This window comes from Streptomyces sp. NPDC126499, from assembly GCF_040302485.1.
Taxonomy (GTDB): Bacteria; Actinomycetota; Actinomycetes; order Streptomycetales; family Streptomycetaceae; genus Streptomyces.
On the sequence record NZ_JBEOUO010000024.1, the window covers coordinates 1 to 110,310 of the forward strand.

105 protein-coding genes, 5 tRNA genes, 1 pseudogene and 1 riboswitch are annotated in these 110,310 nt (G+C 72.0%); of the genes and pseudogenes, 33 read left to right on the plus strand and 78 right to left on the minus strand.

Annotation, left to right across the window (positions count from 1 at the left end):
* The first annotated feature begins 623 nt into the window (after positions 1-623).
* From gabT to ABTZ91_RS27885, 3 genes are all read left to right on the plus strand, one after another.
* Positions 624-1,958: a 4-aminobutyrate--2-oxoglutarate transaminase gene (gene gabT, locus ABTZ91_RS27875; protein WP_352079977.1), complete on the plus strand. Its 1,335-nt coding sequence runs from the start codon at positions 624-626 to the stop codon at positions 1,956-1,958.
* A 337-nt stretch (positions 1,959-2,295) separates the two neighbouring features.
* The gene (locus ABTZ91_RS27880) at positions 2,296-2,844 is read left to right on the plus strand and encodes a phosphatase PAP2 family protein (RefSeq protein ID WP_352079978.1); all 549 of its coding nucleotides are present in this window, start codon (positions 2,296-2,298) and stop codon (positions 2,842-2,844) included.
* Entirely contained in the window at positions 2,841-3,503 is a 663-nt protein-coding gene (locus ABTZ91_RS27885) for a hypothetical protein (protein ID WP_352079979.1), read from the plus strand. Before ABTZ91_RS27880 ends, ABTZ91_RS27885 begins: the two co-directional genes overlap by 4 nt.
* Here the strand turns inward: ABTZ91_RS27885 and ABTZ91_RS27890 are convergent.
* The 8 genes from ABTZ91_RS27890 to ABTZ91_RS27925 form a co-directional block, all read right to left on the minus strand.
* The gene (locus ABTZ91_RS27890) at positions 3,488-5,293 is read right to left on the minus strand and encodes a glycoside hydrolase family 18 protein (protein ID WP_352079980.1); all 1,806 of its coding nucleotides are present in this window, start codon (positions 5,291-5,293) and stop codon (positions 3,488-3,490) included. The genes ABTZ91_RS27885 and ABTZ91_RS27890 overlap by 16 nt on opposite strands.
* Positions 5,294-5,401: 108 nt before the next feature.
* Positions 5,402-5,908: a hypothetical protein gene (locus ABTZ91_RS27895; RefSeq protein WP_352079981.1), complete on the minus strand. Its 507-nt coding sequence runs from the start codon at positions 5,906-5,908 to the stop codon at positions 5,402-5,404.
* Between the two features lie 126 nt (positions 5,909-6,034).
* A complete protein-coding gene (locus tag ABTZ91_RS27900; RefSeq protein ID WP_352079982.1) occupies positions 6,035-7,462 on the minus strand; it encodes an FAD-binding oxidoreductase in 1,428 nt (475 codons plus the stop codon).
* Between the two features lie 37 nt (positions 7,463-7,499).
* A complete protein-coding gene (locus tag ABTZ91_RS27905) occupies positions 7,500-8,294 on the minus strand; it encodes an ABC transporter permease (RefSeq protein ID WP_352079983.1) in 795 nt (264 codons plus the stop codon).
* Entirely contained in the window at positions 8,294-9,220 is a 927-nt protein-coding gene (locus ABTZ91_RS27910) for an ABC transporter permease (protein ID WP_352079984.1), read from the minus strand. The genes ABTZ91_RS27905 and ABTZ91_RS27910 overlap by 1 nt, the downstream gene beginning before the upstream one ends.
* Positions 9,217-10,365, minus strand: coding sequence for an ABC transporter ATP-binding protein (locus tag ABTZ91_RS27915; protein ID WP_352079985.1), 1,149 nt, complete (start codon positions 10,363-10,365; stop codon positions 9,217-9,219). The genes ABTZ91_RS27910 and ABTZ91_RS27915 overlap by 4 nt, the downstream gene beginning before the upstream one ends.
* Before the next feature lie 40 nt (positions 10,366-10,405).
* A complete protein-coding gene (locus ABTZ91_RS27920; RefSeq protein WP_352079986.1) occupies positions 10,406-11,653 on the minus strand; it encodes a spermidine/putrescine ABC transporter substrate-binding protein in 1,248 nt (415 codons plus the stop codon).
* Between the two features lie 49 nt (positions 11,654-11,702).
* On the minus strand, positions 11,703-13,217 hold the full coding sequence (locus ABTZ91_RS27925) for a gamma-aminobutyraldehyde dehydrogenase (protein WP_352079987.1): 1,515 nt from the start codon (positions 13,215-13,217) through the stop codon (positions 11,703-11,705).
* 175 nt (positions 13,218-13,392) lie between these two features.
* Here ABTZ91_RS27925 and ABTZ91_RS27930 point away from each other — a divergent pair, with 175 nt between their 5' ends.
* Positions 13,393-13,983 (plus strand): NADAR family protein, encoded by a 591-nt coding sequence (locus ABTZ91_RS27930; protein ID WP_352079988.1) that lies wholly within the window; start codon positions 13,393-13,395, stop codon positions 13,981-13,983.
* Between the two features lie 9 nt (positions 13,984-13,992).
* Here the strand turns inward: ABTZ91_RS27930 and ABTZ91_RS27935 are convergent, their stop codons facing one another.
* Entirely contained in the window at positions 13,993-14,637 is a 645-nt protein-coding gene (locus ABTZ91_RS27935; protein ID WP_352079989.1) for a DUF4190 domain-containing protein, read from the minus strand.
* A gap of 75 nt (positions 14,638-14,712) precedes the next feature.
* Between ABTZ91_RS27935 and ABTZ91_RS27940 the strand changes: the two genes are divergently transcribed.
* From ABTZ91_RS27940 to ABTZ91_RS27965, 6 genes are all read left to right on the plus strand, one after another.
* Positions 14,713-15,738, plus strand: coding sequence for an adenosine deaminase (locus ABTZ91_RS27940; protein WP_352079990.1), 1,026 nt, complete (start codon positions 14,713-14,715; stop codon positions 15,736-15,738).
* A gap of 19 nt (positions 15,739-15,757) precedes the next feature.
* On the plus strand, positions 15,758-16,483 hold the full coding sequence (locus ABTZ91_RS27945) for a glycerophosphodiester phosphodiesterase (protein WP_352079991.1): 726 nt from the start codon (positions 15,758-15,760) through the stop codon (positions 16,481-16,483).
* Positions 16,480-17,304 (plus strand): SAM-dependent methyltransferase, encoded by an 825-nt coding sequence (locus ABTZ91_RS27950; RefSeq protein WP_352079992.1) that lies wholly within the window; start codon positions 16,480-16,482, stop codon positions 17,302-17,304. The genes ABTZ91_RS27945 and ABTZ91_RS27950 overlap by 4 nt, the downstream gene beginning before the upstream one ends.
* A complete protein-coding gene (locus ABTZ91_RS27955) occupies positions 17,304-18,485 on the plus strand; it encodes a histidine kinase (protein ID WP_352079993.1) in 1,182 nt (393 codons plus the stop codon). Before ABTZ91_RS27950 ends, ABTZ91_RS27955 begins: the two co-directional genes overlap by 1 nt.
* Positions 18,482-19,186, plus strand: a complete 705-nt coding sequence (locus tag ABTZ91_RS27960) for a response regulator transcription factor (RefSeq protein WP_352079994.1) — start codon at positions 18,482-18,484, stop codon at positions 19,184-19,186. The genes ABTZ91_RS27955 and ABTZ91_RS27960 overlap by 4 nt, the downstream gene beginning before the upstream one ends.
* Positions 19,187-19,282: 96 nt before the next feature.
* Positions 19,283-20,452: a serine hydrolase domain-containing protein gene (locus ABTZ91_RS27965; protein WP_352079995.1), complete on the plus strand. Its 1,170-nt coding sequence runs from the start codon at positions 19,283-19,285 to the stop codon at positions 20,450-20,452.
* Here the strand turns inward: ABTZ91_RS27965 and ABTZ91_RS27970 are convergent.
* Positions 20,418-20,999 (minus strand): hypothetical protein, encoded by a 582-nt coding sequence (locus ABTZ91_RS27970; RefSeq protein WP_352079996.1) that lies wholly within the window; start codon positions 20,997-20,999, stop codon positions 20,418-20,420. The genes ABTZ91_RS27965 and ABTZ91_RS27970 overlap by 35 nt on opposite strands.
* A gap of 85 nt (positions 21,000-21,084) precedes the next feature.
* Here ABTZ91_RS27970 and ABTZ91_RS27975 point away from each other — a divergent pair, with 85 nt between their 5' ends.
* Positions 21,085-21,996 carry a DUF1963 domain-containing protein gene (locus tag ABTZ91_RS27975; protein ID WP_352079997.1) on the plus strand — a complete coding sequence of 304 codons (912 nt, stop codon included), beginning with the start codon at positions 21,085-21,087 and terminating at the stop codon, positions 21,994-21,996.
* 63 nt (positions 21,997-22,059) lie between these two features.
* Here the strand turns inward: ABTZ91_RS27975 and ABTZ91_RS27980 are convergent, their stop codons facing one another.
* Positions 22,060-23,496 (minus strand): gamma-aminobutyraldehyde dehydrogenase, encoded by a 1,437-nt coding sequence (locus ABTZ91_RS27980; protein WP_352079998.1) that lies wholly within the window; start codon positions 23,494-23,496, stop codon positions 22,060-22,062.
* A gap of 191 nt (positions 23,497-23,687) precedes the next feature.
* Between ABTZ91_RS27980 and ABTZ91_RS27985 the strand changes: the two genes are divergently transcribed.
* The 6 genes from ABTZ91_RS27985 to ABTZ91_RS28010 all read left to right on the plus strand — a co-directional run bounded on the left by ABTZ91_RS27985 (position 23,688) and on the right by ABTZ91_RS28010 (position 30,267).
* On the plus strand, positions 23,688-24,194 hold the full coding sequence (locus ABTZ91_RS27985) for an Lrp/AsnC family transcriptional regulator (protein WP_382746039.1): 507 nt from the start codon (positions 23,688-23,690) through the stop codon (positions 24,192-24,194).
* Complete coding sequence (locus ABTZ91_RS27990; protein ID WP_407078040.1) at positions 24,179-25,567, plus strand: aspartate aminotransferase family protein; 1,389 nt, start codon at positions 24,179-24,181, stop codon at positions 25,565-25,567. The genes ABTZ91_RS27985 and ABTZ91_RS27990 overlap by 16 nt, the downstream gene beginning before the upstream one ends.
* Positions 25,568-25,781: 214 nt before the next feature.
* Positions 25,782-26,510: an ATP-binding cassette domain-containing protein gene (locus ABTZ91_RS27995; RefSeq protein ID WP_352080000.1), complete on the plus strand. Its 729-nt coding sequence runs from the start codon at positions 25,782-25,784 to the stop codon at positions 26,508-26,510.
* Positions 26,492-27,574 (plus strand): hypothetical protein, encoded by a 1,083-nt coding sequence (locus ABTZ91_RS28000; protein WP_352080001.1) that lies wholly within the window; start codon positions 26,492-26,494, stop codon positions 27,572-27,574. The genes ABTZ91_RS27995 and ABTZ91_RS28000 overlap by 19 nt, the downstream gene beginning before the upstream one ends.
* A 120-nt stretch (positions 27,575-27,694) precedes the next feature.
* Positions 27,695-28,792, plus strand: a complete 1,098-nt coding sequence (locus ABTZ91_RS28005) for a Rossmann fold nucleotide-binding protein (RefSeq protein ID WP_352080002.1) — start codon at positions 27,695-27,697, stop codon at positions 28,790-28,792.
* A gap of 470 nt (positions 28,793-29,262) precedes the next feature.
* Entirely contained in the window at positions 29,263-30,267 is a 1,005-nt protein-coding gene (locus ABTZ91_RS28010; RefSeq protein ID WP_352080003.1) for a hypothetical protein, read from the plus strand.
* A gap of 21 nt (positions 30,268-30,288) precedes the next feature.
* On the opposite strand, the gene ABTZ91_RS28015 is transcribed toward ABTZ91_RS28010, so the two are convergent.
* From ABTZ91_RS28015 to rpsB, 9 genes are all read right to left on the minus strand, one after another.
* Positions 30,289-31,311 (minus strand): ABC transporter ATP-binding protein, encoded by a 1,023-nt coding sequence (locus ABTZ91_RS28015; protein WP_352080004.1) that lies wholly within the window; start codon positions 31,309-31,311, stop codon positions 30,289-30,291.
* Complete coding sequence (locus tag ABTZ91_RS28020; RefSeq protein WP_352080005.1) at positions 31,311-32,924, minus strand: iron ABC transporter permease; 1,614 nt, start codon at positions 32,922-32,924, stop codon at positions 31,311-31,313. Before ABTZ91_RS28020 ends, ABTZ91_RS28015 begins: the two co-directional genes overlap by 1 nt.
* 56 nt (positions 32,925-32,980) lie before the next feature.
* The gene (locus ABTZ91_RS28025; protein WP_352080006.1) at positions 32,981-34,108 is read right to left on the minus strand and encodes a thiamine ABC transporter substrate-binding protein; all 1,128 of its coding nucleotides are present in this window, start codon (positions 34,106-34,108) and stop codon (positions 32,981-32,983) included.
* An 82-nt stretch (positions 34,109-34,190) separates the two neighbouring features.
* A riboswitch (TPP riboswitch) is annotated at positions 34,191-34,316 on the minus strand.
* Between the two features lie 29 nt (positions 34,317-34,345).
* The gene (rlmN, locus tag ABTZ91_RS28030) at positions 34,346-35,458 is read right to left on the minus strand and encodes a 23S rRNA (adenine(2503)-C(2))-methyltransferase RlmN (RefSeq protein WP_352080007.1); all 1,113 of its coding nucleotides are present in this window, start codon (positions 35,456-35,458) and stop codon (positions 34,346-34,348) included.
* 166 nt (positions 35,459-35,624) lie between these two features.
* Positions 35,625-36,728 (minus strand): phosphatidate cytidylyltransferase, encoded by a 1,104-nt coding sequence (locus ABTZ91_RS28035; RefSeq protein WP_352080008.1) that lies wholly within the window; start codon positions 36,726-36,728, stop codon positions 35,625-35,627.
* On the minus strand, positions 36,728-37,285 hold the full coding sequence (gene frr / locus ABTZ91_RS28040; protein WP_352080009.1) for a ribosome recycling factor: 558 nt from the start codon (positions 37,283-37,285) through the stop codon (positions 36,728-36,730). Before frr ends, ABTZ91_RS28035 begins: the two co-directional genes overlap by 1 nt.
* 94 nt (positions 37,286-37,379) lie before the next feature.
* Positions 37,380-38,144, minus strand: a complete 765-nt coding sequence (gene pyrH, locus ABTZ91_RS28045; RefSeq protein WP_352080010.1) for a UMP kinase — start codon at positions 38,142-38,144, stop codon at positions 37,380-37,382.
* 159 nt (positions 38,145-38,303) lie between these two features.
* The gene (gene tsf, locus ABTZ91_RS28050) at positions 38,304-39,140 is read right to left on the minus strand and encodes a translation elongation factor Ts (protein WP_352080011.1); all 837 of its coding nucleotides are present in this window, start codon (positions 39,138-39,140) and stop codon (positions 38,304-38,306) included.
* Between the two features lie 111 nt (positions 39,141-39,251).
* Positions 39,252-40,133, minus strand: a complete 882-nt coding sequence (gene rpsB / locus ABTZ91_RS28055; protein ID WP_345485351.1) for a 30S ribosomal protein S2 — start codon at positions 40,131-40,133, stop codon at positions 39,252-39,254.
* A gap of 255 nt (positions 40,134-40,388) precedes the next feature.
* Between rpsB and ABTZ91_RS28060 the strand changes: the two genes are divergently transcribed.
* Complete coding sequence (locus ABTZ91_RS28060) at positions 40,389-40,865, plus strand: M23 family metallopeptidase (protein ID WP_352080012.1); 477 nt, start codon at positions 40,389-40,391, stop codon at positions 40,863-40,865.
* Between the two features lie 72 nt (positions 40,866-40,937).
* Here the strand turns inward: ABTZ91_RS28060 and ABTZ91_RS28065 are convergent, their stop codons facing one another.
* The 17 genes from ABTZ91_RS28065 to ABTZ91_RS28145 all read right to left on the minus strand — a co-directional run bounded on the left by ABTZ91_RS28065 (position 40,938) and on the right by ABTZ91_RS28145 (position 54,499).
* Complete coding sequence (locus tag ABTZ91_RS28065; protein ID WP_345492047.1) at positions 40,938-41,498, minus strand: helix-turn-helix domain-containing protein; 561 nt, start codon at positions 41,496-41,498, stop codon at positions 40,938-40,940.
* Between the two features lie 57 nt (positions 41,499-41,555).
* Positions 41,556-42,392, minus strand: coding sequence for an RNA polymerase sigma factor WhiG (whiG, locus tag ABTZ91_RS28070; RefSeq protein WP_352080013.1), 837 nt, complete (start codon positions 42,390-42,392; stop codon positions 41,556-41,558).
* A gap of 227 nt (positions 42,393-42,619) precedes the next feature.
* A complete protein-coding gene (gene dprA / locus ABTZ91_RS28075; RefSeq protein ID WP_352080014.1) occupies positions 42,620-43,867 on the minus strand; it encodes a DNA-processing protein DprA in 1,248 nt (415 codons plus the stop codon).
* Positions 43,864-45,477: a YifB family Mg chelatase-like AAA ATPase gene (locus tag ABTZ91_RS28080; RefSeq protein ID WP_352080015.1), complete on the minus strand. Its 1,614-nt coding sequence runs from the start codon at positions 45,475-45,477 to the stop codon at positions 43,864-43,866. Before ABTZ91_RS28080 ends, dprA begins: the two co-directional genes overlap by 4 nt.
* Positions 45,477-45,854: a YraN family protein gene (locus tag ABTZ91_RS28085; RefSeq protein WP_352080016.1), complete on the minus strand. Its 378-nt coding sequence runs from the start codon at positions 45,852-45,854 to the stop codon at positions 45,477-45,479. The genes ABTZ91_RS28080 and ABTZ91_RS28085 overlap by 1 nt, the downstream gene beginning before the upstream one ends.
* A gap of 177 nt (positions 45,855-46,031) precedes the next feature.
* Positions 46,032-46,340, minus strand: coding sequence for a DUF2469 domain-containing protein (locus tag ABTZ91_RS28090; RefSeq protein WP_005311352.1), 309 nt, complete (start codon positions 46,338-46,340; stop codon positions 46,032-46,034).
* A 55-nt stretch (positions 46,341-46,395) separates the two neighbouring features.
* The gene (locus ABTZ91_RS28095; protein ID WP_352080017.1) at positions 46,396-47,004 is read right to left on the minus strand and encodes an NUDIX hydrolase; all 609 of its coding nucleotides are present in this window, start codon (positions 47,002-47,004) and stop codon (positions 46,396-46,398) included.
* Positions 47,001-47,789 (minus strand): signal peptidase I, encoded by a 789-nt coding sequence (gene lepB, locus ABTZ91_RS28100; RefSeq protein ID WP_352080018.1) that lies wholly within the window; start codon positions 47,787-47,789, stop codon positions 47,001-47,003. Before lepB (ABTZ91_RS28100) ends, ABTZ91_RS28095 begins: the two co-directional genes overlap by 4 nt.
* Before the next feature lie 66 nt (positions 47,790-47,855).
* Positions 47,856-49,007, minus strand: coding sequence for a signal peptidase I (gene lepB / locus ABTZ91_RS28105; RefSeq protein ID WP_407078042.1), 1,152 nt, complete (start codon positions 49,005-49,007; stop codon positions 47,856-47,858).
* Entirely contained in the window at positions 48,925-50,031 is a 1,107-nt protein-coding gene (gene lepB, locus ABTZ91_RS28110; protein ID WP_352080020.1) for a signal peptidase I, read from the minus strand. The genes lepB (ABTZ91_RS28105) and lepB (ABTZ91_RS28110) overlap by 83 nt, the downstream gene beginning before the upstream one ends.
* A complete protein-coding gene (gene lepB / locus ABTZ91_RS28115; RefSeq protein WP_352080021.1) occupies positions 50,024-50,944 on the minus strand; it encodes a signal peptidase I in 921 nt (306 codons plus the stop codon). Before lepB (ABTZ91_RS28115) ends, lepB (ABTZ91_RS28110) begins: the two co-directional genes overlap by 8 nt.
* Positions 50,945-50,983: 39 nt before the next feature.
* A complete protein-coding gene (gene rplS / locus ABTZ91_RS28120; protein ID WP_128977504.1) occupies positions 50,984-51,334 on the minus strand; it encodes a 50S ribosomal protein L19 in 351 nt (116 codons plus the stop codon).
* Positions 51,335-51,466: 132 nt separating this feature from the next.
* The gene (gene trmD / locus ABTZ91_RS28125; protein WP_352080022.1) at positions 51,467-52,288 is read right to left on the minus strand and encodes a tRNA (guanosine(37)-N1)-methyltransferase TrmD; all 822 of its coding nucleotides are present in this window, start codon (positions 52,286-52,288) and stop codon (positions 51,467-51,469) included.
* Entirely contained in the window at positions 52,288-52,989 is a 702-nt protein-coding gene (gene rimM, locus ABTZ91_RS28130; RefSeq protein ID WP_352080023.1) for a ribosome maturation factor RimM, read from the minus strand. The genes trmD and rimM overlap by 1 nt, the downstream gene beginning before the upstream one ends.
* Before the next feature lie 76 nt (positions 52,990-53,065).
* Complete coding sequence (locus ABTZ91_RS28135; protein WP_005311361.1) at positions 53,066-53,305, minus strand: RNA-binding protein; 240 nt, start codon at positions 53,303-53,305, stop codon at positions 53,066-53,068.
* Positions 53,306-53,307: 2 nt separating this feature from the next.
* On the minus strand, positions 53,308-53,751 hold the full coding sequence (rpsP, locus tag ABTZ91_RS28140) for a 30S ribosomal protein S16 (RefSeq protein WP_352080024.1): 444 nt from the start codon (positions 53,749-53,751) through the stop codon (positions 53,308-53,310).
* Positions 53,752-53,905: 154 nt separating this feature from the next.
* Positions 53,906-54,499 (minus strand): hypothetical protein, encoded by a 594-nt coding sequence (locus ABTZ91_RS28145; protein ID WP_345485364.1) that lies wholly within the window; start codon positions 54,497-54,499, stop codon positions 53,906-53,908.
* Positions 54,500-54,843: 344 nt separating this feature from the next.
* Between ABTZ91_RS28145 and ABTZ91_RS28150 the strand changes: the two genes are divergently transcribed.
* Positions 54,844-55,569, plus strand: a complete 726-nt coding sequence (locus ABTZ91_RS28150) for a methyltransferase domain-containing protein (RefSeq protein ID WP_352080025.1) — start codon at positions 54,844-54,846, stop codon at positions 55,567-55,569.
* A gap of 46 nt (positions 55,570-55,615) precedes the next feature.
* Here the strand turns inward: ABTZ91_RS28150 and ftsH are convergent, their stop codons facing one another.
* From ftsH to ABTZ91_RS28180, 6 genes are all read right to left on the minus strand, one after another.
* Positions 55,616-57,730 (minus strand): ATP-dependent zinc metalloprotease FtsH, encoded by a 2,115-nt coding sequence (gene ftsH, locus ABTZ91_RS28155; protein ID WP_352080026.1) that lies wholly within the window; start codon positions 57,728-57,730, stop codon positions 55,616-55,618.
* 181 nt (positions 57,731-57,911) lie between these two features.
* Positions 57,912-59,465: a signal recognition particle protein gene (gene ffh, locus ABTZ91_RS28160; protein ID WP_352080027.1), complete on the minus strand. Its 1,554-nt coding sequence runs from the start codon at positions 59,463-59,465 to the stop codon at positions 57,912-57,914.
* 223 nt (positions 59,466-59,688) lie between these two features.
* Complete coding sequence (locus tag ABTZ91_RS28165) at positions 59,689-62,181, minus strand: [protein-PII] uridylyltransferase (RefSeq protein ID WP_352080028.1); 2,493 nt, start codon at positions 62,179-62,181, stop codon at positions 59,689-59,691.
* 27 nt (positions 62,182-62,208) lie between these two features.
* Positions 62,209-62,547 (minus strand): P-II family nitrogen regulator, encoded by a 339-nt coding sequence (locus ABTZ91_RS28170; RefSeq protein ID WP_004924863.1) that lies wholly within the window; start codon positions 62,545-62,547, stop codon positions 62,209-62,211.
* The gene (locus tag ABTZ91_RS28175; protein ID WP_352080029.1) at positions 62,544-63,899 is read right to left on the minus strand and encodes an ammonium transporter; all 1,356 of its coding nucleotides are present in this window, start codon (positions 63,897-63,899) and stop codon (positions 62,544-62,546) included. Before ABTZ91_RS28175 ends, ABTZ91_RS28170 begins: the two co-directional genes overlap by 4 nt.
* A 436-nt stretch (positions 63,900-64,335) precedes the next feature.
* Entirely contained in the window at positions 64,336-65,811 is a 1,476-nt protein-coding gene (locus ABTZ91_RS28180) for a hypothetical protein (protein ID WP_352080030.1), read from the minus strand.
* A gap of 412 nt (positions 65,812-66,223) precedes the next feature.
* Here ABTZ91_RS28180 and ABTZ91_RS28185 point away from each other — a divergent pair, with 412 nt between their 5' ends.
* Positions 66,224-66,877, plus strand: coding sequence for a bifunctional DNA primase/polymerase (locus ABTZ91_RS28185; protein WP_352080031.1), 654 nt, complete (start codon positions 66,224-66,226; stop codon positions 66,875-66,877).
* A gap of 170 nt (positions 66,878-67,047) precedes the next feature.
* Here the strand turns inward: ABTZ91_RS28185 and ftsY are convergent, their stop codons facing one another.
* Positions 67,048-68,265, minus strand: coding sequence for a signal recognition particle-docking protein FtsY (ftsY, locus tag ABTZ91_RS28190; protein ID WP_352080032.1), 1,218 nt, complete (start codon positions 68,263-68,265; stop codon positions 67,048-67,050).
* A gap of 86 nt (positions 68,266-68,351) precedes the next feature.
* Here ftsY and ABTZ91_RS28195 point away from each other — a divergent pair, with 86 nt between their 5' ends.
* The 3 genes from ABTZ91_RS28195 to ABTZ91_RS28205 are packed head-to-tail and all read left to right on the plus strand — an operon-like array spanning position 68,352 to position 71,407.
* On the plus strand, positions 68,352-69,830 hold the full coding sequence (locus ABTZ91_RS28195) for a cytosine permease (protein ID WP_352080033.1): 1,479 nt from the start codon (positions 68,352-68,354) through the stop codon (positions 69,828-69,830).
* 53 nt (positions 69,831-69,883) lie between these two features.
* Positions 69,884-70,876: an LLM class flavin-dependent oxidoreductase gene (locus ABTZ91_RS28200; RefSeq protein WP_352080034.1), complete on the plus strand. Its 993-nt coding sequence runs from the start codon at positions 69,884-69,886 to the stop codon at positions 70,874-70,876.
* A 60-nt stretch (positions 70,877-70,936) separates the two neighbouring features.
* A complete protein-coding gene (locus ABTZ91_RS28205; RefSeq protein WP_352080035.1) occupies positions 70,937-71,407 on the plus strand; it encodes a hypothetical protein in 471 nt (156 codons plus the stop codon).
* A gap of 99 nt (positions 71,408-71,506) precedes the next feature.
* On the opposite strand, the gene ABTZ91_RS28210 is transcribed toward ABTZ91_RS28205, so the two are convergent.
* The 4 genes from ABTZ91_RS28210 to ABTZ91_RS28225 form a co-directional block, all read right to left on the minus strand.
* The gene (locus ABTZ91_RS28210; RefSeq protein WP_352080036.1) at positions 71,507-72,940 is read right to left on the minus strand and encodes a sugar porter family MFS transporter; all 1,434 of its coding nucleotides are present in this window, start codon (positions 72,938-72,940) and stop codon (positions 71,507-71,509) included.
* 206 nt (positions 72,941-73,146) lie between these two features.
* Entirely contained in the window at positions 73,147-76,710 is a 3,564-nt protein-coding gene (gene smc, locus ABTZ91_RS28215; protein ID WP_352080037.1) for a chromosome segregation protein SMC, read from the minus strand.
* Positions 76,711-76,930: 220 nt separating this feature from the next.
* Positions 76,931-77,143: a hypothetical protein gene (locus ABTZ91_RS28220; protein WP_345485378.1), complete on the minus strand. Its 213-nt coding sequence runs from the start codon at positions 77,141-77,143 to the stop codon at positions 76,931-76,933.
* A gap of 393 nt (positions 77,144-77,536) precedes the next feature.
* Positions 77,537-77,818 (minus strand): acylphosphatase, encoded by a 282-nt coding sequence (locus tag ABTZ91_RS28225; protein WP_352080038.1) that lies wholly within the window; start codon positions 77,816-77,818, stop codon positions 77,537-77,539.
* Between the two features lie 73 nt (positions 77,819-77,891).
* On the opposite strand from ABTZ91_RS28225, the gene ABTZ91_RS28230 reads away from it, so the two are divergent.
* Positions 77,892-78,836, plus strand: coding sequence for a CAP domain-containing protein (locus ABTZ91_RS28230; RefSeq protein WP_407078041.1), 945 nt, complete (start codon positions 77,892-77,894; stop codon positions 78,834-78,836).
* Between the two features lie 71 nt (positions 78,837-78,907).
* On the opposite strand, the gene ABTZ91_RS28235 is transcribed toward ABTZ91_RS28230, so the two are convergent.
* On the minus strand, positions 78,908-79,492 hold the full coding sequence (locus tag ABTZ91_RS28235) for a flavodoxin family protein (protein ID WP_352080040.1): 585 nt from the start codon (positions 79,490-79,492) through the stop codon (positions 78,908-78,910).
* Positions 79,493-79,624: 132 nt separating this feature from the next.
* Here ABTZ91_RS28235 and ABTZ91_RS28240 point away from each other — a divergent pair, with 132 nt between their 5' ends.
* Positions 79,625-80,011, plus strand: coding sequence for a helix-turn-helix domain-containing protein (locus ABTZ91_RS28240; RefSeq protein WP_352080041.1), 387 nt, complete (start codon positions 79,625-79,627; stop codon positions 80,009-80,011).
* A gap of 33 nt (positions 80,012-80,044) precedes the next feature.
* Here the strand turns inward: ABTZ91_RS28240 and mutM are convergent, their stop codons facing one another.
* The 9 genes and pseudogenes from mutM to ABTZ91_RS28285 form a co-directional block, all read right to left on the minus strand.
* Positions 80,045-80,932 carry a bifunctional DNA-formamidopyrimidine glycosylase/DNA-(apurinic or apyrimidinic site) lyase gene (gene mutM, locus ABTZ91_RS28245; protein ID WP_352080042.1) on the minus strand — a complete coding sequence of 296 codons (888 nt, stop codon included), beginning with the start codon at positions 80,930-80,932 and terminating at the stop codon, positions 80,045-80,047.
* Between the two features lie 118 nt (positions 80,933-81,050).
* On the minus strand, positions 81,051-81,869 hold the full coding sequence (gene rnc / locus ABTZ91_RS28250) for a ribonuclease III (protein WP_352080043.1): 819 nt from the start codon (positions 81,867-81,869) through the stop codon (positions 81,051-81,053).
* Positions 81,870-81,888: 19 nt separating this feature from the next.
* Positions 81,889-82,062, minus strand: coding sequence for a 50S ribosomal protein L32 (gene rpmF / locus ABTZ91_RS28255; protein WP_030496967.1), 174 nt, complete (start codon positions 82,060-82,062; stop codon positions 81,889-81,891).
* A gap of 2 nt (positions 82,063-82,064) precedes the next feature.
* Positions 82,065-82,775, minus strand: a complete 711-nt coding sequence (locus ABTZ91_RS28260) for a DUF177 domain-containing protein (RefSeq protein WP_352080044.1) — start codon at positions 82,773-82,775, stop codon at positions 82,065-82,067.
* Between the two features lie 92 nt (positions 82,776-82,867).
* Positions 82,868-83,911, minus strand: coding sequence for an ATP synthase F0 subunit B (locus tag ABTZ91_RS28265; protein ID WP_352080045.1), 1,044 nt, complete (start codon positions 83,909-83,911; stop codon positions 82,868-82,870).
* A 110-nt stretch (positions 83,912-84,021) separates the two neighbouring features.
* Positions 84,022-84,501: a pantetheine-phosphate adenylyltransferase gene (gene coaD / locus ABTZ91_RS28270; RefSeq protein WP_352080065.1), complete on the minus strand. Its 480-nt coding sequence runs from the start codon at positions 84,499-84,501 to the stop codon at positions 84,022-84,024.
* 26 nt (positions 84,502-84,527) lie between these two features.
* Positions 84,528-85,121, minus strand: a pseudogene (rsmD, locus tag ABTZ91_RS28275) (16S rRNA (guanine(966)-N(2))-methyltransferase RsmD); the annotation flags it as partial.
* Between the two features lie 55 nt (positions 85,122-85,176).
* Positions 85,177-87,390, minus strand: coding sequence for an ATP-dependent DNA helicase RecG (gene recG, locus ABTZ91_RS28280; RefSeq protein ID WP_352080046.1), 2,214 nt, complete (start codon positions 87,388-87,390; stop codon positions 85,177-85,179).
* Positions 87,391-87,441: 51 nt separating this feature from the next.
* On the minus strand, positions 87,442-89,061 hold the full coding sequence (locus ABTZ91_RS28285) for a DAK2 domain-containing protein (RefSeq protein WP_352080047.1): 1,620 nt from the start codon (positions 89,059-89,061) through the stop codon (positions 87,442-87,444).
* 235 nt (positions 89,062-89,296) lie between these two features.
* On the opposite strand from ABTZ91_RS28285, the gene rpmB reads away from it, so the two are divergent.
* Entirely contained in the window at positions 89,297-89,482 is a 186-nt protein-coding gene (rpmB, locus tag ABTZ91_RS28290; protein WP_003957616.1) for a 50S ribosomal protein L28, read from the plus strand.
* Between the two features lie 144 nt (positions 89,483-89,626).
* Here the strand turns inward: rpmB and thiD are convergent, their stop codons facing one another.
* Both thiD and ABTZ91_RS28300 read right to left on the minus strand, forming a co-directional pair.
* Positions 89,627-90,445: a bifunctional hydroxymethylpyrimidine kinase/phosphomethylpyrimidine kinase gene (gene thiD / locus ABTZ91_RS28295; protein ID WP_352080048.1), complete on the minus strand. Its 819-nt coding sequence runs from the start codon at positions 90,443-90,445 to the stop codon at positions 89,627-89,629.
* Positions 90,442-91,404: a thiamine-phosphate kinase gene (locus tag ABTZ91_RS28300; RefSeq protein ID WP_352080049.1), complete on the minus strand. Its 963-nt coding sequence runs from the start codon at positions 91,402-91,404 to the stop codon at positions 90,442-90,444. The genes thiD and ABTZ91_RS28300 overlap by 4 nt, the downstream gene beginning before the upstream one ends.
* Positions 91,405-91,637: 233 nt before the next feature.
* On the opposite strand from ABTZ91_RS28300, the gene ABTZ91_RS28305 reads away from it, so the two are divergent.
* Positions 91,638-91,871 (plus strand): Lrp/AsnC family transcriptional regulator, encoded by a 234-nt coding sequence (locus tag ABTZ91_RS28305; protein ID WP_046905450.1) that lies wholly within the window; start codon positions 91,638-91,640, stop codon positions 91,869-91,871.
* A 23-nt stretch (positions 91,872-91,894) separates the two neighbouring features.
* A complete protein-coding gene (locus ABTZ91_RS28310; protein ID WP_352080066.1) occupies positions 91,895-92,389 on the plus strand; it encodes a DUF3515 domain-containing protein in 495 nt (164 codons plus the stop codon).
* A 40-nt stretch (positions 92,390-92,429) separates the two neighbouring features.
* Here the strand turns inward: ABTZ91_RS28310 and ABTZ91_RS28315 are convergent, their stop codons facing one another.
* The 3 genes from ABTZ91_RS28315 to ABTZ91_RS28325 all read right to left on the minus strand — a co-directional run bounded on the left by ABTZ91_RS28315 (position 92,430) and on the right by ABTZ91_RS28325 (position 95,446).
* Positions 92,430-93,569, minus strand: a complete 1,140-nt coding sequence (locus tag ABTZ91_RS28315) for a D-alanine--D-alanine ligase family protein (RefSeq protein WP_352080050.1) — start codon at positions 93,567-93,569, stop codon at positions 92,430-92,432.
* Positions 93,570-93,647: 78 nt separating this feature from the next.
* On the minus strand, positions 93,648-94,598 hold the full coding sequence (locus tag ABTZ91_RS28320) for an NAD(P)H-dependent glycerol-3-phosphate dehydrogenase (protein WP_407078043.1): 951 nt from the start codon (positions 94,596-94,598) through the stop codon (positions 93,648-93,650).
* A gap of 47 nt (positions 94,599-94,645) precedes the next feature.
* A complete protein-coding gene (locus ABTZ91_RS28325; protein WP_352080052.1) occupies positions 94,646-95,446 on the minus strand; it encodes a lysophospholipid acyltransferase family protein in 801 nt (266 codons plus the stop codon).
* Positions 95,447-95,570: 124 nt separating this feature from the next.
* On the opposite strand from ABTZ91_RS28325, the gene cofC reads away from it, so the two are divergent.
* Positions 95,571-96,242, plus strand: coding sequence for a 2-phospho-L-lactate guanylyltransferase (gene cofC / locus ABTZ91_RS28330; RefSeq protein WP_352080053.1), 672 nt, complete (start codon positions 95,571-95,573; stop codon positions 96,240-96,242).
* 10 nt (positions 96,243-96,252) lie between these two features.
* Positions 96,253-96,456: a hypothetical protein gene (locus ABTZ91_RS28335; protein ID WP_352080054.1), complete on the plus strand. Its 204-nt coding sequence runs from the start codon at positions 96,253-96,255 to the stop codon at positions 96,454-96,456.
* An 84-nt stretch (positions 96,457-96,540) separates the two neighbouring features.
* On the opposite strand, the gene ABTZ91_RS28340 is transcribed toward ABTZ91_RS28335, so the two are convergent.
* From ABTZ91_RS28340 to leuC, 4 genes are all read right to left on the minus strand, one after another.
* Positions 96,541-97,224: an HU family DNA-binding protein gene (locus tag ABTZ91_RS28340; RefSeq protein WP_352080055.1), complete on the minus strand. Its 684-nt coding sequence runs from the start codon at positions 97,222-97,224 to the stop codon at positions 96,541-96,543.
* Positions 97,225-97,367: 143 nt separating this feature from the next.
* Positions 97,368-97,595 carry a hypothetical protein gene (locus tag ABTZ91_RS28345; protein ID WP_260227783.1) on the minus strand — a complete coding sequence of 76 codons (228 nt, stop codon included), beginning with the start codon at positions 97,593-97,595 and terminating at the stop codon, positions 97,368-97,370.
* 104 nt (positions 97,596-97,699) lie between these two features.
* Positions 97,700-98,293 carry a 3-isopropylmalate dehydratase small subunit gene (leuD, locus tag ABTZ91_RS28350; RefSeq protein ID WP_352080056.1) on the minus strand — a complete coding sequence of 198 codons (594 nt, stop codon included), beginning with the start codon at positions 98,291-98,293 and terminating at the stop codon, positions 97,700-97,702.
* A gap of 6 nt (positions 98,294-98,299) precedes the next feature.
* The gene (leuC, locus tag ABTZ91_RS28355) at positions 98,300-99,724 is read right to left on the minus strand and encodes a 3-isopropylmalate dehydratase large subunit (protein WP_352080057.1); all 1,425 of its coding nucleotides are present in this window, start codon (positions 99,722-99,724) and stop codon (positions 98,300-98,302) included.
* A gap of 140 nt (positions 99,725-99,864) precedes the next feature.
* Here leuC and ndgR point away from each other — a divergent pair, with 140 nt between their 5' ends.
* Positions 99,865-100,581: an IclR family transcriptional regulator NdgR gene (gene ndgR, locus ABTZ91_RS28360; protein ID WP_128977462.1), complete on the plus strand. Its 717-nt coding sequence runs from the start codon at positions 99,865-99,867 to the stop codon at positions 100,579-100,581.
* Positions 100,582-100,711: 130 nt separating this feature from the next.
* On the opposite strand, the gene ABTZ91_RS28365 is transcribed toward ndgR, so the two are convergent.
* From ABTZ91_RS28365 to ABTZ91_RS28415, 11 genes are all read right to left on the minus strand, one after another.
* A tRNA-Glu gene (locus ABTZ91_RS28365) sits at positions 100,712-100,787 on the minus strand.
* Positions 100,788-100,804: 17 nt separating this feature from the next.
* Positions 100,805-100,876, minus strand: a tRNA-Gln gene (locus ABTZ91_RS28370).
* 18 nt (positions 100,877-100,894) lie between these two features.
* Positions 100,895-100,970 (minus strand) — tRNA-Glu (locus tag ABTZ91_RS28375).
* Positions 100,971-101,058: 88 nt separating this feature from the next.
* Positions 101,059-101,131: transfer RNA gene (locus ABTZ91_RS28380), tRNA-Glu, on the minus strand.
* A gap of 41 nt (positions 101,132-101,172) precedes the next feature.
* Positions 101,173-101,244, minus strand: a tRNA-Gln gene (locus tag ABTZ91_RS28385).
* Positions 101,245-101,340: 96 nt separating this feature from the next.
* Positions 101,341-102,063, minus strand: a complete 723-nt coding sequence (locus ABTZ91_RS28390) for an HAD family hydrolase (RefSeq protein ID WP_352080058.1) — start codon at positions 102,061-102,063, stop codon at positions 101,341-101,343.
* Positions 102,064-102,094: 31 nt separating this feature from the next.
* The gene (locus tag ABTZ91_RS28395) at positions 102,095-102,466 is read right to left on the minus strand and encodes a hypothetical protein (protein ID WP_352080059.1); all 372 of its coding nucleotides are present in this window, start codon (positions 102,464-102,466) and stop codon (positions 102,095-102,097) included.
* Complete coding sequence (locus tag ABTZ91_RS28400; RefSeq protein ID WP_352080060.1) at positions 102,463-102,726, minus strand: hypothetical protein; 264 nt, start codon at positions 102,724-102,726, stop codon at positions 102,463-102,465. The genes ABTZ91_RS28395 and ABTZ91_RS28400 overlap by 4 nt, the downstream gene beginning before the upstream one ends.
* A gap of 108 nt (positions 102,727-102,834) precedes the next feature.
* Entirely contained in the window at positions 102,835-104,310 is a 1,476-nt protein-coding gene (gene gltX / locus ABTZ91_RS28405; protein ID WP_352080061.1) for a glutamate--tRNA ligase, read from the minus strand.
* Positions 104,303-105,088, minus strand: coding sequence for a fumarylacetoacetate hydrolase family protein (locus tag ABTZ91_RS28410; RefSeq protein WP_352080062.1), 786 nt, complete (start codon positions 105,086-105,088; stop codon positions 104,303-104,305). The genes gltX and ABTZ91_RS28410 overlap by 8 nt, the downstream gene beginning before the upstream one ends.
* A gap of 79 nt (positions 105,089-105,167) precedes the next feature.
* Positions 105,168-105,356 (minus strand): hypothetical protein, encoded by a 189-nt coding sequence (locus ABTZ91_RS28415; protein ID WP_352080063.1) that lies wholly within the window; start codon positions 105,354-105,356, stop codon positions 105,168-105,170.
* Between the two features lie 582 nt (positions 105,357-105,938).
* Between ABTZ91_RS28415 and ABTZ91_RS28420 the strand changes: the two genes are divergently transcribed.
* Complete coding sequence (locus ABTZ91_RS28420; protein WP_352080064.1) at positions 105,939-109,688, plus strand: nitrate- and nitrite sensing domain-containing protein; 3,750 nt, start codon at positions 105,939-105,941, stop codon at positions 109,686-109,688.
* A gap of 9 nt (positions 109,689-109,697) precedes the next feature.
* Positions 109,698-110,111, plus strand: a complete 414-nt coding sequence (locus ABTZ91_RS28425; protein WP_030496942.1) for a roadblock/LC7 domain-containing protein — start codon at positions 109,698-109,700, stop codon at positions 110,109-110,111.
* Positions 110,112-110,310: the final 199 nt, after the last annotated feature.

Sequence of the window (110,310 nt, forward strand, 5' to 3'; positions counted from 1 at the left end):
CGGGGGGTGGGCGGCCCGCCCCGACCCCAGTGGACGTCGCGGCCCCCCGGCCGGCCGGGGGCCCGGGTGCCGAGCCGGCGCAGGGTACGTCCGGGGGCCCGCGCCCCGGCCGGCCGCGGGACCTGCTCACCCCTCGGCGCCCGGCCGGGGCGCGAGCCGCCGTACGTACCCTGCGCCGGCTCGTCACGCGGACCCGCGTCCGGCCGTGGGACCTCGACGTCCTCTGGTGTCGGGGCGGCACGCCGACCCGCGTCCGGCCGCGGGACCCGCTCCGTCCGGGGGGCACGCTCCGTTCCGGGGGCGGGGTCCGGACGGTCGTCGTGTGTGCCGGGTGCGCCCTGCGTGCCCTCGAACTCCATGACCCCTGTCCCCCTGGCCCTTCACTCTGCCGCGCCGCGCGCCGCCGCGTCGCCGTCCGACGCCCCAATCTAGGGCCTCGCGCGCGGATCATGCCCCGGATCGGGCCGACGGCGTGGAGACGGCCGGGACAACAGCGCGTATGGCCGATACGGACAAGGACACGCCGGGACCACTCCCATCCGTAGCATGCGCGGGGACACCGGCCGCGCCTAGCCTGCGGAGGAAACCCGCAAGTGCGTCCAGAACACCCCCAGGAGCCCCGCATGAACGCTGTCCCGCAGGAGCGGCGCGTCGTCACCGCCATTCCCGGCCCGAAGTCGCAGGAGCTTCAGGCCCGCCGTCTCGACGCGGTCGCCGGTGGCGTGGGCTCGGTGCTGCCCGTCTTCACCAAGCGGGCCGGCGGCGGCGTCATCGAGGACATCGACGGCAACCTGCTGATCGACTTCGGTTCCGGCATCGCCGTGACCTCGGTCGGCGCCTCCGCCGAGGCCGTGGTGCGCCGCGCCACCGCCCAGCTCGCGGACTTCACCCACACCTGTTTCATGGTCACCCCGTACGAGGGCTACGTCGAGGTCTGCGAGGCCCTCGCCGAGCTGACCCCGGGCGACCACGCCAAGAAGTCCGCGCTGTTCAACTCGGGCGCCGAGGCCGTCGAGAACGCGGTCAAGATCGCGCGTTCGTACACCAAGCGCCAGGCCGTCGTGGTCTTCGACCACGGCTACCACGGCCGCACCAACCTCACCATGGCGCTGACGGCGAAGAACATGCCGTACAAGCACGGCTTCGGCCCGTTCGCCCCCGAGGTCTACCGCGTGCCGGTCGCCTACGGCTACCGCTGGCCCACCGGCCCGGAGAACTGCGGCCCCGAGGCCGCCGCCCAGGCCATCGACCAGATCACCAAGCAGATCGGCGCCGAGAACGTCGCCGCGATCATCATCGAGCCGGTGCTCGGCGAGGGCGGCTTCATCGAGCCGGCCAAGGGCTTCCTCCCGGCGATCGTGAAGTTCGCCAACGACAACGGCATCGTCTTCGTCGCGGACGAGATCCAGTCCGGCTTCTGCCGCACCGGCCAGTGGTTCGCCTGTGAGGACGAGGGCATCGTCCCGGACCTGATCACGACGGCCAAGGGCATCGCGGGCGGTCTGCCGCTCGCCGCCGTCACCGGCCGCGCCGAGATCATGGACTCCGTCCACGGCGGCGGCCTCGGCGGCACCTACGGCGGCAACCCGGTCGCGTGCGCCGGTGCGCTGGGCGCCATCGAGACCATGAAGGAGCTCGACCTCAACGGCAAGGCCAAGCGCATCGAGGAGGTCATGAAGGGCCGCCTCGCCGCCATGCAGGAGAAGTACGAGATCATCGGCGACATCCGTGGCCGCGGCGCCATGATCGCCATCGAGCTGGTGAAGGACCCGGCGACCAAGGAGCCGAACCCGGAGGCCGCCGGCGCGCTGGCCAAGGCGTGCCACGCCGAGGGCGTCCTCGTCCTCACCTGCGGCACCTACGGCAACGTGCTGCGCTTCCTTCCGCCGCTGGTCATCGGCGAGGACCTGCTGAACGAGGGCCTGGACGTCATCGAGGCGGCGCTGGCCCGTATCTGACGGCCGGAAGACCGCTTCTGACACCCTGTGTGAAGAAGCTGTGGGGGGCCGATGGCGGGATGGCGATCCGGCTGTCGGTCCCCTTCTTCGTGCCGTACGGTTTCCGCAGATGAGAGAAACACCCCGGGCGGAGCCTCCCCAGCCCCGCCCGCACCGTGCCTTCGCGCACACCACTGGAGCCCTGCGCTCCGGAACTCCTCACCGATCGGATGGCCGCCCGCCCCACACCCCCCGGGGCGCGCGGCAACCCGGTCAAGGCGACCGCCCCGGAACCACCCCCCCTGTTCCGGGGCGGTCGGCTGTCCTCCGCGCCCTCGTCGCCCTCGCCGTCCTCGCCGTGTGCACCTGGCAGGTCCTGGTCCACGGCCCCCTCGCCCGCCTCGACGAGCGCGTCTCGCGCGCCCTGGTGGACACGGTCCCGCGCGCGGTCTCCGAGCCCGCCGCCGACCTCGGCAACCTGACGGTCGCGCTGCCGGTCCTGGCCTGCGCGATGGCGTACGCGGCCTGGCGGGGCCGCCGCGCGGCCGCCGCGTTCGCGGGCCTCGCCATGGCCCTCGTCCCGCTCCTGGTCGTCCCGCTGAAGCTCTGGACGGCCCGCCCCGGGCCCCTGGAACCGTGGGCCCACGGCTACTTCCCCTCGGGCCACACGGCGACGGCGATGGTCGCCTACGTGAGCGCCACCTTCCTGGTGTCCCGCCGCCTGCTGCCCCTCGCCGTACTCCTGACCGCCCTCACCGCCACCGGCCTGGTCCTGCGCGGCTTCCACTGGCCCCTGGACGTCCTGGCCTCCGTGGCCCTGTGCCTGCCCCTGCTGCACTGGCCCGCCCTCGCCGCGCGGTACGGTCGCGTCGCCCCGCCCGCGACACCCGCACCGGAGAAGAGATGACGATCCACCGGCCCGGCCTCCCGACCGACCTGCCCGGCCCCGACCTCCTGTGGACGCGCTGGGCCCTGGCCGCCGTCGTGCAGGCCACCACCGAGGCGGAGGACGACGGCGTCCACCGGACCGGCGTCTGGATCGACGACGAGGGTCTGCACCTCGACGACTGCGGCTGCACCTGGTGGACCTTCTCCCGCGTGGGCGAGGGCCGTTACGTGCTGTTCGGCGAGGACGAGTCGAGCGGCTGCAAGTGGTACGAGCCGCCGGTCGACATGCTGGCGGGCGGCCCGGACTGGCTCCCGTACGAGGAGCTGCGCGACCGGCTCGCGGGGAACGAGCTGGGCTGCGTCTACTGGTACGAGGACGGCGCCTGGGGCCGTGCCCCGTACCCGGAGGACCTGGACGACGACGGCCTGGACTGCGGGATGAGCCGGTTCGTCTTCCGGGCCGAGACCCTGCTCCTGCTGGCCGACCACGTGGCGTACGACCGTCCGGCGGCGGAGCTCCTCATGGCCGCTGCCGAAGGGCACCGCCTGACGCCGGAGTTGCTGGCGGCGCACGTCGTGGCGGAGGACCGCGGCGACCCGGACCTTCCGGCGATGGTCCGGGCGCTGCGGCGTACGGGTCTGGACCGCGAGGCCGAGGCCGGTCAGCTCCAGGCGTAGGCGTCGAAGTTCCGGCTGAACTCCTGCTGGTGGAAGCGGTCCCAGTTGATCGACCAGGTCATCAGGCCGCGCAGGCCGGGCCAGGTGCCGTGGGTCTGGTACGTGCCGCAGTTCGCCTTCTTCGTCAGGCAGTCCAGGGCCTTGTTCACCTCGGCCGGCGGGGTGTGGCCGTTGCCGGCCTGGGGGGAGGCGGGCAGGCCGATGGCGACCTGGTCGGGGCGCAGGGCCGGAAAGACGCGGCCGGTGTTGCCGGCGACGGGGAAGCCGGTGAGGAGCATGTCGGTCATGGCGATGTGGAAGTCCGCGCCGCCCATGGAGTGGTACTGGTTGTCGAGGCCCATGATCGGACCCGAGTTGTAGTCCTGGACGTGGAGCAGGGTGAGGTCGTCGCGCAGGGCGTGGATGACCGGCAGGTAGGCGCCGGCGCGCGGGTCCTGGCCTCCCCAGGGGCCGGATCCGTAGTACTGGTAGCCCAGCTGGACGAAGAAGGTCTCCGGCGCCATGGTCAGCACAAAGTCGTCGCCGTAGCGGGCCTTCAGGGTCTTCAGGGCCGCGATGAGGTTCACGATGACCGGGGACGTCGGGTTGCGGAAGTCGGTGTCGCCGGTCTGGAGCGACAGCGAGTGGCCCTCGAAGTCGATGTCGAGGCCGTCGAGGCCGTACTCGTCGATGATCTTCGACACGGAGGAGACGAAGGTGTCGCGGGCGGCGGTGGTGGCCAGCTGGACCTGGCCGTTCTGGCCGCCGATGGAGATGAGGACCTTCTTGCCGGCGGCCTGCTTGGCCTTGATGGCCGCCTTGAAGTCGGCGGCCGGCTCGACGTTCGGGCATTCGGTCGCCGGGCACAGACGGAAGCGGATGTCGCCCGAGGTCACCGTGGTCGGTTCGCCGAAGGCGAGGTTGATGACGTCCCAGGAGTCGGGGACGTCGGCCATGCGGGTGTAGCCGGAGCCGTTGGCGAAGCTCGCGTGGAGGTAGCCGACCAGGGCGTGGGCGGGCAGACCGCCGCCGGGGTCGCCTCCGCCTTCGGAGGCGGTGGTCACGGTCAGGGGGGTGGACTTCGCCGATTCGCCGGCGCTGTTGGCGGCGGAGACCTGGAAGGTGTACGCGGTGGCGGGGCTCAGGCCGGTGGCCGTGTACGCGGGGGTGGTGACGGTCGCGAGGGGGAGGCCGTCCTTGTGGACCCGGTACGAGGTGGCGCCGGGGACCGCGGGCCAGGTCAGCGTCACCGAGGTGGCGGCCGGGGAGCCGGCCGTGAGGCCGGTGGGGGTCGCCGGTGTGCCGACGGGGTCGCCGCCGGGGCCGAGGAGGGACAGGTCGTCGGCGAGGTAGGCGCCGGTGCCGTACCAGCCGTGGGTGAAGACGGTGACGGAGGTCGTCCGGGGGCCGGTGGTGAAGGTGGTGGCGAGCCGCTGCCAGTCGGGGGCGGACTGGGTCCAGGTGGTGACGTCGGTGGTGCCGGTGCCGGTGGCGCCCAGGTGCACGTAGCCGCCGCGGACCCAGCCGCTGAGCGTGTAGGTGGAGTCGGGCTTCACGCTGACGGTCTGCGAGCAGCGGGCGTTGTCGCTGCCGGCCGGGGTGGCGCGCAGGGCCTTCGTCCCGCCGTGCACGGGCGAGGTGACGACGGCCCCGCTGCCCGCCGTACAGCTCCATCCGTCCAGGCCGGCCTCGAAGCCGCCGTTGCGGGCGATCTCGGTGTCGGCGGCCTGGGCGGTGGGGGTGAGCGCCGTGAGTCCCGCGGCGGCGAGCACTCCGGCCAGCAGGAGGGTCAGGGGTCTGGGGCGGTCCACAACTGCCTCCGGGGGTGGGGGAATCGAGGTGGAGCGCGCCACAGCATGGTCCAGACCAATCAGGTGGTCAAGTCCTCTGACCGCGGCCCGTATCCGGCCGCGCACGCCTCAGGCTCCTCCCGGTCCGCGGTCCTCCCCGGCCAGCCGGCCCGCCGCCTCGTGCATGGCGAGTTCGAGCAGCGCGGCGTCGGTGAGCGTGCCGGCCGCGTCCGGTGTCACCAGCCAGCGCACCCCGCCGCCGGTCACCCGCCCCGGATAGGGGACGACGATCCAGGTCCCGGCGCCCGCGCTGCGGACGCCGGTGCCGAGCCACCGGGTGGCGGTGCCCGGCGGGACGAAGAAGCCCATCCGGGCGTCGCCGAAGTCGGTGAGGACCGGGCCCGGCCGGTCCACCAGCCGGGTCAGCACGTCCAGGGTGGGGTAGCCGAGCTCGGCCGGCAGGATCAGCACGTCCCACCGCCGGCCGGCGGGCAGCAGGGCGACCCCGTGCGGATTGCGCTCCCACTCCCAGCGGCAGGCGTCGGGATCCGGCGCGACCGAGGCGAGCCACTCCACCGCGGTCCTGGCCTCCCCGGCCCCGGCGCCCGCACCCGTCCCCGTCCCCGTACCCGTCATGGCGAAAGCCCTCTCTCTCGGTCGGGACCCGCGCTCGCGGTGTCCGTACGGAGAGAGAGGGCTCACGCGTCGCTATGACGCGGGTTCACCACCCCAGTGGTGTGACCTGGGTCACACCTCGTCGGATCAGCTGTCGAAGCCGAGGCCGAGCCGGTCCATCGCCTTCAGCCACAGGTTCCGCCGGCCGCCGTTCTCGTCGGCGCGGGCCAGCGACCACTTGGTGAGCCCGATGCCCGCCCAGGCGATCGGCTCCGGCGGGAACGGCAGCGGCTTGGAACGGACCATCTCCAGCTCCGTCCGCTCGGTCCGCTCCCCCGCCAGCAGGTCCAGCATCACGTCCGCGCCGAAGCGGGTGGCGCCCACGCCGAGGCCCGTGTAGCCGGCCGCGTACGCCACCTTGCCCTGGTACGCCGTACCGAAGAAGGCCGAGAAGCGCGAGCAGGTGTCGATCGCGCCGCCCCAGGCGTGGCTGAAGCGCAGGCCCTCCAGCTGCGGGAAGCAGGTGAAGAAGTGCTGGGCGAGCTTGAGGTACGTCTCCGGGCGGTGGTCCATCTCGGCGGCCACCTTGCCGCCGAAACGGTAGACCGCGTCGTAACCGCCCCACAGGATGCGGTGGTCGGCGGTGATCCGGAAGTAGTGGAACTGGTTCGCGGAGTCGCCGAGCCCCTGCCGGTTCTTCCAGCCCACCGACGCCAGCTGCTCCGGCGAGAGCGGCTCGGTCATCAGCGCGTAGTCGTACACCGGGACGACGTAGTGCCGCACCCGCTTGACCAGCGACGGGAAGACGTTGGTGCCGAGGGCGACCCGGCGGGCCGCGACCCGGCCGTACGGGGTGCGCACGGCCATGCCGCCGCCCGCACCGCCCGCGGAGACCAGGTCGAGCGCCGGGGTGTTCTCGAAGATCCGCACCCCGAGGTCGAGGCAGGCCCGCTTGAGCCCCCAGGCCAGCTTCGCCGGGTGCAGCATGGCCACGCCCCGGCGGTCCCACAGGCCGCCCTGGAAGGTCGGCGAGTCGACCTCGGCGCGCACCGCGTCCCGGTCCAGGAGTTCGAGGCCGCCGGCCAGGCCGAGCCGGTCGGCCTCCTCGTACCAGGCGTGCAGTTCGTCGACCTGGTAGGGCTCGGTGGCCACGTCGATCTCGCCGGTGCGCTCGAAGTCGCAGTCCAGAAAGTAGCGGGCGACGGTCTCCTCGATGGCGTCGAGGTTCCGCTCGCCCATCCGCTCCAGTCGCGCGAGCTCGCCCGGCCAGCGGGCGAGGCCGTTGCCGAAGCCGTGGGTGAGGGAGGCGGCGCAGAAGCCGCCGTTGCGGCCCGAGGCGGCCCAGCCCACCTCGCGGCCTTCGATCAGGACGACGTCCCGGGAGGGGTCGCGCTCCTTGGCGAGGAGCGCGGTCCACAGTCCGCTGTAACCGCCGCCGACCACGAGCAGGTCGCACCGCTCGGTGCCGGTGAGGGCGGGCAGGGCTCCGGGCTTGCCGGGGTCTTCCAGCCAGAAGGGGACGGGCTGGGCGTCGGAGAGAGATCGTGCAGCGAGACGCATGGCGACTGGGGCCATGGTTTCCAACTCCTTCGGTGCCCGACCGGAAGGCCGGTCAGGCCGTTGCTGTTTTCCTGCGCCGGTTCGAGATGATCTGGCCGGCCACGACGATCACCACCGCGAGCACGAACATCGCGGTGCCGATCACGTTGATCTGCACGGGGGTTCCGCGCTGTGCCGAGCCCCAGACGAACATGGGGAAGGTCACGGTGGAGCCCGCGTTGAAGTTGGTGATGATGAAGTCGTCGAACGACAGCGCGAAGGCGAGCAGCGCGCCGGCGGCGATGCCGGGGGCGGCGATCGGCAGCGTGACCCGCAGGAAGGTCTGCACGGGACCGGCGTACAGGTCGCGTGCCGCCTCCTCCAGACGCGGGTCCATGGACATCACGCGCGCCTTGACCGCCGTCACGACGAACGACAGACAGAACATGATGTGGGCGATCAGGACCGTCCAGAAGCCCAGCTCCGCGCCCATGTTGAGGAACAGGGTGAGCAGCGAGGCGGCCATGACGACCTCGGGCATCGCCATCGGCAGGAAGATCAGCGAGTTGATCGCGCCGCGCGCCCGGAAGCGGTAGCGGACCAGCGCGAAGGCGATCAGCGTGCCGAGGACGACCGCGCCGGCCGTGGCCCACGCGGCGAGCTGGAGCGAGAGGGTGAGCGAGGCGCACAGGTCGGCGACGCCGCAGGGGTCCTTCCAGGCGTCCAGCGAGAACTGCTGCCAGGCGTAGTTGAAGCGCCCGTTCGGCTTGTTGAAGGAGAACGCCATGACGACGACGTTCGGCAGGATCATGTACGCGAGCGTGAGCAGACCCGCGATGGCGACCAGGTTCTTCCGGAGCCACAGCATCAGACCAGGTCCTCCGTTCCCGCGCGGCGGATGTAGACGGTGACCATGAGCAGCACGATCGCCATGAGGATGAACGACAGGGCGGCGGCCGTCGGGTAGTCGAGGACCCGCAGGAACTGCGACTGGATGACGTTGCCGACCATCTTGGTGTCCGTCGACCCGAGGAGTTCGGCGTTGACGTAGTCGCCGCTCGCCGGGATGAAGGTGAGCAGGGTGCCGGAGACGACGCCGGGCATGGACAGCGGGAAGGTCACCTTGCGGAAGGTGGTGGCCGGGGAGGCGTAGAGGTCCTTGGCGGCCTCGTGCAGCCGGCCGTCGATCCGCTCCAGGGAGGTGTAGAGCGGCAGGATCATGAACGGCAGGAAGTTGTACGTGAGTCCGCAGACCACCGCCATGGGGGTGGCGAGGACCCGCTCGCCCTCGGTCCAGCCGAGCCAGCTGGTCACGTCGAGGACGTGCAGCGCGTTGAGGACGTCCACGACGACGCTGTCGTCGGCGAGGATCGTCTTCCACGCGAGCGTGCGGATCAGGAAGCTGGTGAAGAACGGCGCGATGACGAGCACCAGCAGGAGGTTGCGCCACCGTCCGGCCTTGAAGGCGATCAGGTACGCCAGCGGGTAGCCGAGCAGCAGGCACAGCAGGGTCGCCGTGCCCGCGTACAGCAGCGAGCGGACGAACTGCGGCCAGTACTCCGTCAGGGCGTCCCAGTAGGTCTGGAAGTGCCAGGTGACCTGGAAGCCCTGCTCCAGGGAGCCGGTCTGCACGGAGGTCGAGGCCTGGTAGACCATCGGCAGCGCGAAGAAGACGAGCAGCCAGAGGATGCCGGGCAGCAGCAGCCAGTACGGGACGAGCCGTTTGCGGGTGGCGGGTTTGCGCGGCACCGGTGCGCCCACCGGCGGCGCCTCCTTCGTCAGCAGGGCGCTCATGAGGCGTCCTCCACCGTCTCCACGCCCGCGTCGATGTCCTGGGCGGCGTCGAGGCCGAAGGTGTGGGCCGGGTTCCAGTGCAGGACGACCTCGGCGCCCGGCACGAGCCGCGTGTCGCGCTCGATGTTCTGCTCGTAGACCTGGAGCTCGGCGCCGGCCGGCGAGTTCACCACGTACTGGGTGGAGACGCCGATGAAGGAGGAGTCGACGATCCGGCCGGTGACCCGGTTGCGGCCCGCGCCGATCTCCCCGGCGTCGTCGGCGTGCGCCAGCGAGATCTTCTCGGGCCGTACGCCCACGAGCAGCTTCCCCCCGGCCCGGACGTCGGGGGTGCAGCGCTCGCCGGGCACCGTGAGCCTGCCGCCGCCGGCGGTGACGAGGACGTCGCCGCCGGTCTCGACGACCTCGGCCTCGATCAGGTTGGAGGTGCCGAGGAAGTTGGCGACGAAGGTCGTCCTCGGGTTCTCGTACAGGTCGGCGGGGGCGCCGAGCTGCTCGACCCGGCCGCCGTTCATGACCGCGACCTGGTCGGCCATGGTCATGGCCTCCTCCTGGTCGTGGGTGACGTGCACGAAGGTGATGCCGACCTCGGTCTGGATGCGCTTCAGCTCCAGCTGCATCTGGCGGCGCAGCTTGAGGTCGAGGGCGCCGAGCGGCTCGTCGAGGAGGAGGACCTGCGGGTGGTTGATGAGCGCGCGGGCGACGGCGACGCGCTGCTGCTGGCCGCCGGAGAGCTGGTGCGGCTTGTGGCGGGCCTTGTCGCCGAGCTGGACGAGCTCCAGCATCTCGTCGACCTGCTTCTTCACCGACTTGATGCCGCGTCGGCGCAGGCCGAAGGCGATGTTCTCGGAGATGTCCATGTGCGGGAAGAGCGCGTAGGACTGGAAGACGGTGTTGACGGGCCGCTTGTACGGCGGCAGGTCCGTCACGTCCCGGTCGCCGAGGAAGACGCTGCCGGAGCTGGGGTCCTCCAGGCCGGCGATCATCCGCAGGGTCGTGGTCTTGCCGCAGCCGGAGGCGCCGAGCAGGGCGAAGAAGGACCCTTGCGGGACGGTGAGGTCGAGCGGGTGCACGGCGGTGAAGGAGCCGTAGGTCTTGCTGATGCCGGTGAGACGGACGTCGCCGCCGGTGGTGGTGTCGGTCATGGGTGGATTCCCGGGTTCGTTGAGGTAAGGGACGACGGCCTCAGGCGCCGATGAGCTTGGCGAACTTCTCCTCGTACGCCGTCTCCTCGGCGCTGCTGAGCGAACGGAAGGCCCGCGACTTCGCGGCCATCGCCTTGTCCGGGAGGATCAGCGTGTTGTTCGCGAGGTCGGGGTCGATCTTCGCCAGCTCGTCCTTCACCCCCTCCACCGGGCACACGTAGTTGATGTAGGCGGCCAGCTGGGCCGCGACGGGAAGCTCGTAGTAGTAGTCGATGAGCTTCTCCGCGTTGGTCTTGTGCCGGGCCTTCGCCGGCACGAGCAGGTTGTCGCTGGAGGTGATGTAACCGGCGGCCGGGATGGCGAACTTGATGTCGGGGTTGTCCGCCTGGAGCTGGATGACGTCACCGGCCCACGCGAGGCAGGCCGCCAGGTCGCCCTTGTCGAGGTCGGAGGTGTAGTCGTTGCCGGTGAAGCGCCGGATCTGCTTGGTGTCGACGCCCTTCTGCAGGCGCCCGACGGCGGCGTCGAAGTCGGCGTCGGTGAAGGAACCGGGGTCCTTGCCCATGTCGATGAGGGTCATGCCGACCGAGTCGCGCATCTCGGTCAGGAAGCCGACCCGCCCCTTGAGCGAGGGGTCGTCCAGCATCTGGCTGACGGAGTCGACCTTCTTCCCGCCGGTCGCCTTGCTGTTGTAGGCGATGACCGTGGAGATGCCGGTCCACGGGTACGAGTAGGCCCGGCCCGGGTCCCAGTCGGGGCGGCGGAACTGCGAGGACAGGTTGGCGTAGGCGTTCGGGAGGTTCGCCGGGTCGAGCTTCTGCGCCCAGCCGAGCCGGATGATGCGGGCGGCCAGCCAGTCCGTGACGCAGATCAGGTCGCGGCCGGTGTCCTGGCCGGCCGCGAGCTGCGGCTTGATCTTCCCGAAGAACTCGACGTTGTCGTTGATGTCCTCGGTGTACCTGACCTTGATCCCGGTCCGCTTGGTGAAGGCCTCCAGGGTCGGGCGGGACTTCTCGTCCTCGCTGACGTCCATGTACTCGGTCCAGTTGGAGAAGCTGAGCGTCTTCTCCTTGGCCGAGAAGTCCGTGGACGCCGGGCCTTCGCCCTCGCGCTTGGCGGGCGGGATGCCACAGGCGCTCAGGCCGGCGAGGCCGCCGACGGTGAGCGCGCCGACGCCTCCGGCGCGCAGCACCGAACGGCGGGTGAGGGCGCCCCGGCCGCTCGTCAGGCTGCGCCGCATCGCCGCTTCCTGCGCGGCGGACAGGCTGTCCGGCTGGTACTGCTCCATGCGCTGTGCCCTTTCGGGATGGGTTCGCCGCTGGTCTGACGGCTGTTTGCTATCGGTCCCCGAAGATCGTGCGGTGCCAGTCCTTCGCGGCGACCGCCGTGTTGTCGTACATCACGTGCTTGACCTGCGTGTACTCCTCGAAGGAGTACGCGGACATGTCCTTTCCGAACCCGGAGGCCTTGTAGCCCCCGTGCGGCATCTCGCTGATGATCGGGATGTGGTCGTTGACCCACACGCATCCCGCCTTGATCTCCCGCGTGGCCCGGTTCGCCCGGTAGACGTCACGGCTCCAGGCGGAGGCGGCGAGCCCGTACGGGGTGTCGTTGGCGAGCCGGATGCCCTCGTCGTCGCCGTCGAAGGGCAGGACCACCAGGACCGGTCCGAAGATCTCCGACTGCACGACCTCGCTGTCCTGCGGGGCTCCGGTGATCAGGGTGGGCCGATAATACGCACCATCCTTGAGCGGGCCACCAGGGGCTTCGCCGCCGGTGACGACGGTGGCGTAGGCCCGCGCCCGCTCGACGAAGCCCGCGACCCGGTCCCGCTGGACGTGGCTGATGAGCGGCCCGAGGTCGGTCGAGGGGTCGAAGGGGTCGCCGAGCCGTACGGTCTCCATGAGTTCCGCGACCCGGGCGACGAAGGCGTCGAACAGCGGGCGCTGCACATAGGCACGGGTGGCGGCGGTGCAGTCCTGGCCGCTGTTGATCAGGGAGGCGGCGACGGCACCGTGGGCGGCGGCCTCCAGGTCGGCGTCGTCGAAGACGAGGAAGGGCGCCTTGCCGCCGAGTTCCAGGTGCAGCCGCTTGACCGTGGCGGTGGCGATCTCCGCGACCCGCCTGCCCACCCCGGTGGAGCCGGTGAACGAGGTCATGGCCACGTCGGGGTGCCCGACCAGGTGCTCGCCGGCGACCCGCCCGGCGCCGGTCACCACGTTGACCACGCCGTCGGGGATGCCGGCCTCCTTGGCGGCCTGGGCGAACATCAGCGAGGTCAGTGGCGTCAGCTCGGCCGGCTTCAGCACGATGGTGTTGCCCGCGGCGATCGCCGGGAGGATCTTCCAGGCGGCCATCTGCAGCGGATAGTTCCACGGGGCGATGGACCCCACCACGCCGACCGGCTCCCGCCGTACGTACGAGGTGTGGTCGCCGCTGTACTCCCCCGCCGACTGCCCCTGGAGGTGCCGGGCGGCGCCGGCGAAGAAGGCGGTGTTGTCCACCGTCCCCGGCACGTCGAACTCGGTGGTGAGCTTGAGGGGCTTGCCGCACTGGAGGGACTCGACCCGGGCGAAGTCCTCGGCCCGCTCGGCCAGCACCCCGGCGAGCCGGTGCATCGCGTCGGACCGCTCGCCGGGCGTGGCCCCCGCCCAGCCGCCGAACGCCTCCTTGGCGGCGGCCACCGCCTCGTCCACGTCGGCGGTGGAGGCCAGCTCGTACGTGTGGACGCTCTCCCCGGTCGCCGGATCGATCACGCTGTGGTGCTGTCCGGAGGTTCCGGCGCGAAGCCGGCCCCCGATGTACTGCGCGCCGTCCGCGAAGCGATCCGACACCTGGAAGCGGTTGACCATGACGCTCTCCGTTGTTCCAGCTCGAGTTGAGTGCCGATCCTGACAGAGCCGTACAACCCCAACAAGGGATTCCGTTGTTGCCTTTTGATTACGCGACGGAATCGGTCGACCATGTGTCGAGGCTGGCGGGAAATTGCCGTACGGAGTGTCCGTGGCCCCTGACAAAGTGGCATGCATGAACGATCTCGACACGTTGAAACACCAGGTCAGAACAGGAGCGAAGATCAAATGGCTGCACTTCTGGGGCCACCGGCCGCGCCCTGACGGACAGCTCTCGGCGAGCTGTCTGAGCCAGTGGTGGCCCTCGCCCTTCGCGGTGGACGGGGTGCGCTACGCGACGGCCGAGCACTGGATGATGGCGGAGAAGGCGCGGCTCTTCGGGGACGCCGAGGCGGAGGCGGCGGCCCTCCAGGCGCCCACCCCGGCGCAGGCGAAGAACGCCGGCCGGCTGGTGCGCGGCTTCGACGAGGCCGTCTGGGAGGAGCACCGCTTCGGCATCGTCGTGCGGGGCAGCGTCCACAAGTTCTCGTCCGAGCCCCTGCGCGCCTTCCTCCTCGGCACCGGTGCGCGCGTCCTCGTGGAGGCGAGCCCCCTGGACCGCGTCTGGGGCATCGGCCTGGCCGCGGACGACCCGCGGGCCTTCGACCCGGACCGGTGGCGGGGCCTGAACCTCCTCGGCTTCGCGCTGATGGAGGCGCGGGAGAGGCTGCGCGGGACGGGAGCGGGGGACGTTCCGGCTCCCGGAACGTCCCCCGCGTCGGCCTGACGCCCGCCGTCAGCGGGCGGCGGAGGAGACGGTGAGGCTCGTCGCCCAGGGGTCCTCGGAGTTGTCAAAGGCGTCCGGGTTGGTGGCGACGGCCCAGAGGAGGAAGCCCACGACGGCGCCGACCAGCGTGCCGATGGCGCCGAGCACGATGCCCGCGATGGCCATGCCCCGGTTGGTGGCCTCGCCCCGGTTGGCCTTCTTCAGGCCGATGACGCCGAAGATCAGCGCCAGGATGCCGAGGATCGCGCCGAGCCCGTAGAAGCAGAAGCCGGCCACGGCGATGATGCCGAGGACCATGGCGGCCGTGCCCATGCCGTTGGACGGGGACTGCTGCCAGCCCGGCTGACCGTAGCCGGTCCCGTAGCCCGGATACGCGGGGGCCGGCGGATAGCCGTAGCTCGTGCCCGCGCCCATCGTCGGCTGCGGCGCGACCGGCTGCACCGGCGGCGTCGGCTGCCCGAAGCCGCCGCCCGGCGCGACGGGCGGAGGCGGAAGCTCGACGCCGGACGCCATGGTCGGCTGGTCGTGCACCGGCGACGCGGGCGCCCCCGGCGTACCCGGCGCCGTCCCGCCCGTCGCCCCCTTGCTCAGTTCGACGCCGTCCTGGTTCGGCGGAGCCCACGGGTCCACCGGCTGGTCGCTGTTCTCAGACATGGGCCTCCCCCATCGTGGTCACGCCATGCTACGACCTCGCCCTTCCGGGGGAACGGTCCGGCCTACGATGACCTGATGACCGACCTGCATTCCTTCATCGCCGGGCTCCCCAAGGCGGAGCTGCACGTCCACCACGTGGGCTCCGCCTCGCCGCGGATCGTGGCGGAACTGGCCGCCCGGCACCCGGACTCCAAGGTTCCGACGGATCCTGAGGCCCTGGTGGACTACTTCACGTTCACGGACTTCGCCCACTTCATCGAGGTGTACCTGTCCGTCGTGGATCTGGTGCGCACCCCGGAGGACGTGCGCCTGCTGACCTTCGAGGTCGCCCGGGACATGGCCCGGCAGAACATCCGCTACGCGGAGCTGACCATCACCCCGTACAGCTCGACCCGTCGTGGCATCGACGAGCGCGCGTTCATGGCGGCGATCGAGGACGCCCGCAAGGCCGCCGAGGCGGAGCTCGGGGTGGTCCTGCGCTGGTGCTTCGACATTCCGGGTGAGGCGGGTCTGGAGGCGGCGGAGGAGACGGCGCGGCTCGCGGTGGACCTGCGTCCCGAGGGTCTGGTGTCCTTCGGTCTGGGCGGCCCGGAGATCGGCGTGCCGCGTCCGCAGTTCAAGCCGTACTTCGACCGGGCGCGGGCGGCCGGTCTGCGCTCGGTGCCGCACGCGGGCGAGACGACGGGCCCGGAGACGGTGTGGGACGCCCTGAAGGAGCTGGGTGCGGAGCGCATCGGCCACGGTACGAGCTCGGTGCGGGACCCGGAGCTGCTCGCGTACCTGGCGGAGCACCGGATCGCGCTGGAGGTCTGCCCGACGTCGAACATCGCGACGCGGGCGGTGGAGCGCCTGGAGGACCACCCGATCCGGCGGATGGTGGAGGCGGGGGTGCTGGTGACCATCAACAGCGACGATCCGCCGATGTTCGGCACGGACCTGAACAACGAGTACGCGGTGGCCGCGCGCCTGCTGGACCTGGACGAGCGGGGTCTGGCGGCGCTCGCGAAGAACGCGGTGGAGGCGTCGTTCCTGGACGAGGCGGGCAAGCAGCGGCTGGCCGGGGAGATCGACACGTACACGGAGCGGTGGCTGTCGGCGTAGTCGTCAGCAGAATGGGGGCATGGCCTCCCTGACGCCCGTGCCCCCGCCGCCCCCGTCCGCCTCCGTCACCGTGGTGGCCCACCGCGGCGACCCGTACCGCGTCCGCGAGAACACCGTCCCGTCGATCCTGTCCGCGATCCGGCGGGGCGCGGACGCGGTGGAGGTGGACGTGCGGCTGACGAAGGACGGCGTGCCGGTGCTGCTCCACGACGACACCCTGAAGCGGTTGTGGGGCCATGACCGGCCGCTGGCGGCGCTGACCGTGACCGAGCTGAAGGAGCTGACGGGCGGCGGGGTGCCGACGCTGCGCGAGGCGCTGACCGCGGCCGGGGAGCACCGGCTGATGCTGGACCTGCCGGGCGGGGACGAGGGCTCGGTGCGCACGGTCGTCGGCACGGTCCGGGAGTGCGGGGCGGCACAGCGCGTCTTCTACTGCGCGGGGGGCGTGGCGATGCTCCAGGTGCGGGCGGCGGATCCGGACGCGGAGATCGCGCTGACCTGGAACACGCTGGCCCCGCCGCGCCCGGTGCTGCTGGACGCGGTGCGCCCGCGCTGGCTGAACTACCGTTTCGGGCTCGCGAGTCGCGAGCTGGTGGAGCGGGTGCACCGGGACGGTCTGCTGGTGTCCGTGTGGACGCCGGACACCCGGCGGTCGATGCGTAAGCTGATCGGGAACGGGGTCGATTCGATCACGACCAATCGGGTCGACGCCTTGGCCGCCGTCCTTCGAAAGGCCCGTCGATGACCGACCTCGACCCCCCTCACGACCTCGACGCCTCCGGCACCCTCCACGACCGCATCCGCACCGACATCGCCCACAACGCCCGGGTGTGGAACTACTGGCTGGGCGGCAAGGACAACTACCCGGTGGACCGGGAGGTCGGCGACCGGGTGACGGCGTTCCATCCGAGCATCGGGGCGGTGGCGCGCGCGGACCGGGCGTTCCTGGGGCGTGCGGTGACGCATCTGGCGGGCGAGGCGGGGGTGCGGCAGTTCCTGGACATCGGTACGGGGCTGCCGACGGCCGACAACACCCATGAGGTGGCGCAGCGGGTGGCGCCGGACGCGCGGATCGTGTACGTCGACAACGACCCGATCGTCCTGACGCACGCGCGCGCCCTGCTGACGGGGACGGCCGAGGGCACCACGGAGTACGTGGACGCGGACGCGCACGACCCGCGGCGGATCCTCGCGGCGGCGGCGCGGACGCTGGACTTCTCGCGGCCGGTGGCGGTGCTGATGCTGGGCATCCTGAATTTCGTCCTGGACACGGACGAGGCCCGTTCGATCGTCCGCACCCTGATGGACGCGGTGCCGTCCGGCAGTCATCTCGTCCTCACCCACCCGACGTACGACGCGGATCTGGGCGGCGAGGCGAACGTGGCCGCGATGGAGTTCTGGAACGCCCACGCCACCCCGCCGATCACCGCGCGCGGCCGGGCCGAGTTCGCCTCCTTCCTGGAGGGGCTCGACCTCCTGGAGCCGGGCATCGTGTCGTGTGCGCGCTGGCGTGCGCCGGAGGCGGCCGAGGTCGCGCAGTTCGGTGCGGTGGGCCGCAAGCCGTAATGGGAGCGGGGCGGATACGCGGGGTCGGGGAGCTCAGGGCCCGGGGAACGGCGTGGGGCGCGGCCAATCCGTGGGTGGTGGACATCGGGATCGCGCTGCTGGTGCAGGCGGCGATGACGATGCCGTTCGTGGTGCCGCGCGCGCCGGATCTGCCGCCGGCGACCTGGCAGGCGTACGGGCTCACCACCCTCACCGTCGTGCCGCTGGTGTGGCGGCGCCGGGCGCCGCTTGCCGTGCTGTGCGCGATCGTCGCGACGAGCGGCCTGTACCGGCTGGCGGGCGAGGGGCCCGGGCAGCCGCTGCCGTACACGGGCCTGGTCGGTCTCTACACGATCGCGGTGCTCTCGCCCGCCCGGAAGCGGCTGGCGGCGGGGCTCCTTGTCGCCGCGGCGGTGCCGGTGTCCGTGTGGCTCAACAGCCGGTCGATGCGCGAACTGACCTTCTCGCTCTTCGTGTTCGGGGCCGCGTACGTCTTCGGGCGGCTGACGGACGCCCGGCAGCGGGCGCACCGGGTGGAGGCGGAGCAGGCGGCGGCCCGTGAACGGGCCAGGATCGCGCGGGAGATGCACGACATCCTGTCGCACGCGGTGAGCCTGATGATCGTGCAGGCGGAGGCGGGCCCGGTGGCGGTGCGGTCGGCGCCGGAGCGGGCGGAGGCCGCCTTCGACGCGATCTCGGAGACCGGCCGGGACGCGATGGTCCAGCTGCGGCGGATGCTCGGCGTGCTCCGGGAGGACGAGCTCGCGCCGGAGGCGCCCAGGGGGCCGCAGCCCGGTGTGGGCGAGCTGCCGGAGCTGGTGCGGCGGGTCCGGGCCGGGGGCCTGGACGTGCGGTACGGCACGGCCGGCACCGTGCGCCCGCTGCCGGCGGCGACGGGGGCGGCCGTCTTCCGGATCGCCCAGGAGGGGCTGACGAACGTGGTCAGGCACGCGCGGGCGTCCTCGGCGTCCGTGCTGCTCGTGTACGGGGAGGACGAGGTGGAGGTCCGGGTGACGGACGACGGGCAGGGCCCGCGGCCGGGCCGGTCCGGCGGCCACGGCCTGGTGGGGGTGCGGGAGCGGGCGGCGGCCCACGGCGGCTCGGCCCGGTCGGGTCCGGGCCCCGACGGCACGGGCTTCGAGCTGCGCGCGGTGCTCCCGCTGACGCCCGCGCGCGCGGCACGGGAGGTGGGGACGGCATGACGATCCGTGTGGTGGTGGCGGACGACCAGGAACTGGTGCGCAGTGGGTTCGCGCTGATCCTGGACGTCCAGGAGGACATCGAGGTGGTCGCCGAGGCGGGGGACGGAGCCTCGGCCGTCGACGCGGTGCGCCGGCACTCCCCCGATGTGGCGCTGCTCGACATCCGGATGCCGGTGATGGACGGCATCGAGGCGTGCCGGGCGATCAGCGCCGGGTCGGCGTGCCGGACGGTGATGCTGACGACCTTCGACACCGACGAGTACGTGTACGAGGCGCTGCACGCGGGCGCCAGCGGCTTCCTGCTCAAGGACGTGCGGCGGGACGATCTGGTGCACGCGGTGCGGGTGGTGGCGGCGGGCGAGGCGCTGCTCGCCCCGTCGGTGGCGCGGCGGCTGGTGGAGCAGTACACGGCGGGCGGTCCGCGGCGGCGTGATCCGCGCCTGGAGGCCCTGACGGCGCGGGAGCGGGAGACGCTGCTGCTGCTCGCGCGGGGCCTGTCGAACGCGGAGATCGCGGCGGAGCTGGTGGTGAGCGACCACACGGTGAAGACGCACGTGGGGAACGTGCTGGCGAAGCTGGGGCTCCGCGACCGGATCCAGGCGGTGATCTGCGCGTACGAGACGGGTCTGGTCACGGCGGGCGCTCCCCCGGCCGGGGGAGGCCGGGGCGCGGGTGCCTCCCCCGTGTGGGCGAGGAACTGACCGGGCGGGGACCGCCGGTGCGGGCGATCCGCGGATCGCCGCGGGTCGACAGGATGAGGCCGTCGAGAACAACGGCTCACATCACTGGAGTTGACCATGAGGAAGTCCACCCGCGCTCTGCTGGCCACGGCCCTGGTTCTGGGTGTCGCGGGCGGCCCGGCGCTCGCCCCGGCGTTCGCCGCCGGCCCCGCGGCCGTGGCGGTGGCGACGGCCCCGGCGCCTGACCTGAGCGCGGTGATCGCGGGCCTGCCGAGCGCGGACGCGACGGCGGCCCTGGTGCGGATCGGCGGCACGGAGGGTGCCTGGCAGGGCAGTTCGGGCGTGCGGGACCTGGAGTCGATGCGGCCGGCGGATCCGGCCGGGCGCTTCCGGGCGGGTTCGGTGACGAAGGTGTTCACGGCGGCGACGGTGCTGCGGCTCGCCGCCGAGGGGCGGATCGACCTGGACCGCTCGGCCCGCTCGTACCTGCCGGAGCTGATCCCGGGCCGCTACGCGAGGGTGACGGTCCGCCAGCTCCTCAACCACACGCACGGCATCCCGGGCGCGGACTTCCCGGGCACCACGGTGGAGGAGAAGTACGCGCACCGCTTCGACGTGCACGCGCCCGAGGACATCGTGCGCTCGGCGACGTCGAAGCCGCGCGAGTTCAAGCCCGGGACGCTGCAGCACTACACGAACATCGGCTACACGATCGCCGGTCTGATCGTGGAGCGGGTCACCGGCGACACGTTCGAGCACCAGGTGGAGCGGCGGATCCTGCGTCCGCTCGGGCTGCGGGACACCTTCTTCCCGGGGACGGACCCGCGGATCGCGGGCCCGTACAACCACGGCTACCAGAGGATGCGGCTCGACGACGGGACGACCGGGCTGCGGGACGTGTCGGTGTGGGGCGCGACGGACGGCTGGGCGGCCGGGGACCTGATCTCCACCACCGCCGACCTGGAGCGGTTCACGCGGGCCCTGTTCGCGGGGGCGGTGGTGCGCGGGCCGCTCCTGGAGGAGATGTTCACGCTGCCGAGGGCGGCGGACTTCAAGAGCGGTGACCCGGCCGCGTACTCGGTCGGCCTGTCGATGAAGAGGCTGGGCGGGCGCGAGGTGTGGGGGAAGACGGGTGGCCGCTGGGGTTACAACACGGCCATCGCGTCGACCCGGCACGGGGAGCGGACCCTCGTCTACAGCGTCAACGCGACGGACGCGAAGGGCCAGGACATGAACGCGGTGGCGCTCGGGATCATGCTGGCGACGTACGGCCTTCCGTCGGACTGACCGCCGGGGCCGCCGGGGCCGCCGCCGTCGCCTGCGGGCCGGTCGCCGCCTCCAGGCGCCGGATCAGCCGGTGGACGGCGAGCAGCGGCAGGATCCCGATGACGCCGAACGACATGTCGATCACGGACCACCAGAAGGGGATGCCGCGGATCGGCCCGCAGATCAGGGCGAGCGGGATGATCCCGGCGCAGGCGATCATCCCGAACTGGACGACCCAGATGTTGCGCACGGGGTCGCGGTAGGGCCCGTAGAAGGCGACGGCGATCACGAGGTGGGCGAAGGCCAGCCAGTCCGTGCCGTACAGGAGGAAGGGGTAGCGGGCGTCGGCGGCGTCGAGACCGTCCCGCACCCGCCCGATCCACTCCAGGAGCCCGGGGAAGAGGTCGGCGAGCGGGGCGGCCCAGGACGTCAGGGCGCTCTCGGCCCAGCGGAGTTCGGTGACGAGCGGGAACGCGGTGGCGCCGCTGAGCACCAGGCAGACGATGAAGACGACCAGCCAGACGCGGATGCGCTTGAGGAGGGCCCTGGGCCCGTTCGTGTCGCTCATGAGGGCACCCTACGCCCCTCATGAACGTGTTCAAAAACGGGGTGTCCGTCGGGGCGAGGCTCAAGGACCGCGGTACGGTGCCGGGATGGATGACCGATCCTCCCGTACGACCCCGCCGCGGCCGCTCGACGTGACGGCCCGCTTCCCCGAGGTGGCCCGCTACCGCCGGGAGGCGGTCCGGCTGCATCCGCGGGCCGGGAGTCCCGGGGTGCGGGAGAGCTCGATGGGCGGGCCGCTGCTGTGGCCGGCGGCCGAGCCGTGGCCGGCCTGCGCGGACGACCACCCCCGCACGGCCTTCGCCCCGCCGCCCGGCGCCGCCGGGCCCCTGCCGCTCGTGCCGGTGCTCCAGCTGTTCGCGCGGGACGTCCCCGAGCTGCCCTTCCCCGCCGGCACGGACGTACTCCAGCTGCTGTGGTGCCCCTTCGACCACGAGCCGCGCTACGCGCCGCGTCCGGAGCCGTACTGGCGCGCGGCCGCCGAGGTCACCGAGGTCCTCCCCGACCCGCCGCGCCCCGCCGGCGCCCGGAAGGACTATGTGCCGGAGCCGTGCGTGCTGCACCCGGAGCGGGTGGTCGAGTATCCCTCGTGGGATCTGCCGGAGGAGGTGTACGAGGCGCTTGAGGAGCGTTTCGACGAGGTCGAGGAGGAGACCGGCTGGTCGTACTGGTCGCATCTGTCGGTGGCGCCCGGCGTGAAGGCGGGCGGCTTCCCCACCTGGACGCAGGATCCCTACTGGCCGGCGTGCGCGGGCTGCGGGCAGCAAATGGAGCATCTGCTGACGGTCGCCAGCCGGGAGTTCGACGGCGAGTCGTGGCGCTCGTGGGTGCCGCGGGAGGACGTGCCCGAGGCCGGGACGGTCCTGGACCTTCCGTACGAGGAGCGCCGCCGGGTCCAGGGCGCGCACGGGCTGATGCTCGGCGACATGGGCGGGGTGTACGTCTTCGAGTGCCGGTCCTGTCCGGACCGGCCCTTCGCGTACCACCACGACTGCTCGTGAGAACGGCCGTGCGGGCGGGGGAAGTACCCCCGCCCGCACGGCCGTGGTGGTGCTGCCGGGGCGTCAGCCCAGGGACGTCATCACGTGCTTGATGCGCGTGTAGTCCTCGAAGCCGTACGCCGACAGGTCCTTGCCGTAGCCGGACTTCTTGTAGCCGCCGTGGGGCATCTCGGCGACCAGCGGGATGTGGGTGTTGATCCACACACAGCCGAAGTCCAGGGACTTGGACATGCGCATCGCGCGGGCGTGGTCCTTCGTCCAGACGGAGGAGGCCAGGGCGTACTCGACGCCGTTGGCGAACTCCAGGGCCTGGGCCTCGTCGGTGAAGGACTGGACCGTGATGACCGGGCCGAAGACCTCGTTCTGGATGATCTCGTCGTCCTGCTTGAGGCCGGAGACGACGGTCGGGGCGTAGAAGTAGCCCTTGTCGCCGACCCGGTGGCCGCCGGCCTCGACCTTGGCGTGGGCCGGGAGGCGGTCGATGAAGCCGGCGACCTGCTTCAGCTGGTTGGCGTTGTTCAGCGGGCCGTAGAGCACGTCCTCGTCGTCCGGCTGACCGGTCTTGGTGTCGGCAGCGGCCTTCGCCAGGGCGGAGACGAACTCGTCGTGGATGGACTCGTGCACCAGGACGCGGGTGGCGGCGGTGCAGTCCTGGCCGGCGTTGAAGAAGCCCGCCACCGAGATGTCCTCGACGGCCTTGGCGATGTCGGTGTCCTCGAAGACGACGACCGGGGCCTTGCCGCCCAGCTCCAGGTGGACGCGCTTGACGTCCTTGGACGCCGACTCGGCGACCTGCATGCCGGCCCGGACCGAGCCGGTGATGGAGGCCATCGCCGGGGTCGGGTGCTCGACCATGGCGCGGCCGGTCTCGCGGTCGCCGCAGATGACGTTGAAGACGCCCTTGGGGACGATCGAGCCGATGATCTCGGCCATCAGGACGGTCGACGCGGGGGTCGTGTCGGACGGCTTGAGGACGACGGTGTTGCCCGCGGCGAGGGCCGGGGCGAACTTCCACACGGCCATCATCATCGGGTAGTTCCACGGCGCGACCTGCGCGCAGACACCCACCGGCTCGCGGCGGATGATCGAGGTCATGCCCTCCATGTACTCGCCGGCGGACTTGCCCTCGAGCATCCGGGCGGCCCCCGCGAAGAAGCGGATCTGGTCCACCATCGGCGGGATCTCCTCGCTCGCGGTGAGGGCGATCGGCTTGCCGGTGTTCTCCACCTCCGCGGCGATCAGGTCCGCGGCGCGCTCCTCGAAGGCGTCCGCGATCTTCAGGAGGACCTTCTGCCGCTCCGCGGGCGTGGTGTCACGCCAGGCGGGGAAGGCGGCCGCGGCGGCCTCCATGGCGGCGTCGACGTCGGCCTGCCCGGACAGCGGGGAGGTGGCGTACACCTCACCGGTGGCCGGGTTGATCACGTCGATCGTGCGGCCGTCGGCCGCGTCCCGGAACTCCCCGTTGATGTAGTTGCGCAGCCGGCGCAGCTCGGTGGTCACTTGCCACCCCTCCTGTCACGTTCTGTCTCCGCACCTCGTCGTGCGGTGTCCCGATGGGCGAGACACCCCAGGGTAATCGGTCCACCGACGCTTTCAACAGCCCCGACCCCCCTCAACTTCGGATTCAGCATGATCGAGACCCCTGGACAACGAATTTCATCACTCTGGGGTTGCGAGACTGACGAGGTTCGGTGCACAGTGAAGACGTGGCCAGTCAAAGCACCCACTCCAGAACCGGAACCGGTTCGTCCCCGACGATCGATGCCGTCTCCCTGGCGATCATCGAACAGCTCCAGGAGGACGGCCGCCGTCCCTACGCCGCCATCGGCAAGGCCGTCGGGCTGTCCGAGGCAGCCGTACGGCAGCGCGTCCAGAAGCTGCTCGACCAGGGCGTCATGCAGATCGTCGCCGTCACCGACCCGCTCACCGTGGGCTTCCGGCGGCAGGCGATGGTCGGCATCAACGTCGAGGGTGACCTGGATCCGGTCGCGGACGCCCTGACGGCCATGGCCGAATGCGAGTACGTGGTGATGACCGCGGGCTCCTTCGACCTGATGGTGGAGATCGTCTGCGAGGACGACGACCACCTCCTGGATGTGATCAACAAGCGCATCCGCACCCTCCCCGGGGTGCGCTCCACCGAGAGCTTCGTCTACCTGAAGCTCAAGAAGCAGACCTATATGTGGGGAACCCGATAGCCGTGAGCACCTCCCGCAGCGACCTCTCCAAGTCCGCCTACGACCACCTGTGGATGCACTTCACCCGCATGTCGTCGTACGAGAACAACCCCGTCCCCACCATCGTCCGCGGTGAGGGCACCTACATCTACGACGACAAGGGCAGGAAGTACCTCGACGGCCTCGCCGGCCTGTTCGTGGTCCAGGCCGGACACGGCCGCACCGAGCTCGCCGAGACCGCCGCCCGCCAGGCCAAGGAGCTCGCCTTCTTCCCGGTGTGGTCCTACGCCCACCCCAAGGCCGTCGAGCTGGCCGAGCGCCTCGCCAACGAGGCCCCCGGCGACCTCAACAAGGTGTTCTTCACCACCGGCGGCGGCGAGGCCGTCGAGACCGCCTGGAAGCTCGCCAAGCAGTACTTCAAGCTGGTCGGCAAGCCCACCAAGTACAAGGTCATCTCGCGCGCGGTCGCCTACCACGGCACCCCGCAGGGCGCCCTGTCCATCACCGGCCTGCCTGGCCTCAAGGCCCCCTTCGAGCCGCTGGTCCCCGGCGCGCACAAGGTGCCGAACACCAACATCTACCGCGCGCCGCTCTTCGGCGACGACCCCGAGGCCTTCGGCCGCTGGGCCGCCGACCAGATCGAGCAGCAGATCCTCTTCGAGGGCCCCGACACCGTCGCCGCCGTCTTCCTGGAGCCGGTGCAGAACGCCGGCGGCTGCTTCCCGCCGCCGCCCGGGTACTTCAAGCGGGTCCGCGAGATCTGCGACCAGTACGACGTGCTGCTCGTCTCCGACGAGGTCATCTGCGCCTTCGGCCGCCTCGGCACCACCTTCGCCTGCGACAAGTTCGGCTACGTGCCGGACATGATCACCTGCGCGAAGGGCATGACCTCGGGCTACTCCCCGATCGGCGCCTGCATCATCTCCGACCGCCTCGCCGAGCCGTTCTACAAGGGTGACAACACCTTCCTGCACGGCTACACCTTCGGCGGCCACCCGGTCTCCGCCGCCGTCGGCCTCGCCAACCTCGACATCTTCGAGAAGGAGAAGCTGAACCAGCACGTCCTCGACAACGAGGGCAACTTCCTCTCCACGCTGCAGAAGCTGCACGACCTGCCGATCGTCGGCGACGTCCGCGGCAACGGCTTCTTCTACGGCATCGAGCTCGTCAAGGACAAGGCCACCAAGGAGTCCTTCAACGACGAGGAGACCGAGCGCGTCCTGTACGGCTTCCTCTCCAAGGCGCTGTTCGACAACGGCCTGTACTGCCGTGCCGACGACCGTGGGGACCCGGTCATCCAGCTGGCTCCGCCGCTGATCTCGGACCAGTCCACCTTCGACGAGATCGAGTCGATCCTCCGCGCCACCCTCACCGAGGCGTGGACGAAGCTCTGATCCTCCCGAAGCATCACGCCGCCCTCACGGCGTGACCCCGGCCCGGGCATGCCGCCATCCGAGTGGATGGCGGCGGCCCGGGCCGCGTGCTGTCCGTACAAACCGATGTGAATCCTTAACGTGCCGGAAAAGCCCAGTGACCGACCGGCCCGCCCGTTCGTTCCCCCATCCGGGGGAACGAACACGGACCGGCTTCCACATCGAGGTGTACGCGATGGCCCCACCGGACAACGACGTGCTCTGGGCGCGTTCCCTGCGCTGCGCCCTGGCCGGCTCCGACGTGCTGAGCGGCGTCTCCGTCGGCGTGCGCGAGGGCGAGATCCTCGCCCTCGTCGGCCCGCGCGGCAGCGGCAAGACCACCCTCATGCGATGCCTGTCCGGCCAGCTCGTCCCCGAACAGGGCGAGATCTGGTTCAACAGCACCCCCGTCCACACCATGAACCACAGCCGGCGCGAACGGCTCCGCCGCGACCGCTTCGCCTGGATCGACCCCGAGCCGGGACTCGTCCCCGAGCTCACCGGCTGGGAGAACGCCGCCCTCCCCCTCCTGCTGCGCGGGGTGTCCCACCGGGCCGCCAGGACCGCCGCCGTCGAATGGCTCGAACGCCTCGACGTCGGCGCCGCCGCCCGCAAGCGCCCCGCCACGCTCCCGCACTCCCAGCGGCAGCGGATCGCCATCGCCCGCGCCCTCGTCACCACCCCGTCGGTGCTCTTCGCCGACGAGCCGACCGCCACCCTCCACCGCGCCGACGGCGCACAGGTCCTGCGCACCCTCGCCGCGGCGGCCCGCTCCCACGGCATCACCGTGCTGCTCGCGACCCACGACCCGGAGGTCGCCGCCGTCGCCGACCGCACGGTCGCGCTCCTCGACGGACGCCGCGTCGGCTCCGTACCACCGGCCACCGGGGCGGAGGGCGTCACGGCGTGCTCGCTCTCCGTCTAGTCCGCGGGACCCACCCCGTCGTCCAGCTCCGCAGGCTCGCCGTCGCCACGGCCGCCGCCGGGGTGGGCTTCCTGCTGCTGTGCGCCCTCGGCTACGCGGTCGGCCACCCCGGCTCCCCCACCGCCGTGCTGCGCCTGCTGTGGTGCGTGCTCCCGCTCGCCGCCACCGTGCAGTTCGCGGTCGCCGTCGCCCGCACCGACCCGAGCACCCGGCCCCGCCCCGGCCTGTCCGCCATCGGCCTCGGCCCCGCCCGGCTCACCGCCATCGCGGCGACCTCCACGGCCGTCTCCTGCACCCTCGGCTCCGCCGTCGCCCTCCTGTTCTACCTGCACCTGCGCGGCGACCTCACCGGCCTCTCCTTCGACGGCGCCGCGGCCGAGCTGCTCGCCGCCGACCAGCCCGTCCCGCTCGCGGCGGCCCTCACCCTCCTCGCCGTCGTCCCCGTCACCGCGTCGGCGGCGGCCGCCCTGGCCCTGCGTCCCCGGAGCAAGCCGGCCCCCTCGGAGACGTCACCGGCCTCCGGCCTGCCGTGGGGCATCGCCCTGCTCGCCGTCGGCCTCGCCGTCGAGACGTACGCGGCCCGCGGCGACGGCGGAGGCGTCCTCACCGGCTGGATCCTCACGGCCGTGGGCCTCGCGATGATGGGCCCCGGCCTCACCTACGGCTGCGGCCGCCTCCTCCAGACGGCCCGGCCCGGCGCGGTCCGGCTGCTCGCCGGCCGGGTCCTGATGAACGACTCCCGCCGCATCGGCCGCCCGCTCGGCGTGGTTTGCGCGGTCGGCTCGGGCGCGATCGCCGGCTACGTGCTCCACGGGGGCGCCGTCGACGCGCTCGCCTGGCTGGGCGTGGCCCTGGTGGCCGGCTGCACCACGGCGACGCTGCTGACCGCGGCCCTCGAGTCGCGCCAGACCCGCGCCCACACCACGGAGGCGCTCCGCCGCCTGGGCGCGCCCCCCACGGTGCTGCGCACCACGGCCCTGCTCCGCGCGGCCGTCCTGATCGCCCTGTTCCTTCCCCTCACCTGGGCGGTCGGCGCACTGGCGGCGGTGCCGCTGCGCGGCTGAGCGGCCCGCCGGACGGGAGCGGGGCCGGGGCGCGCAGGACCGTGGGGGGCGCGCCCTGCGGCGCGCGGGCGCCGTGCCGGGGACAGCCCCCCGGCATGGCCCCGCGCCTATCGTGGCCGCATGACGCACGAGCGTGAGATCCACTCACCGGCCGAGTTCGACGCGGTGCTCGCCGCGCACGGTTCCCTCGACGGCTACCGGATCCAGTCCGTCGATCTCACCGACCGGACCTTCGCCCTGCTCACCGCCCCCACCGCCGGCGCCGTGTTCCTGGGCTGCGCGCTGCAGCCGGAGGCCGCGGCGAAGGTGCGGGCGGACGGCGCGCTGGTGTTCCCGCCGGTGCCGGACCTTCCCTTCGCCCCGTACCGGGCCCGGCTCTACTCCCCCGAAGAGCTGTACGAGGGGATCGCCGGGCGCCCGTACGAGGAGACGCCCGACGCGCTCGCCTACGGCTGGTTCCAGCGGACGAAGGCGGACGGTGACGTCTTCTCGTCGATGCTCCGGGCGATCCACGACGACGCCGTCTCCGACGCCCTGGACGAGCACTTGGCCGGGGCGCGGGTGGTGGGGGTGATGGGTGGGCACCGGATGGGCCGGGGCACCGACGCGTACGCGGGGGCCGCCAGGCTCGGCCGGTCGCTGACCCGGGCGGGCCTGACGGTGGCGACGGGCGGCGGTCCGGGCGCGATGGAGGCGGCGAACCTGGGCGCGTACACGGCCCCGTTCGACGTCGGGGTCCTCGACGAGGCCCTGGAACTGCTCGCGAAGGCGCCGTCCTTCCTGCCGTCGGTGACGGACTGGGCGCGCGCCGCGTTCGGGGTGCGGGCGCGGTGGCCGCGCGGCGGCGACTCGGTCGGCATCCCGACCTGGTTCTACGGTCACGAGCCGCCCAACGCGTTCGCCGGGCACATCGCGAAGTACTTCGCCAACGCGACCCGCGAGGACGGTCTGCTGGCCCGCTCCACGGCCGGTGTGGTCTTCCTGCCGGGCGCGGCCGGCACCGTGCAGGAGGTCTTCGACAACGCGACCCCGAACTACTACGGGTCCCGGGGCGCCCCGACCCCGATGGTGCTGGTGGACCGGGACCACTGGACGGAGCGGCTGCCGGTCTGGCCGCTGCTGTGCGCGCTGGCGGAGAAGCGTCCGATGGCGGCGCGGATCGCGCTGGTGGACTCGGTCGAGGAGGTCCCCGAGGCGCTGGCCCGCCTCGCGCCGTAGTCGGTGGCGTCCATCAGGCCCTCGGCGTACGGCCAGCCGTCCACGCGGCCGCCGCCCATGCCGGACCGCCCGGCGGCTTCGAGGAGCCGCCGGGCGGTCCCCGGCTCGTAGAGGTTCAACCACCGCTGCCCGGGCATGCGGAGCACGGTGCCCGACTCGAAGGAGCAGTTCGAGATGATCCTGCCCTCCCCCGGCGCGAACACCAGGGAGAGCCGCCGCCGGCCCGCCCCGGGGCCCTCGTCGCGGAAGAACGTCAGCGTCAGCCGGCAGTCCTCGTAACGGGGCCGGATCCGCTGCCGCACGGACCAGTGCCACGTGGTCCCGTCCACGACGAGCCGCCGCAGGCGTCGATCGTTCTTCACCGGCCCACCGTAGGCCCGGGCCCCACTACGGGCACAGCCCTTTTCCGACTCGGCTCCGCCGGAAAACCGCGCGCGCCGGCGAGACCGGCCGGGGGAGAATCCCGGGCGATGGACGTCTTCGTGTGCGCGGGCTGCGGCGCGGTGCTGACGGTGCCCCTGGCCCGGGTGCCGCTCCCTCCGGAGGCGCATCTCTCCTACGGGCACGAGCCGTTCCCCGCGCTGATGGAGCCGGGCACGTACGCGGTCGACCCGGCCCCGTCGGGCCCGCCGTACCGGGACGTGCGGGACATCGGGGAGGAGGCGGCCGCCGCGCAGGGGGTGTTCGCGCCGTGGCCGGTCTCCTTCGGGGCCCGGGGCCGGATCGTGACCGCTCCCGGTGACGTGCGCGGCACGGTGCTCGTGCCCGAGAAGTGCGTCAACCACTGCCTGGGGATCGCCGCGGGGGCCGAGCCGAACCTGGAGTGCGAGGGGTGCGGGCTGCCGGTGGCGTCCCGGGAGGACGACTGCGGGCTCTGGCAGACGGTGTGGCTCGAACCGGGCGCGGTGCGCCGGGTGCCGACCGGCACCCCGGCTCCGCCCCGCACGTTCACGCCCGTCCCGCCCGTCGACCCTCCCGGTTCCTGGAGCCCCCGCTGGGAGGCGGCCATGGGGGCGGCACTCGCCCGCCTGGTGGTCGCCTCCGGCGGGGCCCGTGTCGGGCTGCCGGCGGGCGTCCTGACGGACGTGCTCGGACGGGCACTGGACGCGCTGCTCCCGCCGGGCCCGGTCGTGCGGACGGCGGGTCCGGCCGGTCCGGGGGTGCCCGGCGACGGCCTCGACATCGCGCTCGTACCGCACGATCCGCGGACGGGCAGGCCGTGGCGCCCCAAGGGCGGCGCGTCCGCGGTGCCGCTGCCGGACGGTGTGTGGGCCCATCTGGCGCTGCCGCCGGAGACCTCGCCCCTGCCGGCGTCGGGCACCCTGCCGGAGGGAGTCCTGCGCGACGACTACCCGCTGCCGGACCACCCGTGGAGGACGCTGCGGCCGGACCGCCGGGCCTTCCGCGGAACCCTGGCCCGGATGCCGCGGGTCCGGGAACCCTGGCTGCGCGCGCTGTACGACCGCCCCTTCTGACGGCGTCCGCGGTCCGGGCGGTCAGGGGCTGCCCAGCACCACCACGTCCTCCGCCCGGAAGTCCACGTCCACGCGCGCGCCCACCTCCGGCGCGTCGCGCAGGGCGAACTCGGCCTCCAACGCGGGGCCTTCGGCCGGGTGGAGGGTGACGGCCACGTGGGTGCCGCGGAAGGTGCGGGTCTCGACGCGGCAGGGCAGGCCGTCGCCGGCGGGGGCGAGGTGGACGCCGGCGGGGCGGACGAGGAGTCGGCGCTCGCCCTGGGGTGAGCCGTCGGGGACGGGGACCTTGCCCCAGGGGGTGTCGGCGGCGGTGCCGGTGACGGTGGCCGGGACCACGTTGTCGAAGCCGAGGAAGCGGGCGACGAACTCGGAGACGGGCCGCCGCCACACGTCGAGGGGCGCGCCGGACTGGGCGATCCGCCCCTCGTTCATCACGACGACCCGGTCGGCGAGGGCGAACGCCTCGCCCTGGTCGTGGGTGACGGCGAGCACCGTCGTGCCGAGCCGCCCGAACAGCTGCCGCAGCTCCAGCACGAGCCGTTCCCGCAGGCCGCGGTCGAGCTGCCCGAGCGGCTCGTCGAGCATGAGCAGCCGCGGCCGGGGGGCGAGCGCCCGCGCGAGTGCGACCCGCTGCTGTTCGCCGCCGGACAGCGCGGCGACGGCCCTCCGCCCGGCGCCGGGAAGTCCGACGAGGTCGAGGAGTTCCCCGACGCGCGCGTCCCGCTCGGCCCGGGGGACGCGCCGCATGCGCAGCCCGAAGGCGACGTTGCCGGCGACGTCCCGCTGCGGGAAGAGCTGGTGGTCCTGGAACATGAGGCCGACCCCGCGCCGGTGCACGGGCACCCCGGTCTGGTCGGCGCCGTCGAGGAACACCCGCCCGGCGTCCAGCGGCTGGAGTCCGGCGACGGCCCGCAGCAGCGTCGACTTGCCGCTGCCGCTGGGCCCGAGCACGCACACGATCTCGTGGTCGGCGACCTCCAGGTCCACCGCGTCGAGCACGGCGCGGTCCCCGAACCGTACGGTCGCCCCTCTCAGCGTCAGCATCAGAACTCCCCCGAGGTCCGGTCGGTACGGAGCCGTTCGAGGAGCAGCAGGGACACCGCGCACACCACCATGAGGATCGTCGAGAGGGCCATGGCCTGGCCGTAGTTGAGCTCGCCGGGCCGGTTGAGGAGCCGGGCCACGGCCACCGGCAGGGTCGGGTTGTCGGGGCGGGCGATGAACACGGTCGCGCCGAACTCGCCGAGCGACACGGCGAAGGCGAAACCGGCGGCGATGAGCAGCGCCCGCCGCACCAGCGGCAGGTCGACCTCGCGCCAGGCCCGCCAGGGGGAGGCGCCGAGGACGGCCGCGGCCTCCCGCAGCCGTTCGTCGACGGCCCGCAGCACGGGCAGCATGGTCCGTACGACGAAGGGGACGCCGACCAGGGCCTGCGCGAGGGGGACGAGGATCCAGCTGGCCCGCAGGTCGAGCGGCGGCTCGTCGAGGGTGATGAGGAAACCGAAGCCGACGGTGACGGCGGAGACGCCGAGCGGCAGCATCAGCAGGGCGTCGAAGCCGCGCACGAGCCGCCCCGCGCGCCGGGTGAGGGCCGCCGCGGCGAGCCCGCCGACGAGGACGGCGATGCCGGTCGCGGCGAGCGCGTACTGGAGCGAGTTGACGATGGTGTCGGTCAGCGGCACGAGGAAGGTGCCGGTGCCGTCGACGTGCCGCAGCGCCCGGAAGTAGTCGAGGCCGTAGCCGGACGGTGTGGCGAGGGACCGTTCGACGAGGACGCCGAGCGGCGCGACGATCAGCAGCGCGACGGACAGCAGCACGGCGCCCAGCAGCGCCCACTGTCCCGCGCCGCGCGGCCGGCGGGCGGCCCGCTCCGGCGGGACGAGCCGCAGCGCCGTCTCCCGGCGCCGTACCGTCCGCGCGTGCACGGCGAGGACGGTGCCGACGGCGGCGAACTGCACCAGGGTGAGCACGGCGGCCGTGGACAGCTGGAGCCGGTCGGCGGTCTGCCGGTAGATCTCCGTCTCCAGGGTGGAGTACGCGGGGCCGCCGAGGATCTGCACGATGCCGAAGGAGCTCGCGGTGAACAGGAACACCATGAGCGCGGCGGCGGCGACGGCCGGCCCGAGCGCGGGCAGCGTCACGGTCCGCCAGGCCGTCCAGCGGGAGGCGCCGAGGACGCGCGCGGCCTCCTCCTGGCGCGGGTCGAGCTGCGCCCACAGGCCGCCGACGGTGCGGACGACGACCGCGTAGTTGAAGAAGACATGGGCGAGGAGGATGGCCCACACGCCGGTGTCGAGCCGTACGCCCCACAGCTCGTCGAGCAGCCCGCGCCGCCCGACGAGCGCGAGGAACGCGGTGCCGACCATGACGGTGGGCAGGACGAACGGCACGGTCACGACGGCCCGCAGGATCCGCTTGCCGGGGAAGTCGAAGCGGGCCAGGACATACGCGCCGGGGAGGGCGACGAGCAGGGTCAGCGCGGTGGAGGCGAGGGCCTGCCACAGCGTGAACCACAGCACGTCGAGGATGTCCGGCCTGCTCAGCGTCTCGCCGAACCGGCCGAGCTCCCACCGACCCTCCGGCCTGAGCCCGCGCTCGACGATCGAGACGACGGGCCAGGCGAAGAAGACCGCGAAGAAGGCGACGGGCAGCAGCATCAGCCCCAGCCGCGCCGCGCCTCCCCCGCGGCCGCCGGCAAGGCGGCCCCGGCGGACTACTTCAGGACGAGCGAGGTCCACTGCTGAATCCACTGCTCGCGCTTCTCGGCGATCTTCTCCGGCGCCATCGTCTCCGGCTTGTCGATCACCACACCGTGCTTCGTGAACAGCTCCGGCAGCGTCGCGTCGTTCGTCACCGGGTTGACGAACATCTGCAGCGGCATGTCGTCCTGGAACTTCTTGGAGATCAGGAAGTCGATCAGCGCCTTGCCGCCCTCGGGGTTCTTCGCCCCGTTCAGCAGGCCCGCGAACTCCGTCTGCCGGAAGCAGGTGCCCGTGGAGACGCCGGTGGGGGCGACCTTGGGCTGCGGCTCGGAGTACAGCACCTCGACCGGCGGGGAGGAGGCGTAGGAGACGACGAGCGGACGGTCGCCCTTGGCCTTCTTGCCGCCTGCGGAGCCGGAGAACTCCTGGTTGTAGGCGAGCTCCCAGCTGTCGACCGTCTTCACCCCGTTGGCCTTGAGCTTCTTCCAGTAGCCCTGCCAGCCTTCTCCGGAGGCTTCGCCCTGGGAGGCGCCCCCATCGCCGTACTTCGCGGCGGTGGCGAGCAGGAAGCCGAGGCCCGGGGAGGAGCGCTCGGGGTTCTCGACGACGAGGAGATCCTTGTACGCGGGCTTCGCCAGGTCGTCGAAGGTCTGCGGCGGCGCCAGCTTCTTGTCGGCGAAGTACTGCTTGTCGTAGTTGACGCAGATGTCACCGGAGTCGACCGGGGTGACCCGGTGCTGCTCCTTGTCGAGCTGGAGCGCGGCGGGGATCCGGTCCAGGCCCTTCGCCTCGTACGGGACGAAGATGCCGTTGTCGAGGGCGCGGGACAGCAGGGTGTTGTCGACGCCGAAGAAGACGTCGCCCTGCGGGGCGCCCTTGGTGAGGATCTCCTTGTTGACGGCCTCGCCGGCGTCACCGCTCTTGAGCACCTTCACGGTGAAACCGGTCTGCCGGGTGAACTCCGCCAGGACCTCCTTGGAGGCGTTGAAGGAGTCGTGGCTGACCAGGGTGACGGTCTTGGGCGCGGGGCCGCCGCTCTTGCCGGCCGCGTCCCGCGCGTCCTCGGTGCCGCAGGCGGCGAGCGTGGTGACGCCGAGCGCCGCGACGAGCGCGGCGGCGGCTGCCTTCGTGGTGTTCACGTGAATTCCTCCTGGGGGTGACCAGGAAGAGACGCGGCCCCGCCCGCGTCCGGGGACACCGGACGCGGGCAGGGCGCAACAGCTCGAGTTACGACCGAACTTCCTACCCAGAATGACCTGGGCGAGGTTCAGAGGGTCTGCGGCCACGTGCTCGTCTTCCCAGCATGTGCCGCACTCTCAGCGCTGTGGCGCTCCCCTGTCGGAATATGCAGATGTGTTCGAGCTCAGAGTACAAGGTCAGCGTTCGGCGGCCGCGAGCTGTCCACAGGCACCGTCGATCTCCTGCCCACGGGTGTCGCGGACGGTGACGGGCACGCCGTGGGCGGCGATGGCCTCGACGAACGCCTTCTCGTCCTCGGGCCGGGACGCCGTCCACTTCGAGCCGGGCGTCGGGTTCAGCGGGATCAGGTTGACGTGCACCCTCTTGCCCTTGAGCAGCCGGCCCAGGAGGTCACCGCGCCAGGCCTGGTCGTTGATGTCCCTGATCAGCGCGTACTCGATGGAGATCCGGCGCCCCGACTTCTCCGCGTACTCCCACGCCGCGTCCAGGACCTCGCGGACCTTCCAGCGGGTGTTCACGGGCACCAGGGTGTCGCGCAGCTCGTCGTCCGGCGCGTGCAGCGACACGGCGAGGCGGCACTTGAAGCCCTCGTCGGCGAACCGCAGCATCGCCGGGACCAGGCCGACGGTGGACACGGTGATCCCGCGCTGCGACAGGCCGAGGCCGTCGGGCTCGGGGTCGGTCAGGCGGCGGATGGCACCGACGACCCGCTTGTAGTTCGCGAGCGGCTCGCCCATCCCCATGAAGACGATGTTCGAAAGCCGCGCAGGACCCCCGGGCACCTCCCCGTCGCGCAGCGCGCGCATGCCGTCGACGATCTGGTGCACGATCTCCGCCGTCGACAGGTTCCGGTCGAGACCGGCCTGGCCGGTGGCGCAGAACGGGCAGTTCATACCGCAGCCGGCCTGCGAGGAGATGCACATGGTCACCCGGTCCGGGTAGCGCATGAGCACCGACTCGACGAGCGTCCCGTCGTGCAGCCGCCACAGCGTCTTACGGGTGGTGTCGTCGTCGCACGACACGTGCCGCACGACCGACATCAGATCGGGCAGCAGCTCCGCGGCCAGCTTCTCGCGCGAGGCGGCGGGAATGTCGGTCCACTCCGCCGGGTCGTGCGCGTACCGGGCGAAATAGTGCGTGGACAGCTGCTTGGCGCGGAACGGCTTCTCACCGATCGCGGCGACCGCCTCCTTCCGCTCGGCGGGCGTGAGGTCGGCGAGGTGCCGCGGGGGCTGCTTGGCTCCGCGCGGGGCGACGAAAGTGAGTTCTCCGGGAAGCGGGCGGGCCACGGCGGGTGTCTCCTCAGTACGACGAGGTCCGACATCCCGCGGCGGCGGGGAGCACGGCAACACGGTGCCGAAGCCAGGAGACCTCACTGGACCGTCCCCACGGTGGCGGGGACTGCGAAGGGCCCGCGACACCGGTCGCGAGCCCTTCCAGAGTACCTGCTGTCCGTCAACCGCTTCCGACGAACAGCACCAGCAGCAGCCACACCACCGGCGCCGTCGGCAGCAGCGAGTCCAGACGGTCCATGATGCCGCCGTGGCCCGGCAGCAGCGTGCCCATGTCCTTGATGCCGAGGTCACGCTTGATCATCGACTCGCCCAGGTCGCCCAGCGTCGCGCTCGCCGCGACCGCGAGGCCCAGGAGCAGACCCTGCCACCAGGTGCCGCCGTCGATCAGGAACTCCATGCACAGCGCGCCCGCCGCCATGGCGAACGCGACCGCGCCGAGCAGACCCTCCCGGGTCTTGCCGGGGCTGATCCGCGGGGCCAGCTTGTGCCGCCCGAAACGCCAGCCGACCGCGTACGCGCCGGTGTCGCTGACCACCGTCAGGACCAGGAAGGTCAGCACCCGCCACGGGCCGTCGCCGGCGGTCAGCATCAGCGCCACGAACGTCGCCAGGAACGGCACGTAGAAGGCGGCGAAGACCCCCGCGGTGACGTCCTTCAGATAACGCTCGGGCGGCTCCGTCATCCGCCACACGAGCACCGCGAGCGCCGTGAGCGCCATCGCCACCCACGCGCCCTCCGGACCCCGCACGTAACCGGCGACGACCATCGCCGCACCGCCGACCGCGAGCGGGACCAGCGGAGCCTTGATGCCCTTGCGTTCCTGGAGGCGGGAGGTCAGCTCCCACAGCCCGACCACGACGGCGACCGCTATCACACCGACGAACGCCGCCTTCCAGATGAACAGCGACGCGATGATGACGGCGCCGAGACCGAGACCGACTCCTATGGCCGCACCCAGGTCACGGCCCGCACTCTTCTTCTGCCGCGGCTGCTGCCGGGGCGCAGGGGCGGGCTGGGACGGGCTGGACATGGGCTCCTGCGGATGCTCGTGCGGCGTCTCGTCACGGAACAGGGGACCGCTCGGCTGAGCGGCCCCCCGGTCGTGATCGTCCTGGTTGTCGCCGGCGGGAACGTCGGACACGATGGGCATGGGCCGAGTCTGCGCCGCCTGCCGCCCGTCGTAGGCGGGACCCGCCGGGGCAGGCCCCTGGTCGGGCCCCCCGAAGCCGGAAGCGGCCGGGGCCCTCCAGGAAGAGTCGTTCATCAGACCTCGAGCAGCTCGGCTTCCTTGTGCTTGAGCAGCTCGTCCACCTGCGCGACGTACTTCGCGGTGGTGTCGTCGAGCTCCTTCTCCGCGCGGCGGCCCTCGTCCTCGCCGACCTCGCCGTCCTTGACGGCCTTGTCGATCGCGTCCTTGGCCTTGCGGCGCACCGAGCGGATCGAGACCTTCGAGTCCTCGGCCTTGCCCTTGGCGACCTTGATGTACTCGCGGCGGCGCTCCTCGGTCAGCTCGGGGAACACCACCCGGATGATGTTGCCGTCGTTGCTCGGGTTGACGCCGAGGTCCGAGTCGCGGATGGCCTGCTCGATGTTGCGCAGCGCGCTCTTGTCGAACGGGGTCACCACGGCCATGCGCGGCTCCGGCACCGAGAACGACGCCAGCTGGTTGATGGGCGTGATCGCACCGTAGTAGTCGGCCACGATCTTGTTGAACATCGCCGGGTGCGCACGGCCGGTGCGGATCGCGGCGAAGTCCTCCTTGGCGACCACGACCGCCTTCTCCATCTTCTCCTCGGCCTCGAGGAGGGTCTCTTCGATCACCACTTGCTCCTGCGTGTCGTCGCGTTGTGTCCTGCACGGTGTACGACCGGCAGGGCTCTGTCCATCCCCCTCGCGGGGCGGTTCCCGGTTCGGGTCAGGCCCGGGTGCCCTGGTCGCTCACGAGCGTGCCGATCTTCTCACCCTTCACCGCGCGCGCGATATTGCCCTCGGCGAGCAGTTCGAAGACGAGGATCGGAAGGTTGTTGTCACGGCACAGGGTGATGGCGGTGGCGTCGGCGACCTTCAGGTCGCGGGAGAGCACCTCGCCGTACTCCAGCGCGTCGAACTTCACCGCGTCCGGGTTGGTCTTCGGATCGGAGTCGTAGACACCGTCGACGCCGTTCTTGCCCATGAGCAGGGCCTCGGCGTCGATCTCGAGCGCCCGCTGCGCGGCGGTCGTGTCGGTGGAGAAGTACGGCATGCCCATACCGGCACCGAAGATGACCACGCGGCCCTTCTCCAGGTGGCGCACGGCACGCAGCGGAATGTACGGCTCGGCGACCTGCCCCATGGTGATGGCGGTCTGGACGCGGGAGTCGATGCCCTCCTTCTCCAGGAAGTCCTGGAGGGCGAGGCAGTTCATCACGGTGCCGAGCATGCCCATGTAGTCGGAGCGGGCCCGGTCCATGCCGCGCTGCTGAAGCTCGGCGCCGCGGAAGAAGTTGCCTCCGCCGATCACGATCGCGATCTGGGCGCCGTCGCGGACGACAGCGGCGATCTCGCGCGCGATGGCGTGTACGACATCCGGGTCGACCCCGAGGCCGGTACCCCCGGAGAAAGCCTCACCGGACAGCTTCAACATGAAGCGGCCGGCCTTTTTGCCGTTGTTGTCGTCGCCCTGTGCGGCGCCCTGATTCATTGGAGATCTCCTCGTGCACATACGAAGAAGGCCATTGCCCTGGGGTCCTTGCGGTTTCCCGTACGGCAATGGCCTCCTCGTCAGATCTGCGGCCGTCCGGCGCGTACGCCGGCGGCTGCCTCAGACCCTACCGGGGTCCGGTGTCCGTTGCGTACGGACTCAGATGCCGACCTTGATGCGGGTGAAGCGCTTCAGGGTGACACCGGCCTCGTCCAGGATCTGCTGGACGGACTTCTTGTTGTCAAGGGCGTACGGCTGACCGAGCAGCGTGGCGTCCTTGAAGAAGCCGTTCACACGACCCTCGACGATCTTGGCGATCGCGGCCTCGGGCTTGCCCTCGGCGCGGGTGGTCTCCTCGGCGATGCGACGCTCGGACTCGACGACCTCGGCCGGGACGTCCTCGCGGGTGAGGTACTTCGGGGCGAACGCGGCGATGTGCTGCGCTACACCCTTGGCGACCTCGGCGTTCTCCTTGTCGAGCTCGACCAGGACACCGATCTGCGGCGGCAGGTCGGGCATCGTGCGGTGCATGTACGCGGAGACGTAGCCGTCGGCGTACTGCGCGAAGCGGTCGAGGACGATCTTCTCGCCGAGGTTGGCGTTGGCCTCGTCGACGTACGCCTGCACGGTCTTGCCGGGCTCGATCTCGGAGGCGAGCAGCGCCTCGATGTCGGCCGGGGAGGTGGCGGCGACGTGCGCGGCGAGCGCGTTGGCGACGGCCAGGAACTTCTCACCCTTGGCGACGAAGTCCGTCTCGCACTTCAGCTCGACGAGGACACCGGAGGTGTTGTCGTCGGCGATGAGGGAGACCACGGCACCGTTCTCGGCGGAGCGGCCCTCGCGCTTGGCGACACCCTTCTGGCCCTTGATGCGCAGGGCCTCGACGGCCTTGTCGACGTCGCCGTCGGCCTCGTCCAGGGCCTTCTTGCAGTCCATCATGCCGGCGCCGGTGAGCTCGCGGAGCTTCTTGACGTCAGCGGCGGTGTAGTTCGCCATGAGTCTTTTTCTCTCTCGAAGTCTGAAAGATCGGGCGGGTCCACGGGTGGACGGCGGGAGCAGCACGTGCCCCCGCCGTCGTCACCCGAAGGTCCTCAGGGACCGGAAGGGTCAGGCCTGCTCGGCGTCGGCGGCCGGCGCCTCGGCGGCAACCTCGGCCTCGGCGGCCGGAGCCTCGGCAGCGGCCTCGGCGGCCGGGGCCTCGTCAGCCTTCTTGTCGCCCTCGAGCAGGTCGCGCTCCCACTCGGCGAGAGGCTCGCCCGCGGCCTTCTCGCCCGGCTTCGAGTCGCCGGTCGCGGCGCCGGAACGGGCGATGAGGCCCTCGGCGACGGCGTCGGCGATCACGCGGGTGAGCAGGGTGACGGAGCGGATCGCGTCGTCGTTGCCCGGGATCTTGTAGTCGACCTCGTCGGGGTCGCAGTTGGTGTCGAGGATCGCGACGACCGGGATGTGGAGCTTGCGCGCCTCACCGACGGCGATGTGCTCCTTCTTGGTGTCGACGATCCAGACGGCGCTCGGCACCTTCTGCATCTCGCGGATACCACCGAGGGTCTTCTCCAGCTTGGCCTTCTCGCGGGAGAGGACCAGGAGCTCCTTCTTGGTGAGGCCGGAGGCGGCCACGTCCTCGAAGTCGATCTGCTCGAGCTCCTTGAGGCGCTGCAGACGCTTGTAGACGGTCGAGAAGTTGGTGAGCATGCCACCCAGCCAGCGCTGGTTCACGTACGGCATGCCGACACGGGTCGCCTGCTCGGCGATGGCCTCCTGGGCCTGCTTCTTCGTACCGACGAACATGATGGAGCCGCCGTGCGCGACGGTCTCCTTGACGAACTCGTAGGCGCGGTCGATGTACGACAGCGACTGGAGCAGGTCGATGATGTAGATGCCGTTGCGCTCGGTGAAGATGAAGCGCTTCATCTTCGGGTTCCAGCGACGGGTCTGGTGACCGAAGTGGACGCCGCTCTCCAGCAGCTCCCGCATCGTGACGACGGCCATGGCCGTATCTCCTTGGGTTTCTCGGTTGTTTTCCTGACGCCCCGGCGCGCCGTGCCACGAAGGACCGAAAGGCGCTGCCACCCGCCCAAGAGACCGGTGGCGGGGCGTGCGAAGTCGACCCGGTGACCCGGGTCGCCATGGAAAGTGTACGGGACCCCGGAGGCACCGGGTGACGGAGTTGTCCACAACCCGGGAGTTGTCCACAGATTCCCTCCCCGCCCGTCCCGAGCCCCGCCCGCGGGGCAACCTGCCGTCATGCACTCCATGACGACACTCCTGCTGTCCCTGCCCCTGGCTCTCGCCACCGCCGTCTGGCCCGTCGGCCCGCCCCGCCCCGACGTGCTGCGCGGCTGGGAACCACCACCCGGCCCCTACGCCGCCGGCCACCGCGGCATCGACCTCGCCGCCCCACCGGGCACCCCCGTCCACGCCCCCGCCGCCGGCACCGTCACCTTCGCCGGCCCGGTCGGCGGCCAGGGCGTCCTCGTCCTCACCCTCACGGGCACCGGCGCACCACCCCTGCGCACCACCTACGTCCCCGTCGACCCCCTCCTCCCACCCGGCACCACCGTCCGCCCCGGCGACCTCCTCGCCCACGTCACCCCCGGCGGCCACTGCACACGCCCCTGCCTCCACTGGGGCCTGCTCCGCGGCGACACCTACCTGAACCCCCTACGCCTGCTCGGCACGCCCCCGTCCCGCCTGCTCCCGGTAGGCGGTGCGCCTGACTGACACGACGACGGACGGGGGCGGGGGGGGAGGGGGGAGGGGCCCGGAGGAGTGGGGCTCAGGAGGCGGTGGGGCTCAGGTGCCGCGGATGCCGCCGAGGGCCATCGACACGGCCGCGTCGGCGATGGTCGCCGGGTCCTCGGCGGCGCCGAGTTCGATGCGGCGGACGGCGGCGTCGACCACGCCCTGGAGGAGCATGGCCTCCAGGCGGGGCTGGGGGCGGCCGAGGGCGGTGAGGGCGTCGACGATCATGGTGACGAGGCCGCCATGGGCGGCGCGGATCTTCTCGCGGGCTCCGTCGTCGAGCTCGCCGGCGGAGATCGCGACGACCGCGCGGTGCCGCCGGTCTCCGACCAGCTGGAGCTGGCTGCGGACGTACGCCTCGATCTTGCCCTCGGCGGTGTCGGCGGCGGCCATCGCGGCCTCGACCTCGGCGGCCCAGACGGGGAAGTCGACGGCGCACAGCTCCTCGACGACGGCCGCGCGGGAGCGGAAGTACTCGTAGACCGACGAGCGGGCCAGGCCCGTGCGCTCGGCGAGGGCGGGGAAGGTCAGCGCCTCCGTACCGCCTTCGGACAGCAGGCTTCGCGCGGCGTCCAGCAGGGCGCCGCGCTGCATCGTCCGGTGCTCGGCCACGGAGGCCGCTCGAATCCTTGGCACGGCTCCACTGTACGACCGGTGGGCGGGGGCGGGTCAGCGGCCCACGTCGGCCAGTTTGGCTCGAAGCTGGAGGACGGACTTGGTGTGGATCTGGCTGACGCGGCTCTCGGTGACGCCGAGGACGTGGCCGATCTCGGCGAGGGTGAGGCCCTCGTAGTAGTAGAGCGTGACGACGGTCTTCTCGCGCTCGGGGAGGGTGTTGATGGCCCGGGCGAGGAGCCGGCGCAGTTCGCGGTCCTCGGCGACCTCGACCGGGTTGTCGGCGGCGGTGTCCTCCAGGGTGTCCATGAGGGACAGCCGGTCGCCGCCCTCGCCGCCGACGTGCAGGAGTTCTTCCAGGGCGACGACGTTGGCCAGGGACAACTGGCTGAAGACGGAGTGGAGTTCCTCCAGGGTGATGCCCATCTCGTCGGCGACCTCGGCCTCGGAGGGGGTGCGGCGCAGCTGGGCTTCGAGGGTGGCGTAGGCGCGTTCGACGTTGCGGGCCTTCTGGCGTACGGAGCGGGGGATCCAGTCGAGGGCGCGGAGTTCGTCGATCATGGCGCCGCGGATGCGGGTGATGGCGTAGGTCTCGAACTTGATGGCCCGCTCGACGTCGAACTTCTCGATGGCGTCGATGAGCCCGAAGACGCCGGAGGAGACGAAGTCGGCTTGTTCGACGTTGGACGGCAGTCCGACGCTGACGCGTCCCGCGACGTATTTGACGAGGGGCGAGTAGTGCAGGATCAGCTGTTCCCGCAGCCGTTCGTCGCCGGTGTCCTTGTACGAGCGCCACAGCTCGTCGAGCGAGGTCGGTGCGGGTGGTCGCACGGTGCCCCGGGCTGCTGGGGGCACCGCAGCGCGGTCAGACCCGGAGGTGTGCTGGGGCATGCGTTGCCTTGAGCCGTTCTGCTGTCGGGTGCGGAGGGGTCGATCCGGTCGTCGGGTGGGGGATCCTCGTGAGCGTAGCGTGAGTGGGCTGTCGCGGTGCGCGAACATCGGCGGTTGGCGCCGGTCCGGGTGGCTGCCGTCGTCCAGGTCTTCGAACGGGGGCCGTGGCGCGGGTCGGCCCCTCGGGTGGGGCCGAGAGAACTCGATTGCTCATCGGCCTCACCTTTTCACCCGATTGCGCCGGTTCGACAGCCGCCATGCCGGGTGTTCGAGGGTTCGGTGCGGGTGTTCGTCAACCGCCAGTGGTCCTGTTGTCGTTCGACGAACCCGAGGGAGTGGAGTTCGTAGAGCTTGGCGAGGGTGTGGTCGGGGTGGGTGCCGGCGCGGGTGGCGATGGTGGTGAGGGAGGCGGGTGCGCGGGCGGGGAGGGCTTCGAGGACGCGGGCGGTGTCGGGGGCGAGGAGGTCGCGGGGCAGGACGGGGCCGCGGCGGGGCGGGGCGAGGTCGCCGACGGATCCGATGAGTTCGATGATCTCGGCGGCGTCGGTGACGAGGGTGGCCTCGCCGCGGAGGAGTTCGTGGACTCCGGCGGACAGGCCGCTGGTGACGGGGCCGGGGACGCCCATGGTGTGGCGGCCGAGCCGGGTGGCGGCGCGGGCGGTGACGAGGGAGCCGCTGCGGTATTCGGCTTCGACGACGACGGTGCCGCGGGTGAGGGCGGCGATGACGCGGTTGCGCAGGATGAAGCGGCTGCGGGTGGGGTGGGCGCCGGGTGGGAGTTCGCCGATGATCAGGCCTTGTTCGGCGATGCGGCCGAGGAGTCCGGCGTGGCCGCGGGGGTAGGGGGTGTCGACTCCGCAGGCGAGGACGGCGATGGTGGCGCCGCCGCCGGCGAGGGCGCCGCGGTGGGCGGCTCCGTCGATGCCGAAGGCGGCGCCGGAGACGACGACCCAGCCGCGTTCGGCGAGTCCGGCGGCGAGGGTGGTGGCGGTGTGCGCGCCGTAGGGGGTGCAGGCGCGGGCGCCGACGAGGGCGACGGAGCGGAGGGCCCAGGTGCGGAGGGGGGCGGGTCCTCGGGTCCACAGGCCGATGGGGCGGGCGTCGCCGAGGTCGTCGAGTTGGGTGGGCCAGTCGGTGTCGCCGGGGATGAGGAAGTGTCCGCCGGTTCGGGTGATGAGGTCGAGGTCGCGTTCGGGTGTGGCGGTGCGGGCGCGGCGTCGCCAGGTGGCGATGCGGGCTTCTCCGGTGCCGGGGAAGGGGTCGGCGGTGCCTCCGGTGCCGGGGGAGAGGTCGGCGGTGTCCCCGGGGGCGGGGTGTGGTGCTTCGTCGCTCGCGCGGAGGAGCCGGAGGAGTTCGACTGCTCCGTGGCGGCGGAGGGCGCGGCCGGCGTGTTCGTCGCCGGGTTCGGTGATGTGGGTGAGGGCGGCGCGGGCGAGGCGTTCGGTGTCGTCGCGGTGTGGGGGTGTGGTGGTCATGGCCACTCCCCCGCGGCGGTGGGGACGCCTCGGGTGATGCCGGTGCGGAGTTCGAGGGCGAGGGCGATGTCGTCGGCTTCGGGGCGGTCGTGTCCGGCGAGGTCGGCGACGGTCCAGGCGACGCGGAGGACTCGGTCGAGGCCCCGGGCGGTGAGCAGGCCGCGTTCGATGTCGCGTTCGGCGGCGGCGAGGGCGCCGGGGCGGGCGAGGAATCGGGTGCGCAGTTCGTGTCCGGGGATTTCGCTGTTGACGGTCCAGGGGGTGCCGTCGAGGCGGGCGGCGGCGCGGGCCCTGGCTTCGCGGACGCGGTCGGCGACGGTGGTGCTGGGTTCGCCGCGTCCGCCGTGGCCGAGGAGGTCGGAGCGGTGGACGGGTTCGACCTGGACGCGGAGGTCGACGCGGTCGAGGAGGGGGCCGGAGAGGCGGGCCTGGTAGCGGCGGATGAGGGAGGCGGGGCATTCGCAGCCGGCGCCGTGGAGGGTGTGGCGGCCGCAGGGGCAGGGGTTGGCGGCGAGGGCGAGCAGGAAGCGGGCGGGGAGGCGGACGACGCCGGCGGCGCGGGCGACGACGACGTGGCCGGATTCGAGGGGTTGTCGGAGGGCGTCGAGGGCTTTGGAGGAGAACTCGGGGGCTTCGTCGAGGAAGAGGACGCCTCGGTGGGCGAGGGAGACGGCGCCGGGGCGGGGTAGTCCGTTGCCGCCGCCGATGAGGGACTGCATGGTGGCGGAGTGGTGGGGTGCGCAGTAGGGCGGGCGGTGGACGAGGGGTTCGCCGGGCGGGAGGATGCCGGCGACCGAGTGGACGGCGGTGACTTCGAGGGATTGGTGGCGGGTGAGGGGCGGCAGGATGCCGGGGAGGCGTTCGGCGAGCATGGTCTTGCCTGCTCCGGGTGGGCCGGACAGCATCAGGTGGTGGCTGCCGGCGGCGGCGATCTCGAGGGCGCGGCGGGCGGTGTGCTGTCCGGCGACGTCGGCGAGGTCGGGTCCGTCGGCGGGGTCGGCGGCGAGTCCGGTGCCGACTCCGGCGCCGGGTACGAGGAGTCCGGCGAGCATGGGGTCGGGTCGGCCTTCTTCGCGGGGTTCTTCGTCGGGGACGGGTTCGTCGGTGAGGACGGCGATGAGCTGGCGCAGGCTGCGGATGCCGAGGACGGAGATGCCGGGGACGAGGGCGGCTTCGCCGGCGGTCTGTTCGGGGACGACGACCTGCCGGTATCCGGCGTCGGCGGCGGCGAGGACGGCGGGCAGGACGCCGCGGACGGGCCGGACGCGGCCGTCGAGGCCGAGTTCGCCGATGAGGACGAGGTCGGCGATGGTGCGGGGGTCGATGCGTTCGGCGGCGCCGAGGACTGCTGCGGCGACGGCGAGATCGAAGCCGCTGCCTCCTTTGGGGACGGAGGCGGGGCTGAGGCCGACGGTGAGTTTCTTCTGGGGCCATTCGGCGTCGGAGTTGACGATGGCGGCGCGGACGCGGTCGCGGCTTTCGGTGAGGCTCTTGTCGGGGAGGCCGACGAGGGTGAAGGCGGCGACTCCGGCTTCCAGGTCGGCCTGGACCTCGACGACGACGCCTTCGACGCCGACGAGGGCGACGGAGCAGGTGCGGGCGAATCCCATCAGGCCACCCCTTGGGCGTGGGTGACGACGGGTGCGCCGCGGTGGGGCAGGACGACGCCGACGAGGTCGATGCGGACGCTTCCGCCGGGGGGTGGGCCGCCGTGGCGGTGGAGCCAGCAGGCGGCGAGGCGGCGCAGCCGCTCGGCTTTGCGTGGGGTGACGGCGGCCATGGGGTGTTCGTAGGTGCCGCCGCGGCGGGTCTTGACCTCGCAGATGACGAGGGTGTCGCCGTCGCGGGCGACGATGTCGATCTCTCCGGAGCGGCCGCAGCGCCAGTTTCTGGCGAGGACGTGCAGTCCGGTGGCGGTGAGCCGGCGGGCGGCGAGTTCTTCTCCGTACCGTCCGAGGGCTCCGTGGGCGGTTGTCGTGGTGTTCATTCGGTACCACCTCCGGCACCGACTGTGACGCACCGCGACGGAGCGTGTGCGGGCCTGTGGACAGGCGGCCCGCTGTGGATAACCGGGCCACCCTTGCGGGTGGTTTCGGTTTCGATTCCGGGGCCGGTCCTGGTCCCTGGAGCAGTTCGGGCTGCGGTTCCTGCTGCGGCCGTGTCCTCAGCTGCCGGGGAGTTCGAGGTCGCTCTTGTTGAGCTCCTCGATGTTCACGTCCTTGAAGGTCAGGACGCGGACCTGCTTGACGAAGCGGGCGGGCCGGTACATGTCCCAGACCCAGGCGTCGGCCATGGAGACCTCGAAGAAGACCTCGCCCTGGACGGAGTGCACCTGCATCTCGTAGTCGTTGGTGAGGTAGAAGCGCCGCTCGGTCTCGATCACGTATTTGAACAGCCCGACGACGTCGCGGTACTCCCGGTAGAGCTTCAGCTCCATCTCGGTCTCGTACTTCTCGAGGTCCTCGGCGCTCATGGCATGTTCCCCTTCAGCCGTGCGTCCCCCTATTGTGCGCCAGTCGTCCGGGCCCCTAAACGATTTCGGGGGCGAGAACGAGCGGCACGCTCGGAGGTCCTTCGTCGAGCAGCGTCTGGAGCAGCTCGGCCAGTCTGTTGGGGTACACCGTCTCACGGGCCGCCGACAGTTCGGCGGAGGTCCACCACCTCAGCCCCGCGACGCTGCGGGCCTCCAGTTCGGTGAGGGCGGCGGGGGCGGTGGCGGTCTGTGTGGTGCGGGCCAGGTAGTACCACTCGTCCTGGTTCCAGCGGCGGCCGTCGAAGGGGAAGGAGCAGAAGCGCCGCCACAGCACCGGCCCGAGTTCGACGTCGGTGATGCCGGTCTCCTCGGTGAGCTCGCGCAGCGCGGCCTCCTCGCGGCTCTCCTCGCCCTCCAGGCCGCCGCCGGGTGTGAACCACCAGGTCTGGGCGGGGTCGTCGGGCTCGTAGCCGTGGAGGAGCAGGATGCGGTCGTCGGGGTCGAGCAGCACGACCCGTGCCACCCGCCGCGGCGCCACGGTCGGGGCGTCCGCGGTCGAGGCAGCCGCGGCCGGGGCCTCCCCGCCCTCCGCCCCGCCGCCCTTCGCGTACGGGCCGGCGTCCCGCGCCGCCTGCTCGGGGCGGTCCTGTTCCGCTTCTCTCATGCGCTCGCCTTCCGCCCGAGTGCCCGGGCCACCGGCCCGTACGCCGCTCCGGCCAGGATCAGTACACACCCGGCGACGGCGGCGGAGAAGAGGAGGGTGATGGGGCCGGGGCGTGAGATGCCGCCGGGGAGGGCGGCGAACGGCGCGGGCCGCTCCACGACGCCCTTGGCGGGCCAGGCGACGGCGTCGATGCGGGCGACGACGGCCGAGCGCGGTACGGAGCCCCGCCCGGCCTCCTGGAGATGGGCGCGGGAGTCCATCGAGGTGTGCCGCTCGTCGCCGAGCAGGAAGAGGTTCCCGGCCGGCACGGTGACCGAGAACTTCTGCCCCGAGGCGGGTTTTCCGGCCGGCAGATACGGTTCGTCGACGGGTGTGCCGTTGAGGGTGAGGCGCCCGTCGGCGCCGCAGCAGGCGACGGTGTCGCCGCCGACGGCGACGACCCGCTTGACCATGGTGACGTCGCCCCACAACGGGTCCTGGAAGACGACGATGTCGCCGCGCTTCACGTCGGCGCCGTCGACGCGCTGGGCGAGCACCTTGGAGCCGACGTCGAGGGTCGGTGTCATGGAGTCGCTGGGCACGGAGAACGGCTGGTAGAGCACGGCCGCGACGACGAATCCGCCGAGGAAGAGCACACATCCGACGGCCACGGCCAGCCCCGACAGGACGCTCCCGAGGCGGCCGCGGCCGGTCTTCTTCGTACGCGGTGCGCCGCTCCCGCCGCTCGTGCCGCTCCCGCCGCTCGTCTCGCTCGTGTCTCTGGTGTCGTCCGTGTCGACGCTCATGGGCACCTCGGAGGATCCGCGGGCCGTCCGTGCGACGGTCCGGGACGGCACCCTACCCGCGGGTCGCTACCCGGCGGTACGGGTGGAGCCCGCCGTCTCACGCGGGGTGCGGCGCTTGCGCCGCCACAGCACCAGCGGGAGCGCGCCGGCGAGACCGGCGGCGCCGGGGGCGACGGCGAGGGCCTGGCTCAGGCCGGGCTGGTCGAAGGTGTCCGGGACCGGGAGGGTGGCCCAGCGGGTCACCGGCCAGGCGATGACGACCGCGCGGCCGACGACCTCGTCCTCGGAGACGGTGCCGCCGCCGGGGAGCTCCATGTGGAAGCGGGAGTCGAGGGAGTTCTGCCGGTTGTCGCCCATGACCCAGATGCGGCCGTCGGGGACCTTGACCGGGCCGAAGGCGGGGTCGCAGGGCACCGAGCCGGGGAAGAGGTAGGCGCTCTCGTCCAGCTCCTTGCCGTTGACGGCGACCTTGCCGCCCTCCTTGCAGGAGACGGTGTCGCCGCCGACCGCGATGACCCGCTTGATCAGGTCCTTCTCCTCGGCGGACGGCATGAGGCCGATGAAGCTGAGGACCTTCTGCAGGACGTTCGGCTCGGGCGCCTTGCTCTCCTCGAGCCAGCCGCCCGGGTCGTGGAAGACGACGACCTCGCCGCGCTCGGGCTCGGCGCCGAACCACGGGGTGAGCTTGTCGACGAGGACCCGGTCGCCGCGCTGCAGGGTGTTCATCATCGAGTCGGAGGGGATGGAGAACGCCTGCACGAGGAAGGTCTTGATCAGCAGCGCCAGGACGAGCGCGATGCCGATGAGGAGGGGCAGTTCCTTCCAGAAGGAACGCGGCCTGCGGGGGTCACGGCCGTCATGATCGTCGCGGCCGTCCCGGCCGTCATGACCGTCACGGCCGGTGGCGCCGGCACCGCCGTCGCCGTGCCCCTCCCCCTCACCCTGCCCGTCGCCGCCACCGGGTCCGGTGCCGCCGCCGGATCCGGTGCCGCCGCCGTGCCACGCGCCGGAACCGGCCTGCCGGCCTTGGTCCCGGCCCTGGTCCCGGCCCTCGGCGTCCCGGCCCTCGGCGCCCGGGCCCTGGGGGTCCGGGCGCTGGTCGGAGCGCGGATCGGGGTCCTGACGGCCCGTGGAGTCATCCGTCATGGCCGCCGCCGGTGCGGGCCGCTCGGGCCTCTTCTCGGGCTCGCCGTGTCCGGACCGTGCGCCGACGGCCAAATCCCCCACATCCACTCCTCACTCCGTGCAATCGCCCGTCCCAGGACAGGGACAGGCCCACCACTCCCATAACGAGCAGAAGTTCCGCAGGGGTCGGGAGCCAGGGCAATCCGTTCGTGTTCCGCTGGGACACACTATGCGACAGGCCCTGCGCCTCGGCCGCGCGCACCGCGCCGCCGTCCGGGACGGAAGCGAAGGTCGACCGGTCCTCCAGGCGCCGCCAGTGGTCCACGGGCCAGGCGATGACGACGGCCCGGCCCACCACCTGATCCTCGGAGACGGTGCCGTGGTCCTTCTCGTCGAGGTGGAAGCGGGAGTCGGCGGAGTCGGACCGGTGGTCGCCGAGGACGAAGATCCTTCCCGGCGGGACCTTCACCTCGAAGGGGATCGTCGACGGCTTGTTCCCGGGGTGCAGATACGGTTCGTCCAGCGGTACGCCGTTGACCGTGAGCCTGCCGTCCTTGCCGCAGCACTTCACGGTGTCCCCGCCGACCGCGACCACCCGCTTGATCAGGTCCTGCTCGTCGGCCGAGGGCAGCAGTCCGATGAAGGTCAGGAACTGTTTGAGCTGCTTGACGCCGACGGGGTCGTCGGCGGGCGGCGCGGGGTCCTGCTGGAGCCAGTTGCCGGGGTCCTTGAAGACGACGACGTCGCCGCGCTGCGGGGTGGCCCCGAACCAGGGTGTCAGTTTGTCGACGAGCACCCGGTCGTCGATCCGGATGGTCTGTTCCATCGAGCCGGAGGGGATGACGAAGGCCTGGACGAGGAAGGTCTTCAGGGCCAGGGCGATGAGGACGGCGACGGTGAGGAGGAGCGGGATCTCGGTGACGGCGGAACGCCGCCGGCGCCGCTTGACCTTGCGGGCGAGTCTGCGCCGCTCGGCCCGGCCCGGCGGCGGTGTGGGGCTCTCGCCACCGGCCCGTCTGCCGTCGCGGGCCCGCCGGCCCTCACCGCCGGCCAGGCCCGCGCGGGGGCGGGCCTCGGCGGCCCGGCGGCCGGCGGGGGCCTTGCCCCGCCTACCCATGGCCGCCGGTGGTCCGTTCCGGTACGGCGTCGAAGGCGTCGGTGCCGGGCACGGTGGACCAGCGGCCGACGGGCCAGCCGATCCAGTCGGCGCGACCGACGACCTTGTCGACGGGGACCATGCCGCCGCCGGGCCGGCCGAGGTGGTCGCGGGAGTCGCTGGACTGGCTGCGGTGGTCGCCCATCACCCACAGGGTGCCGTCGGGCACGACGATGTCGAAGGGCACGTCGGAGGGACGGTCGCCCAGCATCACGTACGTCTCGGGCACGGGCACGCCGTTGACGGTGACCCGGCCGTCCTTGTCGCAGCAGACGACCCGGTCGCCGCCGGTGCCGACGACCCGCTTGACGAAGTCGGTCTCGGCGGGTTCGGCGAGGCCGAGGGCGGCCGCGGCGTCCCGCAGCAGGCCGCCGACCGGGTTCCCCGCGGTCGGGCCCTGGACGAAGGACCCGGTGCCGTCGAAGACGACGACGTCACCGCGGCGCGGCTCGCTGCCGAAACGGTACGCCAGCTTGTTGACCAGGATCCGGTCGCCGACCTGGAGGGTGGGCTCCATGGAGCTGCTGGGGATCAGGAAGGGCTGCAGCACGAAGTGGCTGAACAGCAGCAGGAACACCATGCAGGCGCCGCCGATGAACCCCGTACGGCGCCAGGTCAGTGATCCGGAGGACGCGCCCCCCGCACCGTCCGACGCGGCCTCGTCGCCGCCCCGTCCGGAGCCCGCGCCGTCGGCCGGTCCGGAGGCCACGTCACCGGCCTGTCCCGACCCCGCGTCGCCGTCCGCCCCGGAGCCCGCGTCACCGGCCCGCCTCAGCTCCGAGCCGCCGTCCGTCCCGGAAACGCGCGCGGAGCGCGACCGCTCCTCCTCGCCGGAGGAGCGATCGCGCTCCGTGTGCTGTGCTTCGGTGTCCATCGGGGGCAGAGCCTATCCCGCCACCCTGTGGGCCGGAGCTCAGTTGTCGCGCTTCTCCTTGATCTTGGCGGCCTTGCCGCGCAGCTCACGCAGGTAGTAGAGCTTGGCGCGACGGACGTCACCGCGGGAGACGAGCTCGATCTTCTCGAAGATCGGGCTGTTCACCGGGAAGGTGCGCTCGACGCCGACGGAGAAGGAGACCTTGCGGACCGTGAAGGTCTCGGAGACGCCCGAGCCCTGGCGGCGGATGACGACGCCCTTGAACTGCTGGATACGGGAGCGGTTGCCCTCGATGACGCGAACGTGGACGTTCACGGTGTCGCCGGGGCGGAACGCCGGGACGTCGGACCGCAGGGAGGCGGAGTTGACCTGGTCGAGCAGGGAGGCCATGGAGGTCTCTTTCCTCGCTGATGCCACAGGTCATCAGCGGAACGTACGAGTGATGATGGGTGAGCGCCGTGCGTCTGTGGCGGGCGTCGTCCCCCCTGTGGCAGGGGCGCGCGCCGGACGTACGACAGCGGCCTATTCTTCCACGGCCTCGGGCCTGCGCCAAAATCGGCCGCCGGGCTCGGGGGCCCAGCCCAGCATGGAGAGGATCTCGCGGTCCTTCTTGTCGAAGGCGGCGGGGTCGCAGCGCTCGATGAGGTCGGGCCGGTTGGCGGCGGTGCGGCGGAAGGCCTCGTCCCGCCGCCAGCGCGCGATCTTCCCGTGGTGCCCGCTGAGGAGGACGTCGGGGATGGTGCGGCCGCGCCACTCGGGGGGCTTGGTGTAGACCGGCCCCTCCAGGAGGTTGGCCATGGCACCGGGGGCGAAGGAGTCGTCCCGGTGCGACTCGGCGTTGCCGAGGACGCCGGGCAGGAGCCGGGCGACGGCTTCGGTGACGACCAGGACGGCGGCCTCCCCGCCGGCCAGGACGTAGTCGCCGATGGACACCTCGTAGACGGGCATCCGGGTGGCGTACTCGTCGATGACGCGGCGGTCGATGCCCTCGTAGCGGGCGGGCGTGAAGACGAGCCAGGGCCGCTCGGAGAGCTCGACGGCGAGCTCCTGGGTGAAGGGGCGGCCGCTGGGGGTGGGGACGACGAGGACCGGTCCGTGGGCGCCGGCCTCGTAACCGTCGGCGAGGACCTGGTCGAGGGCGTCGCCCCAGGGTTCGGTCTTCATGACCATGCCGGGTCCGCCGCCGTACGGGGTGTCGTCGACGGTGTTGTGCCGGTCGTAGGTCCAGTCGCGCAGGTCGTGGACGTGCACGTCGAGGCGGCCGCGGGCGCGGGCCTTGCCGACGAGCGAGACGTTCAGCGGTTCGAGGTACTCGGGGAAGATCGTGACGACGTCGAGGCGCATCAGGAGGCGTCCTTCTGCGCGTCGCCCTCACCGTCGGCGGGCTGCGAGGCAGCGGGCTCCGAAGCCTCGACCTCGGAAGCGGCGGGCTCAGCCTCGGGAGAGGCGAGCTCCGCCTTGGCTTCCCCGGCCCCGGCCCCGGCCCCGGCCTCAGCCTCCGCCTCGGCGTCGCGCGCGGAGGCGACGACCGCCTGGGTGTCGTCGATCAGGCCCGGCGGCGGGGCGATGACGGCGCGCTGGTTCTCCAGGTCGATCTCGGTGACGATCTGCGAGACGAAGGGGACCATCAGCTCGGTGCCGTCGGGACGCTCGACGATGAGCAGGTCCTGGGACGGCAGGTGGGAGATCTCGGAGATCACGCCGATCTCGGTGCCGTCGGCGAGGACGACGTCGAGGTCGACGAGCTGGTGGTCGTAGTACTCGTCCTCCTCCTCGGGCAGTTCGTCGGGGTCGACGTCGGCGATGAGGAGGGTGTTGCGCAGGGCCTCGGCGGCGTTGCGGTCCTTGACGCCCTCGAAGCGGAGCAGCAGCCGGCCGCTGTGCACCCGGCCGGTCTCGATGGTGAGCGGCCCGACGGAGGCCGGGTCGGTGTGCAGGACGGCGCCGGGTCCGAGCCGCAGCTCGGGCTCGTCGGTCCGCACCTCGACGGTGACCTCGCCCTTGATGCCGTGGGCGCGGCCGATCCGTGCGACTACCAACTGCACTGGTGATCTCTCCTGTCGTACGGCAACGGGCCGGGGTGGGCGGTCAGCCCTCCCCGGCCCGTGCCGGTGTCAAACTTCAGCGGACCTGGTCCACGTCGACGAGGTCGACGCGGATGCCACGGCCGCCGATGGCGCCCACGACGGTCCGCAGCGCACGCGCGGTGCGGCCGTTGCGGCCGATCACCTTGCCGAGGTCGTCGGGGTGCACCCGAACCTCCAGCACGCGACCGCGGCGCAGGTTGCGCGAGGCGACCTGCACGTCGTCGGGGTTGTCCACGATGCCCTTCACGAGGTGCTCGAGAGCCTCCTCGAGCATGGTCAGGCCTCGGTCGACTCGGTGGACTCGGCCTCAGCCTCGTCCGCCTTCTTGTCGGCCTTCTTGGCCTTCGGGGTGATGGCCTCACCCTTGGTGTCGTCACCCTCGAGCGCCTTGGCGAACTCGTCGAAGGTGGCGCGCTTGGCTTCCTTGGTCGCCGGGGCGAGCAGGGGCTTCTCCGGGGCGGGGAGGCCCTTGTGCTTCTGCCAGTCGCCGGTGAGCTTCAGGATGGCGAGAACCGGCTCGGTCGGCTGGGCGCCGACGGACAGCCAGTACTGCGCACGCTCGGAGTCGACCTCGATCTTCGACGGGTTGTACGTCGGGTGGTAGAGGCCGATCTCCTCGATCGCACGACCGTCCCGGCGGGTGCGGGAGTCGGCGACGACGATGCGGTAGTGCGGCTGGCGGATCTTGCCGAGGCGCTTGAGCTTGATCTTGACTGCCACTGGAGTGGTGTCTCCTGGTCTTGACGTGGTTGGGCACTTGAGATGCCACGTGGGGTTGCGGTACTCGGGTGCCCGATGGACGCGTCAGTCGGAGGAGAGAGGGGTCCTGTGCGACTGTCGAGTACAGCTAGCCATTGTGCCACACGCCGCGGGGTCAGCTCGCGGCGCCCACCGTCTCCGGGATGCGGAAGGGCTTGCCGCAGCCGCCGCAGACGATGGGGGCCTGGGCGAGCACCGAGGGGACCACGCGCACGTTGCGTCCGCAGTCGCAGACGGCCTTGACGCGCACGCCGCCGCCCGAGGAGCCGTGCCGGGCGGCCGGTCCGCGGAAGGAGCGCTTGGTGTCGGCGGCCGTGGCGACGGTGTGCGCCTTGAGGGCGCGCTGGAGCCGCTCGATGGTGGGGCGGTAGCGGCGCCTGGCCTCCGCGTTCAGGGTGACCAGGGAGAAGCCGCTGCTGGCGTGCGGTTCCTCGGGATGGTCCAGGCCCAGCTCCTCGGCGATCGCGAGGAATCTGCGGTTGTGGTAGCGGCCGGCGCGTGAGGTGTCGCGGACTCCTCGGGCGGCGGCGATGCCGTGGACTGCCTCGTGGAGCAGTCGCTCGAAGGAGAGCTCGGCGCCGCAGGCGGACGAGGACTCTCCGATCAGGGACTCGGGCGCGGCAAGGTCCGGCAGCTCGGGGTGGTGCCGCTGAATGTCGGCCCACGCCTGTGCCAGCTCTGCGGCGAGAACAGGTGGTGTCGTGCTCACGTCGGGTACAACGAGCCGGATCCCCTCCGGGTTCCATTCCGGGGCAACCCAAATATTTTGCACGTACCCGTCAGTCGGTACGGATGTGACCGGAGCTGGTGCACAGCGGCGCATACACCCCGACGGCCCACCCGCGGCCGGTTCACGTGCGCCGGGACGGCGGGACGACGGTGGGACGGACAGTACCGGGTCCCTGCCCGAACTCGGGCACCACCCCCCTCCCCCGGCCGAATCCCGTCGGAAGTGGCGCGGAGTCGTCCGGCCCGAGCACTGGACGGGGGCGCGGATGCGCAGTTCCCTGGCTACGGGGGGTTGTCGTCCAGGCACGGATTGGGGCGCTTTCCATGACACCTACGCTCGTCCCGCACCATCCCGCGCGCGACTGGGCCGAGATCCAGGAACGCATGCTCGTGCCGCTCTACGAGGCGGTGTACGACCGGCTCGGCGTGGGCGCCGGGTCACGGGTGCTCGGCCTCGGCTGCGGCTCGGGTCTCGCGCTGCTGATGGCGGCGGGCCGGGGCGCGCGGGTGGCCGGCGTCGACCGGGACCACGCGCGCGTGGCGCTGGCCAGGGAACGTCTGCCGGAGGGGACGCCGTTCACGGCGGACCTGCCGCAGGACGGCCCGTACGACGTGATCACGGCCTTCCACGGGACGGCGGGGCTCGGCCGGGAGCCGGCCGCCCTCACCCGTTCGGCCCAGCGCGGCGCGGCGATCGTGCTCGCCGGCTGGGGACCGCCGGAGCGGTGCGCGACGACGTCGGTGCTGGGGGTCGCGGCGCGGCTGACGGGCTGGCGGCCGGCGCCCCGGGAGGACCTGGACGGTGCGGTCGTGGCGGCGGGGCTGCGCCCGGACGGCTCGGGTCGGGTGGCGTGCCCGTTCGGCTACGCGGATGCGGACAGCGCGGTGCGGGGGCTGCTGTCCACGGGCGAGTTCGACGCGGCCGTGCGGGCCACGGACCCCGATCAGGTGGAGAAGGAGCTCAGGGAGGCGCTCGAACCGTATCTGCGCCCCGACGGCACGGTGTGGATGCCGAACGTCTTCCGGTACGTCATCGCCCGGGTCCCGTAGGCCCGGCGGGCGGGGGCCCGGCGGGGCCGGGTCAGGCAGGGCCGGGTCAGGCAGGGCCACCGCCGTCCCTCGGTCCGGCGTCCGGCCGTCCGGCGTCCGTCGGTCCGGCGGGGCCAGGTCCGCCGTCCGCCGGGCCGCCGTCCGTACCGCCCACGTCCGCCGGTCGGCCGTCCGTACCACCCGCGTCCACCGATCGGCCGTCCGTACCGCCCGCGCCCGCCGGACCCGCCTCCGTACGTCCGGCGGGTCGTTCCTCCGCGCGGCGGGGGATGCCCGCCGCGCGGTAGGCCGCGTCCTCCTCCAGGGTCTCGTTCTCCAGGAGGGCCTCGGCGAGGGCGTCGAGCTTGTCGCGGTGTTCGCGCAGCTGCCGCAGGGCGCTCTCGTAGCACTCGTCGACGATGCGGCGCATCTCCTCGTCGACGGTGTCGAGGGTGGCGGGCGCCGCCGACAGGCCGTACGCCTGCTGGCCGTCGCCGGGGATCGCGGTCAGCCGGCCGACGCGTTCGCTCATGCCCCAGCGGCCCGCCATGCCGCGTGCGATCTTCGTGACCTGCTCCAGGTCGCTCTCGGCGCCGGTGGTGATGACGCCGAAGACGACCTGTTCGGCCGCCATGCCGCCGAGGGCGCCGATGATCCGGCCGCGCAGGTAGTCCTCGGTGTAGGCGTACTTGTCGGACTCCGGGGTGGACAGGGTGACGCCGAGGGCCCGGCCGCGCGGCACGATGGTGATCTTGCGGACGGGGTCGGCGCCGGGCTGGAGCATGCCGAGCAGGGCGTGGCCGCTCTCGTGGTACGCGGTGCGCCGCCGTTCCTCGGGCGGCATGACCAGCGGCCGTTCGGCGCCGAGCTGCACCTTCTCCAGGGCGTCGGAGATGTCGGACCGGCTGACCGCCTTCTGCCGGCGCTTCACGGCGAGGAGGGCGGCCTCGTTGGCGAGGTTGGCGAGTTCGGCACCGGTCATGCCGGGGGTGGTCTTGGCGACGTGTGCGAGGTCGACGTCCTTGGCGAGGGGGATCTCGCGGGTGTGGATGCGCAGGATGGCCTCGCGGCCGCCGCGGTCGGGCGGGTTGACGTGGACGATCCGGTCGAAGCGGCCGGGCCGGGTCAGGGCGGGGTCGAGGACGTCGGCGCGGTTGGTGGCGGCGAGGACGATGACGCCTTCGGAGCCGGTGAAGCCGTCCATCTCGGTGAGGATCTGGTTGAGGGTCTGTTCGCGTTCGTCGTGGCCGCCCATGCCGGCGCCCGCGCCGCGGGCCCGGCCGATGGTGTCGATCTCGTCGATGAAGATGATGGCGGGGGCGACCTTGCGGGCCTCGGCGAACAGCTCGCGCACCCGGGACGCGCCGACGCCGACGATCATCTCGATGAACTCGGAGGCCGAGGCGGAGAAGAACGGCACCCCGGCCTCTCCGGCGACGGCGCGGGCGAGCAGGGTCTTGCCGGTTCCGGGCGGGCCGGCGAGCAGCACGCCGCGGGGCATCTTGGCGCCGAGCTCGCGGTAGGCGCCGGGGTTCTTCAGGAAGTCGACGACGTCGTTGAGCTCGCCCTCGACCTCGTCGATGCCGGCGACGTCCTCGAAGGTGGTGCGTTTGCCGCTCTCCAGCTCGACCGGCTTCGGCGGGGCCTTGCGGCCGAGCATGCCGCCGGCGCCTCCCAGGCCGGCGCTCATCCGGCGGGCGATGAACACCCACAGCAGGACGAGCAGCAGCATGGGGGCGAGCGAGATCAGCAGGTTGGACAGGAAGCTGCGTTCCTGGACGACCGGCTCGGCGGTGACGACGACGTTCTGCCGGGTGAGCTGGGCCCACAGGTCGTCGTCGGCGAAGGCGGGCCGCTGCGTGGTGAACTTCGTGTAGTCGCCCTCGCCGTCGGGGACGGGCTGCTTGGTCTTCAGCTGGCCCTGGATGGCGTCGCCCTTGGAGTAGATCTTGGTGACGTTGCCGGCGGCGACCTGCTTGTCGAACTCGGTGTACGAGATCGTCGGCCCGTCGCCCTCGTTGAAGAACGAGAGCACGATGTTGGCGATGAGGTAGACGGCGAGCGCGGTGAGGATGAGGCCGCCCCAGCCGCCGGGCATCTTCCTCTTCGCCGGCGGGGGCGGCGCCCCTTCCGAGCGCCAGGGCTGGTCGGTCCGGTCGCGCGGGGGTACGGGGTTGGCCACGGGCTCTCCTCGGGACAGCAGTGGCCCCAGTATCGAAGAGTGGCGCATTCCCGGCATTACGGACGATCTATGGGGATGAAGGGGATGAACAGGGATGAACGGGATGCGAGAGGGCCCGGGGCGGTTGCGCACCGCCCCGGGCCCTCGCTCGTACGGACGCCTTTAGCGCGCCCCCTGGGTCTCAGCCCATGAACTTCTTGAACTCGTCCGGGAGCTCGAAGTCGCCCGGCCCCTGGCCCGCCGCCGGCAGCCCGAAGGCGCCGCCGGCCTGCGCCTGCTCCCGCTTCGCCTGCGCGGCCTGCTCCTCGGCCTTCCGCTTCATCGGGTTGCCGCTCTTGCGCTTGCCCTTGGCCTGCTTGATCTGCTTCTTCTGCCGGCCGGGGCCGCCGCCCATGCCCGGGATCCCCGGCATGCCGGGCATGCCGCCGCCCTGCGCCATCCGCGACATCATCTTGCGCGCCTCGAAGAAGCGCTCGACCAGGCCCTTCACGGCGCTGACCTCGACGCCGGAACCCTTGGCGATACGGGCGCGGCGCGAGCCGTTGATGATCGTCGGGTCCTGGCGCTCGGCCGGGGTCATCGACTTGATGATCGCGCCGACGCGGTCGACCTCGCGCTCGTCGATGTTGTTGATCTGCTCCTTCATCTGGGCCATGCCGGGCAGCATGCCGAGGAGCTTGGAGATGGAGCCCATCTTGCGGACCTGCTCCATCTGGGCGAGGAAGTCGTCGAGCGTGAACTCCTGGCCCTTCTTGGACGCCAGCTTGGAGGCCATCTTGGCGGCCTCTTCCTGGCTGAAGGTCTGCTCGGCCTTCTCGATGAGCGACAGGATGTCGCCCATGCCGAGGATGCGGGACGCCATGCGGTCCGGGTGGAACGCGTCGAAGTCGTCCAGCTTCTCGCCGTTGGAGGCGAACATGATCTGCTTGCCGGTGACGTGCGCGATGGAGAGCGCGGCACCACCGCGGGCGTCGCCGTCGAGCTTGGACAGCACGACGCCGTCGAAGCCGACGCCGTCGCGGAAGGCCTCGGCGGTGTTGACCGCGTCCTGACCGATCATGGCGTCGACGACGAAGAGGATCTCGTCGGGCGACGTGACGTCACGGATGTCCGCCGCCTGCTGCATCATCTCGGCGTCGATGCCGAGGCGGCCGGCGGTGTCGATCACGACGACGTCGAACATCTTCGACCGGGCGTACTCGATCGAGTCCTTCGCGACCTGGACCGGGTCACCGACGCCGTTGCCGGGCTGCGGGCCGTAGAAGGCGACGCCCGCGCGGTCGGCGACGACGGAGAGCTGGTTGACGGCGTTGGGCCGCTGGAGGTCACAGGCGACGAGCAGCGGGGAGTGGCCCTGACCCTTGAGCCAGAGGCCGAGCTTTCCGGCGAGGGTGGTCTTACCGGCACCCTGGAGACCGGCGAGCATGATCACGGTGGGCGCGGTCTTGGCGAACCGGAGGCGGCGGGTCTCGCCACCGAGGATCGTGATCAGCTCGTCATTGACGATCTTGATGAACTGCTGGCTCGGATTGAGAGCCTTGGAAACGTCCGCCCCGAGTGCGCGGGTCTTGACCTGCTTGATGAATTCCCGGACGACCGGGAGAGCGACGTCCGCCTCAAGCAGCGCGATGCGGATCTCCCGGGCCGCGCCGTCGATGTCGGCTTCGGTCAGGCGGCCTTTACCCCGGAGGGTCTTGAAGGTATTCGCCAAGCGGTCGGAGAGAGTATCGAACACGGCGCTCGTCGGTCCTTGGGGTAGGGGGCGGAGAATCGCCCTCCAGGGTATCCGGCCCGGCAAAGTAATGGCCCCCGCCCACCGGATCGGGCGAGCGGGGCACATCCCCGCGGGGGCGGGGAGCACATCCGCGAAGCCGTCAGCCCTGACGACATCCTGGGATCACCCCCGCCTGCGCGGGGAGCACCCGTGCTCAACGACCGGGCGGCCCGAAGGGCACGGGCTACCCCAGCGCCCCCTCCACCGCCTTCGCCACGTCCGTCGCCTCCTCGTCCGACAGGGGTGAGCCGTCCGGCCGGGTCACGTACAGGGTGTCGACCGCGTTCGCGCCCAGGGTCGAGACGTGGGCGCTGCGGACGCGGACGTCGGCGCCCTCCAGGGCGTGGCCGATGCGGTGGAGGAGGCCGGGGGCGTCCTGGGCGCGGACCTCGATGACGGTGGCGTGGCGGGAGGCGGCGGGGGCGACGGTGACGCGGGGTGGTGGCGCCTGTACGCCTCGGCGGCGGGGGTAGGCGGCGTCGCGTTCGGCGAGGCGGGCGGGGATGTCGAGGGAGCCGTCGAGGGCGCGGACGAGGTCGGCGCGCAGGCGGTGGGCCTCGGGGAGCGAGCCGTATTCGGCGGCGACGCGCCAGTCGAGGACGAGGACGGGGCCGCGGCCGAGTCCGGCCGGCAGGGTGATGGCGCGGAGTTCGGCGGCGCGGACGGTGAGGCGGTGCAGGGCGAGGACGCCGGCGACGGCGGGCAGGACGCCGGGCCGCTCGGGGAGGGCGACGAGGAGTTCGACGCCGACGGGTTCGGGCGCGTCGGGGTCGGGGGCCGCCGGTTCGGGTGCGTACGGGGTCTCGTGCGTGTGCAGGGTGAGGACGGGTTCGCCGGTGCGCAGCGCCTCGATGGCGAGCCGTTCCTGTTCGGCGCTGGGCGCGGCGGCCTCGGGGTCGGGCGGCTCCTCCCCCGCGAGGACGCCGGCGACGCGTTTGACGAGGTCGGCGACGAGGGAGGCGCGCCAGGAGGACCAGGCGGCGGGGCCGGTGGCGAGGGCGTCGGCCTCGGTGAGGGCGTGGAGGAGTTCGAGGGCGCCGAGGGTGCCGACGGCGGCGGCGACGGTCCGGACGGTGGCGGGGTCGTCGAGGTCGCGGCGGGTGGCGGTCTCGACGAGGAGGAGGTGGTGGCGGACGACGGTGGCGATGACGGCGACGTCGGCGCGGTCGAAGCCGATGCGGGTGGCGAGGTCGCGGGCGATGGTCTCGCCGGCGACGGAGTGGTCGCCGGGCCAGCCCTTGCCGATGTCGTGCAGGAGGGCGGCGACGAGCAGCAGGTCGGGGCGGTTGACGCGGCGGGTGAGGGAGGCGGCGCGGACGGCGGTCTCGACGAGGTGCCGGTCGACGGTCCAGGTGTGGACGGGGTTGCGCTGGGGGCGGCAGCGGACGCGTTCCCAGTCGGGCAGGAGCCGGGTGACGAGTCCTTCGGCCTCCAGGGCCTCCCAGACGGGGACGGCGGGTTCGCCGGCGCCGAGGAGGGTGACCAGGGCCTCGCGGGCCTCGGCGGGCCAGGGGACGGGCAGGGGCCTCGCGGTGGCGGCGAGGCGGCGTACGGCGTGCAGGGACAACGGGAGGCCGGCCTGGGCGGCGGCCGCGGCGGCGCGCAGCGGCAGGACGGGGTCGCGTTCGGGTCGGGCGCTGAGGGCGAGAACGGCCTCGCCGTCCATCTCGACGACGCCTTCGGCGAGCGGGGTGCGTTCCACCGGCGGTTTTCCGCCGCCGATGAGGCCACCGTTGCGGCCTCCGTTGCGGCCGCCGAGGAGGCCGCGCAGGCGGGGCCGGGCGGAGCGGGCCTTGAGGACCCGGCCGACCTCACGCCAGGTGACGTCGGAGGCGTACGAGACGGTGCGGGCCGCCTCGTACACCTCGCGCAGCAGGGTGTCGGCGTCGAGGAGGCCGAGTTCGGCGGCGACGGCGTCCTGTTCCTGGAGGGCGAGGCGGTCGGTGGCGCGGCCGGTGGCGAGGTGGAGGGCGTCGCGGGCGTCGAGGAGGCGGCGGCGGGCGTCGTCGAGTCCTTCGCGGGGGGCGTCGGCGAGCCAGGAGGCGGCGACGGCGCGCAGGGCCTGGGCGTCGCGCAGGCCGCCGCGGGCCTCTTTGAGGTCGGGTTCGAGGAGGTACTGGAGTTCGCCGGAGCGTTCGGCGCGTTCGCGGCACAGGGCGTCGAGTTCGGGCAGGCGGCGGGGGGCCTGGTTGCGCCAGTCGGCGAGGACGGCGGTGCGCAGGGCTCCCGCGAGGGCGGTGTCGCCGGCGACGGGCCGGGCGTCGAGGAGGCCGAGCTGGACCTTGAGGTCGTCGCCGGCGGTCTTCCGGGCTTCGGCGGGGGTGCGGACGGAGTGGTCGAGGGCGAGGCCGAGGTCCCAGATCGGGTACCAGATGCGGTCGGCGAGGGCGGCGATGGTGCGGGCGTCGGCGGTGCCGTCGTGCAGGAGGAGCAGGTCGAGGTCGCTGCGGGGGGAGAGTTCGCCGCGTCCGTAGCCGCCGACGGCGACGAGTGCGGTTCCGGGGGGCGCTCCGGCGGCCTGGTGGAGGCCGGCGAGCCAGTCGTCGGTGAGGCGGGCCAGGGCGGTACGGCGCGGCGGCCCGGACCGCGTCTTCTCGGTGAGAAGGCGCAGCCGGGCCGCCGCGTAACCGCTGGGTCCCGAGTCTTCGGTGTCCGTTGTCAGGTCGAGGTTCGTCACCCAGCGGCTCCTTACGAGTGGGCTGCTCTACAGCGCGTCCGGTCCGCGTTCGCCGGTGCGGACCCGTACGGCGGTCTCGACCGGCACGCTCCACACCTTTCCGTCACCGATCTTGCCGGTGCGGGCGGCCTTCACGACGACGTCGATGAGCTGTTCGGCGTCGTCGTCCTCGACGAGGACCTCGATGCGGATCTTGGGGACGAGGTCGACGGTGTACTCGGCGCCGCGGTAGACCTCGGTGTGGCCGCGCTGGCGTCCGTAGCCGCTGGCCTCGGTGACGGTGAGCCCGTGGACGCCGAAGGCCTGGAGGGCTTCCTTGATCTCGTCGAGCCGGTGCGGCTTGACGACCGCGGTGATGAGCTTCATGCGTCCACCTTCTTGTTCTCCGTCGGGGCGGGGGCGGGGGCGGCGCTGGTGGCGGCGGTGCGTCCGGCGATGCCGCCGCCGGCCCCGCTGAAGTCGTATGCGGTCTCGGCGTGCTCGACCTGGTCGATGCCGGCGACCTCGTCGTCCTCGCTGACCCGCATCCCCATCGTCTTGTCGATGATCAGGGCGAGGATCGCGGAGGCGATCAGAGAGTAGGCGAGGACGGAGAAGACTCCGATGGCCTGCTTGCCGAGCTGTTCGAGGCCGCCGCCGTAGAAGAGGCCCTTGGCGTCGGACTGGACGCCGCCGGTGGCGAAGAAGCCGACGAGGAGGGAGCCGATGACGCCGCCGACGAGGTGGACGCCGATGACGTCGAGGGAGTCGTCGTAGCCGAACTTGTACTTGAGGCCGACGGCCATGGCGCAGACCAGACCGGCGACGGCGCCGATGGCGAGGGCGCCGAGCGGGGAGCAGGAGCCGCCGGCGGGGGTGATGGCGACGAGGCCGGCGACGGCGCCGGAGGCGGCGCCGAGGGTGGTGAAGGAGCCGTGGCGGAGCTTCTCGTAGATCAGCCAGGCGAGCATGGCGGCGGCGGTGGCGACCTGGGTGTTGACGAACATGACGGCGCCGACGCCGTCGTCGTTGCCGAGCCAGGATCCGGCGTTGAAGCCGAACCAGCCGAACCAGAGCAGGCCGGCGCCGAGCATGACCAGCGGGAGGCTGTGCGGGCGCATCGGGTCCTTCTTGAAGCCGACGCGCTTGCCGATGACGAGGATCACGCCGAGGGCGGCGGCGCCGGCGTTGATGTGGACGGCGGTGCCGCCGGCGAAGTCGATGACGCCCATCTCGAAGAGCCAGCCGCCGGTGCCCCAGACCCAGTGGGCGACGGGGAAGTAGACGATCGTGGCCCACAGGGTGATGAAGAGGGCCCAGGCGGTGAACTTGACGCGGTCGGCGAGGGCGCCGCTGATGAGGGCGGGGGTGATGATCGCGAACATCAGCTGGAAGACGGCGAAGACGTACACCGGGATGGTGTAGCCGGGCCAGAGTTCGGTGATGCCGATGCCGCTGAGGCCGACGTAGTCGGAGGACCAGCCGACGAGCGAGGCGGAGTCGGTGCCGAAGGCGATGCTGAAGCCGTAGAGCACCCACAGGATCGTGACGATCCCGAGGCTGATGAAGCTCATCATCAGCATGTTGAGGGTGGACTTCACGCGGACCATGCCTCCGTAGAAGAAGGCGAGGGCCGGGGTCATCAGCATGACCAGGGCGGAGCAGATGAGCATGAACCCGGTGTTGGCTGCGGAGAGCGTGGGCTCGCCAGCGGCCAGGGTCGTGATGGCTGCTGCCATCGGCGTCTCCTCGTCGTCGGTACGGCCTGTGCGGGGGCGGGGCCGAAGAGCGGCTCGGCCATGAGGGGTGGCCGGTTATGCGCCAGAGATTCGCGCAGCGCGGTTTCCGCCGATGCCGCTCGATGTTTCGCCGCAGTGACGAAGGGGCGGGGCGTGTTACGCGGCCGTGAACGCCAGGGTCACGGAGATGTAACGGGCGTACCATCCGGGGCCCCGGGCCGACCGGTGCCGCGGCCGGGACGGGACGGGAACGGGACGGAAGGCGGCCGGGACCGGGGCCGGTACGGGATGGACGCGGCCGGGACGGGATGAGGACGGGGCCGGGAACGGGCCGGCCGCGCCTGCCGTCCGTATGTCCTTGCGGCGGGGGAGCCGAGTCGGGCTTTACGGGACGGCCGGCGCGGCCGGGGTCTTGGGGCGGGCGGTCGGGGCCCGGTCAGACGGCCTCGGCCGTCTCGGGGAGCAGGGCGGTGAGCCGGTCGGTGAGCTGGACGACTTCGGCGACGTCGCCGAAGTCGCGGGCGGCGGTGTCGACGGTCTTGCGCAGCCGGGTGTTGACCCGTTCGGAGCGGACCCGGCGGGCGACGGTGAGGGCCTTCTCGGCGAGGACGACGGACTGCTCGGGTTCCCGCTTGAGGAGGTGGACGGTGGCCATGCCGATGAGGTTGAGGGCGTAGCTGCGCTGGTGCTCGGGGTCCTTCTCGAAGAGTTCGACGGCCCGTTCCATGAGGGGTTCGGCGAGGGAGGCGTACGTCGGGGAGCGTCCGGCGACGTAGGCGAGGTCGCGGTAGGAGTGGGAGTTCTCGCCGTTGAGCTCGGCCTCGGAGAAGAAGCGGATCCAGTCGGGCTCGGGCTCGCCGTCGAGGCCGACGTCGGCGAAGGTGTCCTCGGCCATGCGGACGGCCCGCTTGCACTTGGAGGGCTGGCCCATGTTGGCGTAGGCGCGGGCCTCCATCGCATACAGCATGGCCTGGGTGCGCGGGGTGGCGCAGTCGCGACTGCCGTACTGGGCGAGGTGGATGAGTTCGAGGGCGTCGTCGGGCCGGCCGAGGTGGATCATCTGGCGGCTCATGGAGGAGAGGATGTACGAGCCGAGGGGCTTGTCGCCGGCCTCCTTGGCGGCGTGCAGGGCGAGCACGAAGTACTTCTGGGCGGTGGGCTGGAGGCCCACGTCGTAGCTCATCCAGCCGGCGAGCTCGGCCAGTTCGGCGGCGCAGCGGAACAGGCGCTGGGCGGTGGCGGCGGGCTGGGGCTCCTGGAGGAGGTCGGTGACCTCGTGGAGCTGGCCGACGACGGCCTTGCGGCGCAGTCCGCCGCCGCACTGGGCGTCCCACTGGCGGAACATGGCGGTGGTGGATTCGAGGAGGTCGAGCTCGACCGGGGAGAGCCGGTGCGTGCGCCGTTCCTCGCCGGGGCCTTCGGTCCGCCCGGGTTCGCCGGCCGGGGTGGGCACGAGCCAGCGCTGCATGGGTTCGATGAGGGCGGGTCCGGCGGCCAGGGAGAGCGAGGAGCCGAGGAAGCCGCGGCGGGCGAGCATCAGGTCGCTGCGGGAGAACTCGCTGAGCAGGGAGACGGTCTGGGGGCCGGCCCAGGGCAGGTCGACGCCGGACACGGACGGCGACTGGTGGGCGGTGCGCAGGCCGAGGTCCTCGATGGCGACGACGGAGCCGAAGCGCTCGGAGAAGAGTTCGGACAGGATCCGCGGGATGGGCTCGCGGGGCTGTTCGCCGTCGAGCCAGCGGCGCACCCGGGAGGTGTCGGTGGAGATGTGGTGCGCGCCCATCTGGCGTGCCCTGCGGTTCACCTGGCGCGCCAGCTCGCCCTTCGACCAGCCGCTGCGCACGAACCACGAGCCCAGCTGCTCGTTGGGGCGCTTGCCGGCAGTCGTACCGTCTGCGCCGTTGCCGCCCACTGGAACGCCCCCATCCACCTGATGTCGTCTGCGAACCCCTGAAAGGATGCCGTGTTCCCGGGAGTCCGTCCGGCGTTTCTACCCCTTCGAACGGAAAACCGGGTTGCCTCCGGCATACCCGTGCGTGGATTCCACCCCGGGTTTCGTGTACCGAAGGTAATCCCACGATCACCCGTCTGGCATGGCGTTTCAAGAAACGCCACCATTCGCCACCCCTTCGAATGAACTCGCCGCGCCCGGAACGCGATTCACTTGACATGCGACGGAACGGGGTCGGCGGACCGCAGCGCGGGGAGGCGTGCGCGGCGGTGCGTACCACCGGCCGCACCACCGCACGCCCCTGGTGGCGACGGAGGGTGGCGGTGGACCTCCGGTCCGTAACCACCGGCGCGTCCGACCCGTTGGAGGGGGCATGGGCTTCACGATCGGCGGCATTCGTGAGATGCGGTCCGGCTCACGTCGCCGCGTACGCACCACGGAGTGCACAGCGGTGGCCGAGTACACCGGGCTGTGGGGCTGGGACGTGGTCCCGGGAGCGCGGGCGGCCGGCGGCCGCTGTTCGTGCGGCGATCCCGGCTGTACGGCTCCGGGGGCGCATCCGCTCGGCTTCGCCGAGCCGGTCCCGGCGGGCGCGGGCCTCGACGAGGCGACGCGGGCGTGGTCGCGGGTTCCGGGGGCGGCGATCCTGCTGCCGGTCGGCCGCTCCTTCGACGTCATCGAGGTGGCCGAGGCGGCGGGCCGGCGGGCGCTGGTGCGTCTGGAGCGGATGGGGCTGCCGCTGGGTCCGGTGTGCGCGACGCCGACGGGGCGGGCGCAGTTCTTCGTGGCTCCGGGCGCGGCGGCCGAGCTGCCGGAGCTGCTGTACCGGATGGGCTGGGACGACGCCGATCTCGATCTGCACTGCCTGGGCCCGGGCGCCCATCTCACCGCCCCGCCCTCGGACCTCGGCGGTCTCGGCCCGGTCCGCTGGCTGCGCCCGCCGACCCTGGACACGGCGGGTGCGCCGCCGCAGGCCCGGCTGCTCCTGGGGACGCTGGCGTACATCTGCCACCGGACGCACTTCTAGGACCGGCCACACGAGGCCGGCCGCACGAGGACCGCACGAGGACCGGCCCCACGAGGACCGCACGAGACCGGCCGCACGAGGACCGGCCCCACGGAGAAGGGCCCCTGCCGTTGAGCTGCGGCAGGGGCCCTTCTCGTACGGGCGGGACGCCCGGCGCTCGCGTCGGCGCGTCAGTCGCCGATCAGGGCGTCGACGAACGCGCCCGGCTCGAAGGGGGCCAGGTCGTCCGGGCCCTCGCCCAGGCCGACCAGCTTGACCGGGACGCCCAGCTCGCGCTGGACGGCGACGACGATGCCGCCCTTGGCGGTGCCGTCGAGCTTGGTCAGGACGATGCCGGTGATGTCGACCACCTCGGCGAAGACCCGGGCCTGGATGAGGCCGTTCTGGCCGGTGGTGGCGTCGAGGACGAGGAGGACCTCGTCGAGCGGGCCGTGCTTCTCGACGACGCGCTTGACCTTGCCGAGCTCGTCCATGAGGCCGGTCTTGGTGTGCAGGCGGCCGGCGGTGTCGATGAGGACGACGTCGGCCTTCTCGGCGATGCCCTCCTTCACGGCGTCGTACGCGATGGAGGCCGGGTCGCCGCCCTCGGGGCCGCGCACGGTGCGCGCGCCGACCCGCTCGCCCCAGGTCTGGAGCTGGTCGGCGGCGGCGGCACGGAAGGTGTCGGCGGCGCCGAGGACGACGGACTTGCCGTCGGCGACCAGGACGCGGGCCAGCTTGCCGGTGGTGGTGGTCTTGCCGGTGCCGTTGACGCCGACGACCATCACGACGCCCGGGACGTCCTCGGGGCTCTCGGTCTTCACCGTGCGGTCGAGGTCGGGGCCGAGGAGGGCGACGAGCTCCTCGCGGAGCAGGCCGCGCAGCTCTTCGGGGGTGCGGGTGCCGAGGACCCTGACGCGCTCGCGCAGCCGCTCGACGAGCTCCTGGGTGGGGGCGACGCCGACGTCGGCGGTGAGGAGGGTCTCCTCGATCTCCTCCCAGGTGTCCTCGTCGAGGTGCTCGCGGGACAGGAGCGTGAGCAGCCCCTTGCCGAGCGAGTTCTGGGAGCGGGCGAGCCGGGCCCGGAGCCGTACGAGACGGCCGGCGGTGGGCTCGGGCACCTCGATGGCGGGGGCCTCGGGGGCGGGCGGCTCCTCGACGACGACCGGGGCCTTCGGGGCCTCGGCGGTGGGGAGCTCGACCTCCTCGACGGTGCGGCGTGGTTCTTCCCGCGGTGTCTCCGCCTCGTCGCCGACGTGCGGTTCGGCGGGCGGAGCGGTGAGGGTCGGCGTGGTGGACGGCGGCTCGGCCGGCGGCAGCTGCTTCTTCTTGCGACCGCTGATCACGAGCCCGCTGGTCACGGCGACCGCGACGACGAGAGCGATGACTACAGCAAGGATGAGTTCCATAACGGTCCCAGTATCGGCCACGAGGGCGCCGGAGGCGGAGCACGTAGAGTGGTGGTTCCCCCCCATCTGTACGACGGAGTACCCCTATGCCCCACGCGCCCGAGACCGAAGGCGTGCCGAGCGGCGGCACGCTGGAGAGCCGCGGCCTCGAACCCGTGCCCGACGCCGAGCGGACCGGCCGGGTCCGTGAGCTCTTCCCGACCTGGGTCGCCGCCAACATCAGTGTGCTGCTGCTCACCATGGGCGCGGGGCTGATCGTGTTCAACGGCCTGAACTTCTGGCAGGTGCTGCTGGTGGCGGTGGCCGCGCCGGTCCTGTCGTACGGGATCGTGGGTGTGATCTCGATCGCGGGGAAGCGTGGTGGCGCGCCGGGCATGGCGCTGTCGCGGGCGGTGTTCGGCCAGCGAGGAAACCTTTTTCCTGGGTCGTTGATCTGGGTGGCCCGCTGGGGCTGGGAGACCATCAACGCGGTCACCGGCGCCTACGCGGTGCTGACGGTGCTGGACCTGCTGTTCGGCGTGAAGTCGAACACGTTCCTCATCGTGGTGACGCTGCTGGCCTTCGTCTCCTGCACCTTCCTGGTGTCCGGGCTCGGGATCAACGCGCTGCGGGTGTGCAGCACCTGGTCGACGTACCTCTTCGGCGCGTTCTCGGTGCTGGTGCTGGTCCATCTGGTGGCGAACACCGACTGGTCGGCGGTCTTCGCCAAGCCGGCCGGGTCGACGGCGATGCTGATCGCCGGCATCGGCACGATCGCGGCGGGCGGCATCAGCTGGGTGCCGTCGGGCCCGGACTTCACCCGCTATCTGCCGCGTACCGCGTCCTCGAAGGCCGTGGTCGGCTCGACGGTCGGCGGCGCGGGGATCGTCGTGCTGCCGATGGTGCTGATGGGCGCCGTGATGGCGGTGTCGACGCCGGACCTGGCCTCGGCGCAGGACCCGGTGTCCTTCATCGGCGCGCTGCTGCCGGCGTGGATCTCGGTGCCGTACCTGCTGATCGCCCTGATCGGGATGCTGCTGATCAACTCGATGTCGATGTACTCGGCCGGATTCACCGCGCAGACCCTCGGCATCAAGGTGTCGCGGGCGGCGGCGGTGAGCGTGAACGCGGTGATCAGCCTGGTCTTCGGCTTCCTGCTGATGGTGGTGGCGACCAGCTTCATCGGCTCGTTCATCTCCTTCCTGACGCTGCTGGCGGTGGCGTTCTCGGCGTGGATCGGCGTCTTCGGCGTGGACATGCTGCGCCGGACGTCGTACGACGCGGAGGCGCTGATGGACACGGGGCGGACGAGCGCCTACTGGTACCGGGGCGGCTTCGCCTGGCAGGCGATGACGGCGTGGGCCGTGGCGCTGGTGGCGGGTCTGCTGTTCACGAAGGTGGACTGGTTCGCGGGGCCGCTGGCGTCCTCGTGGATCGGCCGGAACGGGCTCGGCTGGGCGGCGACGATCGTGGTGGCGGCGGTGCTGTACGCGGTGCTGCCGAGGGACCGCGCGGCGGCGGCCGGGGCCGTGGAGCCCGCCGGGTCCGCCGGTTCCGCCGAGGCGCGCGAGACCGTTTCCATCTGACGCTTCGTCAGCTACCGTCCCCCTCCACGAGCACCTGTGGAGGGGGACTTCCCATGCCGTTCACCGTCGTCCGCTTCAACCTCGTCGACCCGCACGCCGATCCGGTCTCCCTCTCGGCGCGCTACCGGGCGGCCGTGGAGATGGCGGCCCACGCCGACGCGCACGGGGTCGACACCGTGCAGACCGAGGAGCACCACGGGGCGGCGAACAACTGGCTCCCCTCCCCCTTCGTCTTCGCGGGCGCGGTCTTCGGGGCGACGAGGAGGATCGCGGTGACCGTGTCGGCGATCATCGGCCCGCTGCACGACCCGCTGCGGCTCGCGGAGGAGATCGCGGTCCTGGACCTGCTGAGCGGGGGCCGGCTCGTGACGGTGGCGGGGATCGGCTACCGGCCGCGGGAGTACGAGGAGCGCGGGGTCGACTGGGGGCGGCGCGGCCGGCTCCAGGACGAGCTGCTGGAGACCCTGCTCGCGGCCTGGTCCGGCGAGCCCTTCACGTATCGGGGCCGTACGGTTCGGATCACCCCGCGGCCCGTCACCCGGCCGCACCCGCTGCTGCTCGTCGGGGGTTCGTCGAGGGCGGCGGCCCGCCGGGCGGCCCGGCTCGGCCTCCCGCTCTTCCCGAGCGCGCACCTGCCGGAGCTGGAGACGTACTACCGGGAGCAGTGCGCCGCGTACGGGACGGAGGGCTGGACGATGATGCCGGCCGAGGTGACCCCGCTGCTGCACGTGTCGGAGGACCCGGAGAGGACCTGGGCCGCGTACGGGCAGCACTTCCTGCACGAGGCGCGGACCTACGCGTCCTGGCAGTCGAAGGACATCCGCTCGGCGGTGCGCTCGCGCGCGACGACGGTGGCGGAGCTGCGGGCGGAGGGGGTGTACCGGGTGGTGACGCCCGAGGAGTGCGTGAGGCTCGGGCGGGAGCTGGAGAGTCTGGTGCTGCATCCCCTGTGCGGCGGGATGCCGGTCGAGGAGGGGTGGCGGAGCGTCGGGCTGTTCTGCGACCGGGTGCTGCCGGGGCTGGGGGCCGGGGACGTCACCTCCTAGCGCCGGTGTCGTACGCGAACGGCTTGCCAAGTGGGCCGCGCCGCGCCAGTGTTCGCTGTCGTGATCAGTCAGATAGTGACCCTCGTCGGCGTCCTCGCCGGTGCCCTGACCTCGTTCCTCGTGACCTCCGTGGCCGAACGGACACGGCACCGCCGGACCATGGCGACGCGCTGGGACGAGCGCAAGCTCGCCACCTACATCGAGTACGCCGAGTGCGTGAAGGAGATATCCAGTACGGCCAAGCGGGCCCGCCAGGCGGCGGAGGGGTCGGACGAACGCGCGGACTACCTGGCCCGCATGGAGACGGCCGAGCTGCGGCGGTCCGTGCTGTTCGAGACCCTCGTCCTGCTGGCCTCGCCGGCGGCGATCGAGGCCGCCCACGAGGTGAACCTCGCCCTGTGGCGGGAGGAGATCGCCACCAGGAACGGTGAGGGGGGCGACGAGGAGGGTGAGCTGATCGAGCTGATGAACCGCTATCACGAGCGGGCCCGTGCGGATCTGGGCGTCGCGAGCGGTGGCCTGGCGGCGTAGCGGGAGTGCGTCCCGGCCGGTGACGCCGGACCGCCCCGGTGCCGGGTGTGGACCCGGCACCGGGGCGGTCGCGCGTTCCGAGGAGAGGGGCAGCGGGGATTAGCCCATCTCCTCCAACGCCTTGCCCTTGGTCTCCTTGACGAACCTGAGCACGAAGGGGATCGAGAGCACGGCGAAGATCGTGTAGATCACGTAGGTGCCGGAGAGGTTCCAGTCCGCGAGGGACGGGAAGCTGGCGGTGATGGCCCAGTTGGCGATCCACTGGGCGGAGGCGGCGACGCCGAGGGCGGCGGCGCGGATGCGGTTGGGGAACATCTCGCCGAGGAAGACCCAGACGACCACGCCCCACGACAGGGCGAAGAAGAGCACGAAGACGTGGGCGGCGACGAGGGCCACGACGCCCTGGGTCTCGGGCAGCTTGCCGTCGACGAGGTCGGCGGAGAAGGCCCAGGCCTCGACGGCGAGGGCGAGGGCCATGCCGGCGGAGCCGACGAGGGCGAGCGGCCGGCGGCCGACCCGGTCGACGAGGACCATCGCGATCACGGTGCCGATGATGTTGATGATCGACGTGGTGAAGGAGTAGAAGAACGAGCTCGACGGGTCGATGCCGACGGACTGCCAGAGCGTCGCGGAGTAGTAGAAGGCGACGTTGATGCCGACGAGCTGCTGGAAGACGGAGAGTCCGATGCCGACCCAGACGATGGGCAGCAGCCGGGACTTCGAGCCGGCGACGAGCAGGTCCTTGAAGGTGGACTTGTGCTCGCGACGCATGGCCTGGTCGATCTCGGCGACCCGGCGGTCCAGGTCGACGCCGTGGCCCTCGACCTCGGCGAGCACCTCCTTGGCCTTGTCGACGCGGCCGACGGAGATGAGGAAGCGGGGCGACTCGGGGATGGCGAACGAGAGCAGGCCGTAGAGGAGCGCGGGCACGACCATCACGCCGAGCATCCACTGCCAGGCCTCCAGGCCCGCGATCTCACCGCGCTGGTCGCCGTCGGCGAGCTGGAGGATGCCGTAGTTGACCAGCTGCGAGATGGCGATGCCGATGACGATGGCGGCCTGCTGGAAGGAGCCGAGGCGGCCTCGGTAGGCGGCGGGGGCGACCTCGGCGATGTAGGCGGGGCCGATCACGGAGGCCATGCCGATGGCGAAGCCGCCGACGATCCGCCAGAAGGCCAGGTCCCACAGGGCGAAGGGGAGCGCGGAGCCGACGGCGCTGATGGTGAACAGGACGGCGGCGATCTGCATGCAGCGGATCCGGCCGATGCGGTCGGCCATGCGGCCCGCGGTGGCGGCGCCGATGGCGCAGCCGATCAGGGCGATGGCGATGACCTGGGCGAGCGTGCCGGAGCCGATGGCGTAGCGGTCGCGGATGGCCTCGACGGCGCCGTTGATGACGGAGCTGTCGTACCCGAAGAGGAAGCCTCCCATCGCGGCCGAGGCCGTGATGAAGATGACGTGTCCGATGTGGTCCGGGTGGGCCGAACGGCCCTCGGACGGAGGCGGTGTGGGCGCCTGCGCGGTGCTGGTCACGGGGACTCCTCGGGGCTCCGGCAGCGTCGCCGGTGCGGTGGGGGGCGAGCCCTTCCAGTGGCGCACAACTTCACGCCGCCCACCACTTGAAGGTAAAAGCAACGTTGCAGAGACTATTCCTTCAGGTTTCGAAGTCAAGAGGGAATGTCGTATGACTTCAAACGCACGGCGTGTCCCCTTGCCTTCAGAAGTTGAAGGTACTGGTCTCAGCGCAGCCGCTGGCTGATGACCTTCGATACCCCGTCGCCCTGCATGGAAACGCCGTACAGCGCGTCGGCGACCTCCATCGTCCGCTTCTGGTGCGTGATCACGATCAGCTGCGAGGACTCCTGGAGCTCCTGCATGATCCGGATCAGCCGCTGCAGGTTGGTGTCGTCGAGCGCCGCCTCGACCTCGTCCATCACGTAGAACGGGCTCGGCCGGGCCTTGAAGATCGACACCAGCAGCGCCACCGCCGTCAGCGAGCGCTCGCCGCCGGACAGCAGCGAGAGCCGCTTGACCTTCTTGCCGGGCGGACGGGCCTCCACGTCGACACCGGTGGTGAGCATGTCGTCCGGGTCGGTCAGCACCAGCCGGCCCTCGCCGCCCGGGAAGAGCCGCGAGAACACGCCCTCGAACTCGCGGGCCGTGTCCCGGTACGCCTCGGTGAACACCTGCTCGACCCGCAGGTCCACCTCCTTCACGACCTGAAGGAGGTCGGCCCTGGTCTTCTTCAGGTCCTCCAGCTGCTCGGAGAGGAACTGGTGCCGCTCCTCCAGGGCGGCGAACTCCTCCAGGGCGAGCGGGTTGACCTTGCCGAGCTGCTGGTACGCCCGTTCGGCGGCCTTGAGCCGCTTCTCCTGCTCCGAACGGACGAAGGGGCGCGGCTGGTTGCGCGGATGGTCGGGGTCCTCAGGAAGCCGTTCGCCCTCGGCGGGCGGCGACGGCGGTACGGGCAGGTGGGGGCCGTACTCGTCGACGAGCGTGGCCGGCTCCACGCCGAGCTCCTCCAGCGCGCGGGTCTCCAGCTGCTCGATCCGCAGCCGCTTCTCCGCGCCGAGGACCTCGCCGCGGTGGACGGAGTCGGTGAGCTTGTCGAGCTCGGCCTTCAGCTCGCGGCCCCGGGCCCGGGCGGACGCGAGGCCCTGCTCGCGGGCGCTCTTGTCGGCCTCGGCGAGGGCGCGTTCCCGCTCGGCGCGGACCAGGGACACCTCGATGTGGGCGAGGAGCTGGCGGGCGCCCGAGGCGACGGCGGCGGCGACCTCGGCCTCGTGGCGCAGCCGCGCCCGGCGCTGTTCGGCGCGCGCCCGTGCCTCGCGCTCGGCGCGGGCCGCCCGGTCCAGGGCGTCGGCCCGTCCGGCCAGGCCCTTGACCCGCTCCTCGTGGGTACGGACCTTGAGCCGGGCCTCCATCTCGGTCTGGCGGGCGTTGGAGCCGTCGATGGCGAGCCGGTCCCGTACGGAGGTGTCGGGCTCCTCGTCGGCCGGGGTCTCCTCGGCGACGAGCAGCCGCTCGGTCAGCTCCTCGGCCTCGACGAGCGCCTTCTCCAGGGCCTCCTGGGCGCGGGAGGCCGCTGCGGCGGCGCGCTCGGCCTCGCCGGCGGCGCCCTTGGCCTGCCCGGCGAGCCGGCCGAGCTGCTGGGCCACGGCCGACTTCTCCCGTTCGGCGCGGCGGCGCCGCTCCCCCAGCTCCTCGACCAGCCGCGCGGCCTCCCGCCTGCGCTCGGCGGCCTGCTCCTGCGCGGCCGCCGACTCCCGGCAGCGCACCTCCAAGCCGGCCAGCTCGGCCGCCGCCTCGTCCACGGACGCCTGCACTTCGAGGAGGCTGGGCGCGCCGGCGGAGCCGCCGTGCGCGAGGTGCGCCCCCAGCAGGTCGCCCTCCGCCGTCACGGCCGTGAGCTCGGGCCGCGCCCGCACGACCTCGACCGCCTCGTCGAGCGTGCCGACCACGACGACGTCCTTCAGCAACCGCCGTACGGCTCCGAGCAGTGCGTCGGGACCGGAGACCAGCCGCACGGCGGGGACGGCGGTGACGCCGCCGACCTCCAGGGCGGCGGGCGGCTCGGCGGCCGGGTCCGGCACGCCCGCGAGCAGCAGGGAGGCGCGGCCGGCGTCCTGTTTGCGCAGGAGGCGCAGGGCCTCCGCGGCGGCGGTGGGGCCGGTGACGGCGAGGGCGTCGGCGGCGGCGCCGAGGGCGGCGGCGAGGGGGAGCTCGTGGCCGGGGACGACGGTGAGGAGTTCGGCGGCCGGGCCGAGCAGGCCGGTGAGATCGGCGGCGAGCAGGGCGCCGGTGCCGTCCTTGCGGCGCAGGCCGAGGGCGAGGGCGTCGTGGCGGGCGCGGGTGGCGGCGCGGGCGCGGTCGGCGGCGGCCGCGGCGTCGCGGGCGGCGGCGAGCGCGGACTCGGCGTCGGCGAGCTCCCGGCGGGCGGCCTCGTAGCGCTCCGCCAGCTCGGTGTCCCCGGCGTCGAGCCCGTCGACCTCGGCCTTCAGCTGCTCGTACTCCTCCTGGGCCCGGACCGCCCGCTCCCCCGCCTCGTCGCGGGCGGCGGCGAGCCGGTCGATCTCGGCCTGGGCGGCGGCGGCGCGCGAGCGGGCCGCGTTGACCTGGCCGTGCAGCCGGGCCAGGCCCTCGCGGCGGTCGGCGATGGCGCGGGCGACGTCCTTGAGGCGGCGTTCCTCGACGACGAGGGCGCGCTCCAGTTCGGCGCGGTGGGCGACCGTGTCCTCCAGGGCGCGCTCGGCGGCCTCCAGGGCGGCCTCCAGCTCGGCCTCCTGTTCGCGGATGCGGGCGGCCTCGCGTTCCATGTCCTCGGGTTCGCGGCCGCGCCGTTCCTCCACGGGCCGGTCGCCGGCGCTCTTCACGCGCGCGTCGGCGAGGGAGATCGTGCCGCGCACCCGCTCGGCGAGCTGCGAGAGCTCGTACCAGGTCTGCTGGGCGCGCTGGAGGCGTGGAGCGAGGCGGCGCACCTCGTCCTCCAGTTCGGCTTCCCTGGTGAGGGCGGCCTTCAGCTCGGCCTCGGTCGCCTCCTTGCGGGCGAGCAGCGCGGCCTCGTCGGCGACCTCGGCCTTCAGGGCCTCCTTGAGGCGTACGAGGTCGTCGGCGAGGAGCCGCAGCCGGGCGTCGCGCAGGTCGGCCTGGATGACGGCGGCGCGGCGGGCGACCTGCGCCTGCCGGCCCAGCGGTTTGAGCTGACGGCGCAGTTCGTCGGTGAGGTCCTGGACGCGGGCCAGGTTGGCCTGCATCGCGTCCAGCTTGCGCAGCGCCTTCTCCTTGCGCTTGCGGTGCTTGAGGACGCCGGCGGCCTCCTCGATGAAGGCGCGGCGGCCCATCGGGTCGGCGTGCAGGACGGAGTCGAGCTGGCCCTGGCCGACGATGACGTGCATCTCGCGGCCGATGCCGGAGTCGGACAGCAGGTCCTGGATGTCGAGCAGGCGGCAGGTGTCGCCGTTGATCTGGTACTCGCTGCTGCCGCCGCGGAACATGATCCGCGTGATGGTGACCTCGGCGTAGTCGATGGGGAGGGCGCCGTCGGAGTTGTCGATGGTCAGCGAGACCTCGGCCCGGCCGAGCGGGGGCCGCCCGGTGGTGCCGGCGAAGATGACGTCCTCCATCTTGCCGCCGCGCAGCGACTTCGCGCCCTGCTCTCCCATGACCCAGGACAGGGCGTCCACGACATTGGACTTGCCGGAGCCGTTGGGGCCGACGACGCAGGTGATCCCCGGTTCGAACCGCAGCGTGGTGGCGGAGGCGAACGACTTGAAACCGCGGAGCGTGAGGGCCTTGAGGTGCACGCCTGCGGACTCTACCCGGGGCCGTGGGTTTCACCTGTGAAGGTGCAGGGCACACCCTCCCCCAAGGAAACCGTGGCACGGGGGGCGTGGTGGCCCGGGAAGCGGGCCGGGAAAGAGCCCGGGAAGAGGGGGCCAAGAAAGAAGGGACGCCGAAGCGTCCCTTGCATATCCAGCTGTGCCGGCGAATGTGTTTCTCACCTGGCCCCTCGGGGCTGAGACCTCAGGTGAGCGCAGGCTCCGCCTTGGTGACGTCGAGATCGATGCTGTCCAGCAGCGAGTCTCCCTGCTGAGCGGCGGCGGTCAGCGCGTCGTTCTCGGACTGGATCCGAACAAGCTCGGACTCGAGGTCCTGGACGCGCTGCTGAAGCCGTCGCATCTCGGCGAGGAGTCGCGGGTCGGAGCCGCCGACGTAACCGAGAAGCGCCTTTGCCATGATGGATGGTCCTCCACAATGAGTGACCGACCGATGCGGTGTGGGTCGTGAGGGATTCGCACCCGCGGTGCTCGACCGTGCTCTTTGTCGTGCCCGTTCTCACGCTCGAACAGCTAAGGTGCGCGGGGCTTCCAGAGTCTCACCAAAAAGTTTGACGGTCAACACGATCACGCCCGTCATCGCGGGCTCACCGGGGGGTCCGCGGCCGTACGCAGGACGGCGGCGCCTCGCAACTCGGTGCCCGGGGGGCGTAGAGATCATCCTTCCTCGCGGAGCCTGGCACGGCAAGTGCTTCTTGGCAATCACCAGGCTTTTTCCACTTCGCGAACTGTTCGTCGAACGTCCGCCCGAGGCCGGTTCCGGTCACCGGGCGGAGCGGGCACGAGGAGATCGTCAGCGGATGGAGAAGGTGTCGTAGACGCCGCGCGGGGTGTCCCAGATCTCAGTGACTCCATCGACCCGGCCGGGCGTGTCGTCGGAGCGGAGCCAGTCGAGGAGACGGTGGCAATTCTCACGCGGCCCCTCGGCCACCACCTGGACCCGGCCGTCGTCGAGGTTCAGGGCGAAGCCGACGAGCCCCCCGATCTCCAGCGCGTTTGCCCTGGTGAACCAGCGGAAGCCCACTCCCTGTACCCGGCCGCGCACCCAGGCGGTCATCCGTACGTCGTCGTTCATGGCTGCACGCTAACGGGCGAATTACGGAAGGGGCACGTCGGCCCGGCGTGTCATGGCGTACAGTCCCGACGGAATGGGGCTCACCCGTTTGGCCGCGCCCCGCTCGACAGCATCCACAGCAGCAAAGACAGCAAAGATCGTCAGGGAGGCGGAGGAGATGGGACGTCATCGCGGCGCACGACGTGGCGCACCCGTGCGCACCGGGCTGCTCGGTGTCTCCGCGGCGGTCGCGGTCGGCGCGATCGGCGTGGCCGCGGGTCTGCTGCCGGGCGGCGACACGTTCACGATCGGGAGCAGCGCGACCGGTGAGCAGCGCACCGAGGCGCAGCAGGCCCCGAGCCTGACGACGCAGGGCGGCTCCTCGGCATCCCCGGCCGCTCCGGGCACCGGCGCCCCCAGGGCCGCGTCCCCGTCGACGGTCCCCTCGCCGAAGCCCTCGGCATCGAAGCCCGCCGCGACGAAGGCGAAGCCTTCCTCCCCGCCCTCGTCCGAGCCCGCCCCGAAGCCGGCCCCCAAGGTCACCAAGACCACGAGGACGCCGGCGGCCGAGCTCCCGCGGGCGGCCCGTCCGACCGAGGCTCCGACCGCCAAGGCCCCCGTCTCCTCCCCCTCCGCCGTCACCCGCTCCCTGAGCAGCCGGGCGACGGCCGCCGAGGCGGAGGTCGTGCGGCTGGTGAACGTCGAGCGTGCCCAGGTCGGCTGCGGCCCGGTGCGCTCCGACTCGGGTCTCGCGGCCCTGGCCGGCGCCTTCAGCGCGGACATGGCCGCCCGGGACTTCTTCCACCACATCGACCCCGACGGCGCCACCCCGTGGAGCCGGGCCGCGAAGGCCGGCATCACCAACCTGGGAGCCGAGAACATCGCCCGCGGACAGGTCGACGCGGCCGCGGTGATGAAGTCCTGGATGGCGAGCGACGGCCACCGCGCCAACATCCTGAACTGCGACTACAAGGAGCTCGGCGTGGGCGTCCACTTCGCCGAGGGCGGCCCGTGGTGGACGCAGGACTTCGGTTTCTGAGCTCCCCTCGTACGTGAGCGAAGGGCCCCGTCACCGGATCGGTGACGGGGCCCTTCGGCTTGCCCGAGCGATCAGGCGGCGGCCTTGCCGCGGGCGAACGTGCGGGCGGTCTCGGCGACGCGGCGGCCGAGGTGCTCGGCGGTGGCGATGTCGGCCTTGTGGACGCCCTCGGGACCGAGGTCGGCCGGGGTCTGGGCGCCGGCTCCGGAGAAGAAGCCGAGGCGGTTGAGGTCGTTCTCGGAGGCCTCGCTGGTGTTCCAGCCCGGCTTCAGGCCGAGGTTGACCCAGGTCATGCCGTGCTGGCCGGCGAGGGTCTGGAAGAACTGCAGGGTGTGCAGCTTGTCGCCGCTCTTGGAGCCGGAGTTGGTGAAACCGGCGGCCAGCTTGTCCAGCCAGGCGTCGGCGAACCAGCGCTTCGAGGTGGCCTCGGCGAACTGGTGGAAGGCGCCGGACGCGGTGCCCATGTAGGTGGGCGAGCCGAAGACGATCGCGTCGGAGGCGTCGAGGAGCTCCCACTGGGCGTCGGTGATCTCGTCGACCTTGATCAGGTGGACGGTGGCACCGGCGTCGGCGGCGCCGTCCCGGACGGCCTCGGCGAGGACGGCGGTGTGGCCGTAGCCGGAGTGGTACGCGATGGAGACGACGGGCGTGGTCATGGAAGGGCTCCTCGGCGATGTGATGGAACGGCAGGGGGAACGCCCAGAAGTAGAGCACTAACTTTTGGAAAGTGCAACCCATTGGTTAGCGCTACCCGTCGCACAGCGCTGTACGGGAGTATGGTGGAGAGCATGACCGACGACCTCGCCTACAACGTGTTCGCGAAGGACTGCCCCTCGCGCGGCACGCTGGAGCACGTGACCGGCCGATGGGGCAGCCTGACCCTGGGCGCGCTCCACGAAGGCTCGTTCCGCTTCAACGAGCTGCGGCGCAGGGTCGACGGCGTGAGCGAGAAGATGCTGTCCCAGACGCTGCACGCCCTGGAGCGCGACGGCCTCGTGCACCGCGAGGCCCAGCCCACCAATCCCCCGCGCGTGGACTACCGGCTCACGCCGCTGGGCGCGGAGGTCGCCGAGCGGCTGCTCGGTCTGATCCACCTGGTGGAGGGCCGCATGGACCAGGTCCTCGCCGCCCGGGAGGCATACGACGCGGAGCGCACGGCCGTCGTCACGCCGTAACCCCGTCAGGCGGTAAGGCCGCGCCGGGACCGCTCAGGCGGCCCGCGTCGCCCCGGCCGGGGCGCGCGGCGGGCGCTGGCAGCGCGGGCAGTAGTAGCTGGAGCGGTTCATCCAGGGGCGCCGGCGCATCGGCGTGCCGCAGCGGCGGCAGGGCTCGCCCTCCCGCCCGTAGGCGTCGAGCGACCGGTCGAAGTAGCCGGACTCGCCGTTCACGTTCACGTACAGCGCGTCGAAGCTGGTGCCGCCGGCCGCGAGCGCCGCGTTCATCACGTCCCGTATGTGCCCGAGCAGCTCGGCCGAGCGCGGCCGGGTCAGGGTGGCGGTCGGCCGGTCGTAGTGCAGTCGCGCCCGCCACAGCGCCTCGTCGGCGTAGATGTTGCCGACGCCGCTGATCAGCGACTGGTCGAGCAGCGCCCGCTTGATCGTCGTACGCCGCAGCCGCAGCGCGCTCTGGAAGGCGGCGTCGTCGAAGGCGGGGTCGAGCGGATCGCGGGCGATGTGCGCGATGACGTCCGGGAGCCCGTCGGTGCTCTCCGGGGCCGTGTCGTGCAGGGAAAGGCCGCCGAAGGTCCGCTGGTCGACGAAGCGCAGCTCGGTGCCGGCGAGGTCGGCGAAGCGGATCCGGATCCGCAGGTGCTTCTCGTCGGCCGCGCCCTCGGGCTGCACCAGGAGCTGGCCGCTCATGCCGAGGTGCCCGAGCACGGAGGCGCCGGCGTCCGCCAGCGGCAGCCACAGATACTTGCCGCGCCGCTGCGCCACCCCGAAGCGGTGCCCCTTCAGCCGGGCGGCGAAGTCCGCCGCGCCCTCCGGATGGCGGCGCACGGCCCGCGGGTGCAGGACCTCCACGTCGGCGACGGTCCGCCCCGCGACCCATCGCTCAAGACCGCGTCGTACGACCTCGACCTCGGGCAGCTCGGGCACGGGACTCCTCCGGATGACGTTCGGCGGGTGATGCCCGCAGCCTACAACCGCCGGGGTGCGCCCCGGCATGACGATGCCCCCGTCCCTGGAGAGGGCGGGGGCACCGGGAAGCGAAAGGTCAGGCCGTGGCCTGGTCCCTGGCGGAAGAGGGGTCGGCGGCCTCTTCCCCGTCGCCCGCGACGGCGGTGTCGACCGCGTGCTCGACGGCGGCCTTGGCCGCCGCCACGCGCTCGTCCGCGGCCGCGCGAATCGCGCGCCACGCGGATTCCGCCGCCTGCTGCTCCGCTTCCTTCTTGCTGCGGCCGGTGCCGGTGCCGTACGAGACACCACCGACGCGGGCGGCAGCAGTGAAGGTCTTCTCGTGGTCCGGACCCTCCTCGCTGACGAGGTACTCCGGAACACCCAGACCCTCGGCCGCGGTCAGCTCCTGGAGACTGGTCTTCCAGTCCAGGCCCGCACCGAGGTTCGAGGACTTCTCGATCAGCGGGTCGAAGAGCCGGTGCACCAGCTCGGACGCCGCGTCGAGGCCCTGGTCGAGATAGACCGCGCCGATCACCGCTTCAAGGGTGTCGGCGAGGATGGACGCCTTGTCCCGGCCGCCCGTGCCTTCCTCGCCCCGGCCGAGCCGGATGAAGGAGCCGAGGTCGAGGCCGCGGCCCACCTCCGCCAGCGCACGCGAGTTGACCACCGCGGCCCGCAGCTTGGCCAGCTGGCCTTCGGGCAGGTCGGGGTGGGTGCGGTACAGCGTGTCCGTGACCACCAGGCCGAGCACGGAGTCCCCGAGGAACTCCAGCCGCTCGTTGGTGGGCAGACCGCCGTTCTCGTACGCGTAGGAACGGTGGGTGAGCGCACGCACCAGAAGGGCGGACTCGAGCTGATACCCGAGCCGCCCTTCCAGAAGCGTGTGGGACGAGGCTGAACTGACGTGGTCAGACATCGTGCCTCTCACCAGCCCCTCAGACCGAGAGGACCTGGCGCTTGTTGTAGGTGCCGCAGCTCGGGCACGCGATGTGCTGCTGCTTCGGCTCCTGGCAACGCTCACACGAAACCAGGGTGGGGACCGCAGCCTTCCACTGCGACCGGCGGTGGCGCGTGTTGCTGCGCGACATCTTCCGCTTCGGAACAGCCACGGCTACTTCTCCTGCTTCTCGTCGACACCGGATGCGGCATCGCTCATGTTGTCCTTCTCGTCGGTTCCCAGCGAACCGGCGAGTCCCTGCAGTGCCGCCCAACGTGCGTCGACGGCGTCATGGTGGTGGTCCGGGTCGTCGTTCAGGTTGGCTCCGCACTCGGAGCACAGACCCGCACAGTCCTCCCGGCACACCGGCTGCATCGGCAGTGCGAGCACCACCGCATCACGCAGCACGGGTTCGAGGTCGAACATGCCGTCCTCGAGGGGGATCATGTCCTCGTCGTCCTCGGCTTCGTCGTCCGCGGCCGCCTTCGAGCGGCCCCGGTCGTCGGAGTCGGGGTACGAGAACATCTCCTGGAAGTCCGCGTCGACATCAAGCTCGACGGGCTCCAGACACCTTACGCACTCCCCCTCGGCCGATGCACGGGCGGTGCCTGTGACAAGCACCCCTTCCATGACCGACTCGAGACGGAGCTCGATCTCCACCGGGGCGCCCTCGGGCACCGCGATGACGTCGGCGATCCCCAGGTCGACCGGGGCGTCGACCGTGCGGGAGAGCCGCTGCATGGCACCAGGACGCCGCCCCAGCTCGTGCGTGTCGAACACGAGGGGGTTGCGATGGTCGAGGCGCGTGCTCAGGGCTCTTCCTGCTTTCGGATCGTTCACGACGTGGGGGCTGCCGTACGCATCGCCAGTCGAAGCGGGCAGCATGGATCGCGGACATAGCGCGACCGAACAGCCAGGATACTGGACGCTTCGCTCACAGCCCAATCCGGGCTGCCTCGCTCACCGCCCGGTCCGGGCTAGTGGCCCTGTTCGTACCGGCGCAGCTGGTCCAGGTCGATCATGCTCGTGTCGAAGAAGCTGGTCTCGTCGAGCGAGGCGGCCGGCTGGGGCTGGTGCTGCGGCTGCGGCGGGGCGGCCTGCGGCTGTTCGTAGCCGTACTGCGGCTGGTACCCGTAGGGGTCGGCCTGCGGCTGCTGGTAGGCGTAGGGGTCCTGGACCGGCTGTTGGTAGGCGTACGGGTCCTGGACGGGCTGCTGGTAGGCGTACGGGTCGTGCTGCGGCTGCGGCGGGGCGGCCTGCTGCTGCGCCGGGATCTGTACGGGCTCGGGGTCGGCCAGCTCCGCGAGACCGGCCAGGTAGTCGGCGTCGCTGGTGTGCGGCGTCCCCGGGCCGGCCGCGTCCTGCGCGGCCATGTGCTCGCCGAGGGCGTCGCTGGCGATCCGGCCGTGCAGCTTCTGGCGGCCGCGGCCAACCGCCTCCAGGGTCTTGCTCAGCACGGCCTCGAAGGCACCTAGCTTGGTGTCGACGTAGGCGTCGGCGCGCTGGATCAGGGTCTGCGGGTCGGCGCTGTACTCGGGCGCGTCCTCGTCGGCGTACCCGTCGGCGTCCAGGCCCGGGCCGCGGCCGAGCAGCTTCTCGCGGCCCCGGTCGACGGAGGCGATGGTCTTGCCGAGGACCACCTCGAAGTTCGCCAGCTTGGAGTCGACGTAGTCGTCGGCCTCGGCGCGGATCTCCTCCGCCTCCCGGCGGGCCTCGGCGAGGATGCGCTCGGCCTCGTCCTGGGACTGGCGGGCGACCTGGGTGTCGGAGATCAGCGAGCCGCGCTCGGCGTGGGCGGCCTCGATGATCCGCTCGGCCTCCCGGCGGGCCTGCTCGACCATCTGCTCACGCCCGCCGAGCAGCTCCTGGGCCTGGGCCAGGGAGCCCGGCAGGGCCTCGCGGACCTCTTCGAGCAGGGCGAGCAGCTCGGCCCGGTTGACCACGCAGGACGCCGACATGGGCATGGAGCGGGCGTTCCTGACCGTCGCGACGATCTCGTCGAGCTTCTTCTGCACGTCCACCGGTGCTCGCCACTCTCTACAGCTGGTTTGGAGACGGACGGGACGACTGTAAGGCCAGTCGGGCCCCGTCCGGGACCTGGTGACGGAGCGTCAGGGACGGTGGCCGGGGGTCACCGCTCGCGCAGGCGCTCGGTGAGCCGGGCGAGCACCGCGGGCGGCACCAGGTGGGAGACGTCGCCGCCCCAGGCCGCGACCTCCTTGACCAGGGAGGAGGACAGGAAGCTGTAGGTCGGGTTGGTGGGCACGAACAGGGTCTCGACGCCCGAGAGCCCGTTGTTCATCTGGGCCATCTGGAGCTCGTAGTCGAAGTCGCTGACCGCCCTGAGGCCCTTGACGATGGCGGGGATGTCGCGCTGCTTGCAGAAGTCGACGAGCAGGCCGTGGAAGGACTCCACCTCGACGTTGCCGAAGTCGGCGGTGACCTCGCGGATGAGCTCGATCCGCTCGTCGACGGAGAAGAGGCCCTTCTTCGACTGGTTGATCATCACCGCGACGTGCACGACGTCGTACAGCTTGGAGGCGCGGGCGATGATGTCGAGGTGTCCATTGGTGATGGGGTCGAATGACCCCGGACAGACGGCGCGGCGCAACTTGGGTCCCTCGCTCTCCGGTCCGGTCATCGTGCGTCTTCGCACGTAGAGGCGGCGCGACCGTACCAAAACGTTCCCTCGCCGTAGCGACGGGACCGCAGTGGTGCGAAGCCGTCCGGCCAGCGGAACTCCCCGCCCCGGGTGCTGCGCTCCACGGTGACGAGGGCATCCTCGCCGATCCAGCCCCCCGAGCGCAGTGTGAGGAGGATCTCGCGGAGATCGTCGTCCGAGACGGCGTACGGCGGGTCGAGGAAGACCAGGTCGTACGGCTCGGCCGGAGCCGGTCCGGTGACGATCTGCTCGGCCTTGCCGGTGCGCAGCTCGGCGCCGGGCAGGCCGAGGGAGCGGATGTTCTCCCGTACGGTCCGCGCGGCGCGCGGGTCGGCCTCGACGAGCAGGGCGTGGGAGGCGCCGCGGGACAGCGCCTCCAGGCCGACGGCTCCCGAGCCCGCGTAGAGGTCGGCGACGCGCGCGCCGGCCAGGCCGTGGAACGACTCCCAGGTGGAGAAGAGGCCTTCCCGCGCCCGGTCGGAGGTGGGGCGGGTGCCGTTGCCCGGCGGTACGGCGAGTCGGCGTCCGCCGGCGGTGCCGGCGATCACGCGGGTCATGTGGGTTCCTCGTCCTCGTGGGCGTCTGCCTGGGCAACAGCTTAGGGCGGAGTCCGGCGCGGCGGGGTCAGCCCTTGTCCAGGTACTCCTCCCGGTCCTTGTCCAGGAGCGCGTCGAGGGCGGTGCGCAGCTCGGGGTGGGCGGTGAGGTCGGGGTCGGCGAGGACGAGGGCGGTGGCCTCCTCGCGGGCGGCGGTGATGACCTCCTCGTCCTCGATGACGGTGAGCATCCGCAGCGAGGAGCGGACGCCGGACTGGGCCTGGCCGAGGACGTCGCCCTCGCGGCGCTGTTCGAGGTCGATGCGGGAGAGCTCGAAGCCGTCGAGGGTGGCGGCGACGGCGCCGAGGCGCCGGCGGGCGGGGCTCGCCTCGGGCATCTCGGTGACGAGCAGGCACAGGCCGGGGGCGGAGCCGCGGCCGACGCGGCCGCGGAGCTGGTGGAGCTGGGAGACGCCGAAGCGGTCCGCGTCCATGATCACCATGGCGGTGGCGTTGGGGACGTTGACGCCGACCTCGATGACGGTGGTGGCGACGAGCACGTCGGCCTGGCCGGCGGCGAAGCGGCGCATGACGTCGTCCTTGTCGTCGGGGTGCATGCGGCCGTGCAGCACCTCGACGCGGAGTCCGGCGAGCGGTCCGGCGCGCAGCTGCTCGGCGACGTCGAGGACGGCGAGCGGCGGCCGCTTCTCGGCGTCGTCCTCGGGGCTCGCCTTCCGCTTCTGCTTCTGGTCCTCCTCGTCGCCGATGCGGGGACAGACCACGTACGCCTGGTGGCCGGCCTCGACCTCCTCGCGGACCCGCTCCCAGGCGCGGGCGAGGAAGTGCGGCTTGTCGGCGGCGGGGACGACATGGCTGGCGATGGGCGAGCGGCCGGCGGGGAGCTGGTCGAGGACGGAGGTCTCCAGGTCGCCGAAGACGGTCATGGCCACCGTACGGGGAATGGGGGTGGCGGTCATGACGAGCAGGTGCGGGGGTTGTCTGCCCTTGCCTCGAAGGGCGTCGCGCTGCTCCACGCCGAAGCGGTGCTGTTCGTCGACGACGACCAGGCCGAGGTCGTGGAACTGCACCTTGTCCTCGATGAGCGCGTGGGTGCCGATGACGACGCCGGCCTCGCCGCTGACCAGGTCGAGCAGGGCCTGGCGGCGGGCGGCGGTGCCCATGGAGCCGGTGAGCAGGACGACCTTGGTGGCGTGTTCGGCGCCGCCGAGCATGCCCCCTTCGGCGAGCTCGCCCATCATCTCGGTGACCGAGCGGTGGTGCTGCTGGGCGAGGACCTCGGTGGGGGCGAGCATGGCGGCCTGTCCGCCGGCGTCGACGACGGCGAGCATGGCGCGCAGGGCGACCAGCGTCTTGCCGGAACCGACCTCGCCCTGGAGGAGGCGGTGCATGGGGTGTTCGGTGGCGAGGTCGTCGAAGATCTCCTGGGAGACCTTCCGCTGGCCCTCGGTGAGGGTGAAGGGGAGCTTGGCGTCGAAGGCGGTGAGCAGTCCGTCGGGGGCGGGGCGGCGGGCGACGGCGGGCAGCTGGGTGTCGGCGTGCCGGCGGCGGGCGAGGGCGACCTGGAGGACGAAGGCCTCGTCCCACTTGAGGCGGTCGCGGGCGTCGGCGATGTCGGCCTTGGTACGGGGCCGGTGGATCTTGGTGAGGGCGTCGGCGAGGTCGGTGAGGCCGCGGCCCTCGCGCAGGGCGGGCGGCAGCGGGTCGACGAGCCCTTCCCAGCCGGTGGCCGCCATGGAGTCGAGGGCGATGGCGACGGACTGCTCGATGGTCCAGGACTCGATCTGCTTGCAGGCCGGGTAGATCGGCAGCAGTTCGCTCGCGAAGGCCTTGACGGTGTCGGTGCCGCTGTCGGCGTCGAGGAGCTTGTACTCGGGGTGGGCGAGCTGGAGCTTGCGGTTGAAGACGCCGACCTTGCCGGCGAACATCGCGCGGCGGCCGGGGAGCAGCTCCTTCTGGTGGAAGTGGACGGTGCGGCCGAAGAAGACCAGCTGCATCCGGCCGCTGCCGTCGGTGACGGTCACCTCCAGGCGCTGTCCCTTGCCGCGGCCGCCCTTGTTGAAGGTGTGCACGCGCGCGTCGGCGACCTGGGCGACGACGGTGACGTGCTCGTCGAGCGGCAGATCGGCGAGGGCGGTGAGCTCGCCGCGCTCCGCGTACCGCCGGGGGTAGTGGTGGAGCAGGTCACCGACCGTGTGCAGGTCCATGTGCTCGGCCATCACCTTGGCGGTGGCGGCGCCGAGCAGCTTCTTGAGGGGTTCGTCGAGCGAAGGCACGCGATCCATTGCACACCACGGCAGTGACATGCGTCCCGCAGGCGGGGACGCCGGTCGCGGCTACTCCACCCCGATCAGCAGCGGCGGTGCCCCCTCGCCCGCGTCGTAGACGGTGGTGTCGACCGCCAAGTACGTGGCGCGGACGTGCTGTTCGAGCGTCGGCGCCAGGTCCTGCGGTGTGTCGGAGGAGACGATGAGGGTGACGAGTTCGCCGCCGGCGGAGAGCATGCGGTCGAGGACGGTGACGGCGGTGGCGGTGAGGTCGCGGCCGATGACGGCGACGTCGCCCTCGATGAGGCCGAGGACGTCACCGGCCTGGCAGACGCCCGCGGAGGTGAAGGACTGGCGTTCGGCGACGGCCAGTTCGGCGTAGCGGGTGGCGCCGGCCGCGGCGGTCATGGCGACGACGTCCTCGTCGAAGCGGCGGGCCGGTTCGTGGACGGCGAGGGCGGCGATGCCCTGGACGGCGGCGCGGGTCGGGATGAGGGCGACGCGGATGCCCTCGGCCCTGACCTGTTCGGCGGCCGCGGCGGCGACCCGGCGCAGTTCGGTGTCGTTGGGGAGGAGCACGACCTCGTGGGCGTGGGCGCGGCGGATCGCCTCGGCGAGTTCGGCGCCGGTCGGGGGTTCCCCGGGGCGGGCGACCAGCGTGGTGGCGCCGGCCTCGGCGCACAGTCCGGCGAGGCCCTCGCCGGGCAGGACGGCGACGACGGCGCGTCCGGCGGGCCCGGGCAGGTCGAAGTGGGTGATGCGGATGCGGTACGGGCGTCCCGCCTCGACGCCGGCCTCGACGGCCGCGCCGGCGTCGTCGACGTGGACGTGGACGTTCCACAGCCCGTCGCCGCCGACGACGACCAGGGACTCGCCCAGTTCGTCGAGGCGGGCCCGGAGCCGGTCGACGGCGGCGTCATCGGCCTCCAGGAGGTAGATCACCTCGTAGGCGGGGCCGGCGGCGGGCCCGTCGGCGCCCTCGCAGTCGGCGAGGTCCGTGAGGTCGGTGAGGCCGGCGGTCGGCACCGGCCGGGGGTGCGCCGGCGCCGCGGGGCGGGCGGGCGCCTCGCCGGACAGGGCTTCGACGAGCGCTCCGAGCACGGCCACCAGACCACGTCCACCGGCGTCCACGACCCCGGCGCGGCGGAGCACGGCCAGTTGTCCGGGGGTGGCGTCCAGGGCCTTGCGCGCCCCCTCGTAGGCCGCTGAGGCCACCGTCACGAGGTCCCGGCCCCCCTCGCAGGCGCGGGCGGCGGCGTCGGCGACGGTGAGGAGGGTGCCCTCGACGGGGTGGGCGACGGCCCGGCGGGCCGCTTCGGCGGCGCTCGCGAAGGCGCGGGCGAGGTGATCCCCGTCACCGCCCGCGGCGAGGACGCCGGCCATGCCCCGCAGCAGCTGGGAGAGGATGGTGCCGGAGTTGCCGCAGGCGCCGAGGAGGGCGCCCTGGGCCATGGCCCGTATGGCCTCGGCGATGTCGGGAGGGCCGCCGGCCGCACCGGTGAAGGTCTCGTCCACGGCCCGGGCCGCCGATTCCACCGTCAGATAGAGATTGGTGCCGGTGTCGCCGTCCGCGACGGGATAGACGTTGATCGCGTCGATGTCCTCGCGCTCCCTGCCGAGCGCCTCCAGCGCCCCACGGCACCAGGATCGGACCGCCTCGGCGTCGAGGGTCTGCGGTGCTCGCGGCAACGGGTGGTCCTCCTGTGCTCTGCGGTGGGCTCACCGCAGGGTAGACCCGCATCGGACCGGGGCCCGGGGCGGGGGCCGTCCGGACCGTGGTAGTTTCGTTCCACGGAAGCAGTCGTTGTATGCTGCTTCGGTTGCCCGGCACCGTCGGGCCATTCCCCCGGCAAACCACTTCAGATCCCTGATCCGATCCGGTGCGCCGGATTTCACTGTAAATCTGAAGTCTTTGGAGTGACCCGTGGCTGCCAACTGCGACGTCTGCGGCAAGGGGCCGGGCTTCGGCAACAACATTTCGCACTCGCACCGCCGTACGTCTCGTCGCTGGAACCCGAACATCCAGCGCGTGCGTGCCGTGGTCGGTCGGACGCCGAAGCGGCTCAACGTCTGCACCTCGTGCATCAAGGCCGGCAAGGTCTCGCGCTAACCGCGACGTTTTGTCGTAGCGCAGCCCTGCGGTTGCCTTGAGAGGCCGGTTCACCTCGGTGAACCGGCCTTTTGCCATGTCCGGGGACATGTCCGGGGGCATCCCCCGGGGCCTGCCCGGGGACGCGCCCGCCGACCGGGCGGGCTAGCCCCGGAAGGACCAGCCGTGGTCGACGGGGCCGATGCCCCCGCCGAGCGCGAAGCCCGCCGCGAGGGCGCCCGTGACGTACGCCTTCGCCTCCCTTACGGCCTCCGGCACCGCCAGGCCCTTCGCCAGGTGCGAGGCGACCGCCGAGGCGAGCGTGCAGCCCGTGCCGTGGGTGTGGCGGTTGTCGTGGCGGGGGGCGTACAGCCAGTGCTCCTGCGAGCCGTCGGTGAGCAGGTCCACGACCTCGGCGGCGTCACCGGGCAGGTGGCCGCCCTTGATCAGCGCCCAGCGCGGCCCGTACGCCAGGATCGCCTCGGCCGCGCGCCGCATCCCGGTCTCGTCCTCCACCACCAGGCCCGTGAGCTGCGTCACCTCGTCCAGGTTGGGGGTGGCGACGGTCGCGACGGGCAGCAGCTTGGTGCGGACGGAGTCGAGCGCGGAGGCGGCGAGCAGCGGGTCGCCGTGCTTGGAGACGCCGACGGGGTCGACGACGGCCGGGGCGTCCGTGCCGGCCAGCAGCTCCGCCACCGTCTCCACCAGCGCGGCGGAGGAGAGCATGCCGGTCTTGACGGCCTGGACGCCGATGTCGTCGACGACCGCCCGGTACTGGGCCCGTACCGCCTCCTCGGGCAGTTCCCAGGCGCCGTGGACGCCCAGGGAGTTCTGGGCGGTGACGGCGGTGAGCACGCTCATGCCGTGGACGCCGAGGGCGAGCATGGTCTTGAGGTCGGCCTGGATGCCGGCGCCGCCGCCGGAGTCGGACCCGGCGACGGTGAGGACCAGCGGCGGGTGCTGCGCGTGCGGGGCGGCGCTCACTCGGTCGCCCCGAAGTGGTCCCAGCCGCCCTTGCTGTGCCAGGGCGCGCCGTCGACGGTGACCTGGGGCAGCGCGGAGGGGTTGAGGACCTCGCCGATGACCTTCCAGCGGGCGGGCAGCTTCACGTCGGGCGGGAAGGTGGCGACGATCGCGTGGTCCTCTCCCCCGGTCAGGACCCACTGGAGCGGGTCGACGCCGACGGCCTGGCCGATGTCGTTCATCTGGGTCGGGATGTCGATGAGGCCGGAGCGCAGGTCGATGCGGACCTTGCTGGCCTCGGCGATGTGCCCGAGGTCGGCGATGAGGCCGTCGCTGACGTCGCACATGGCGGTGGCGCCGAGTCCGGCGGCCGCGGGGCCCGCGTGGTAGGGCGGCTCGGGGCGGCGATGGGCCTCGACGAAGGCGCGCGGGGAGCGGAAGCCGCGGGACAGCACCGCGTAGCCGGCGGCGGACCAGCCGAGCCAGCCGGTGTAGGCGACGACGTCGCCGGGCTGGGCGCCGCCGCGGGTGACCGGGTCGTGGTTGCGCAGGTCGCCGAGGGCGGTGATGGAGACCGTGATGGTGTCGCCGCGGACGACGTCGCCGCCGACCACGGCGGCGCCCGCGACCTGGCATTCGTCGCGGAGCCCGTCCATGAGTTCGGTGGGCCAGGTGACGGGCAGTTCGGCGGGGACGACGAGGCCGAGCAGGAGCGCGGTGGGGACGGCGCCCATGGCGGCGATGTCGGCGAGGTTCTGTGCCGCGGCCTTGCGGCCGACGTCGTACGCCGTCGACCAGTCGCGGCGGAAGTGGCGTCCTTCGAGCAGGATGTCCGTGCTGGCCACCACCCGCCGGTCAGGGGCGGAGACGACCGCGGCGTCGTCGCCGGGCCCGATCCGCACCGCGGGGGTGGAGGTGAGCCGGGAGGTGAGCTCCCTGATGAGCCCGAACTCGCCCAGCTCTCCGACTGTGCCCTTCACCGCGATTCACCTCGTGTCGTCGTGCCGGCCGCCGCGCCGCTCCGCTGCTCCTCGCCGTGCGGGTCGCGGGCCGTCACCGTGCCGGATACCGTCAAGTAGACCGTCAACTTCTCATCTGTGTACGCCACACCCCGGGCGCCTCCGATCACGGAGGTCTCCCCGCGGCCCGCGGCGACGCGGTACCGTGGCGTCTCTTTCTCCCACAAGATCCTCGTGGCCGCCCTGGAGGTTCCGTGGTACAGGCGTACATCCTTATTCAGACCGAGGTGGGCAAGGCGTCGACCGTCGCCGAGACCATCGCCAAGATCCCGGGGGTGATCCAGGCGGAGGACGTGACGGGTCCGTACGACGTGATCGTGCGTGCCGAGGCCGACACCGTGGACGCGCTGGGCCGCATGGTGGTCGCCAAGGTCCAGCAAGTGGAAGGCATCACGCGCACCCTCACCTGCCCGGTCGTGCATATCTAGCCCCCGTCTACCCTTGGCCGGTGATGTCTTCCCACCGGCCTTTCGGCCTGCCCGCTTCCGCCGCCTCGGCCGTGCTGCTGCTGGCCGTCGCGGGCTGTTCCTCTCCGGACGCGAAGGCGTCGGTCCCGGTTCCCCGTCCTCCGGCGGCCGAGGCCGCCTTCTGCCGTGCCCTCGCGAAGGAGCTGCCCGGCACCGTGGCGGGTCTGGAGCGGACCGGCACCGAGCCGGAGTCCGAGCTGACCGCCGCGTGGGGGGATGCGGCGATCGTACTGCGCTGCGGGGTCCCGCGGCCCGAAAAGATGAGCGATCCCCAGGCGCTGGGCGTCGTCGCCGACGGTGTGCGCTGGCTCCTGGAGCAGCGGGAGGGCGACGGCCCCCGCTTCACCACGACGTACCGCAAGGCGTACGTCGAGGTGACGCTCGACGAGCGGTACGCGCACGACATCGGCCCGCTGACGGACCTCGCGGCCCCCGTGGACCGGGCCGTGCCGTGCGCCCTGGAACCGGAGTGCGGCTAGGGAGAGGTCCCGGGGCCGCCCTCCGGTCCGTCGGACCGTCCTAGCGCAGGCCCGTGGAGCGGCGCAGCGCGGCCTGGATGAGCCGGTCGACGAGCTCCGGGTAGCTGACGCCGCTCTCCTGCCACATGCGCGGGTACATGGAGATGGGCGTGAAGCCGGGCATCGTGTTGACCTCGTTGATGACGAAGTCGCCGTCCTCGGTGAGGAAGAAGTCGGCGCGCACCAGGCCCTCGCAGGAGATGGCCTCGTAGGCGGCGACGGCGAGGCGCTGGACCTCGGCGGTGGCCTCGTCGCCGATCGGCGCGGGCACGATGCCGGAGGCCGAGTCGATGTACTTGGCCTCGAAGTCGTAGAAGTCGTGGTCGGTGACGGGCGGGATCTCGGCCGGCACGCTGGCGCGGGGGCCGTCCTCGAACTCCAGGACGCCGCACTCGATCTCGCGGCCGCGCACCAGCGCCTCGACGATGATCTTCGGGTCGTGGCGGCGGGCCTCCTCGACGGCCTCGTCGAGGCCGGAGAGGTCGTCGACCTTGGTGATGCCCACGGAGGAGCCGCCGCGGGCCGGCTTCACGAAGAGCGGCCAGCCGTGGTCGGCGGCGAACTCCACGATCTTCTTGCGGGCGGCGGCCGGGTTCTGCTCCCACTCGCGGGGCCGGATCACCTCGTACGGGCCGACGGGCAGGCCGTACGAGACGAAGATCCGCTTCATGTACTCCTTGTCCTGGCCGACGGCGGAGGCGAGGACGCCCGCGCCGACGTAGGGGACGCCGGAGAGCTCCAGGAGGCCCTGGAGGGTGCCGTCCTCGCCGTAGGGGCCGTGCAGGACGGGGAAGACGACGTCGACCTCGCCGAGAGCCCTCGGCACGGAGCCGGGCTCGGTGTGGACGACCTCGCGGCTGGCCGGGTCGACGGAGAGGACCACGCCGCCGCTCTCGGACTCGGCGAGGTCGCTGACGTTCGGCAGGGTGCGGTCGGCGATGGCCATCCGCTCCGGCGCGTCGGCGGTCAGCGCCCAGCGCCCGTCGGTGGTGATGCCGATGGGCAGCACGTCGTACGTGTCCCGGTCGATGGCCCCGAGGACGGCACCGGCGGTGACGACGGAAATGGCGTGCTCGGAGCTGCGTCCGCCGAAGACGACGGCCACGCGCGGCTTGCGGGGGCTCTGGGTGTTCTCGCTCATATCGCGATGAGGGTACCTTGCGACGTCCGAACTGCTGAGCGCCCCGCGCGTTCCGCGCGCGTCCGGGTCAGTGGCGGGTCACCGGCGTTCCGGCTTGGCGCTGCGCGACATCAGCTCCTTGAGGGCGACGATCGGCGGCTTGCCGTCGTGGACGATCGACACGACCGTCTCGGTGATGGGCATGTCGACGCCGTGCCGGCGGGCCAGATCGAGCACCGACTCGCAGGACTTGACGCCCTCGGCGGTCTGCTTGGTGACCGCGATGGTCTCCTCCAGGCTCATCCCGCGGCCCAGGTTGGTGCCGAAGGTGTTGTTCCGGGAGAGCGGCGAGGAGCAGGTGGCGACGAGGTCGCCGAGGCCCGCGAGGCCGGAGAAGGTCAGCGGGTCGGCGCCCATGGCGAGGCCGAGGCGGGTGGTCTCGGCGAGGCCGCGGGTGATGAGGGTGGCCTTGGAGTTGTCGCCGAGGCCCATGCCGTTGGCGATGCCGACGGCGAGCCCGATGACGTTCTTGACCGCTCCGCCGAGTTCGCAGCCGACGACGTCGGTGTTGGTGTACGGGCGGAAGTACGGGGTGATGCAGGCGGCCTGGAGCCGCTGGGCGACCGACTCGTCGGCGCAGGCGACGACGGCGGCGGCGGGCTGCCGGGCGGCGATCTCCTTGGCCAGGTTGGGGCCGGTGAGGACGGCGACGCGGTCGGCGGGGACGTCGGCGACCTCCTGGATGACCTCGCTCATCCGCTTGGCGCTGCCGAGTTCGATGCCCTTCATCAGGGAGACGAGCACGGTGCCGGGGGCGAGGTCGGGCACCCAGGCCGCGAGGTTCTCGCGCAGGGTCTGGGAGGGCACGACGAGGACGGTGAAGTCGGCGTCGCGGGCGGCCTCGGCCGGGTCGGCGGTGGCCGTGATGCCCTTGGGGAGTTCGACGCCGGGGAGGTAGTCGGGGTTGACGCCGGTGGTGTTGATGGCGTCGGCGAGGGCGGGGCGGCGGCCCCAGAGGCTGACCTCGCAGCCCGCGTCGGCGAGCACCATGGCGAAGGCGGTGCCCCAGGATCCGTTGCCGAAGACGGCTGCCTTGGTCACTTCTCGCCCTCTCCGGTCCTGCTGCCGTTCCCGGCCTTGCTGCCGTTTCCGGCCCTGCTCTGCGCGGCCTTGCGGCGCTGTTCGAGGCGGGCCCTGCGGTGGTCGTAGGGCTCGGCCGGGGCCTTCTCGCCGCGGATCTCCTCCAGGAGCCGGGTGATGGCGGCCATGATCTCCTCGGTGGCCGCGCGCAGCACGTCGGGCGTCGGCTCGACGTCGTAGAAGCGGGAGAGGTCGACCGGCGGACCGGCCTGCACGATCAGGGTCTTGCGCGGCCAGAGCCGGAGCTTGTTCTCCTTGGCGTACGGCGGCATCGCGAGGTTGGCGCCCCACTGGGCGACCGGGATGACGGGCACCTTGGTGAGCAGGGCGACGCGGGCGGCGCCGGTCTTGCCGGCCATCGGCCACATGTCGGGGTCGCGGGTCAGGGTGCCCTCGGGGTAGAAGGCGACGCACTCGCCGCGCTCGATGGCGTCGACGGCGGACCGGAAGGCGTCGAGGGCGTCGGTGGTCTCGCGGTAGACGGGGATCTGGCCGGTGCCGCGGAGGATGGCGCCGACGAAGGAGCCCTTGAAGAGGGCGGCCTTGGCCAGGAAGCGGGGGACGCGCCCGGTGTTGTACTGGTAGTGCGCGTAGGACAGGGGGTCCAGGTACGAGTTGTGGTTGACCGCGGTGATGAAGCCGCCCTCGGCCGGGATGTGCTCCGTTCCGCGCCAGTCCCGCTTGAACAGCACCACCAGTGGGGGTTTGGCGATGACCGCCGCCAGGCGGTACCAGAAGCCGATTCTGCGGCGGGACACTCGGACACCTTTCTCCGGACTGGTTCGCAGGGGGTCAAGTGTCGCCCGCTGCTCCTGGCCTGTCGAGGACACCGTACGCCCCGGGGCTCGGGCGCTTCGCGCGGGCGGGACAGAATAGGGCGCGATGACGACCTACGCCGATCAGAACGCCGTCGGGGCCGCGGACGACGGGTGGTCCCTGGTGGTGCCCCTGAAGCCGTTGGCGCGGGCGAAGAGCCGACTGGGCCCGGCCGTGGGGGGCCTGCTGCGGGGCCGCCTGGCGCTGGCCTTCGCCGAGGACACGGTGGCGGCGGCGCTGGCCAGCCCGGGAGTGCGGGATGTGGCGGTGATCACGGACGACCCGGCCGCCGGTGCGGCCCTTTCGGCGCTCGGGGCGCGGATCGTGCCCGACGTCCCGGGTGCGGGGCTCAACGCGGCGCTGGCGCACGGGGCGCGGGTGGTGCGGGCGGCGCGGCCGGCAGCAAGGGTGGCGGCGCTGAACGCGGACCTTCCGGCGCTGCGGCCTGCGGAGCTGGCGCGGGTGCTCGCGGTGGCGGGACAATTCGGGCGGGCATTTCTCGCGGATGCCGCCGAAATAGGTACGACATTCCTCTCGGCCGGGCCGGGGGTGGAATTGGAACCGGCTTTCGGAGGGGCTTCGCGGCGCCGGCATTTGTCGTCGGGGGCGGTGGAAATCCGGCTGGCGGGGGTGGATTCCGTGCGCCGGGACGTGGACACGGGCCAGGACCTGGCGGCGGCGGTGGTGCTGGGCGTGGGGCCGCGGACGGCGGCCCGCTGGCTGCCCGCGGCCGGATAGGCTGCGGTCCATGCAGGCGACCGCGTACACGTACGATCCCGAGACCCGCAGCGGCAGTGTGCTGCTCGACGACGGCACCCCGGTGGAGTTCGGTGCCGAGGCCTTCGAGGCGGGCGGGCTGCTGCGGCTGCGTCCGGGGCAGCGGGTGCGGATCGAGACGGAGGGTTCCGGTTCGGCCCTCCGGATCACGCTGGTGACGCTGCAGACCTTCTAGCCCGGCTCTCGCCGGGTCCCCCACGCGCCGCGGGCCGGGCTCCCCTTCGGGGGAGCCCGGCCCGGCGTGTGTGCTCGGCCGTCGCTACTTCGCGGCGGTCTTCTTCGCGGTGGTCTTGCGCGCCGTCGTCTTCTTGGCGGGCGCCTTCTTCGCGGTGGCCTTCTTCGCCGGCGCGGTCTTCTTGGCGGCGGTCTTCTTGGCCGCGGCGGTGGTGGTCTTCTTGGCCGGAGTGGCCTTCTTGGCGGCGGCCGTGCCGGTCTTCTTGGCCGGAGTGGCCTTCTTGGCGGCGGCCGTGCTGGTCTTCTTGGCCGGGGTCGCCTTCTTCGCGGCGGCCGTGGTGGCCTTCTTGGCCGGGGTCGCCTTCTTCGCGGCGGCCTTCTTGGCGGTGGTGGCCTTCTTGGCCGCGGCCTTCTTCACGGTCGCGGAGGCGCCACCGGAGAGGCTGCCCTTGGGCGCCTTCTTGACGGAGACCTCGCCTCCCTTGGGGAGCTTCTTCGAGCCGCTGACCAGGTCCTTGAAGCCCTGACCCGCACGGAAGCGCGGAACGGAGGTCTTCTTGACCCGGACCCGCTCACCCGTCTGCGGGTTGCGGGCGTAGCGGGCCGGACGGTCGACCTTCTCGAACGAGCCGAAGCCGGTGACCGAGACCCGGTCCCCGCCGACCACGGCACGCACGATGGCGTCGAGCACGTGGTCGACGGCGTCGGCGGCCTGCTGGCGACCGCCCATCTTGTCGGCAATCGCTTCTACGAGCTGCGCCTTGTTCACGTCTTCCCCTTCGGAGACATTGCCGGAACGAAAGTGTTCAAGCTTTTTCGCACGTTAGGCATGTATATACCGCAAATCAAACACGAAACGGTCTAATCACCCTAGTGCCGCAACGCGGAAGTGCCGTTGCGGAGTTCCTGGTGTCAGTCGTCTTCAGGGAATCGGCCCTCGTCGAGGTCCTTCATCAACCGGTCCAGACGCGTTGCCGCGTCCGCGAGATCGTGCTTCGCCGCGGCCGTGACGACCAGCAGCTTCCGGGACAGCGCCATCCTTACGCCCTCCGGGACTTGCAGTTCGCGCACCCTTGTGTGCGCTTCCTTCAATCGGGCGGCGACTGCCTCGTAGAGCTCGAGTTGGCTGTCGCGTTCCATGCACCGATTGTGCCATCTAGGGCGAGTTGTCGCCCGACGGGGTCTCAACAAGCGACTGCGCCCCCCACCGGACGGTGGGGGGCGCAGTACTGGAAAAGCGCTGCTCAGGCGGTAATTGTACGGGGCTTGAAGGACGGGCGGGCGGCCTCGTAGGCGGCGATGTCCGCTTCGTTCTGAAGGGTGAGGCTGATGTCGTCCAGTCCGTTGAGCAGCCGCCAGCGGGCGTTCTCGTCCAGCTCGAAGTCGGCGTCGATCCCGGCCGCGAGGACCTTGCGGGCGTTGAGGTCGACGGTCACCTCGGCGGTGGGGTCGGCCTCGGTCAGCTCCCACAGGGCGTCGACGGTGGCCTGCGGCAGGACGACGGTCAGCAGGCCGTTCTTCAGCGAGTTGCCGCGGAAGATGTCGGCGAAGCGGGAGGAGATGACGGTCTTGAAGCCGTAGTTCTGCAGCGCCCAGACGGCGTGCTCACGGGAGGAGCCGGTGCCGAAGTCGGGGCCGGCGACCAGGACCGTGGCACCCTGCCGTTCGGGGCGGTTGAGGATGAACTCGGGGTCCTTGCGCCAGGCCTCGAACAGGCCGTCCTCGAAGCCGTCGCGGGTGACCTTCTTGAGCCAGTGCGCCGGGATGATCTGGTCGGTGTCGACGTTGCTGCGGCGCAGCGGAACGGCGCGGCCGGTGTGGGTGGTGAAAGCTTCCATGGTTCCTCAGACCCCCGCGGGCGTAGCGACGTCGGACAGATCGGCCGGGGAGGCCAGGTGGCCCAGGACGGCGGTGGCGGCGGCGACCTGGGGGGAGACCAGGTGGGTGCGGCCGCCCTTGCCCTGCCGGCCTTCGAAGTTGCGGTTGGAGGTGGACGCGGAACGCTCACCCGGGGCCAGTTGGTCGGGGTTCATGCCCAGACACATCGAGCAGCCCGCGTGCCGCCATTCGGCGCCGGCCTCCTTGAAGACCCTGTCCAGGCCCTCCTCGACGGCCTGCAGGGCGACCCGGACCGAGCCGGGGACCACCAGCATGCGCACGCCGTCGGCGACCTTGCGGCCCTTCAGCAGGGAGGCCGCGTTGCGCAGGTCCTCGATGCGGCCGTTGGTGCACGAGCCTACGAAGACGGTGTCCACCTTGATGTCGCGCAGCGGCTGCCCGGCGGTCAACCCCATGTACTCCAGGGCCTTTTCGGCGGCGAGGCGCTCCGAAGCGTCTTCGTACGAAGCCGGGTCGGGGACGTGTCCGGAAAGCGGGGCGCCCTGGCCCGGGTTGGTGCCCCAGGTGACGAAGGGGGCCAGCTCGGAGGCCTCGATGACGACCTCGGCGTCGAAGACGGCGTCCTCGTCGCTCTTCAGCGTCTTCCAGTACGCGACGGCGGCGTCCCAGTCCTCGCCCTTGGGCGCGTGGGGGCGGCCCTCGAGGTAGGCGAAGGTGGTCTCGTCGGGGGCGATCATGCCCGCGCGGGCGCCGGCCTCGATGGACATGTTGCAGATGGTCATCCGGGCCTCCATCGAGAGCTTCTCGATGGCGGAGCCGCGGTACTCCAGGACGTAGCCCTGGCCGCCGCCGGTGCCGATCTTCGCGATGATCGCCAGGATCAGGTCCTTGGCGGTGACGTCCTCGGGCAGCTCGCCGTTCACCGTGATCGCCATGGTCTTCGGGCGGGCCATGGGCAGCGTCTGGGTGGCCAGGACGTGCTCGACCTGGCTGGTGCCGATGCCGAAGGCCAGGCCGCCGAAGGCGCCGTGCGTGGAGGTGTGCGAGTCGCCGCAGACCACGGTCATGCCGGGCTGGGTCAGGCCCAGCTGCGGTCCCACGACGTGGACGACGCCCTGCTCGACGTCGCCCAGCGGGTGCAGCCGGACGCCGAACTCGGCGCAGTTCTTGCGCAGGGTCTCCAGCTGGGCCCGGGAGACCGGGTCGGCGATGGGCTTGTCGATGTCGAGGGTCGGGGTGTTGTGGTCCTCGGTGGCGATGGTGAGGTCGAGGCGCCGCACCCGCCGGCCGCTGAGGCGGAGCCCGTCGAACGCCTGCGGGCTGGTCACCTCGTGCAGCAGGTGCAGATCGATGAAGAGGAGGTCGGGCTCGCCTTCGGCGCGCCGGACGACGTGGTCGTCCCAGACCTTCTCCGCGAGTGTCCTACCCATCGCTTTCCCTCCGGCCGGCGGCTGCGCCGGCACTGCTAGAGACCCGTTTCGCGGGCCGTTGTGCGGCCGCCTCACCAGAGTGACGGGTTCCTCGGAAAATTGAACTTGCGTTTCACAGAGTGAGACGTGAATATCGTTGCATGGACAACTCTAGCGGCGTAGGCGTTCTCGACAAGGCAGCCCTTGTCCTGAGCGCCCTGGAGTCCGGTCCGGCCACCCTCGCAGGTCTGGTCGCGGCGACGGGACTCGCACGACCCACGGCACACCGACTCGCCGTGGCACTGGAACACCACCGGATGGTGGCCCGCGACATGCAGGGCCGGTTCATCCTCGGACCGCGGCTCGCGGAGCTCGCCGCCGCGGCCGGTGAGGACCGCCTGCTCGCGACCGCCGGGCCGGTGCTGACGCATCTGCGCGACGTGACCGGGGAGAGCGCGCAGCTCTACCGGCGCCAGGGCGACATGCGGATCTGCGTGGCGGCGGCCGAGCGGCTGTCCGGACTGCGGGACACCGTCCCGGTCGGCTCCACGCTGACCATGAAGGCCGGCTCGTCCGCGCAGATCCTCATGGCCTGGGAGGAGCCCGAGCGGCTGCACCGCGGCCTTCAGGGCGCCCGTTTCACGGCGACGGCCCTGTCGGGCGTGCGGCGCCGCGGCTGGGCCCAGTCGATCGGCGAGCGGGAGCCCGGCGTGGCGTCCGTCTCCGCGCCCGTACGCGGCCCCTCGAACCGCGTGGTGGCCGCCGTGTCGGTCTCGGGCCCGATCGAGCGTCTGACCCGCCACCCGGGCCGTATGCACGCCCAGGCGGTCATCGACGCGGCCGCGCGCCTGACCGAGGCCCTGCGCCGCAACGGCTGATCCTTCTCTGCTCTCTCTTCACCTGTACGTCCCCGGCCCACCGCTCCAACGCCGCAGCGGTGGGCCGGAGTTGTGTCCGCAACGGCAGACAGCGAAGAAGCCCTCCCCCGAAGGGAAGGGCTTCTTCGTTTGGTACCCCCGACCGGATTCGAACCGGCGCTACCGCCTTGAGAGGGCGGCGTGCTAGGCCGCTACACAACGGGGGCAAGATCTTGAAGATCCGCTGGCCTACCTGGACTCGAACCAAGACTAACTGAACCAGAATCAGTCGTGCTGCCAATTACACCATAGGCCACTGGTGGTTTAGACCAGTTGGTACCCCCGACCGGATTCGAACCGGCGCTACCGCCTTGAGAGGGCGGCGTGCTAGGCCGCTACACAACGGGGGCCCTAGCGATCCCATCCGGCGCCTGAGCGCCGGATGATGTCACCGCGTGTTCACCGGGTGCGACCCTGGTGATCCGCAGGATGGATCTGTACCCCCGACCGGATTCGAACCGGCGCTACTGCCTTGAGAGGGCAGCGTGCTAGGCCGCTACACAACGGGGGCTTTGTGGATCATTATCCACGGTTGCAGATGAGCTCTGCGAGCTGGCCTACCTGGACTCGAACCAAGACTAACTGAACCAGAATCAGTCGTGCTGCCAATTACACCATAGGCCACCGGGGCGTGATCCCTCCGAAGGGGGATCTTGCTCTGGCTTGCGCTTTCGGGGCTTTCCGGCCTTTCGGCCCGCTCCCCTCGGCGCAGGAAGAACATTACCCGAAGGTGTCCGGTGCTCCAAAACGGGTATCCCCGCGCAGCACTCCGGGCAGCTGGTGGAGGCCGGTGATCCTGGTCAGGCCCGGTCTGCCGCCCGTGTCGGCGCGGTCCAGCCAGATCCCCTTCAGGCCCGCGCGGGCCGCCCCGAGGGCGTCGATCTCCGGCTGGTCGCCCACGTACGCCACCTGCTCCGGCGGCAGGCCGAGCGCCGCGCAGGCCGCGTGGAAGGCCGCGGCGGCGGGCTTGGCCACGCCGAGCTCGGCGGCGCACACGACGGCCTCGAACCGGTCCCGTACGCCCAGCACGCGCAGCTTGCGGTCCTGGTTGCGGATGCTGGAGTTCGACAGCACCGCGTGGCGGTACTCCGCGGCGAGCAGGTCGAGCACCGGCAGGGTGTCCGGGAAGAGCTCCCAGGCGGCCTCGTAGTGGACCACGTACCGGTCGAACCAGTCGTCGGCCTCGGCGGCGGTCAGCTCGGGCGCGCCGAGGAAGTCGCGGACCCGGTTCCGCCGCTGGTCGAGGAAGTCGCCGCCCTCGGCCTCGAAGCGCCGCCAGTGGAGCTCCGTGAGCTCCTTCCAGCGCAGCAGGGCCTCCTCCACGGAGGCGTACCCGCCGAGCAGCCCCTCGGCCGCGAGGTGGGCGCGCATGCCGGCGCGGTCGGCGGTCGCGTAGTCGAAGATCGTGTCGTCGATGTCCCAGAGCACCGCGCGGATGGCCATGGCACGACGGTACCGCCGGGGCGGCTCCCGGTCAGGGCTTTCCGATGTCGACGGCCCACACGCCGGTGCCGTCGTAGGCCTCGGGGACAGCGGTCAGGATCTGCCCCTCGACGGACCCCGAGGCCGCCGCGTACACGGCGTGCGCGTGGCGCCAGTCGACACCCGCCGACACGGCCTGCTCGACGGCCGCGGTGGCGGCGAAGTCGAGCGGCAGGAACTCCAGGCCGGGGAGCGCCCCGGCGTGGGCGGCGATCCCCGGCAGTTCCAGGCTGGCCGCGAACAGACACAGTGCCGGGACGTGGGCCCGCTGCGCAGGATCGTCCACCTCGACGACGACGATCGAGGACAGCAGCCGATGGCCGCGCCCCAGCGCCACCATGGCGGTGTGGTCCAGGACGATCACCTACGGCTCCCCACGCGTCGTTCGGCGATGGCGCGGCGCCAGTCCTGTCCTTCCCGCACCAGGGCGTCGTCGAGCTCCGCCCCGAACTGCTCACGGACGTACGCGATCGCCTTGGCGGTCCGTTCGGCACGCTCGGCCTCGGTCGGAATGGCGGCGACCATCCGCTCGACGTAGGCGCGGGTGCTCAGCCCGCGCTCCTCGGCCAGCGTGCGGAGCCGGTCTCTTATCTCGTCACTGATCTTCAGGGTGGTGTCGGCCATACCGCGAGAATACCGATGAATACCGACCCGTGGAGAGACTTCCGCGGGGATATGCCCCGGGGGCGGCAGCCGTCGTGGCTGCCGCCCCCGGGGACGTGACGCTCGCGGTCAGGCGGCGAGCTTCGCCAGGGCCGCGTCGATGCGGGCGAGGGTCCTGTCCTTGCCCAGGATCTCCAGCGACTCGAACAGCGGCAGGCCGACCGTGCGGCCGGTGACGGCGACGCGGACCGGGGCCTGGGCCTTGCCGAGCTTGAGGCCGTGGGCCTCGCCGGCGGCGAGGACGGCGGCCTTGAGGGACTCGGGGTCGCTCCAGTCGGCCGACTCCAGCTTCTCGCGGGCGGTGGTGAGGAGGGAGGCGGGCTCGCCCTTCATCGCCTTGTCCCACGACGCCTGGTCGAAGACCGGCTCCTTCAGGAAGAGGAAGTCGACGTTGGCCGTAATGTCGGACAGGACGGTCAGGCGGGTCTGGGCGTGCGGCGCGATGGCCTCCCAGGCGGCCCGGTCGAAGTCCTCCGGGGCCCAGTTGGCGTGCGGGGCCTTCAGCCAGGGCTCGCAGGCCGCGGTGAAGTCCTTCACGTCCAGCATCCGGATGTGGTCCGCGTTGATCGACTCGGCCTTCTTGAGGTCGAAGCGGGCCGGGTTGGCGTTGACGTCCGCGATGTCGAACCGCTCCACCATCTCGGGGATGGTGAAGACGTCCTGGTCGGCGGAGAAGGACCAGCCGAGCAGCGAGAGGTAGTTCAGCAGGCCCTCGGGGAGGAAGCCGCGCTCCCGGTAGAGGTTGAGGGAGGACTGCGGGTCGCGCTTGGACAGCTTCTTGTTGCCCTCGCCCATGACGTACGGCAGGTGGCCGAAGGACGGGATCTCCTTGGCGACGCCCAGTTCGATCAGCGCCTTGTAGAGCGCGATCTGGCGCGGGGTGGAGGAGAGCAGGTCCTCGCCGCGCAGGACGTGGGTGATCTCCATCAGGGCGTCGTCGACCGGGTTGACCAGGGTGTACAGCGGGGCGCCGTTGGCGCGCACGATGCCGTAGTCCGGGACGTTGTCCGGGGTGAAGGTGAGCTCGCCGCGGACCAGGTCGGTGAAGGTGATCGGCTCGTCCGGCATCCGGAAGCGGACGATGGCGTCGCGGCCCTCGGCCCGGTAGACCTCGATCTGCTCGGCGGTGAGCTCGCGGCAGTGGCCGTCGTAGCCGGAGGGCCGGCCGGCGGCGCGGGCGGCGTCGCGGCGGTCGTCCAGCTCGGTGGTGGTGCAGTAGCAGTGGTACGCGTAGCCGCCGGCCAGCAGCTTGTCGGCGACGTCCTTGTAGATGTCCATCCGCTGCGACTGCCGGTAGGGGGCGTGCGGGCCGCCGACCTCGGGGCCCTCGTCCCAGTCGAGGCCCAGCCAGCGCAGCGAGTCGAGCAGCTGCTCGTACGACTCCTCGGAGTCGCGGGCCGCGTCGGTGTCCTCGATGCGGAAGACCATGGTGCCCTGGTGGTGCCGGGCGAAGGCCCAGTTGAAGAGGGCGGTGCGGACCAGGCCCACGTGGGGGTTGCCGGTCGGGGAGGGACAGAAACGTACGCGGACGTTCGCGTTAGCCACGCTTGATCACCCTGTTGGTGAGAGTGCCGATGCCTTCGATGGTGACGGCGACCTCGTCGCCGACGTTGAGGGGGCCGACCCCGGCGGGGGTGCCGGTGAGGATGACGTCGCCGGGGAGCAGCGTCATGGCCTCGGAGATGTGGACGACCAGGTCCTCGATGGAGCGGGTCATGTCGCTCGTACGACCGAGCTGGCGCTGTGCGCCGTTGACCGTGCACTGGATCGTGAGGTCGGCGGGGTCGAGGTCGGTCTCCACCCAGGGGCCCAGCGGGCACGAGGTGTCGAAGCCCTTGGCGCGGGCCCACTGGGACTCGCGCTTCTGGACGTCGCGGGCGGTGACGTCGTTGGCGCAGGTGTAGCCGAAGACGACGTCCTTGACCCGCTCGCGGGGCACCTCGCGGCACATGCGGCCGATGACCACGGCCAGTTCCGCCTCGTGGTGCAGCTCGTCGGAGAAGGAGGGGTACTCGATGGCGTCGCCGGGGCCGATGACGGAGGTGGTCGGCTTGAGGAAGGTCACGGGGATCTCGGGGACCTCGTTGCCGAGCTCCCTGGCGTGTTCCGCGTAGTTGCGGCCGATGGCCACGACCTTGTTGGGGAGGACGGGCGGCAGGAGCCGGACCTTGCTCAGCGGGACCTTGGTGCCGCTGAGCTCGAAGTCGGTGTACGGGATGCCCTTGATGATGTCGAGGACCAGGCCGCCGGACTCGACGGTCCCCTCCCCCTCGACCGCGCCGAAGGCGACGTTGCCGTCGATGGAGAATCTGGCGATGCGCACGCGTGCTGTCGCCCCTCACTTGCTACTGGCTGGAGTCTGACGCTCCAGGCTAACGCGGCAAGGAGGCCCGATCGCCGGATTACTCGGCGGGGCGGTAGGGCTCGGGCGCGGTCATCAGGATGGTGCGGCGCGGGTTGGCGGTCCGGCCGGGGAGCTCGGCGGCGTACTCGGGCCGGGCGCCTCGGCTCAGCTGCGCGGCGTCCTCCAGGTGGGCGAGGGTGGCGCGGCGGGGGTTGGCCGTGGTGCGGAGTACGGGCGTCGTCTTCATCGCGGTGTCGGACCCTTTGTCTGCGGTGGGGCGCGCCCGTGCGGGCGCGGTGGACGGGGTTCCCATTCTGTAAAGCGTCAGGCTAAACATGCAATTCCCTTCGAATGCATGGCGGATTCAACGAACTACGTGTGAGTTTGCTCACCATCAAGGGAGCAAACCGGGCATTACGCACCGCCACGCGAGGTGACCGAAACGGGCATTCCCCCACTGAACGCGCCATTCCGCTCCTGATCATGGCGACTGGGACACCCTCCGCCGTCCACCCCTTCGAGCGGATACGCCCGATTCCTCCGTGATCATGTTCTACGTGGGGTGACCTGGCGGGCACGCGTTGTCATGGCCTTCGCGCCACGCCCGGCGGACCTTGTTGGAGATCCGGCACTGTGCTGGAATTCCACGCACCGCCGCGGGTTTCAAGCCGGCGCGCAGGGGGCGCAACGCAGCGCCGGCCGAGTGGCGGGGATAGGGGGATCTGCGCCGGTCACCGACGACCACCACGGGGACGCACCGCGTCCCACACGCCGACACCGTCCTCTCCGTTCACGCGGAGGGACGCCTGGTCCAGAGGTTGCGACGCTAGTGCAGGGACGTTTCAAGAGGGATGGCACGGGCTCTTCCCAGGCCCGCAAGGGCCGAGGGGAAGCTTCGGCGGAGCAGGAGCCGCGTGCCGGGACCCAGCACGGCTCCCCGGCCCCGCACCCCCAGAAGCCGGGGAAGGGCGACGGCTCCGACGGTGCCGCGCGCGGTACCGCCGCGGACGCCGCCGCCGAGCAGGCCCCGCTGCCCAAGCTCCAGGCCGAGAACCAGGTCGGGCCCCGAATAGCCCTGCGCAACTGGCGCATCTCCACCCGCCTGGTCGCCCTGCTGACCCTCCCCGTGGTCGCGGCGACCAGCCTCGGTGGCATCCGTATCAACGAGTCCTTGCAGGACATCGAGCAGCTGGATCACATGCAGCTGCTCACCGAGCTGACCAAGGAAGCCACCAAGTTCGCCGAGGCCCTCCAGGAGGAGCGCGACCACTCCGCCGGTCCGCTCGCCAACGGCAAGTCGCCCGGCGACTACCAGGTCGACACCCCGCGCAAGAAGACCGACCGCGCCTACACGGCCTTCCTGGAGGCCACCAACGCGATCCCGGCGACCGAGGACGACGAGTCCCTGCGCAGCATCCGGCAGAACGTCAACCAGATCGCCTCGCAGGTCAACGAGCTGCACGGGATCCGCGCCGCCGCGTACAAGAAGAACGTCGCCCACTCGGTGACGGTCGAGGCCTACAGCCGGCTGATCCGCTCCCTGCTCAGCCTGTCCCAGGACATGGCGCAGGCCACCAGCAACCCGGAGATGATCAAGCGGACCCGGGCGCTCGCCGCGTTCTCGTCCGCCAAGGAGTACGCCTCCATCCAGCAGGCGATCATCGCCGCCTCGCTGCCCCCGAACGACAGCCGGGCCGCCCGGATCGAGCAGGGCGACCGCCTCTACGGCGACGCCGCGCTCAGCAGCGAGATCGTCGAGATCAAGTCCTTCAAGGCGATCTACGAGTCGACCGGCGGCGACGCCGAGGAGCTCACCGCCTCGCTGACCAACGGCAACCCCTCGATCGAGGCCGCCGACAACTACGCGCAGCGGATGCTGAAGTCCGACCGCGGCCTGCCCGACGTCAAGCGCGGTTACCTGAACTTCACCGACGAGTACGGCACCAAGATGCGTGCCATGAACACCATCGAGGCGACGCTGCTCGGCGAGATGGAGACCAAGGCGCGTGAGCTGCGCCAGGAGTCGCAGCGCGACGCCATCATCAACGGTGCGCTGATCCTCCTCGTCCTCGGCGTCTCGCTCGTCGGTGCCTTCGTCGTGGCCCGGTCCATGATCCGCTCGCTGCGCCGGCTCCAGGACACCGCCACCAAGGTCGCCCAGGAACGCCTGCCCGAGCTGGTCAAGCAGCTCTCCGAGACCGACCCGCAGGACGTGGACACCTCCGTCGAGTCGGTCGGTGTGCACTCCCGCGACGAGATCGGCCAGGTGGCCGCGGCCTTCGACGACGTGCACCGCGAGGCGGTCCGCCTCGCCGCCGAGCAGGCCCTCCTGCGGGGCAACGTCAACGCGATGTTCACCAACCTCTCGCGCCGTTCCCAGGGCCTCATCCAGCGTCAGCTCTCGCTGATCTCCGAGCTCGAGTCCCGCGAGGCCGACCCGGACCAGCTGTCCTCGCTGTTCAAGCTCGACCACCTGGCGACCCGTATGCGCCGGAACGGCGAGAACCTCCTCGTCCTCGCGGGCGAGGAGCCCGGCCGCCGCTGGACCCGCCCGGTCCCGCTGGTCGACGTCCTGCGCGCCGCCGCCTCCGAGGTGGAGCAGTACGAGCGCATCGAGCTGGCCGCGGTCCCCGCGACCGAGGTCGCCGGCCGGGTCGTCAACGACCTCGTCCACCTGCTCGCCGAGCTGCTGGAGAACGCCACCTCGTTCTCCTCGCCGCAGACCAAGGTCCGGGTCACCGGTCACGCCCTGCCCGACGGCCGGGTGCTCGTCGAGATCCACGACACCGGCATCGGCCTCTCCCCCGAGGACCTCGCCGCGATCAACGAGCGGCTCGCCTCGCCGCCCACCGTGGACGTCTCCGTCTCCCGCCGCATGGGTCTGTTCGTGGTCGGCCGCCTGTCCCTGCGGCACGGCATCCGGATCCAGCTGCGCCCCTCCGACTCGGGCGGCACCACCGCGCTCGTCATGCTTCCGGTCGACGTCGCCCACGGCGGCAAGAAGCCCGCGCCGAAGGCCGGTCCCGGCGGCCAGGGCGCCGCTGCCCAGGGCGGGTCCGCCCCGGGCGGCCGCCTCGCCGGCGCTCCCGGCGCGGCCGGCGGCCCCGGTGCCCCCGGCGGACGGCCGGGCGGAGCCCCGAACGCGCCGGGCGGCCGGCTCGGTGCCGGTGCGGCCCGTACGGCGCTGCCCGGCCGGGACGTCGCCCCGAACGGCCCGCAGGGCCAGGACGGTCAGGCCCCGGGCGGCCCGAACCTGTTCCAGGAGCGGCCGCAGGCTCCGGCTCCGGCCCAGGCCCAGGGACCGCAGACCGCGCAGCTGCCGTCCGTTCCGCAGGACCCGCAGCAGCGTCCCGGCCTCGGCGCGCCCGGCGGCCTGGTGGGCGGCGCGCAGAGCGCGATCCCGTCCCGTACGGACGTCTGGGGCGGCCGGCACAGCGCCCCGAGCGACGCCCGGCACGGCCAGAGCGGCCCGAACGGCGGTCAGGGCCCGCAGGCCCAGGCCCCGCAGGAGCCGCGCCCGGCCCAGAACGGCTTCCCGCGCGCCGAGCTCCCCGGCGGCACCTCCCAGCCGCAGCAGCCGCAGCGGCCGCAGGCCGCCAGCTGGGGCAGCAACGACCAGGCCCAGCCGGTCCGCAGGCCGCAGCAGGACATGACGCCGCTGGACGCGCCGCGCGGTCACGAGGAGCCGGCGAACCAGGGCCGTTACGCGCAGCCCGAGGGCCCCGGTTCCACCGGACAGTTCGCCCGGCCGGACTTCGCGTCGCCCCAGCAGGCGCAGCAGGCCCCGCAGGGCTACCAGGGCGGTGCCCAGGACCCGGCGTCCACCGCGCAGTTCCCGCGGCCGGACTTCGGGGCGCCCCAGCAGGCGCAGCGCCGGCACGCGGCCGGCGAGCCGCAGCAGGCGCAGCAGGCGCAACAGGCGCAGCAGCCCCGTCAGCCGCAGCTCCAGCAGCCGCGTCAGCCGGAGGCCCTGCCGCCGGCGGGCGCCGGTGACGGCCGTACCCCGCTGTACGACACGCTGGAGACCAACTGGTTCCGCCAGGAGCAGGGCCAGGGTCAGGGCCAGTCGCCCGCCCCGGCCGCGCCCCAGGACCCGTCGCGGGGCGTGCCGGACGCCGAGCGGACGATGCAGACACCCGTGGTCGCGCAGCGTCCCGGAACGACCGCCCCGCAGCGCCCCGGAACGAGCGCCCCGCAGCGCCCCGGAACGAGCGCGCCTCAGCGGCCCGGGACGGCCGTCCCGCAGCAGCCCGAGGCCGGGCGGCAGAACACCAACGGCGGGGCCGCCTGGCGGACCTCGCCCAACGACGAGCTGGTGCGCCAGGCCGAGCGGGTGCGCAAGCCCGCGGCCGGCGGTGTCACCACCTCCGGGCTTCCGCGGCGCGTGCCGCGGGCCAACCTCGTGCCCGGGACCGCCCAGGAGCAGGCCCACACGGCCGGCCCCCAGGTGTCCCGCGCACCCGACGACGTCCGCGGCCGGCTCACCAACCTGCGCCGCGGTATCCAGCAGGGCCGGCAGGCGGGCAACTCCACCACGGGTTCCTTCAATCTCGGTCCGACCCAGCAGCAGGAGCGATAGTTGAGCGCGATGAGCCAGGCGGCGCAGAACCTGAACTGGTTGATCACCAACTTCGTGGACAACACCCCCGGGGTGTCCCACACGGTGGTGGTCTCCGCCGACGGACTGCTGCTTGCCATGTCCGAAGGGTTCCCCCGTGACCGTGCCGACCAGCTGGCGGCGGTCGCGTCCGGGCTGACCTCGCTGACCGCGGGGGCGTCCCGGATCTTCGAGGGCGGGCCCGTCGCCCAGACCGTCGTGGAGATGGAGCGCGGCTTCCTCTTCCTGATGTCGGTCTCGGACGGCTCCTCGCTGGCCGTGCTCGCCCACCCGGAGTGCGACATCGGCCTCGTGGGTTACGAGATGGCGCTCCTCGTGGACCGGGCGGGCTCCGTGCTCACCCCGGACCTGCGGGCCGAGCTCCAGGGCAGCCTGCTCCACTAGCCCGGCTCCTCGTACCCGTATCCGAAACGACACGCCGCAGGGCGGTGCGCCCCTCCGCACCGCCCCGTACCGTTCACCGTCCGGCCGCCCCACCCGGCCCCCCCCCCGCCCCCCCAAAACAGAGACCCCCCCCGCGGGACCGCCGCAGGGTGTATTTAACCCCCCCCCCCCCCGCAACAACCACTACGCGCGCCGCTAG

Bases quoted from the DNA above. Each gene is read 5' to 3' on its own strand.
- gabT (WP_352079977.1), top strand. From the start codon at position 624: ATGAACGCTGTCCCGCAGGAGCGGCGCGTCGTCACCGCCATTCCCGGC.
- ABTZ91_RS27885 (WP_352079979.1), top strand. From the start codon at position 2,841: ATGACGATCCACCGGCCCGGCCTCCCGACCGACCTGCCCGGCCCCGAC.
- ABTZ91_RS27895 (WP_352079981.1), bottom strand. From the start codon at position 5,908: ATGACGGGTACGGGGACGGGGACGGGTGCGGGCGCCGGGGCCGGGGAG.
- ABTZ91_RS27900 (WP_352079982.1), bottom strand. From the start codon at position 7,462: ATGGCCCCAGTCGCCATGCGTCTCGCTGCACGATCTCTCTCCGACGCC.
- ABTZ91_RS27905 (WP_352079983.1), bottom strand. From the start codon at position 8,294: ATGCTGTGGCTCCGGAAGAACCTGGTCGCCATCGCGGGTCTGCTCACG.
- ABTZ91_RS27910 (WP_352079984.1), bottom strand. From the start codon at position 9,220: ATGAGCGCCCTGCTGACGAAGGAGGCGCCGCCGGTGGGCGCACCGGTG.
- ABTZ91_RS27915 (WP_352079985.1), bottom strand. From the start codon at position 10,365: ATGACCGACACCACCACCGGCGGCGACGTCCGTCTCACCGGCATCAGC.
- ABTZ91_RS27920 (WP_352079986.1), bottom strand. From the start codon at position 11,653: ATGGAGCAGTACCAGCCGGACAGCCTGTCCGCCGCGCAGGAAGCGGCG.
- ABTZ91_RS27925 (WP_352079987.1), bottom strand. From the start codon at position 13,217: ATGGTCAACCGCTTCCAGGTGTCGGATCGCTTCGCGGACGGCGCGCAG.
- ABTZ91_RS27930 (WP_352079988.1), top strand. From the start codon at position 13,393: ATGAACGATCTCGACACGTTGAAACACCAGGTCAGAACAGGAGCGAAG.
- ABTZ91_RS27935 (WP_352079989.1), bottom strand. From the start codon at position 14,637: ATGTCTGAGAACAGCGACCAGCCGGTGGACCCGTGGGCTCCGCCGAAC.
- ABTZ91_RS27940 (WP_352079990.1), top strand. From the start codon at position 14,713: ATGACCGACCTGCATTCCTTCATCGCCGGGCTCCCCAAGGCGGAGCTG.
- ABTZ91_RS27945 (WP_352079991.1), top strand. From the start codon at position 15,758: ATGGCCTCCCTGACGCCCGTGCCCCCGCCGCCCCCGTCCGCCTCCGTC.
- ABTZ91_RS27950 (WP_352079992.1), top strand. From the start codon at position 16,480: ATGACCGACCTCGACCCCCCTCACGACCTCGACGCCTCCGGCACCCTC.
- ABTZ91_RS27955 (WP_352079993.1), top strand. From the start codon at position 17,304: ATGGGAGCGGGGCGGATACGCGGGGTCGGGGAGCTCAGGGCCCGGGGA.
- ABTZ91_RS27960 (WP_352079994.1), top strand. From the start codon at position 18,482: ATGACGATCCGTGTGGTGGTGGCGGACGACCAGGAACTGGTGCGCAGT.
- ABTZ91_RS27965 (WP_352079995.1), top strand. From the start codon at position 19,283: ATGAGGAAGTCCACCCGCGCTCTGCTGGCCACGGCCCTGGTTCTGGGT.
- ABTZ91_RS27970 (WP_352079996.1), bottom strand. From the start codon at position 20,999: ATGAGCGACACGAACGGGCCCAGGGCCCTCCTCAAGCGCATCCGCGTC.
- ABTZ91_RS27975 (WP_352079997.1), top strand. From the start codon at position 21,085: ATGGATGACCGATCCTCCCGTACGACCCCGCCGCGGCCGCTCGACGTG.
- ABTZ91_RS27995 (WP_352080000.1), top strand. From the start codon at position 25,782: ATGGCCCCACCGGACAACGACGTGCTCTGGGCGCGTTCCCTGCGCTGC.
- ABTZ91_RS28005 (WP_352080002.1), top strand. From the start codon at position 27,695: ATGACGCACGAGCGTGAGATCCACTCACCGGCCGAGTTCGACGCGGTG.
- ABTZ91_RS28010 (WP_352080003.1), top strand. From the start codon at position 29,263: ATGGACGTCTTCGTGTGCGCGGGCTGCGGCGCGGTGCTGACGGTGCCC.
- ABTZ91_RS28015 (WP_352080004.1), bottom strand. From the start codon at position 31,311: ATGCTGACGCTGAGAGGGGCGACCGTACGGTTCGGGGACCGCGCCGTG.
- ABTZ91_RS28020 (WP_352080005.1), bottom strand. From the start codon at position 32,924: ATGCTGCTGCCCGTCGCCTTCTTCGCGGTCTTCTTCGCCTGGCCCGTC.
- ABTZ91_RS28035 (WP_352080008.1), bottom strand. From the start codon at position 36,728: ATGAACGACTCTTCCTGGAGGGCCCCGGCCGCTTCCGGCTTCGGGGGG.
- pyrH (WP_352080010.1), bottom strand. From the start codon at position 38,144: ATGAATCAGGGCGCCGCACAGGGCGACGACAACAACGGCAAAAAGGCC.
- tsf (WP_352080011.1), bottom strand. From the start codon at position 39,140: ATGGCGAACTACACCGCCGCTGACGTCAAGAAGCTCCGCGAGCTCACC.
- rpsB (WP_345485351.1), bottom strand. From the start codon at position 40,133: ATGGCCGTCGTCACGATGCGGGAGCTGCTGGAGAGCGGCGTCCACTTC.
- ABTZ91_RS28060 (WP_352080012.1), top strand. From the start codon at position 40,389: ATGCACTCCATGACGACACTCCTGCTGTCCCTGCCCCTGGCTCTCGCC.
- whiG (WP_352080013.1), bottom strand. From the start codon at position 42,392: ATGCCCCAGCACACCTCCGGGTCTGACCGCGCTGCGGTGCCCCCAGCA.
- dprA (WP_352080014.1), bottom strand. From the start codon at position 43,867: ATGACCACCACACCCCCACACCGCGACGACACCGAACGCCTCGCCCGC.
- ABTZ91_RS28080 (WP_352080015.1), bottom strand. From the start codon at position 45,477: ATGGGATTCGCCCGCACCTGCTCCGTCGCCCTCGTCGGCGTCGAAGGC.
- ABTZ91_RS28085 (WP_352080016.1), bottom strand. From the start codon at position 45,854: ATGAACACCACGACAACCGCCCACGGAGCCCTCGGACGGTACGGAGAA.
- ABTZ91_RS28090 (WP_005311352.1), bottom strand. From the start codon at position 46,340: ATGAGCGCCGAGGACCTCGAGAAGTACGAGACCGAGATGGAGCTGAAG.
- ABTZ91_RS28095 (WP_352080017.1), bottom strand. From the start codon at position 47,004: ATGAGAGAAGCGGAACAGGACCGCCCCGAGCAGGCGGCGCGGGACGCC.
- lepB (WP_352080018.1), bottom strand. From the start codon at position 47,789: ATGAGCGTCGACACGGACGACACCAGAGACACGAGCGAGACGAGCGGC.
- lepB (WP_352080020.1), bottom strand. From the start codon at position 50,031: ATGGGTAGGCGGGGCAAGGCCCCCGCCGGCCGCCGGGCCGCCGAGGCC.
- lepB (WP_352080021.1), bottom strand. From the start codon at position 50,944: ATGGACACCGAAGCACAGCACACGGAGCGCGATCGCTCCTCCGGCGAG.
- rplS (WP_128977504.1), bottom strand. From the start codon at position 51,334: ATGGCCTCCCTGCTCGACCAGGTCAACTCCGCCTCCCTGCGGTCCGAC.
- trmD (WP_352080022.1), bottom strand. From the start codon at position 52,288: ATGCGCCTCGACGTCGTCACGATCTTCCCCGAGTACCTCGAACCGCTG.
- ABTZ91_RS28135 (WP_005311361.1), bottom strand. From the start codon at position 53,305: ATGCTCGAGGAGGCTCTCGAGCACCTCGTGAAGGGCATCGTGGACAAC.
- ABTZ91_RS28150 (WP_352080025.1), top strand. From the start codon at position 54,844: ATGACACCTACGCTCGTCCCGCACCATCCCGCGCGCGACTGGGCCGAG.
- ABTZ91_RS28170 (WP_004924863.1), bottom strand. From the start codon at position 62,547: ATGAAGCTCATCACCGCGGTCGTCAAGCCGCACCGGCTCGACGAGATC.
- ABTZ91_RS28175 (WP_352080029.1), bottom strand. From the start codon at position 63,899: ATGGCAGCAGCCATCACGACCCTGGCCGCTGGCGAGCCCACGCTCTCC.
- ABTZ91_RS28185 (WP_352080031.1), top strand. From the start codon at position 66,224: ATGGGCTTCACGATCGGCGGCATTCGTGAGATGCGGTCCGGCTCACGT.
- ftsY (WP_352080032.1), bottom strand. From the start codon at position 68,265: ATGGAACTCATCCTTGCTGTAGTCATCGCTCTCGTCGTCGCGGTCGCC.
- ABTZ91_RS28195 (WP_352080033.1), top strand. From the start codon at position 68,352: ATGCCCCACGCGCCCGAGACCGAAGGCGTGCCGAGCGGCGGCACGCTG.
- ABTZ91_RS28200 (WP_352080034.1), top strand. From the start codon at position 69,884: ATGCCGTTCACCGTCGTCCGCTTCAACCTCGTCGACCCGCACGCCGAT.
- ABTZ91_RS28220 (WP_345485378.1), bottom strand. From the start codon at position 77,143: ATGGCAAAGGCGCTTCTCGGTTACGTCGGCGGCTCCGACCCGCGACTC.
- ABTZ91_RS28225 (WP_352080038.1), bottom strand. From the start codon at position 77,818: ATGAACGACGACGTACGGATGACCGCCTGGGTGCGCGGCCGGGTACAG.
- ABTZ91_RS28230 (WP_407078041.1), top strand. From the start codon at position 77,892: ATGGGGCTCACCCGTTTGGCCGCGCCCCGCTCGACAGCATCCACAGCA.
- ABTZ91_RS28235 (WP_352080040.1), bottom strand. From the start codon at position 79,492: ATGACCACGCCCGTCGTCTCCATCGCGTACCACTCCGGCTACGGCCAC.
- ABTZ91_RS28240 (WP_352080041.1), top strand. From the start codon at position 79,625: ATGACCGACGACCTCGCCTACAACGTGTTCGCGAAGGACTGCCCCTCG.
- rnc (WP_352080043.1), bottom strand. From the start codon at position 81,869: ATGTCTGACCACGTCAGTTCAGCCTCGTCCCACACGCTTCTGGAAGGG.
- ABTZ91_RS28260 (WP_352080044.1), bottom strand. From the start codon at position 82,775: ATGCTGCCCGCTTCGACTGGCGATGCGTACGGCAGCCCCCACGTCGTG.
- recG (WP_352080046.1), bottom strand. From the start codon at position 87,390: ATGGATCGCGTGCCTTCGCTCGACGAACCCCTCAAGAAGCTGCTCGGC.
- ABTZ91_RS28310 (WP_352080066.1), top strand. From the start codon at position 91,895: ATGTCTTCCCACCGGCCTTTCGGCCTGCCCGCTTCCGCCGCCTCGGCC.
- ABTZ91_RS28315 (WP_352080050.1), bottom strand. From the start codon at position 93,569: ATGAGCGAGAACACCCAGAGCCCCCGCAAGCCGCGCGTGGCCGTCGTC.
- ABTZ91_RS28320 (WP_407078043.1), bottom strand. From the start codon at position 94,598: ATGGTGCTCGCCGACGCGGGCTGCGAGGTCAGCCTCTGGGGCCGCCGC.
- cofC (WP_352080053.1), top strand. From the start codon at position 95,571: ATGACGACCTACGCCGATCAGAACGCCGTCGGGGCCGCGGACGACGGG.
- ABTZ91_RS28335 (WP_352080054.1), top strand. From the start codon at position 96,253: ATGCAGGCGACCGCGTACACGTACGATCCCGAGACCCGCAGCGGCAGT.
- ABTZ91_RS28345 (WP_260227783.1), bottom strand. From the start codon at position 97,595: ATGGAACGCGACAGCCAACTCGAGCTCTACGAGGCAGTCGCCGCCCGA.
- leuD (WP_352080056.1), bottom strand. From the start codon at position 98,293: ATGGAAGCTTTCACCACCCACACCGGCCGCGCCGTTCCGCTGCGCCGC.
- leuC (WP_352080057.1), bottom strand. From the start codon at position 99,724: ATGGGTAGGACACTCGCGGAGAAGGTCTGGGACGACCACGTCGTCCGG.
- ndgR (WP_128977462.1), top strand. From the start codon at position 99,865: ATGGACAACTCTAGCGGCGTAGGCGTTCTCGACAAGGCAGCCCTTGTC.
- ABTZ91_RS28390 (WP_352080058.1), bottom strand. From the start codon at position 102,063: ATGGCCATCCGCGCGGTGCTCTGGGACATCGACGACACGATCTTCGAC.
- ABTZ91_RS28400 (WP_352080060.1), bottom strand. From the start codon at position 102,726: ATGGCCGACACCACCCTGAAGATCAGTGACGAGATAAGAGACCGGCTC.
- ABTZ91_RS28415 (WP_352080063.1), bottom strand. From the start codon at position 105,356: ATGAAGACGACGCCCGTACTCCGCACCACGGCCAACCCCCGCCGCGCC.
- ABTZ91_RS28425 (WP_030496942.1), top strand. From the start codon at position 109,698: ATGAGCCAGGCGGCGCAGAACCTGAACTGGTTGATCACCAACTTCGTG.